General features: G+C 67.3%; 108 protein-coding genes and 1 tRNA gene (2 of these 109 running past the window's edge). 56 read left to right on the top strand and 53 right to left on the bottom strand.

Going from position 1 to position 111270, the window contains the following annotated elements:
• The 3 genes from AC07PV_RS20715 to AC07PV_RS20705 form a co-directional block, all read left to right on the top strand.
• Positions 1–155: the 3' portion of a hypothetical protein gene (locus AC07PV_RS20715; protein ID WP_494631200.1), read on the top strand. The gene continues 226 nt to the left of window position 1, outside the view; 155 of the gene's 381 nt are visible here — the last part of the coding sequence; its start codon lies off the left edge, out of view; its stop codon occupies positions 153–155.
• Positions 156–178: 23 nt separating this feature from the next.
• Positions 179–919: a hypothetical protein gene (locus AC07PV_RS20710; RefSeq protein WP_494631198.1), complete on the top strand. Its 741-nt coding sequence runs from the start codon at positions 179–181 to the stop codon at positions 917–919.
• A gap of 194 nt (positions 920–1113) precedes the next feature.
• Positions 1114–2166, top strand: coding sequence for a DUF4062 domain-containing protein (locus AC07PV_RS20705; RefSeq protein WP_494631196.1), 1053 nt, complete (start codon positions 1114–1116; stop codon positions 2164–2166).
• Positions 2167–2288: 122 nt separating this feature from the next.
• Here the strand turns inward: AC07PV_RS20705 and AC07PV_RS20700 are convergent, their stop codons facing one another.
• The 8 genes from AC07PV_RS20700 to AC07PV_RS20665 form a co-directional block, all read right to left on the bottom strand.
• Positions 2289–3524, bottom strand: a complete 1236-nt coding sequence (locus tag AC07PV_RS20700) for a tyrosine-type recombinase/integrase (protein ID WP_494631194.1) — start codon at positions 3522–3524, stop codon at positions 2289–2291.
• Between the two features lie 605 nt (positions 3525–4129).
• Positions 4130–4204 (bottom strand) — tRNA-Arg (locus AC07PV_RS20695).
• A 50-nt stretch (positions 4205–4254) separates the two neighbouring features.
• On the bottom strand, positions 4255–8598 hold the full coding sequence (locus AC07PV_RS20690; protein WP_494631192.1) for a translocation/assembly module TamB domain-containing protein: 4344 nt from the start codon (positions 8596–8598) through the stop codon (positions 4255–4257).
• Between the two features lie 11 nt (positions 8599–8609).
• A complete protein-coding gene (locus AC07PV_RS20685) occupies positions 8610–10544 on the bottom strand; it encodes an autotransporter assembly complex protein TamA (protein ID WP_494631191.1) in 1935 nt (644 codons plus the stop codon).
• A gap of 125 nt (positions 10545–10669) precedes the next feature.
• Positions 10670–11857, bottom strand: coding sequence for a vWA domain-containing protein (locus tag AC07PV_RS20680; protein WP_218295980.1), 1188 nt, complete (start codon positions 11855–11857; stop codon positions 10670–10672).
• Between the two features lie 18 nt (positions 11858–11875).
• Positions 11876–12478, bottom strand: a complete 603-nt coding sequence (locus AC07PV_RS20675) for a GNAT family N-acetyltransferase (protein ID WP_492253811.1) — start codon at positions 12476–12478, stop codon at positions 11876–11878.
• A gap of 16 nt (positions 12479–12494) precedes the next feature.
• Entirely contained in the window at positions 12495–12731 is a 237-nt protein-coding gene (locus AC07PV_RS20670) for a hypothetical protein (RefSeq protein WP_218339591.1), read from the bottom strand.
• Positions 12732–12741: 10 nt separating this feature from the next.
• Entirely contained in the window at positions 12742–13596 is an 855-nt protein-coding gene (locus AC07PV_RS20665; protein ID WP_218295977.1) for an AAA family ATPase, read from the bottom strand.
• Between the two features lie 106 nt (positions 13597–13702).
• Here AC07PV_RS20665 and AC07PV_RS20660 point away from each other — a divergent pair, with 106 nt between their 5' ends.
• From AC07PV_RS20660 to AC07PV_RS20650, 3 genes are all read left to right on the top strand, one after another.
• Positions 13703–14365 carry a c-type cytochrome gene (locus tag AC07PV_RS20660; RefSeq protein ID WP_218295976.1) on the top strand — a complete coding sequence of 221 codons (663 nt, stop codon included), beginning with the start codon at positions 13703–13705 and terminating at the stop codon, positions 14363–14365.
• 144 nt (positions 14366–14509) lie between these two features.
• Positions 14510–15235: a helix-turn-helix transcriptional regulator gene (locus tag AC07PV_RS20655; RefSeq protein WP_218295975.1), complete on the top strand. Its 726-nt coding sequence runs from the start codon at positions 14510–14512 to the stop codon at positions 15233–15235.
• Positions 15236–15262: 27 nt separating this feature from the next.
• A complete protein-coding gene (locus AC07PV_RS20650) occupies positions 15263–18031 on the top strand; it encodes an Ig-like domain repeat protein (RefSeq protein ID WP_218295974.1) in 2769 nt (922 codons plus the stop codon).
• Positions 18032–18156: 125 nt separating this feature from the next.
• Here the strand turns inward: AC07PV_RS20650 and AC07PV_RS20645 are convergent, their stop codons facing one another.
• Positions 18157–18591, bottom strand: coding sequence for a DUF1841 family protein (locus tag AC07PV_RS20645; RefSeq protein ID WP_218295973.1), 435 nt, complete (start codon positions 18589–18591; stop codon positions 18157–18159).
• A 219-nt stretch (positions 18592–18810) separates the two neighbouring features.
• On the opposite strand from AC07PV_RS20645, the gene AC07PV_RS20640 reads away from it, so the two are divergent.
• Positions 18811–19032 carry a hypothetical protein gene (locus AC07PV_RS20640; RefSeq protein ID WP_029413244.1) on the top strand — a complete coding sequence of 74 codons (222 nt, stop codon included), beginning with the start codon at positions 18811–18813 and terminating at the stop codon, positions 19030–19032.
• Positions 19033–19134: 102 nt separating this feature from the next.
• Here AC07PV_RS20640 and AC07PV_RS20635 read toward each other — a convergent pair whose 3' ends face one another.
• The gene (locus AC07PV_RS20635; RefSeq protein WP_218295972.1) at positions 19135–19944 is read right to left on the bottom strand and encodes an IclR family transcriptional regulator domain-containing protein; all 810 of its coding nucleotides are present in this window, start codon (positions 19942–19944) and stop codon (positions 19135–19137) included.
• A 91-nt stretch (positions 19945–20035) separates the two neighbouring features.
• On the opposite strand from AC07PV_RS20635, the gene AC07PV_RS20630 reads away from it, so the two are divergent.
• From AC07PV_RS20630 to AC07PV_RS20610, 5 genes are all read left to right on the top strand, one after another.
• Positions 20036–20737: a 3-oxoacid CoA-transferase subunit A gene (locus tag AC07PV_RS20630; protein ID WP_218295971.1), complete on the top strand. Its 702-nt coding sequence runs from the start codon at positions 20036–20038 to the stop codon at positions 20735–20737.
• 29 nt (positions 20738–20766) lie between these two features.
• On the top strand, positions 20767–21417 hold the full coding sequence (locus tag AC07PV_RS20625) for a 3-oxoacid CoA-transferase subunit B (protein ID WP_218295970.1): 651 nt from the start codon (positions 20767–20769) through the stop codon (positions 21415–21417).
• 72 nt (positions 21418–21489) lie between these two features.
• The gene (gene pcaF, locus AC07PV_RS20620) at positions 21490–22695 is read left to right on the top strand and encodes a 3-oxoadipyl-CoA thiolase (RefSeq protein WP_218295969.1); all 1206 of its coding nucleotides are present in this window, start codon (positions 21490–21492) and stop codon (positions 22693–22695) included.
• 14 nt (positions 22696–22709) lie between these two features.
• Positions 22710–23441 (top strand): SDR family NAD(P)-dependent oxidoreductase, encoded by a 732-nt coding sequence (locus tag AC07PV_RS20615; RefSeq protein ID WP_494631188.1) that lies wholly within the window; start codon positions 22710–22712, stop codon positions 23439–23441.
• A 146-nt stretch (positions 23442–23587) separates the two neighbouring features.
• Positions 23588–24601: a Bug family tripartite tricarboxylate transporter substrate binding protein gene (locus tag AC07PV_RS20610; RefSeq protein WP_494601878.1), complete on the top strand. Its 1014-nt coding sequence runs from the start codon at positions 23588–23590 to the stop codon at positions 24599–24601.
• 114 nt (positions 24602–24715) lie between these two features.
• Here the strand turns inward: AC07PV_RS20610 and AC07PV_RS20605 are convergent, their stop codons facing one another.
• The gene (locus tag AC07PV_RS20605) at positions 24716–25318 is read right to left on the bottom strand and encodes a short chain dehydrogenase (protein WP_218339581.1); all 603 of its coding nucleotides are present in this window, start codon (positions 25316–25318) and stop codon (positions 24716–24718) included.
• Between the two features lie 127 nt (positions 25319–25445).
• Between AC07PV_RS20605 and AC07PV_RS20600 the strand changes: the two genes are divergently transcribed.
• Positions 25446–26357, top strand: coding sequence for a LysR family transcriptional regulator (locus AC07PV_RS20600; RefSeq protein WP_494598375.1), 912 nt, complete (start codon positions 25446–25448; stop codon positions 26355–26357).
• 152 nt (positions 26358–26509) lie between these two features.
• On the opposite strand, the gene AC07PV_RS20595 is transcribed toward AC07PV_RS20600, so the two are convergent.
• The 8 genes from AC07PV_RS20595 to kefC form a co-directional block, all read right to left on the bottom strand.
• Positions 26510–26965 carry a PaaI family thioesterase gene (locus tag AC07PV_RS20595; RefSeq protein WP_492246397.1) on the bottom strand — a complete coding sequence of 152 codons (456 nt, stop codon included), beginning with the start codon at positions 26963–26965 and terminating at the stop codon, positions 26510–26512.
• A complete protein-coding gene (locus AC07PV_RS20590) occupies positions 26962–27651 on the bottom strand; it encodes a transglutaminase-like domain-containing protein (RefSeq protein WP_369643205.1) in 690 nt (229 codons plus the stop codon). Before AC07PV_RS20590 ends, AC07PV_RS20595 begins: the two co-directional genes overlap by 4 nt.
• Before the next feature lie 118 nt (positions 27652–27769).
• Positions 27770–28414, bottom strand: coding sequence for a trimeric intracellular cation channel family protein (locus AC07PV_RS20585; RefSeq protein WP_494631186.1), 645 nt, complete (start codon positions 28412–28414; stop codon positions 27770–27772).
• 170 nt (positions 28415–28584) lie between these two features.
• Complete coding sequence (locus tag AC07PV_RS20580) at positions 28585–28968, bottom strand: hypothetical protein (protein ID WP_369643203.1); 384 nt, start codon at positions 28966–28968, stop codon at positions 28585–28587.
• Positions 28965–29831 carry a hypothetical protein gene (locus AC07PV_RS20575; RefSeq protein WP_494631185.1) on the bottom strand — a complete coding sequence of 289 codons (867 nt, stop codon included), beginning with the start codon at positions 29829–29831 and terminating at the stop codon, positions 28965–28967. Before AC07PV_RS20575 ends, AC07PV_RS20580 begins: the two co-directional genes overlap by 4 nt.
• A gap of 77 nt (positions 29832–29908) precedes the next feature.
• On the bottom strand, positions 29909–31063 hold the full coding sequence (locus tag AC07PV_RS20570) for a PepSY-associated TM helix domain-containing protein (RefSeq protein ID WP_494631183.1): 1155 nt from the start codon (positions 31061–31063) through the stop codon (positions 29909–29911).
• A gap of 34 nt (positions 31064–31097) precedes the next feature.
• Positions 31098–33290: a TonB-dependent siderophore receptor gene (locus AC07PV_RS20565; RefSeq protein ID WP_369643200.1), complete on the bottom strand. Its 2193-nt coding sequence runs from the start codon at positions 33288–33290 to the stop codon at positions 31098–31100.
• A 292-nt stretch (positions 33291–33582) separates the two neighbouring features.
• Positions 33583–35490 (bottom strand): glutathione-regulated potassium-efflux system protein KefC, encoded by a 1908-nt coding sequence (gene kefC / locus AC07PV_RS20560; protein WP_494631181.1) that lies wholly within the window; start codon positions 35488–35490, stop codon positions 33583–33585.
• A 248-nt stretch (positions 35491–35738) separates the two neighbouring features.
• Between kefC and AC07PV_RS20555 the strand changes: the two genes are divergently transcribed.
• The 4 genes from AC07PV_RS20555 to AC07PV_RS20540 all read left to right on the top strand — a co-directional run bounded on the left by AC07PV_RS20555 (position 35739) and on the right by AC07PV_RS20540 (position 38733).
• A complete protein-coding gene (locus AC07PV_RS20555) occupies positions 35739–36377 on the top strand; it encodes a LysE family translocator (RefSeq protein WP_218339573.1) in 639 nt (212 codons plus the stop codon).
• A gap of 119 nt (positions 36378–36496) precedes the next feature.
• Positions 36497–37117 carry a nucleotide-binding protein gene (locus tag AC07PV_RS20550; protein WP_218295956.1) on the top strand — a complete coding sequence of 207 codons (621 nt, stop codon included), beginning with the start codon at positions 36497–36499 and terminating at the stop codon, positions 37115–37117.
• A 177-nt stretch (positions 37118–37294) separates the two neighbouring features.
• Complete coding sequence (locus AC07PV_RS20545) at positions 37295–37759, top strand: MaoC family dehydratase (RefSeq protein WP_094291360.1); 465 nt, start codon at positions 37295–37297, stop codon at positions 37757–37759.
• A gap of 32 nt (positions 37760–37791) precedes the next feature.
• A complete protein-coding gene (locus AC07PV_RS20540) occupies positions 37792–38733 on the top strand; it encodes a LysR family transcriptional regulator (protein WP_218295955.1) in 942 nt (313 codons plus the stop codon).
• Positions 38734–38817: 84 nt separating this feature from the next.
• On the opposite strand, the gene AC07PV_RS20535 is transcribed toward AC07PV_RS20540, so the two are convergent.
• Positions 38818–39345 (bottom strand): tRNA (cytidine(34)-2'-O)-methyltransferase, encoded by a 528-nt coding sequence (locus AC07PV_RS20535; RefSeq protein WP_494598367.1) that lies wholly within the window; start codon positions 39343–39345, stop codon positions 38818–38820.
• Between the two features lie 62 nt (positions 39346–39407).
• Positions 39408–40130, bottom strand: coding sequence for a ComF family protein (locus tag AC07PV_RS20530; RefSeq protein ID WP_494631179.1), 723 nt, complete (start codon positions 40128–40130; stop codon positions 39408–39410).
• Between the two features lie 26 nt (positions 40131–40156).
• Between AC07PV_RS20530 and AC07PV_RS20525 the strand changes: the two genes are divergently transcribed.
• The 8 genes from AC07PV_RS20525 to AC07PV_RS20490 all read left to right on the top strand — a co-directional run bounded on the left by AC07PV_RS20525 (position 40157) and on the right by AC07PV_RS20490 (position 46524).
• Positions 40157–41059, top strand: coding sequence for a biotin synthase (locus tag AC07PV_RS20525; RefSeq protein WP_494631178.1), 903 nt, complete (start codon positions 40157–40159; stop codon positions 41057–41059).
• A 152-nt stretch (positions 41060–41211) separates the two neighbouring features.
• The gene (locus tag AC07PV_RS20520) at positions 41212–41688 is read left to right on the top strand and encodes a DUF2244 domain-containing protein (protein WP_494631176.1); all 477 of its coding nucleotides are present in this window, start codon (positions 41212–41214) and stop codon (positions 41686–41688) included.
• A gap of 59 nt (positions 41689–41747) precedes the next feature.
• Positions 41748–42917, top strand: a complete 1170-nt coding sequence (coxB, locus tag AC07PV_RS20515) for a cytochrome c oxidase subunit II (RefSeq protein WP_218295950.1) — start codon at positions 41748–41750, stop codon at positions 42915–42917.
• A gap of 30 nt (positions 42918–42947) precedes the next feature.
• A complete protein-coding gene (gene ctaD, locus AC07PV_RS20510) occupies positions 42948–44582 on the top strand; it encodes a cytochrome c oxidase subunit I (protein ID WP_218295949.1) in 1635 nt (544 codons plus the stop codon).
• An 11-nt stretch (positions 44583–44593) separates the two neighbouring features.
• A complete protein-coding gene (locus tag AC07PV_RS20505) occupies positions 44594–44704 on the top strand; it encodes a cytochrome oxidase small assembly protein (RefSeq protein WP_218296306.1) in 111 nt (36 codons plus the stop codon).
• Positions 44705–44717: 13 nt separating this feature from the next.
• A complete protein-coding gene (locus AC07PV_RS20500) occupies positions 44718–45353 on the top strand; it encodes a cytochrome c oxidase assembly protein (RefSeq protein ID WP_218295948.1) in 636 nt (211 codons plus the stop codon).
• Complete coding sequence (locus AC07PV_RS20495; RefSeq protein ID WP_218339572.1) at positions 45350–45574, top strand: DUF2970 domain-containing protein; 225 nt, start codon at positions 45350–45352, stop codon at positions 45572–45574. The genes AC07PV_RS20500 and AC07PV_RS20495 overlap by 4 nt, the downstream gene beginning before the upstream one ends.
• 68 nt (positions 45575–45642) lie before the next feature.
• Entirely contained in the window at positions 45643–46524 is an 882-nt protein-coding gene (locus AC07PV_RS20490; RefSeq protein ID WP_218339571.1) for a cytochrome c oxidase subunit 3, read from the top strand.
• A 114-nt stretch (positions 46525–46638) separates the two neighbouring features.
• On the opposite strand, the gene AC07PV_RS20485 is transcribed toward AC07PV_RS20490, so the two are convergent.
• Positions 46639–46860, bottom strand: a complete 222-nt coding sequence (locus AC07PV_RS20485) for a twin transmembrane helix small protein (protein WP_218295945.1) — start codon at positions 46858–46860, stop codon at positions 46639–46641.
• Positions 46861–46875: 15 nt separating this feature from the next.
• Between AC07PV_RS20485 and AC07PV_RS20480 the strand changes: the two genes are divergently transcribed.
• From AC07PV_RS20480 to AC07PV_RS20455, 6 genes are all read left to right on the top strand, one after another.
• The gene (locus tag AC07PV_RS20480; protein ID WP_492246391.1) at positions 46876–47649 is read left to right on the top strand and encodes an SURF1 family protein; all 774 of its coding nucleotides are present in this window, start codon (positions 46876–46878) and stop codon (positions 47647–47649) included.
• Positions 47591–48334, top strand: a complete 744-nt coding sequence (locus tag AC07PV_RS20475; RefSeq protein ID WP_218295943.1) for a redox-active disulfide-containing membrane protein — start codon at positions 47591–47593, stop codon at positions 48332–48334. The genes AC07PV_RS20480 and AC07PV_RS20475 overlap by 59 nt, the downstream gene beginning before the upstream one ends.
• The gene (locus tag AC07PV_RS20470) at positions 48334–49512 is read left to right on the top strand and encodes a COX15/CtaA family protein (RefSeq protein ID WP_494631175.1); all 1179 of its coding nucleotides are present in this window, start codon (positions 48334–48336) and stop codon (positions 49510–49512) included. Before AC07PV_RS20475 ends, AC07PV_RS20470 begins: the two co-directional genes overlap by 1 nt.
• Complete coding sequence (gene cyoE, locus AC07PV_RS20465) at positions 49509–50411, top strand: heme o synthase (RefSeq protein WP_218295941.1); 903 nt, start codon at positions 49509–49511, stop codon at positions 50409–50411. Before AC07PV_RS20470 ends, cyoE begins: the two co-directional genes overlap by 4 nt.
• A gap of 8 nt (positions 50412–50419) precedes the next feature.
• Positions 50420–51037: an SCO family protein gene (locus tag AC07PV_RS20460; RefSeq protein WP_218295940.1), complete on the top strand. Its 618-nt coding sequence runs from the start codon at positions 50420–50422 to the stop codon at positions 51035–51037.
• 389 nt (positions 51038–51426) lie between these two features.
• Positions 51427–53145, top strand: coding sequence for a putative bifunctional diguanylate cyclase/phosphodiesterase (locus AC07PV_RS20455; protein ID WP_494631173.1), 1719 nt, complete (start codon positions 51427–51429; stop codon positions 53143–53145).
• Positions 53146–53163: 18 nt separating this feature from the next.
• On the opposite strand, the gene AC07PV_RS20450 is transcribed toward AC07PV_RS20455, so the two are convergent.
• The 6 genes from AC07PV_RS20450 to AC07PV_RS20425 all read right to left on the bottom strand — a co-directional run bounded on the left by AC07PV_RS20450 (position 53164) and on the right by AC07PV_RS20425 (position 58840).
• Positions 53164–53766, bottom strand: coding sequence for a Crp/Fnr family transcriptional regulator (locus AC07PV_RS20450; protein WP_492253797.1), 603 nt, complete (start codon positions 53764–53766; stop codon positions 53164–53166).
• A 251-nt stretch (positions 53767–54017) separates the two neighbouring features.
• On the bottom strand, positions 54018–55040 hold the full coding sequence (locus tag AC07PV_RS20445; RefSeq protein ID WP_492253796.1) for a Bug family tripartite tricarboxylate transporter substrate binding protein: 1023 nt from the start codon (positions 55038–55040) through the stop codon (positions 54018–54020).
• 114 nt (positions 55041–55154) lie between these two features.
• Positions 55155–56096: an RNA polymerase sigma factor RpoH gene (gene rpoH, locus AC07PV_RS20440; protein ID WP_218295936.1), complete on the bottom strand. Its 942-nt coding sequence runs from the start codon at positions 56094–56096 to the stop codon at positions 55155–55157.
• 302 nt (positions 56097–56398) lie between these two features.
• The gene (locus AC07PV_RS20435; RefSeq protein WP_494631171.1) at positions 56399–57091 is read right to left on the bottom strand and encodes a class I SAM-dependent methyltransferase; all 693 of its coding nucleotides are present in this window, start codon (positions 57089–57091) and stop codon (positions 56399–56401) included.
• 88 nt (positions 57092–57179) lie between these two features.
• Positions 57180–57785 carry a hypothetical protein gene (locus AC07PV_RS20430; protein ID WP_218295934.1) on the bottom strand — a complete coding sequence of 202 codons (606 nt, stop codon included), beginning with the start codon at positions 57783–57785 and terminating at the stop codon, positions 57180–57182.
• A complete protein-coding gene (locus tag AC07PV_RS20425; protein WP_492253779.1) occupies positions 57785–58840 on the bottom strand; it encodes a glycosyltransferase in 1056 nt (351 codons plus the stop codon). The genes AC07PV_RS20430 and AC07PV_RS20425 overlap by 1 nt, the downstream gene beginning before the upstream one ends.
• A 375-nt stretch (positions 58841–59215) precedes the next feature.
• Between AC07PV_RS20425 and AC07PV_RS20420 the strand changes: the two genes are divergently transcribed.
• Both AC07PV_RS20420 and AC07PV_RS20415 read left to right on the top strand, forming a co-directional pair.
• On the top strand, positions 59216–62290 hold the full coding sequence (locus AC07PV_RS20420; protein ID WP_492253778.1) for a hypothetical protein: 3075 nt from the start codon (positions 59216–59218) through the stop codon (positions 62288–62290).
• A gap of 53 nt (positions 62291–62343) precedes the next feature.
• Complete coding sequence (locus tag AC07PV_RS20415) at positions 62344–63219, top strand: UbiA family prenyltransferase (protein ID WP_494631170.1); 876 nt, start codon at positions 62344–62346, stop codon at positions 63217–63219.
• Here AC07PV_RS20415 and AC07PV_RS20410 read toward each other — a convergent pair.
• Positions 63202–63630, bottom strand: a complete 429-nt coding sequence (locus AC07PV_RS20410; protein WP_218295930.1) for a hypothetical protein — start codon at positions 63628–63630, stop codon at positions 63202–63204. The genes AC07PV_RS20415 and AC07PV_RS20410 overlap by 18 nt on opposite strands.
• A gap of 76 nt (positions 63631–63706) precedes the next feature.
• Positions 63707–66088, bottom strand: coding sequence for a glycosyltransferase (locus tag AC07PV_RS20405; protein WP_494631169.1), 2382 nt, complete (start codon positions 66086–66088; stop codon positions 63707–63709).
• Positions 66089–66359: 271 nt separating this feature from the next.
• Here AC07PV_RS20405 and cutA point away from each other — a divergent pair, with 271 nt between their 5' ends.
• Positions 66360–66707, top strand: coding sequence for a divalent-cation tolerance protein CutA (gene cutA, locus AC07PV_RS20400; RefSeq protein WP_218295928.1), 348 nt, complete (start codon positions 66360–66362; stop codon positions 66705–66707).
• 78 nt (positions 66708–66785) lie between these two features.
• Here cutA and AC07PV_RS20395 read toward each other — a convergent pair whose 3' ends face one another.
• The 3 genes from AC07PV_RS20395 to ftsY form a co-directional block, all read right to left on the bottom strand.
• Positions 66786–67850, bottom strand: coding sequence for an SPM autocatalytic domain-containing protein (locus AC07PV_RS20395; protein WP_494631168.1), 1065 nt, complete (start codon positions 67848–67850; stop codon positions 66786–66788).
• Between the two features lie 117 nt (positions 67851–67967).
• Positions 67968–70637, bottom strand: a complete 2670-nt coding sequence (locus AC07PV_RS20390) for an EAL domain-containing protein (protein ID WP_218339563.1) — start codon at positions 70635–70637, stop codon at positions 67968–67970.
• 108 nt (positions 70638–70745) lie between these two features.
• Positions 70746–72077 carry a signal recognition particle-docking protein FtsY gene (gene ftsY / locus AC07PV_RS20385; protein ID WP_494631167.1) on the bottom strand — a complete coding sequence of 444 codons (1332 nt, stop codon included), beginning with the start codon at positions 72075–72077 and terminating at the stop codon, positions 70746–70748.
• A gap of 27 nt (positions 72078–72104) precedes the next feature.
• On the opposite strand from ftsY, the gene AC07PV_RS20380 reads away from it, so the two are divergent.
• The 4 genes from AC07PV_RS20380 (at position 72105) to coaD (ending at position 76305) form a co-directional block, all read left to right on the top strand.
• The gene (locus tag AC07PV_RS20380) at positions 72105–73550 is read left to right on the top strand and encodes a M16 family metallopeptidase (protein WP_369643186.1); all 1446 of its coding nucleotides are present in this window, start codon (positions 72105–72107) and stop codon (positions 73548–73550) included.
• 22 nt (positions 73551–73572) lie between these two features.
• Positions 73573–74919, top strand: a complete 1347-nt coding sequence (locus tag AC07PV_RS20375) for a M16 family metallopeptidase (RefSeq protein WP_494631165.1) — start codon at positions 73573–73575, stop codon at positions 74917–74919.
• Complete coding sequence (gene rsmD, locus AC07PV_RS20370) at positions 74916–75614, top strand: 16S rRNA (guanine(966)-N(2))-methyltransferase RsmD (protein ID WP_494631164.1); 699 nt, start codon at positions 74916–74918, stop codon at positions 75612–75614. Before AC07PV_RS20375 ends, rsmD begins: the two co-directional genes overlap by 4 nt.
• Before the next feature lie 190 nt (positions 75615–75804).
• A complete protein-coding gene (coaD, locus tag AC07PV_RS20365) occupies positions 75805–76305 on the top strand; it encodes a pantetheine-phosphate adenylyltransferase (RefSeq protein ID WP_218295921.1) in 501 nt (166 codons plus the stop codon).
• Positions 76306–76395: 90 nt separating this feature from the next.
• Here the strand turns inward: coaD and AC07PV_RS20360 are convergent, their stop codons facing one another.
• Positions 76396–77346: a LysR family transcriptional regulator gene (locus AC07PV_RS20360; RefSeq protein ID WP_494631163.1), complete on the bottom strand. Its 951-nt coding sequence runs from the start codon at positions 77344–77346 to the stop codon at positions 76396–76398.
• A 110-nt stretch (positions 77347–77456) separates the two neighbouring features.
• Here AC07PV_RS20360 and lysA point away from each other — a divergent pair, with 110 nt between their 5' ends.
• Positions 77457–78701, top strand: a complete 1245-nt coding sequence (gene lysA, locus AC07PV_RS20355; RefSeq protein WP_492253774.1) for a diaminopimelate decarboxylase — start codon at positions 77457–77459, stop codon at positions 78699–78701.
• 417 nt (positions 78702–79118) lie between these two features.
• On the opposite strand, the gene AC07PV_RS20350 is transcribed toward lysA, so the two are convergent.
• From AC07PV_RS20350 to AC07PV_RS20335, 4 genes are all read right to left on the bottom strand, one after another.
• Positions 79119–80135, bottom strand: coding sequence for an NAD(P)H-dependent glycerol-3-phosphate dehydrogenase (locus AC07PV_RS20350; protein WP_492244454.1), 1017 nt, complete (start codon positions 80133–80135; stop codon positions 79119–79121).
• Positions 80136–80348: 213 nt separating this feature from the next.
• Complete coding sequence (gene secB / locus AC07PV_RS20345) at positions 80349–80807, bottom strand: protein-export chaperone SecB (RefSeq protein ID WP_218295917.1); 459 nt, start codon at positions 80805–80807, stop codon at positions 80349–80351.
• Between the two features lie 108 nt (positions 80808–80915).
• On the bottom strand, positions 80916–81176 hold the full coding sequence (gene grxC, locus AC07PV_RS20340; RefSeq protein WP_218295916.1) for a glutaredoxin 3: 261 nt from the start codon (positions 81174–81176) through the stop codon (positions 80916–80918).
• Between the two features lie 77 nt (positions 81177–81253).
• A complete protein-coding gene (locus AC07PV_RS20335; protein ID WP_218339557.1) occupies positions 81254–81661 on the bottom strand; it encodes a rhodanese-like domain-containing protein in 408 nt (135 codons plus the stop codon).
• Positions 81662–81748: 87 nt separating this feature from the next.
• Between AC07PV_RS20335 and gpmA the strand changes: the two genes are divergently transcribed.
• From gpmA to AC07PV_RS20315, 4 genes are all read left to right on the top strand, one after another.
• Entirely contained in the window at positions 81749–82492 is a 744-nt protein-coding gene (gpmA, locus tag AC07PV_RS20330; RefSeq protein ID WP_218295914.1) for a 2,3-diphosphoglycerate-dependent phosphoglycerate mutase, read from the top strand.
• Positions 82493–82614: 122 nt separating this feature from the next.
• Positions 82615–84051 carry a S41 family peptidase gene (locus tag AC07PV_RS20325; RefSeq protein ID WP_218295913.1) on the top strand — a complete coding sequence of 479 codons (1437 nt, stop codon included), beginning with the start codon at positions 82615–82617 and terminating at the stop codon, positions 84049–84051.
• A gap of 119 nt (positions 84052–84170) precedes the next feature.
• Entirely contained in the window at positions 84171–84920 is a 750-nt protein-coding gene (locus tag AC07PV_RS20320; protein WP_218339556.1) for a HesA/MoeB/ThiF family protein, read from the top strand.
• 114 nt (positions 84921–85034) lie between these two features.
• Complete coding sequence (locus tag AC07PV_RS20315; protein WP_218295911.1) at positions 85035–85457, top strand: response regulator; 423 nt, start codon at positions 85035–85037, stop codon at positions 85455–85457.
• A 103-nt stretch (positions 85458–85560) separates the two neighbouring features.
• Here the strand turns inward: AC07PV_RS20315 and AC07PV_RS20310 are convergent, their stop codons facing one another.
• Positions 85561–86193: a response regulator gene (locus AC07PV_RS20310; protein ID WP_100409415.1), complete on the bottom strand. Its 633-nt coding sequence runs from the start codon at positions 86191–86193 to the stop codon at positions 85561–85563.
• 128 nt (positions 86194–86321) lie between these two features.
• On the opposite strand from AC07PV_RS20310, the gene AC07PV_RS20305 reads away from it, so the two are divergent.
• The 6 genes from AC07PV_RS20305 (at position 86322) to AC07PV_RS20280 (ending at position 91378) form a co-directional block, all read left to right on the top strand.
• The gene (locus AC07PV_RS20305) at positions 86322–87725 is read left to right on the top strand and encodes a sensor histidine kinase (protein WP_218295910.1); all 1404 of its coding nucleotides are present in this window, start codon (positions 86322–86324) and stop codon (positions 87723–87725) included.
• A gap of 369 nt (positions 87726–88094) precedes the next feature.
• Positions 88095–88259 carry a DUF1328 domain-containing protein gene (locus AC07PV_RS20300; RefSeq protein WP_010463174.1) on the top strand — a complete coding sequence of 55 codons (165 nt, stop codon included), beginning with the start codon at positions 88095–88097 and terminating at the stop codon, positions 88257–88259.
• Positions 88260–88314: 55 nt separating this feature from the next.
• Positions 88315–88710, top strand: a complete 396-nt coding sequence (locus AC07PV_RS20295; RefSeq protein ID WP_218295909.1) for a hypothetical protein — start codon at positions 88315–88317, stop codon at positions 88708–88710.
• A 195-nt stretch (positions 88711–88905) separates the two neighbouring features.
• Positions 88906–89223, top strand: a complete 318-nt coding sequence (locus AC07PV_RS20290) for a BON domain-containing protein (protein ID WP_218295908.1) — start codon at positions 88906–88908, stop codon at positions 89221–89223.
• A gap of 200 nt (positions 89224–89423) precedes the next feature.
• Positions 89424–90539 carry a zinc-binding metallopeptidase family protein gene (locus AC07PV_RS20285; RefSeq protein ID WP_218295907.1) on the top strand — a complete coding sequence of 372 codons (1116 nt, stop codon included), beginning with the start codon at positions 89424–89426 and terminating at the stop codon, positions 90537–90539.
• A 92-nt stretch (positions 90540–90631) separates the two neighbouring features.
• Entirely contained in the window at positions 90632–91378 is a 747-nt protein-coding gene (locus tag AC07PV_RS20280) for an alpha/beta fold hydrolase (RefSeq protein ID WP_494631162.1), read from the top strand.
• A gap of 66 nt (positions 91379–91444) precedes the next feature.
• Here AC07PV_RS20280 and panC read toward each other — a convergent pair whose 3' ends face one another.
• Complete coding sequence (gene panC, locus AC07PV_RS20275) at positions 91445–92290, bottom strand: pantoate--beta-alanine ligase (protein ID WP_218339554.1); 846 nt, start codon at positions 92288–92290, stop codon at positions 91445–91447.
• A 39-nt stretch (positions 92291–92329) separates the two neighbouring features.
• Positions 92330–93211: a 3-methyl-2-oxobutanoate hydroxymethyltransferase gene (panB, locus tag AC07PV_RS20270; protein WP_218295904.1), complete on the bottom strand. Its 882-nt coding sequence runs from the start codon at positions 93209–93211 to the stop codon at positions 92330–92332.
• 131 nt (positions 93212–93342) lie between these two features.
• Here panB and nadC point away from each other — a divergent pair, with 131 nt between their 5' ends.
• The 3 genes from nadC to AC07PV_RS20255 all read left to right on the top strand — a co-directional run bounded on the left by nadC (position 93343) and on the right by AC07PV_RS20255 (position 97246).
• Positions 93343–94212 (top strand): carboxylating nicotinate-nucleotide diphosphorylase, encoded by an 870-nt coding sequence (gene nadC / locus AC07PV_RS20265; RefSeq protein ID WP_255591029.1) that lies wholly within the window; start codon positions 93343–93345, stop codon positions 94210–94212.
• Entirely contained in the window at positions 94209–95345 is a 1137-nt protein-coding gene (nadA, locus tag AC07PV_RS20260; RefSeq protein ID WP_218295903.1) for a quinolinate synthase NadA, read from the top strand. The genes nadC and nadA overlap by 4 nt, the downstream gene beginning before the upstream one ends.
• 77 nt (positions 95346–95422) lie before the next feature.
• A complete protein-coding gene (locus AC07PV_RS20255) occupies positions 95423–97246 on the top strand; it encodes a chorismate-binding protein (protein ID WP_218295902.1) in 1824 nt (607 codons plus the stop codon).
• 60 nt (positions 97247–97306) lie between these two features.
• Here AC07PV_RS20255 and AC07PV_RS20250 read toward each other — a convergent pair whose 3' ends face one another.
• A complete protein-coding gene (locus AC07PV_RS20250; RefSeq protein ID WP_218295901.1) occupies positions 97307–97666 on the bottom strand; it encodes a 5-carboxymethyl-2-hydroxymuconate Delta-isomerase in 360 nt (119 codons plus the stop codon).
• A 444-nt stretch (positions 97667–98110) separates the two neighbouring features.
• On the opposite strand from AC07PV_RS20250, the gene AC07PV_RS20245 reads away from it, so the two are divergent.
• Positions 98111–98866, top strand: coding sequence for a carbonic anhydrase (locus tag AC07PV_RS20245; RefSeq protein WP_218295900.1), 756 nt, complete (start codon positions 98111–98113; stop codon positions 98864–98866).
• Between the two features lie 59 nt (positions 98867–98925).
• On the opposite strand, the gene bioF is transcribed toward AC07PV_RS20245, so the two are convergent.
• The 9 genes from bioF to AC07PV_RS20200 all read right to left on the bottom strand — a co-directional run bounded on the left by bioF (position 98926) and on the right by AC07PV_RS20200 (position 106566).
• Complete coding sequence (gene bioF / locus AC07PV_RS20240) at positions 98926–100212, bottom strand: 8-amino-7-oxononanoate synthase (RefSeq protein WP_255591027.1); 1287 nt, start codon at positions 100210–100212, stop codon at positions 98926–98928.
• Positions 100209–100880, bottom strand: a complete 672-nt coding sequence (gene bioD / locus AC07PV_RS20235) for a dethiobiotin synthase (protein WP_218295899.1) — start codon at positions 100878–100880, stop codon at positions 100209–100211. Before bioD ends, bioF begins: the two co-directional genes overlap by 4 nt.
• Complete coding sequence (gene bioA / locus AC07PV_RS20230) at positions 100877–102205, bottom strand: adenosylmethionine--8-amino-7-oxononanoate transaminase (RefSeq protein ID WP_218296304.1); 1329 nt, start codon at positions 102203–102205, stop codon at positions 100877–100879. Before bioA ends, bioD begins: the two co-directional genes overlap by 4 nt.
• A gap of 5 nt (positions 102206–102210) precedes the next feature.
• Positions 102211–102591 (bottom strand): aspartate 1-decarboxylase, encoded by a 381-nt coding sequence (gene panD, locus AC07PV_RS20225; protein WP_218295898.1) that lies wholly within the window; start codon positions 102589–102591, stop codon positions 102211–102213.
• A gap of 64 nt (positions 102592–102655) precedes the next feature.
• Complete coding sequence (locus tag AC07PV_RS20220; protein WP_218295897.1) at positions 102656–103030, bottom strand: 6-carboxytetrahydropterin synthase; 375 nt, start codon at positions 103028–103030, stop codon at positions 102656–102658.
• A 27-nt stretch (positions 103031–103057) separates the two neighbouring features.
• Positions 103058–103693 carry a 7-carboxy-7-deazaguanine synthase gene (gene queE, locus AC07PV_RS20215; RefSeq protein ID WP_218339550.1) on the bottom strand — a complete coding sequence of 212 codons (636 nt, stop codon included), beginning with the start codon at positions 103691–103693 and terminating at the stop codon, positions 103058–103060.
• Positions 103690–105279 (bottom strand): L-aspartate oxidase, encoded by a 1590-nt coding sequence (gene nadB, locus AC07PV_RS20210; protein WP_218339549.1) that lies wholly within the window; start codon positions 105277–105279, stop codon positions 103690–103692. Before nadB ends, queE begins: the two co-directional genes overlap by 4 nt.
• A gap of 136 nt (positions 105280–105415) precedes the next feature.
• Positions 105416–106282, bottom strand: a complete 867-nt coding sequence (locus AC07PV_RS20205) for a segregation and condensation protein A (RefSeq protein ID WP_218295894.1) — start codon at positions 106280–106282, stop codon at positions 105416–105418.
• Positions 106283–106359: 77 nt separating this feature from the next.
• A complete protein-coding gene (locus tag AC07PV_RS20200) occupies positions 106360–106566 on the bottom strand; it encodes a DUF3460 family protein (RefSeq protein ID WP_218295893.1) in 207 nt (68 codons plus the stop codon).
• Between the two features lie 43 nt (positions 106567–106609).
• Between AC07PV_RS20200 and AC07PV_RS20195 the strand changes: the two genes are divergently transcribed.
• On the top strand, positions 106610–107122 hold the full coding sequence (locus AC07PV_RS20195) for an outer membrane protein assembly factor BamE (protein WP_218339548.1): 513 nt from the start codon (positions 106610–106612) through the stop codon (positions 107120–107122).
• 12 nt (positions 107123–107134) lie between these two features.
• Here AC07PV_RS20195 and AC07PV_RS20190 read toward each other — a convergent pair whose 3' ends face one another.
• A complete protein-coding gene (locus AC07PV_RS20190) occupies positions 107135–108805 on the bottom strand; it encodes a SulP family inorganic anion transporter (protein ID WP_494631160.1) in 1671 nt (556 codons plus the stop codon).
• Between the two features lie 405 nt (positions 108806–109210).
• Here AC07PV_RS20190 and AC07PV_RS20185 point away from each other — a divergent pair, with 405 nt between their 5' ends.
• Positions 109211–109864: a YitT family protein gene (locus AC07PV_RS20185; protein ID WP_218295890.1), complete on the top strand. Its 654-nt coding sequence runs from the start codon at positions 109211–109213 to the stop codon at positions 109862–109864.
• A 9-nt stretch (positions 109865–109873) separates the two neighbouring features.
• On the opposite strand, the gene AC07PV_RS20180 is transcribed toward AC07PV_RS20185, so the two are convergent.
• Positions 109874–110665, bottom strand: coding sequence for a MipA/OmpV family protein (locus tag AC07PV_RS20180; RefSeq protein ID WP_494631159.1), 792 nt, complete (start codon positions 110663–110665; stop codon positions 109874–109876).
• 217 nt (positions 110666–110882) lie between these two features.
• Here AC07PV_RS20180 and AC07PV_RS20175 point away from each other — a divergent pair, with 217 nt between their 5' ends.
• Positions 110883–111270, top strand: partial view of a response regulator gene (locus tag AC07PV_RS20175; RefSeq protein ID WP_218339545.1) — the 5' portion only. It continues 272 nt past the right edge of the window; only the first 388 of its 660 coding nucleotides appear in the window; the start codon lies at positions 110883–110885; its stop codon lies beyond the right edge, outside the window.

Raw genomic sequence — 111270 nt, 5'->3', positions numbered from 1 at the left:
TGCGCTCCCTGTTTCCGAAGCTGACCCCGGCCGCGCAGCAGGTGGCGCGCAGGCATCTGGAGGGCTGCGGCGCGGGGCAGTGGCTCGCACCCGAGGAGCCGCCACAGCCTGCGGCCGCGCCGCCTTCAACCCTTTCTTCCCGCGTGTTTTTTTAACCCCAGTCCACAAGGAGTGATTCATGAAGTTCGATGTTCAACACCACGCCCGCAGCGCCCAGGCTGCGCTGCACGAAGCCCTGGCCGAGCTGGCACGCGCACGCACGGCCTACGACAACGATGCAGGCCCGAGGTTTGCCCAGGCCAAGGCCGCGCAGGAGCTGCTGGGGCGCAAGATCAAGGCGGCCGAAGCGGAAGCCGATGCGGCTTCGGATGCCTTCCATGCAGCGTTTGCCAGCGGTGGGTATGAGAGCAGCGATGCGGCCACGCGCAGTGCGCTCAACCGCAAGAACGATGCGCAGGCCATGGCCGAGGTGATGCGGGTGGCGCAGGCCAAAGGAGCGAAGGAACTGCAGGCGCTGGCGGCCGAGGCCAGCAGGCAGGCGCACACCTATGCGGCAGCGTATGAGCGGGCCTACACGGCGCACGCACGGGCCGAGGGCTACAAGGTGCTGCAGGAGGCCGGGGAGGCGGTGGCCAGGGCCATGGCGCTGGCGGCGCATGCGCCTTGCAGCACCAGCGTGCACGAGGATTCACTGGGGCGCCCGCCCAGCTCTGCGGCCCTTCGCGAGGAGATGGTGGCGGCGCGGTGGGCGTTCATCCTCGATGGCTTGAAGGCGATGGCTGAGGGGCTGCCGGAGTACGGCGCGCGGCCGCAGGTGGAGGTGCTGGGGGTGTTCGACCTGGGGGCGCTGACGGCGCAGGATGTGCTGACGCCTGCGCAGATTCACAAGGTGCGGCGCGGTGGGGAGGTGGTGCTGTAACGCTGGTTCAGTCTGTGAAAGGGCGCGAAGTGGTAGAGGCTGCTTCGTGTTTTTTGAAGAAACAGAATTGTTGATAGCATGACGTCTATAAGTAAAGATCAATCATTGCGCTACTGAGCGAGCTGAGGTAAACCGCCCTTTGCTCATCGTAGGATAGGTGATGTTCGATTTATTCTAATATTCAAGGAGAGCTCATGGAAAAGCGTCATCAGGTCTTTATTTCTTCAACTTTTGCGGACTTAAAAGAGGAGCGAGCAGAAATAATTCAAGCGCTTCTGGAGCTTGATTGCATCCCTGCGGGGATGGAGCTTTTCCCTGCGACTGATGGCGAGGCTTGGGATTTGATAAAAGGGGTTATTGATGACTCCGACTATTACTGTCTTGTGCTCGCTGGTCGGTACGGAAGTATGGATGGTGCGGGTGTTAGTTTTACAGAAAAAGAGTACGATTACGCTCTGTCCCAAAAGAAGCCAATTATGGCTTTTATGCATAGTAATGTTGAAAATCTACCGACGTCAAAGACCGAGAAGAGTGAGCAAGGAAGAAAAAAACTCGAAGAGTTTCGCGTGAAAGTGGAGGCTGCCCATCACCGCAAAGCATGGACTACGGCCGCCGAGTTAGGTGGACTTGTATCTAGAAGCTTAGTGAATATGCGAAAGACGCACCCGGCTGAGGGCTGGGTTAGAGGTCGCTTTGCGGCAACCGAAGCAATGCAGATTGAACTTGCCAACTTGAGAGCTAAGGTCGCTGAATTAACTGCGGCAGCAACCAGTGCACCCTCACAAGCGATAAGCCCGGAAGATCTTGCAAGCGGTACAGAATTATTTAATATTAGTCCTAGCGTTCGGCGCGTTGAAAAGGGCGAATTCAGACTGGAAAAAGTTTTGGTTAGTTGGGATACGATACTGCGGTATGTTGGGCCAGCACTAGTAAACGAATGCACAGAAGCTGAATTCAATGACAAACTCAAACTGTGTGCTTTTCATAATGCAGAGAGTTCCCCTGGAAACAAACTTTCATTTGACAGAATTGTTTTGGCAACTGTTGTTGTGGATAGAGTTAAAATTCAACTGCAAGCGCTAGGCTATATGGCTCCAGGCCTTAAGCGTAGAACCGTCTCAGATAAGAGCACATATTGGCGCTTGACTGAGCGAGGACATCAACAACTTATCGCCGCCCAAGCCATACGCACAAGTAAGAAGACTGCAGATTCTGATATTCTTTCAAACGCTACTGACGTGGCATAACCTGCCTCTACGAACTGGGGGCCAGCATGTACAAGGCCTTCAGCAGCCGATTGCATAGCTGGTTGATCGGGCGGATGTCATAAGGCCAAAGAGAGGGTGCTGTTGTGACCCTTGTTGGGCCTTCATCCGTCAGCTGCGGAGCCTCTTGCCACCTCCTCTTGCAGAGGGCACCCAGAGGCAACATAGCCCGTCCAATCCCGCATGATGGCCACCCGCTTTTCCAGCATGTCCCCGCGCCGATAGGCGGCTTCGGTCCGTGTGTCAATCGCGTGGGCCAGACACAGCTCCACGGCATCGCGCGCGTGGTGCGTCATCTCCCCGGCCCAGTCCCTGAACGTTGACCGAAAGCCATGCGGCACGGCACCCAGTTCATGCCGCCGCATCAAGGCCGTGAGGGCCATATCGGACAGCGGGCCTTTGCGGTTGGAGGGGAACACATGCTCGACTGAAGGGATGCGCGGCTGCGCCCTGAGCAGTTCCAGCGCCTCGCGCGACAGGGGCACGCGGTGTTCCCTGTGGGACTTCATCCGTTCGGCGGGCACCGTCCACAGACCGGCCTCCAGATCGACCTCGCTCCAGACCATGCCGCGCACCTCGCCAGAGCGTGCGGCCGTGAGGATCAGGAAGCACAGCGCGCGGGCGCTCTGTCCATCCATGGCCAGCAGCCGCTGGTAGGTGCCGGGCAGCATGGCCACGGGCACGGCCGCGTGGTGTTTGACCGGTGCCAGCTTGTTCGGGTCCGCCAGGATGTGTTCGAGCTGGCTGCGCCAGCGGGCAGGGTTGGGGCCAGTGCGGTGGCCATGGGCCGTGGCCCAGTCCAGCACCTGCTCGATGCGGCCGCGCAGCCGGGAGGCGGTCTCCGTCTTGGTCTTCCAGATGGGGGCCAGCACCTGCAGCACGTGGGCCTGCCCAATGTCTGCCACCTGCAGGTGGCCGATATGGGGGAATGCATAGGTGGCCAGGGTGCTGCGCCATTGCTTTGCATGCTTGAGGCTGCGCCATGTGCCTTCGTGTTCAGTAATGAAGGCTTCGGCCGCGTCATCAAAGCGCACCTGCCGCGCCATGGCCAGCCGGGCCGCTTCGCGCTGATCGTGCCGGGCCTGCAGCGGGTCCACGCCGCCGAGGCGCAGTTTGAGGGCGTTGCGGGCGGCCTCGCGCGCCTCAGCCAGGCCGACCAGCGGATAGCTGCCCAGGCCCATGCGGCGGCGGTGGCCACCGTGCACATAGCGCAGCACCCAGGCGCGCGAGCCGCCTTCGATCTTGAGATACAGGCCAGACACTCCGCCCACGGCGTAAGAGCCGTCACTGCGCAGGCGGGAGACTTCCAGAGAGGTTTTTTCGAGGATTCGCTTGGGCATGGATACCGTGCAGCCCGCTGGCCATCGCCGGATGCTGTGATTAAACACAGTATCAGTGTGCCATCCGACCGAGGTGGCTTGGTAGGGTTTGGTGGGTTTTGAAGGGTTTTTTTCCGACGAAACGCGAGCCAGTGAAAAAGCAGCGGGACGATTCGCAGACCTGCAGGCCGGGTGGGTTGGTGGGGTTTGTAGGCTTTGGAGGGTTTGCCGACCGTCGTAGCGCGAGCAAGTGAAAAGGGCCGCGGCCTGCTTTCGGGGCACGTGGACCAGGGCTGGCTGGTGGGGTTTGTAGGCTTTGAGGGGTTTGCCGACCGTCCAAGCGCGAGCAAGTGTTTTGTCTTCCAGCCATGGCGAGAGCGTGGAACTGGCATACCGGAGCCCCGTTTTAAGGCTGCCGACTCTTCCCCCGGCGCTGGGGGCATCTCCTAGGGGGCACCTTTGGGGGCACCATATGCCCCCAGTTCTGAAAAAAGTGCCCCCGGATGTGCCCCCAAACTCCGTAGGTGGCGGTGGATTGCCCTGGACTGCCATGGACAGCTAAGATGCTGTTTTCAAAGGGGAAATAAAAAAGTCCGGAAGCGTGTGGACGCTTCCGGACTGGTAATTGGTCCCCTCGACAGGAATCGAACCTGTATCTAGCGCTTAGGAGGCACTCGTTCTATCCATTGAACTACGAGGAGGCAGCCGCGCATTGTAGTGGGGCCGCGCGTGCCTTCCCGGAGGTGGGGCCTCAGTCGTACTTCACCGTGTAGATGATGTCCACCGCGCTCTTCTCGCCGGTCTGCCCGCGCAGCGTGAGGCGGCGCGAGAGGTCGTAGAAGATGTACAGCGTGCCCAGCGTGCCCGACAGGCTGCGTTCGTAGGTCACGTACAGGTCCTTGGACAGGCGCTTGCCGAAGGTGAGGGCGGCGGCGCTGGCGTCTTCGCCGGAGCCGGGGCCCTTGAAGCCGATCTCGTCCAGGCCGACCCGGCTGGCCATGTTGGCCGCCGTGTTGTTGTTGCCGCCCCTCCCCAGCAGCGCCAGCGCGGCCTGCTGCAGCACGGCGGCCTCGGCGCCGCCCGCGGCTGCGTTGCGGCCCAGCACCACCCACGAGAGTTTTTCCGCGTCGGGCAGTTCGGGGTCGGAATACAGGCGCACGCGGGGGGCCTGGGCGCTGCCCGTGACCTGCACGCCCGCGCGCACGCTGATGTTGGGGCGCAGCGCGAGGATGTCCAGCGACGGGTTGTTGTACGGGCCGTTGAAGCGGATGAGCCCGGTCTCCACGTCCAGCATCTGTCCCCAGGCTCGGTAGCGGCCTTCCTCGGTGCGCACCTCGCCCGTCACGCGGGGTGGGGCGCCGGGCACGGCGCTGCTGCGGATGTCCACCTCGCCCGTCAGCCGGGTGGTGATGCCATGGCCGCTCAGCGCGAAGTCGCGGCCCAGGTTGAGGGTGACCGCGATGTCGGGCGGCTTGGCGGTTTCTGCCTGCGCCGCCACCTGGCTGGCCTTCGCGGCGGCCTGCGCCCTGGCCTGGTCCTCGCGGTCCTTGGCGGCCGAGCGCACGACGACGTCCGAGCCCAGGCTGGGGGCGTTTTCGTCGGGCAGGATGATGGTGGCCCGGTCGGTGGTGAGCTTGCCGCGCAGGCTGATCTGGCCCTGCTGCAGCTGGGCCTGCAGCTGGCCCGACACGCTGATCTGCCGGTCTGCGCGCACGAGCACCTGCAGGGCCTTGGCCTCCGCCTGAAAACCCATGGCAATGCCCGAGAGGCCGTTGGCGGCATCGCCCCAGGTGATGCGGCCGGTGCCGGTGAGGGTGCCGCCGTCCTGCGGCGCGGCCGTGCGGTTGCCGCTGAAGCCCGCGATGCGCGCGCCGCTGCCGCGCCCGCCCTGCAGGCGGAACTCGGTGATGTCGAGCTGGTTGCCTTGCAGCGTGGCACGCAGGCGGCCGCTCTGCAGGTCCACGCCGTCCACGGCGGACCGCACCGCCAGGTCGTCCGCGCCCAGGGTTCCCGACCAGCGCGGCGCGTTGCGGGTGCCCGACAGGGTGGCGCTCGCGTCCAGCGTGCCGCGCACGCGCCAGCCGGGCGGGGCCAGGGCCGACCACACGCCCACGTCGGGCAGGCGCGCGCGCAGCGTGCCAGCCAGTGGCGCATCCGGTGCCCAGGCAAGGCTTGCGGTGCCGGTGCGCTGTGGTGCGTCTGCCGCGCCCGGCCGAGCGGGTGCGGGGGGCGAGGCGGCCGCGGGCCCCGCGAGTGACAGGCGGGTGTTCACGCTGGCGTCGATCTCTCCGGCGCGCTCGCTCATCCACCGCACACGCGCCCGCAGGGCTTCGCCGTCCAGATCGAGGGTGGCCTCGGCCTCGCGCACACCCGCTGCCGTGCCCGCTCCCGCCGGTGCTGCCGAGGCCTCGGTGGCGATCGCGGTGGCGGCGCCCGCGCCCTTGCCCTGGCCGCTGCTCTGCACGGCCGTCACGGCGGTGGGGTCTCCGGCCAGGATGCGCAGGTCGCCGCTGGCCCTGCGCAGGCTGGCGCTGGCGCGCGGGTTGGCTGTGGTGGTGTCCACGTTCCACTGGCCGTCCAGCACGATGCTGCTGGCCAGGCCCATGCGGGCCAGCAGGGGCTGGGCCGGGCGGCCCGCGGCGGCAGAGTTATCTCCCGCGCCCAGCGCGTCGACCCAGGCCATGGGCAGGCCCTGCAGCGTGCCCTGGGTCTGCACCCGCAGCGCGGGCCCGGAGGCCACGCGCACGGGCTGCCAGCGCAGGACCACGGTGCCCGGCAGCGGGCCGTTCAGGCGGGCCTGGCCTGCGGAGGTTTCCACCGACAACGGGGCGGTGCCCGGGGTTCGCGCGGTGATGTGCAGTGGTTCGGACAGCTGCAGGGTCCATGGCCCGGGGCGCTGTGTGTCCTGCGCCTGCAGGCGCATCTCGCCGACCTGTACCTGCCACTGCGCGGGGGCGGCCAGCCCGCCGGTCAGGCGGGTCTGCAGCGCAAGGCGGTGGGCCTGTGCGCCCTGGGGCGCATCCATGCGGGCCTCTCCTTGCAGCGACAGCGCGGCTTGTGCGAGGGTGCCGGAAAGCTCGGCCTTCACGGCGTGCAGCTGTACCGCGGTGGCGCCCCGGCCGGTACCTGGCGCGGGCGGCAGCGACAGTTCCATGTGCGCGGTGCCAAGGGTGGCCTGCAGCTCGAAGGTGTCCTTGCCCGCTGGCGGCGCACTGCCGCCGCCGGCCGCCTGCAGCTGGCGCACCAGCGTCTGCCAGCCACCTTTCCAGCGGGCGGTGAGCTGCCCCGCGCCCTTGGCGGAGATGCCCTGCATGGCGCCTTGCAGCGTGCCGCCCGCCAGCGGCAGGCTGGCCAGCCAGCGCTGGGTGGTGTCGATGTCGCTCCACTGCACCTGCAGGTCGCCGCCACCGGCGAGCGGCGCGGCATGGCCCTGGGCACGGGCGGTGGCGCCGGGCACTGTCAGCACCATCTGGCCCTGCACGGAAGGCGGCCCGCCGAGCGCGATGCGCAGGTCGGTGGCCTCGGCGCGCGCCTGCAGGGCGTCGAGCAGCAGGCGTTCGAGCCGCAACGTGCCGCCAGTGCCGGCCTGCGGGGGCGGGGCGGGCTGCCAGTGGCCTTGCGCGGTGAAGGTGTTGATGCGCAGGGCGGAAGCCCGGCCGCCCGCCGCCCGGCTGCCCGCCGCGGCGGCGCGGATGTCCGCCGTGAAGCGCACGGTGTCGCCCTGCGCCGTCTGCGCGCTGAGGCGGCCCGCCAAGGGGGCGGCCGCGAAGGCGGTGTGCAGTGCGTCGGGGCGCAGGTTGCGCACCTGGGCCTCGCCTTCCATCGCGTGGGTGGCCGGGGTGTAGTGGCCCTGCAGCGTCACCGTGCCATCGCCGGCCGAGGCCGTGGCGGCAGGCACGGTCCAGCGGGTGCCGTCATAGCGGGCGTCGGCCCGCAGGGCCGTCAGGGGCAGGCGTGCCTGGTCCCAGGGGCCTGGGAGCTCGTTGTGCAGCTGCGCTTGCACCGACCAGTGGGTGCCGCCGCCTGCCGGTCCTGGCCCCGCCTGCACGGTGCCGTGCAACTGGGTCGCCGGCGCCTGGGGCCAGAGCGCCGCGAGGTCGATGGCGTGCAGCGTGGCGCTGGCAGCCCGCAGGGGCTGGGTCGCCCAGGGCGCGAGCGTGGCCTGCACATCGGCCTGCATGGGTTGCGCTGGGGCGGGGGCGGGCGCCTTGGTGGGCGACGCTGGAGCCCGGGGTCCCCGCGTGCCCGGGGCTGGCGCGGGCGTGGAGGTGCCGGGGGAGGGGCTTACACGCGCTTGCAATTGCAAGCGCGCCGAAGCGGTGGCCAATGTGCCCTGCAGCGTGGCGTGCGCCTGCACCTGCATGGCGGGTTCGCCGCCAGGCACGGCGGTGTGCACGGTGCCATCCACGCTGGCATCCAGTGCCATGGGGGCCTGTGCGCCCAGGGTGGCCCGCGCGCTGTAGCGGCCCTGGGCCAGCTCCACGCTGTCGATGTTCAGGCGGTGCTCGCGGCCGTCAAACCGGTAGTCGCCCGCCAGGCCCAGCGCTTGCACGGCGGGCGATCCGGCCCATTGCAGCTGGTCGACACGAAACGGCACGCCGATGTGCAGCGGCAGCACAAGCTGCGTGAGGGGTGTGGCGGGTTCGGCATCGGGCTGGCTGCCCTGCGGCGTGATCTGCACGCGCGCGGCATGCACTTCGCCCAGTTCCAGCCGCCGCTGCAGCAGGGGGGCCAGCTGCCAGCCCAGGCGGATGTCGGTGACCTCGACGGCCAGGGCCGGGCTGCTCCAGCGCAGCCAGCCGATGTGCCCGCCCTGGCGCAGCGATCCGGTGACCTCGCGGCTTTCCAGCTGCTGGCCGGCCGGCAGGTAGCGGGCCGCCCGCGCGAGCGCCGTGGCCAGCGAGGTGCCGCTGCCCGTCCACCACCACACCGCCGCCACGGCGGCGATCATCAACGCCACCAGGGCCACCAGAAGCCAGCCCGCGGCCCGCGCGGCGCGGCGCGCGCGCCGGGCTGGCGGGCGCGGCCCGGAAGACGACGCCCCGGCGCTGAAGTCCGAGGAGCGGGCGTGGGGCTTGGGGGTGTCGGGGTGCATCCGCCCGGCCATCAGAAGCTGAAACCCAGCCGCAGGTGCAGCCGCAGTTCCTTGGTTTTCACGCCGTAGGCCAGATCGGCCTGCAAGGGGCCCACGGGGCTGCGCCAGCGCACGCCGGCACCCACGCCCACGCGCGGGTCCAGGTCCCCCATGCGGTCCGCCACGGCGCCCGCGTCCACGAACAGGGTGCTTTCCCAGTCGGTCATGGCGCCGCCGTAGACGATGGGCCGCTGCCATTCGACGCTGCCCACGGCCAGGTAGCGGCCTCCATAGAGCTGGCCGTTGTCCGTGCGCGCACCGATGCTGCGGTACCCGTAGCCGCGCACGGTGGTGTCGCCACCGGTCAGGAAAAGCTGGGTGACGGGAATCTGCGCGCCATCGCGCGCCACCACGGCGCCGGCTTCCGCCCGCAGCGCCACACGGGCGCTGCGGGCCACGCCCGCCGCGTCCTGCACGCGCCCCGCCGGGAGGAACGATTGCCACCGCACCAGCGTGCGCACGAACGGGTCGCGCTCGGGCCGCAGCGTGGTGCCCAGTCCCAGTTCCACGGCAATCCCGTGGCCCCGCGTGGGGGCCGTGGGGTTGTTGAAGTAGCGGCCCGTCCACCCGTAGTTCACGCTGACGGCCGTGCCAGATGGCGGGGCGTTCAGGCCTTGGCTGTTGGCGTAGTCGTACTGCAGGAAGTAGTTGCGGTCGATGTGCTTCGTGCTCTTGCTGCGCCCCGAGCGCAGGCGCCCGCTGTTGACTTCGTAGTCGCCCGTCGATTCACGCTGCAGCTGGCCGCCCGCGAACCAGCGCCAGCCCCGGTTGTCTGGCAGGTCGGTCCATTCGGTGCCCGCGAGCTTGGTCTCCCGGTCCAGCGACAGCTTGCTCACGGCGCGCCATCCCAAGCCGGGCAGCTGGTTGTGGATGTGCTCCAGGGACAGGCGTGCGCCGCTGTCGGTGGAGAAGCCGGGCCCGAACACGAGCTTTTGCAGCGGGGCTTCGCGCACCTGGGCAACGATGGGCGCGGCCTGGGGGTCGGTGCCCTCGGTGTCGAGCGTGAGGAACACCGCGTCGTAGTAGCCGCTGCTGGCCAGGCGCAGCTGGGCGTCCAGCAGTTCGGCCTCGTCGTAGACCGCGCCCGTGGGCAGCCGCGCCAGGCGCCGTGCGCCGTCAGGGTCGTAGCGCTGGCTGCCATCGACCCGCAGTGGGCCGAAGCGGTAGACCGGCCCGGGGTCGTAGGTCACGCTCAGCCTGGCTTCGTGCTTGTCGGCATCCACCTGCGCGCGGCTGCTGGCAATGCGCGCGGTGGGGTGGCGGCGGGCCTGAAGCTGGCGCAGGCCGTCGGTCTTCGCCGAATCCCAGGCCGATTGGGTGAATGGCTGGCCGGGCGAGAGGGACCAGTCGCGCTGCACGCGCTGCTGCTGGCGCAGGCTGGCTTTCGTGTCGGCAGCGTCGTTTTCCTGCGCCTGCGTGCCGGCGATGGCGGGGCTGGCGGCGCCCGCGAAGTCGATGTCCGCGCTGGCGATGCGGGTCTGGGGCCCTGGCTCCACGGTCACCGTCACGGTGCGCGGCGCGGTCTTGCTGTCGGGGGTGTCGGTCAGCTCCACCGTGATGGTCGGGGCGAAGTAGCCCATGGTGCCCAGCAGTTCGCGCGCATTGGCGTCGGCCGCGCCCAGCAGGCGCTGCAGCTCGTTGGCGTGCAGGTCGGGCAGATTGCGAAAGCGCTGCAGCTCCAGGTGGCGCTCCAGCGTCTCGCGCACGCTGTCCGGGGCCTTGACCTGCACGTTGAACGACGGCGCATCCGATGCGGCGATGACCGGCGCGGGCGCCGGGGCGTCGCGTTCCTCCGCGCGGGGCAGCAGGCTGCAGCCCTGCAGGGCCAGCGCTCCGAAAAGCAGCAACGCCGGCCACGGGGCCGGCGTTGGAGATGTGGCGGTAGGGCGCGGGATGCTGAAATGCACGACAGGACGGTATTGGAGTGGAACGTGGCCCGCAGGCCTTGCCCCGCCACTATGCACCGAAAATAAGACCGCCTGTGTCAGACAGTTACGCGCGATGGACCGGTGCGCGCCGCGGGCGCCCCTGCCTACTTGGACAGCAGCCGCATCGTCTCTTCGAGCCCCTTGAGCGACAGCGGGTGCATGCGGTTGCCGACGAGCTGCTGGATGATGCTGATGCTTTGCCGGTATTGCCACACGCCCTGGGGCTCGGGGTTGATCCACGCGTGCTTGGGGAAGGCGTGCGTGAGGCGCTGGATCCACTCCGCCCCCGCCTCCTCGTTGTTGTATTCCACGCTACCGCCGGGCTGCAGGATCTCGTAGGGGCTCATGGTCGCGTCGCCCACGAAGATCAGCTTGTAGTCCTTGTTGTACTTGCGGATGATGTCCCAGGTGGGAAACTTCTCCGCGAAGCGGCGGCGGTTGTTCTTCCACATGAAGTCGTACACGCAGTTGTGGAAGTAGTAGAACTCCAGGTGCTTGAACTCCGTCTTCACGGCGGAAAAGAGTTCCTCCACGCGCTGGATGTGCTCGTCCATGGTGCCGCCCACGTCCATCAGCAGCAGCACCTTCACGTTGTTGTGGCGCTCGGGCACCATCTTGATGTCGAGGTAGCCCGCGTTGGCGGCCGTGCTGCGGATGGTGTCGGGCAGGTCCAGCTCCAGCTCGTGCCCCTCGCGCGCGAACTTGCGCAGGCGGCGCAGGGCCACCTTGATGTTGCGCGTGCCCAGCTCCTGCTGGTCATCGTAGTCCTTGTAGGCGCGCTGCTCCCACACCTTCACGGCGCTCTTGTTCTTGCCCGCGCCGCCAATGCGCACGCCCTGCGGGTTGTAGCCGCCGTGGCCAAACGGGCTGGTGCCGCCCGTGCCGATCCACTTGCTGCCGCCCTCGTGGCGTTCCTTCTGCTCTTCGAGCCGCTTCTTGAGCGTCTCCATGAGTTCGTCCCAGCCCATCTTCTCGATGGCTGCTTTCTGTTCAGGCGTGAGCTCGTTCTCCAGGATCTTGCGCAGCCAGTCGGCCGGGATCTCCTTGGTGAAGTCGGCCACCATCTCCACGCCCTTGAAGTAAGCGCCGAAGGCCCGGTCGAACTTGTCGTAGTGCTTCTCGTCCTTCACGAGCGTGAGGCGCGAGAGGTTGTAGAAGTCGTCCAGGCTCCAGGCATCGTCGGACTTGGGGCCCACCACGCCAGCCTGCAGGGCTTCGAGCAGGGTGAGGTATTCCTTGACCGATACCGGCAGCTTGGCCGAGCGCAGGGTGTAGAAGAAGTCGATGAGCATGGTTCTGGCCTCCAGCGGTTACTGGGAAAGCGTGTGGCGCTCTAAAAGGTATAGCAGCTGCGCCTTGGCTTCGGGCCATTCGCCCGAGCGCATGCTGTACATCACCGTGTCGCGGACGGTGCCGTCGCGGCGCAGGGCGTGGCCGCGGATCACGCCGTCCTTCCTGGCGCCCAGGCGCTCGATGGCTTTTTGCGAGGCGAAGTTGTAGTTGTCGGTGCGCCAGCCCACCACATGGCTGCCCAGCGTGTCGAAGGCGTGGCCCATCATCATCAGCTTGCACGTGGTGTTGACGTGGGTGCGCTGCACGCTCTGGCGGTACCAGGTGTAGCCGATCTCCACGCGCTTCACCGCGGGCAGGATGTCGTGGTAGCTCGTGGAGCCCAGGACCTTGCCGCTGGCATCCTCCACCACGGCGAACGCGAAGCGGTTGCCGTCCTCGCGCATCCTGAGCGCCATCTCGATGTAGGCACGCGTGTCCTGGGGCTCGGGCACCGAGGTGACGCGCAGCTTCCACAGTTCGCCATCGGCGGCGGCGGCGGCCAGGCCGTGTTCGTGGGACAGCGCCAGGGGTTCCAGGCGGATGCCGCGGTCGCGCAGGGTGACGGGTTCTACAAAGGCCATGTGTCGTTGCCCTTCATCAGTCCTTGGAAGGCTTGTTGCGCCGGTGCGTCTGCCAGCGCCGTGCCGCATGCAGGCCCAGGCCGCCGCCCAGGCCCACGAGGGCGATGCCCCCCAGCGCCTTGTTGCCGTAGCCCGGTGCGAAGATGTCCAGGCCCAGCCACTGGCCCAGCCAGAAACCGGCGAGGGCGCCGCCGACAAAGCCGATGGCGTCGGCGATGCCGTCCATGAGGGAGGGGGTGGTGGGTGCGGCCATGGCGGGGGGACTACCGGTTCCGCTGGTTCATGAACACCAGCTTTTCGAAAAGGCTCACGTCCTGCTCGTTCTTGAGCAGCGCGCCCACCAGCGGCGGCACGGCCACCTTGTTGTCGGCGCTTTGCAGCGCGGTCAGCGGAATGTCTTCGGCCACCAGCAGCTTGAGCCAGTCGAGCAGTTCGCTGGTCGAGGGCTTCTTCTTCAGGCCAGGCAGGTTGCGCACGTCGTAGAACGTCTTCATCGCCACGCCCAGCAGCTCGCTCTTGAGCGTGGGGAAGTGCACGTTGACGATCTGGCGCATCGTGTCGGCTTCGGGGAACTTGATGAAGTGGAAGAAGCAGCGGCGCAGGAACGCGTCGGGCAGCTCCTTCTCGTTGTTGGAGGTGATGAACACCAGCGGGCGGTGCTTGGCCTTGATGAGCTCGCGCGTCTCGTAGCAGTAGAACTCCATGCGGTCGATCTCGCGCAGCAGGTCGTTCGGGAATTCGATGTCGGCCTTGTCGATCTCGTCGATCAGCAGCGCCACGGGGCGGTCGGCCGTGAAGGCCTGCCACAGCACGCCCTGGATGATGTAGTTGCGGATGTCCTTGACGCGCTCGGCGCTGTCGCCATCGCCCAGCTGGCTGTCCCGCAGGCGACTGACCGCGTCATACTCATACAGGCCCTGCTGCGCCTTCGTGGTGGACTTGATGTGCCATTGCAGCAGCGGCATGTCGAGCGCCTGGGCCACTTCCTCGGCCAGCATCGTCTTGCCGGTGCCCGGCTCCCCCTTGATGAGCAGCGGGCGTTGCAGGGTGATGGCCGCGTTCACGGCGAGCATCAGGTCTTGGGTGGCGACGTAGTTCTGGGAGCCTTGGAATTTCATGGGGGCGAATCACCGGATCGTTGATGAATGGGCTTGACAGGCGCTGGCTATAATCGGCGGTTGATCAGAGCCCAGAGCTGAACTTCCACGAGATTGTGCGCGCAAAATGAACAAAACGCTGACCACGCTATTTGCCCTGGCTGTCGCTTCCGTGACCGCCCTGTCCCATGCCCAGGAAGCCAAAGGCGACGTGGAAGCCGGCAAGCAGAAGATTGCCATGTGCATTGGCTGCCACGGCATTCCGGGCTACCAGGCCAGCTTTCCCGAAGTGCACAAGGTGCCCATGATCTCGGGCCAGAGCGCCAAGTACATTGCCTCGGCGCTTGTGGCCTACCAGAAGGGCGAGCGTAAGCACCCCACCATGCGCGGCATCGCGGATTCGCTGAGCGAAAAGGACATCGCCGACGTGGCCGCCTACTATGAGCAGCATGGCAAGACGGGGGCCGAACTGCCCGCCAAGCCTGGTCGCGAACCCAGCGTGCAGGTGGCCGAGCTTCTGAAGAAGGGCGCCTGCGTTTCGTGTCACGGCGACAACTTCGCCAAGCCCATCGACCCCTCGTACCCCAAGATCGCGGGCCAGCACGCGGACTACCTCTTCGTGGCCCTCAAGTCCTACAAGGCCGAGAAGAACCCCAACGTGGGCCGCAGCAACGCCATCATGGGCGGCGTGGCCAAGCAGTTCACCAATGCGGAGCTGAAGGCGCTGTCGGGCTACATCAGCGGCATCGACGGCGACCTGCACGTGGTGCCGCAATCGCGTTTCCGCTGAGCCGCTGCGGTGTGCCACCAAGAAGACGCCCCTCCTGCGAGGGGCGTTTTTGTTGGTGGCGGGGCATGACGGGCGGCTGAGGGTCAGCTTCGGCACGGGACGCTGGTATTTTTGAACGGTTGCATCGATCCAGGCGGAGACACGATGGGCTATCTCGACTCGCATTCTCTGCACCGGCTGAGCCACGCGACGCTGCTGGTGCATTCGACACGGGACTCGAACGACCTGTCGAACAACCTGCTCCAGGCGCTGCGCAGCGTGGTGGGCGGAGACATCTTCGTTGTCGACTGGCGCAACTGCACGCCGACGCTGCGCACCCTGTATGCGCCGGAGCGCGCCGTGTCGCGCGAAATCAACGAGGCCGTCCATCAGCACCTTGGCGACAATCCCGGCTACGGCAAGCGCCGCGTGCCGATGAGCATTTCCGACCAACTCTCGCCGACGGCGTGGAGCCGGTGTGCGCTGAACGCGGAGGCCTATGGCCGCGTCGGCCAGAAGGATGGGCTGGGCCTGGACATCGACCTTGGCGAAGGGCGCATGCTCACGCTCAATGTCACGCGCGCAACGCGCGGCTTCGGCGACCCCGAGCGCACGTCGCTCGCGCTGCTGGAAGGCCACATCCGCCAGACGCTGGGCCGCCTGCAGGCCCGCAGCAGGCGCCGCCACATCGCGCACCGGCTGCACGATCGCGCCTTGAGCGAGCGCCAACGCGAAGTGCTCGTGGCGGTGGCCCATGGCGCGACCAACGCCGAAGTCGCGGCAAGGCTCGGCATCCGCCCGGGTACCGTCAAGCGCCATCTCGAGGACATCTACGTCAAGACAGGCGTCGGCAGCCGGCACCAGCTCGCCGGTTGGCTGGCTGACGAATAGGCGCGCGCGGTCGTGTGCCGTCGGCACATGACCGGCGAGCTCCCCTCCCCTACGATCCATCGCGATGCTGCGGCGGGCCGTGATCCGCCGCCAAAACCGAAGACAGGGGATGAGATGGGCAGGAGTGTCTGGCACCTGAAGGGCGCGTTGTGCCTGTTCGCCGCCGTGTGCGCAACGCTGGTCCTGGGGGGCTGTGCCATCGTCGTGCAGACGCAATGGATCGAGGCGCCGCTGGTCGCGGACGCGAGTCTGCAGGGATCGGATTACGCACCGAGCAATCCCGATGGCCTGCGGATCAATGAACATCAGCAGGCGGTCGTCCGCTTCTCGCTCGATACGCTTCCCAACGGCAACATGGTCCTGGTGTCGCGGGCGGGCTCCGGTCAGCCGCTCCAGGTGGGGCCGTCCGCCTATGCGCTGACCGCGGACAAGATCGCCAGGGCCAGGATCGTCGTCTATGTCCAGAACGTCCGGGTGGCCGGCAGCGTTGCGTTGGTTCCCCTCGAAGGCAATGGCTGTTGGCCGCAGGAAAGCGTGGCGCCTGCATGCGTGGAGGGCCCGCCGACGCCTGGCGTCGACCCGGACTACCAGGCCGGAAGCAGCGTGCGCAAGCCGGTGGCCATTCGCCAACCGGGCTTTCGGAGCTTCGACGCCACCGACATCGTCAAGTCGTGGGTGGACGGCAGCCGTGCCAACAACGGCATCAAGATCGTCAGCGTCCCAGGTGCCGATGCGTCCCATGCCGACTTCGATGTCGCGGCGAAGGAGTCGAGCCCGGGCAAGACGCTGGTGCCGCATTCCGTCCAGTTGTTGATCACGCTGTCGGATTTGACGGGGGTGTCATCGAATGCCGCATCGTCGTCCCAGATCCAGGAGAGCGCTCCCGGTGCGGCGGATGCGGGCAGTGCCGATCTGCGGCTGAGCGGCACGGCCGGAAGCCGCGGCGTCGCGCTGCTCAAGACGCCGGAGCTTCCTTTTGTGGTCCGCAGCATCATGCAGTATTCCTCCACGCCGCTGCAGGCCAGCCTCGTGACCTATGCCAGCAGCGTTTCGCAACCGGGCACGCTGCGGCTCTCCCCGGCCGAGGACTTCGACGCGGGCACCGTTTCCTGGAACACCCAGCCCGCGTGGGACGGCGCCCGGGCGGCGACGGCGCCTGTGGCGGGCCCGGGCGCGGTCAGCGTGTTCGATTTCAGCCGCAACTACGGGGAGCTGCTGGCGGACGAACAGAATGCGAACCCCGGCACGACGGATTCCGCGCTGCCAGGCTATGCGGCCGCACTCGAGCCGGACGCCGGCGCTCTCGCCACCGTCGATGGTGTGCCGAACAGCACCACTGCGCGCGCGCCGCGGGCAACACTGGTGTACAAGACGCCCGAGGCGCTCCAGGGTCCGCTGGCTATTTTTCAGGGCGTGAGACTCTTCGATCCCGACGACGCGGGCCCCTGGGGCTGGGAGACCGCCTACATGCCGGCCTCGCAGTCGTTCAGCATGCGCATCGGCCAGCCCTCCTCTCCGTTTGGAGTGCGGCCGCAAACGGTGTGGAGCGACACCCATGCCATCGGCTTTCTTTCTGTGCCCGTCAACGTTGCGGCGCCCGGCACGGGCGCGAGCGCGACCTTCCCTTCCGGGAGGAATACCTTCGAGACGATGGGCTCCGACAACTGGACCCCCGTCGTGCCCACGGCCAATCGTGTCGTCGGAAGCTACCTCGTGCACATCACGATGCCGGGGCACAACGCGCGCTTTGATCTGCAGTTTCACAACCTGCCGCTTCCGGTGCCCGCATTGCAAGGGCCGTCCACCGTGCTGCTGCCCGCGGGACAAACGGCGGTTTCGCTGCCTGCGACGGCCCCGGCCGATCCTGCCGCAGGATTCGTATTGGCGGTGGACGATGCCGTCGTCAACGCCCATATCGACAACACGACGAAATGGAGGATCACGAGCTCGGTGGCGGGCGACGTCCTGCCTGGCGTGATCGCGCAGAGCGATGGCAGCGTGGGCTGGCCCATCGGATTTGCCTCGGCCGGGCCGCGGACGCTGACCGTGACGAGCCAGGGCGATGCCTCGGTCCGGGCATCGATGCAGACGACGGTGCAACAGCAGTCGAGCGTGCGCCTGGCTCAGCCGCTGGCCGGAGCCACGTTCGTCTACGGCCAGGCGATCACGCTCCTGGCCGAAGTGACGGGGGGAGCGGGGCCGCCGGCCGGCAGCGTGCACTTTTCCGATGGCGCGGCGACGGACCTTGGCGATGCGGGGCTCGATACCTCCGCCAGGGCGGCACTCGCGCGCCAGTTGCCCGTTGGACGGCACGACGTCCAGGCGGCCTATGCAGGCGACATCGCCAGCTTCACGCTGCCTTCGGTGTCCAATCCGGTGGCCATCGAGGTCCTGCCAGCTTCGACGGGTATCGCCCTGGAGGCGGTGGGACCGGTCGGTCTGGGCGGTTCGGTGACGGTGTGGGCGGCGCTGGCGGTGGCCGCGCCGGGGGGCGGCACGCCGACGGGAACGATCACGATCACGAACACCACCGACGGCCTGAGCTGCAGCTACGCGGCGGCCGCGGCGGCGCCAGGCTGCTCACTGCGGCCGAAGGGCTCTGGCACGAAGGCGCTGACCGCAAGCTACTCCGGCGACGGCAATTTCCTGGCAAGCAGCGCGGCGGGGACCCTGGTCGTGAGCGCATCGCCCACCCCGGTGCCGGTGCCCCTGTTCTCGCGGGAAGGGCTCGGCCTGCTGGTGCTGCTGCTGGCCGGCACCGCGCTGGCGCACAAGGCGCGCAAGCCCGGGCGCTGAGCGGGGAGGGTTCAGCGCCGCATGCGAATTTGCATGCAGCCGGGCAACCAGGCGGGAAGCCCAGGACAGGGCTGCAGCATGGCGAGGCGAACCAACGACGCCATGCGGTTGGAGGCCAATCCGTCTCAGTCCCGCGTGGCCCGCCGCTGCACGCAGGCGATGTAGGCCTCGCCGTCCGGCGGGCGGCCGGCGCGCTGGCTTTCCCACAGCATCTCGCCCAGGCAGTCCATGGCGGCGTGGTGCGCATCGTGCAGCGAGTCGAGCCGCGCGGTCAGCAGCTCCACCGCCTGGCGGATGCCGCGCGGCTGGTCGATGCTGCACTGCTCGCTGATCGACAGGTGCATGGACAGGTGCAGGAAGGGGTTGGTCTGGCCCGGCGTCTCGTCGTAGTTGCGCGCCACGGCGGCATCGGCGTCGGACAGGTCGGTGTGGTACTCGGGGTGCTCGGCGATCCACAGGCTGGCCAGCGTCTCGATGGCTTCCATGGGCGCGCCGGCCTGGGTCTTGGCGTGCACCCCGCAGAGAAAGCGGCGCACGTCGGCTTGGGAGGGGCTGAACATGGGGCGTGAGCGTAGCACGCAGCCCTGGCGCACAGGGCGTGCAGGGTTGCACGCGGCGCCGGAGTGCGGCTGGCGCGCCGGGGCGGGTGCGCGACGCGCGGCAGCGGCGGTGTCCTACGCGGGCGCGGCGGGAGCTGCCCTACATTGGCGATGCGCAGGGACAGGGAGCCGGGCCCGCTCTGCCGCAGTCCCTGAATACCCGGTGTTGGGAGATCTGTCATGAATGCAATGCGAATCGTTGGTGTGCTTTTGTTGGTGCTGGGCTTGGCAGGTTTTCTGACGGGGGGCTTCAGCTTCACCAAGGACACCACGCAGGCCAAGCTGGGCCCGCTGGAACTGACGGTCAAGGAAAAAGAGTCCGTCAACATTCCCCAGTGGATGAGCCTGGGGGCGATGGTGCTGGGCGGCGTGGTGCTGGTGCTGGGCTTTCGCAAGAACTGAGCCTTCACCACCCCAGCGTGGGCGCCCTGTGCGCGCAATGCCCGTGCCGGTGCCAGGCTGGCACCGGCGTGAAGCCGCCCGGCGGCCGCCGGGCCCCGGGCTTCACTCGCCCCGGCCGCGCGGCGCACCCATCATGCGCGAGATGGTCTTCGCGGCGCGCAGCAGCGCGGGCAGCAGGCTCTCCTGCATCATGGCCGCGCTGGTGCGGTTGGCCTGCCCGCTGATGTTGAGCGCCGCCACCGTCCGCCCCGTGCGGTCGGCCAGTGGCGCGGCGATCGAGATCAATCCTTCCTCCAGCTCCTGGTTCACCAGGCACCAGCCCTGCTGGCGTGCCTCGCGGATGCGCGACAGCAGCGCGGGCAGCTCGGTGGTGGTGTGCGCGGTGAAGCGCTCCAGCGGATGCTGCGCCAGGCGGGCCTCCAGCTCCTCATCGGGCAGCCCGGCCAGCAGCACGCGGCCCATCGAGGTCCAGGGCGCGGGCAGGCGCGAGCCCACGCCCAGGTTCGTGCGCATGATCTTGTGCGTGGGCACGCGCAGCACGTAGACGATGTCGAGGCCGTCGAGCACGGCGGCCGAGGACGACTCGCGCACTTCTTCCACCAGGTCCTCCATCACCGGCTCGGCCAGGTTCCAGATCGGCAGCGATGAAAGGTACGCAAATCCCAGGTCCAGGATGCGCGGGCTCAGCCGAAAGAGCTTGCCGTCCGTCTCCACATAGCCCAGCGTCTGCAGCGTGAGCAGGATGCGGCGCGCACCCGCGCGCGTGAGGCCCGCACGGGCCGCCACTTCGCTCAGCGTCTGCTGCGGCGTGGCCGCGCTGAACGAGCGGATCACCTCCAGCCCGCGCGCGAACGACTGCACATAGCTGTCGCTGGGCTTGGGGTCTTTGGCGTCAGGGGTTTGGATATTCATACGTGCGCCTACTATAATTCTTTATGCGAACATTTGTTCTATAAGCGAACAAATTGAAACCGAAGATCAAGCAAATCACGAAAGCGTTTCGATGATCAACAAACTGGCGGACTCGGTGGCCCAGGCCCTGCAAGGGGTGAAGGATGGTGCCACGGTGTTGATAGGCGGATTTGGCACGGCGGGCATTCCGGGTGAGCTCATCGACGGGCTCATCGCCCAGGGCGCCCGGGACCTGACGGTGGTGAACAACAACGCCGGCAATGCCGACCAGGGCCTGGCCGCGCTGCTCAAGGCGGGGCAGGTGCGCAAGATCATCTGCAGCTTTCCGCGCCAGGTCGACAGCTATGTGTTCGACGACTTGTACCGCAGCGGCAAGCTGGAGCTCGAGCTCGTGCCCCAGGGCAACCTGGCCGAGCGCCTGCGGGCGGCGGGGGCGGGCATCGGCGCCTTCTTCTGCCCCACGGCTTACGGCACCGAGCTGGCCGCCGGCAAGGAAACGCGCGAGATCAACGGCAGGCACTACGTGCTCGAATTCCCCATCCACGGCGACGTGGCGCTGATCAAGGCCGAGCAGGGCGACCGCTGGGGGAACCTTACCTACCGCATGTCGGCCCGCAACTTCGGGCCGGTGATGGCCACCGCCGCCAAGACCACCATCGCCACCGTGCACGAGGTGGTGGAGCTGGGCGCGCTGGACCCCGAGGCCATCGTCACCCCCGGCATCTACGTGAGCCATGTGGTCAAGATCGACCGCACGGCCACGCAGGCGGGTGGTTTCAAGAAATCGGCATGAAATCGGCCTCTACCGCACAAGGATAAAGCGTGAGCAGCTATCAAAAGCGTAGTAAAGAAGAACTGGCGAAACGGGTGGCGCAAGACATCCACGACGGCGCCTACGTCAACCTGGGCATCGGCCAGCCCACCCTGGTGGCCAACCACATTCCCGCGGGCCGCGAGGTCATCCTGCAAAGCGAGAACGGCATCCTGGGCATGGGCCCGGCACCCGCCGCAGGCCTGGAGGACTACGACCTCATCAACGCCGGCAAGCAGCCGGTGACGCTGCTGCCCGGTGGCGCGTACTTCCACCACGCCGACAGCTTCGCGATGATGCGCGGCGGGCACCTCGATATCTGCGTGCTGGGCGCCTTCCAGGTCAGCGCCACGGGCGACCTGGCCAACTGGAGCACCGGCGAGCCCGGCGCCATCCCGGCCGTGGGCGGCGCGATGGACCTGGCCATCGGCGCCAAGCAGACCTGGGTGATGATGGACCTGCTGACCAAGCAGGGCGCGAGCAAGATCGTCGAGCGCTGCGGCTACCCGCTCACCGGTGTCGCGTGCGTGAAGCGCATCTACACCGATCTGTGCACACTGGCCTGCACGCCCACGGGGCTGCAGCTCATCGACACCGTGCCGGGCCTTTCCCACGCCGAACTCGAAAGCCTGGTGGGCCAGCCCATCCGTCCGGCGACCTGAGCACCCGCGGGCGCCCCGAATCCCTTCCCTTTTCAACGAGCCGATCCACCGAGATCCGAGGAGACAAAAAACATGACCACCCAAGCCTTCATCTGCGACGCCATCCGCACCCCCTTCGGCCGCTACGGCGGCGCATTGAGCAGCGTGCGCACCGACGACCTGGGCGCCATCCCCATCAAGGCGCTGATGGACCGCAACCCCGGCGTGGACTGGGCCGCGGTGACCGACGTGCTCTACGGCTGCGCCAACCAGGCCGGCGAGGACAACCGCAACGTGGCCCACATGAGCAGCCTGCTGGCGGGCCTGCCCATCGACGTGCCCGGCGCCACCATCAACCGCCTGTGCGGCTCGGGGCTGGACGCCGTGGGCACCGCCGCGCGCGCCATCAAGGCGGGCGAGGCGGGCCTGATGATCGCGGGCGGCGTGGAGAGCATGAGCCGCGCGCCCTTCGTCATGCCCAAGGCAGAAAGCGCCTTCAGCCGCAACAACGCGGTGTACGACACCACCATCGGCTGGCGCTTCGTCAACAAGCTGATGAAGGAAAAGTACGGCGTGGACTCCATGCCCGAAACCGCCGAGAACGTGGCCACCGACTTCGGCATCGAGCGCGAGGCGCAGGACCGCATGGCGCTGCGCAGCCAGCTCAACGCCGTGGCCGCGATCAAGGACGGCCACCTGGCGCGCGAGATCGTGCCCGTGCACATCCCGCAAAAGAAGGGCGACGCCATCGTCGTCAGCCAGGACGAACACCCCCGCGAGACCAGCCTGGAAGCGCTGGCCAGGCTCAAGGGCGTGGTGCGGCCCGATGGCACGGTGACGGCGGGCAACGCGTCGGGCGTGAACGACGGCGCCTGCGCGCTGCTGCTGGCCGATGAAGCCCATGCCGCCAAGTACGGCCTCAAGCCCCGCGCCCGCGTGGTGGGCATGGCCGTGGCCGGTGTGGCGCCGCGCATCATGGGCTTTGGCCCCACGCCCGCCACGCAGAAGGTGCTGGCGCAGACGGGCCTGACCATCGACCACATGGACGTGATCGAACTCAACGAAGCCTTTGCCGCGCAGGGCCTGGCCGTGCTGCGCGCCCTGGGCCTCAAGGACGACGACGCGCGGGTGAACGCCTGGGGCGGCGCGATTGCGCTGGGCCACCCGCTGGGTGCCAGCGGCGCGCGGCTGGTCACCACCGCCGTGAACCGCCTGCACGAGCATGCGGGCCAGTACGCGCTGTGCACCATGTGCATCGGCGTGGGCCAGGGCATCGCCATCATTCTGGAGCGCGTGTGACCGTGGCCTCTGCAGTGACTTCCTCCACCCCCGTCACCGTCGTCACCGGTGCCAGCAACGGCATCGGCCGCGCCATTGCCGAAGCCGTGCTCGCCCAGGGCCGCGCCGTGGTCAACCTGGACTACGCGCTGCCCACGTGGAGCCACCCGCTGCTCACCTCGTACCAGGGCGACCTGACCGACGAGGCATCGACCCGCGAGCGCGCGGCAGAGATCGCCGCCAGGCACAACGTGACCGCCCTGGTGAACAACGCGGGCGCGACGCGCCCCGGCACCATCGACACCGCCACCACCGCGCAGCTGGACGACGTGGTGGGCCTGCACCTGCGCGCGCCCATGCTGCTGGTGCAGGCCTTTCTGTCCACGCTGCGGGCCTACGGCCAGGGCCGCATCGTCAACATGTCGTCGCGCGCCGCGCTGGGCAAGGGCGACCGCGTCGTCTACTCGGCCACCAAGGCCGGGATGATCGGCATGACGCGCACGCTGGCCATGGAACTGGGGCGCGACGGCATCACCGTCAACGCCATCGGCCCGGGGCCGATCGCCACCGAACTGTTCCGCCAGAGCAACCCCGAGGGCGCGCCGCAGACCGAGCGCATCCTGAACAGTATTGCGGTGGGCCGCATGGGCACGCCCGACGACGTGGCGCGCGCGGCGCTGTTCTTCCTCTCGCCCGACAACGGTTTCGTGACCGGGCAGGTGTTGTACGTGTGCGGTGGTACCACGCTCGGCGTGGCACCTGTCTAGCCACCTGAACGCATTTTCACTGCAGCCCTGAAAGGGGCGCACCCCCTGTTCTCGCCCGGAGGCCTTGGCGCCCGGTTGAGGCCATGGCGCGGCGGATGCCGCGCTCGTGACACCCATTTCATCCACCTTCCTGAAGGAGACAAACCATGACCCGTTCCATCCACACCACCCGCCGCTTCGCGCTGTCGGCCGCTGCCTGCGCGGGCATCGCCGCCATCGCCGCTGGTGGCCTGCTGGGCAGCAGCGCAGCCATGGCCCAGGCCTATCCCACCAAGCCCGTCACCATCGTCGTGCCCTTCGCGGCCGGCGGCACCACCGACATCCTGGCGCGCATCATCGGCCAGGCGCTGACCACGGAACTCGGCCAGTCGGTCATCGTGGACAACCGCGCGGGCGCGGGCGGCAACATCGGCGGCGCGCTGGCGGCCAAGGCCCCGGCGGACGGCTACACGCTCTTCATGGGCACGGTGGGCACGCATGCCATCAACGCCGCGCTGTACAAGAAGATGCCCTTCGATCCGATCAAGGACTTCGCGCCGCTCACGCGCGTGGCCAATGTGCCCAACCTGCTGGTGGCCAACCCCGCCCAGCCCTACAAGAGCGTGAAGGAGCTGATCGCCTACGCCAAGGCCAACCCCGGCAAGGTGAACTTCGGCTCGTCGGGCAACGGCAGCTCCATCCACCTGTCGGGCGAGCTGTTCAAGAGCCTGGCCAAGGTGGACATGGTGCACGTGCCCTACAAGGGCAGCGCACCGGCGGTGACCGACCTGCTGGGCAACCAGATCGGCATCATGTTCGACAACATGCCCTCGGCCATCCAGCATGTGCGCAGCGGCAAGCTGGTGCCGCTTGCCGTGACCACGGCCAAGCGCTCGCCCGAGCTGCCCAATGTGCCCACCATCGCCGAAGCCGGCGTGCCCGGCTACGAGGCCACGTCCTGGTTCGGCATGTTCGCGCCCGCCGGCACGCCCGCACCGGTGCTGGCCCGGCTCAACACCGCGCTGGCCAAGGTGCTGAACCAGGCCGAGGTGAAGAAGAAGATCAACGAGCAGGGCGCCGAGACGTACAGCGAAACGCCCGAGCAGTTTGCCGCCTTCATCCAGGCCGAGTCCGTGAAGTGGGGCAAGGTCGTCAAGGAATCCGGCGCGAGTCTGGACTGATCTGCGCCTTCGATCATTGATGCTACTAAATTGATAGCTTCTGCCGCTTGCTGGACAAGCGGCAGCAGCTATTTTCTTTTCATGCCCAGACGGGTAGGGTGCAGGTGGCCGTGATCATTGCACGCGGTACACCCGCCCCGTCTGCGCGCCTTCCACGCTGCGCTGGTAGCCGCGCGCGGCGCGCTCGGCAGACACCGTGTCGAAGCCGGGGAAGAACGGCCCGTACACGCCCACCGATTCGGTGAGGATGGTGGGGCTCACGGCGTTGATGCGCAGGCCGCGCGGCAGCTCGATGGCGGCGGCGGCCACGAAGCCCTCGATGGCGGCGTTCACCGCCGTGGCGCTGGCGCCGTTGCGGATGGGCTCGATGGACAGGATGCCTGCGGTCAGCGTGATGGAGCCGCCATCGGCCAGGTACTTCTGGCCGATCAAAGCCAATTGCACCTGGCCCAGCAGCTTGTCCTGCAGCCCCAGGTTGAACTGCTCGGGCGTCATGTCGGCCAGCGGGCCGAAGTGCAGGTTGCCGGCGGTGCTGATGATGGCATCGACCTGGCCCACCGCCTCGAACAGCCTGGCGACCGAGCCCGGCTGGGAAAAGTCTGCGCGGTGCGTGCCGCTGCTGCGGCCCACGGTGATCACGTCGTGGCGCGCGCCCAGGTTGGCCAGCACGGCCTGGCCGATGGTGCCGCTCGCGCCGATGAGAAGAATCTTGGACATGGTGTTTTCCTTTGCTTGAAAAAGAACGGGTGGAGGAACAGACAGGCCCCGATTCTTTTGCGAATCAATCAATGCATAAAGTACATTGAAGTTCTTCTTGTGCTAACCATTGATTAGGAATCAGCCCATGGACAAACTGCGCAACATGGAAGTCATGGTGGCCGTGGTCGAAGCCGGCAGCTTCGCCGCCGCCGCGCGCCAGCTGCAGGTGTCGGCCGTGATGGTGGGCAAGCACATCCAGCAGCTCGAAACCCACCTGGGCGCACGCCTGTTCCAGCGCAGCACGCGCCAGAACAGCCTGACCGAGGTGGGCGCCGCGTTCTACGAAGACAGCAAGCGCGTGCTGGAGCAGGTGCGCTGGGCCGAGTCCGCCGTGGAGCGCAGCCGCGCCGTGCCGCAGGGCCTGCTGCGCGTGAGCGCGCCGTTCACGCTGGGCAACCACGTCATCGCGCCGCTGGTGGCCGACTTCCTGCAGCGCCATGACCAGGTGCGCGTGGACCTGCAGCTCACCGACAGCGTGGTGGACCTCACGGGCGAGGGCTTCGACGTGGCCGTGCGCATCGGCCAGGTGGTGGATGAGGGCCTGGTGGCGCGCCCGCTGCGCCCCTACCGCATGGTGATCGCGGCCGCGCCGGCCTACCTGCAGCGCCATGGCACGCCCGGGCGCGCCGACGATCTGGCCCGCCACCAGTGCCTGAGCCATTCGGTATGGCAGCGCCGTGTGGAATGGACGCTGCGCGATGGCGACGCGGAGTTCTTCTGGCCCGAGAACGCGCGTTTTGTGTGCAACCAGGGCGACGGCCTGCGCCAGGCCGCGCTGCGCGGCCTGGGCCTGATCATGCAGCCCGAGGTGCTGCTGGCCGACGACCTGGCCAGTGGCGCCCTGGTGCCGGTGATGCAGCACTGCCTGCCGGTGGCCCGCGCCGTGCAACTGGTCTATGCGCCGGACCGGCGGCAGCTGCCCAAGCTCGCGCGGTTCGTGGAGCATGTGGTGGGAGTGATGGGCATCGCGGGCGATGCTGCCGCGCCGCGGGCGTAGCCCTTCCCCATGCCATGGGCGGCTACCCGGCGTGGTCTGGCGATGCGGCCATGGCGAGGCGCCCGTGTTCGCCGCGCGCCGCCGGGGCCGAGGGCCTGCGCACCTGCAGGCCGTGACAGCGGCCACCACGGCGGCCCTGGCCGCCGGGCGGGCTAGGCAGGGCCCGTGGGGCCTATCTTGAACACCCCGCTCACCCGCGCGCAGGGCACGCCATCGGCCGTCACCAGGCCCTGCGCGAACACCAGCGAGCGGGTGATGCGCAGCGGCTCGGCCTCGCCCTCCACCCAGGCGCCCAGCGGCGCGGGGGCCAGGTAGTCGATCTGCAGGCTGATGGTGGGCAGGAAACGGCCGGCCACCTCGGTGCTCTTGCGGTGCACCGACAACGGCAGCAGCATGTCGCAGAAGCTGGCCATCATGCCGCCGTGCAGGTTGTTCATGGGGTTCACATGGCGGTGCTCCACGCGAAAGCCGAATTTCACCACCGCACCTTCGTGCCGCAGGTACAGCGGGCCGTTGTGCTCGATGAACGGGCCGCCCGAGGGCAGGGCCGCGAAGCCATCAGGGACCTGGGGCGCGGTGCCCGGTGCCGCCAGCGGGGCCTGCGTCATCGCGCCGCCTCCTGCTCCACGTCGCTCGCAAAGCTCGCGCCGTGCAGCGCGCTCGTGGTGCCGCCACCGAGCCAGCCGCCGTACACGGCCTGGAAGTCGGCCACGATCCGCGCCAGCGGCATGTCGTCGAAAGCGCCGCGCTGCAGCACGTATTCCATGTGGCGCTGGCCGGTCTTGTCGAACGGGTGGTAGATCGAATCGTTCTCGCCATCGAACTCCAGCGGCAGCAGGCCAAAGCGGTCGCACAGCTCGATGTTGAAGGCGGGCGTCGCCTTGCGCCACTGGCCGTCGAGCCAGATGTCGGTGTAGCCGTGCCAGATGAAGAGGTCGGTCTTCATGGTCTCGCGCATGCGCTCGGTGCTGAGGTGGTTGCGCACATCGGCAAAACCCATGCGCGCGGGAATGCCCGCCGCGCGGCACGCGGCGGTGAGCAGCGCGGCCTTGGGCACGCACCAGCCATGGCCCTGGGCCAGCACGGTGCTGGCCGCCATGCCGTGCGGCGACAGGTCGATGCGGTACGGGTCGTAGCGAAAGCCGTCGCGCACGGCCAGGTACAGGGCGACGGCGCGCTCGCGGTCGGTGGCGCCGCGCGCATGCTTGGCCGCGAAGGCCTGGATGGCGGGGGCGTCGCTGTCGATGAGCGCGGTGGCGCGCAGGGCGGCGGGGGTGGGGTGGTCCGGGGTCATGGTCTCGATACTCCTCGCGGCCCAGTGTGCAGGCCGCGCCGGTGCAGGGCTGTCACGGTGGTGCCACGCGGCACAGTGTGCCGGATCGGCGGCCGGGATGGCGGCCTCTGGTTTCTTGTCACACCCGCCAGGCGGGCAACTGCCAGTTGCGCCACAGCGCCAGCCCGCGCAGCCCGGCCGTGAGCAGCACGCAGGCCACGAGCGGAGCCCAGTCCGGCGCCTGCATCTGGCGCAGCGCCACGTCGGCCCAGCCGCCCGCGAAGGCGCACAGCGCGTAGGGGCGGTGGTCGCTGAAGGCCTGGGGCACCTCGTTGCACAGCACGTCGCGCAGCACGCCGCCAAACACGCCCGTGGTCACGCCCATCATCACGGCAATGATCGGCGGCATGCCGATGGCGGTGGCGATGTCCACGCCCACCGCCGCGAACAGGCCCAGGCCAATCGCGTCGGGCAGCAGCATGGCGCGCTCGGTGGGCTGAAAGTGGCGCTGGCGCATGAACAGCATCGCGCCCACGCACAGGGCCAGGATGCCCCAGACAAAACCGGTGTGGCGTATCCAGAGGAAGGGCCGCTGGTCCAGCAGCAGGTCGCGCAGCGTGCCCCCGCCGAAGGCCGCGACGAACGCCACCACACACACGCCCACGGCGTCGAGCCGCTTGCGCGCGGCGGCGATCACGCCCGAGAGGGCAAACGCGATGGTGGCGGCCACTTCCAGGAAGAAGCGCAGGGTGTGCACCCAGGGGGCGTCGAGCAGCTGATCCATGGGCGCGATTGTGCCGTGGGGCAGCGGGTGCGGGCACCGGCGCATGGCAGTGCCGTCTAGATATTACGCTATAAAATATATAGCTACAAGTGCTTATGTATCAAGCGCTGAGTCCCATTTCAACCCAAAATCTGGCGCCTTGCCCACCTGGCGGAGGTGGCGCGCGTCCATCAGCCTGCCCAGCCCCCTGCACGCACCAGCTCCCACGCCAGCGCCAGCACACACCCCGCCCCGCCCAGCGCGCCCAGCCGCTGGGCCCACGGCAGGCTGGCGGCGGGCCACTGGTTCATGGCCAGCACCAGCAGCCAGCCGAGCACCATCCATGATGCGGCCACCAGCGCCAGTCCGGCGGCCAGCCCGGTCGCGGCGGTGGCTGCCAAGCCCTGCAGCAACAGCGTGCCGATGGCCACAGCCCAGGCGCGCAGCGGTGCAGGTGGCGCCTGGCCGGTGCTGCCGACGCCGTGGCCCCAGGCGCGGGTGGGCACGGTGCGCGCCCAGCGGGTCAGCGCGATCAGCGAGGCCAGTGCGGTGCAGGCGGCGATGAGTTCGTTCATGCGGCCTCCGGCGGGTGGCGGTCAGAAGCATGGACCTGTGCGGTGGGTGTGATGCGCTCCGTCTGCCGCGTGCGCAGCCTCCGCCGTGCGCGCAGCAGCAACGGGGCACCCGCGGCCAGCGCGCACAGGGCTGCGGCGACGGCCCACTGATCCAGCCCCGCCTTGGCTGCCAAGCCGCCGTAGGCCAGCGTTGCCAGCACCCACAGCAGCAGGGCGGTTCGGAGCGCCCAGTGGCGCAACGCGGCGGCGGGCAGCGCGACAAAGAAAGCCAGCAGCAGGCCCAGCATGCCCGACGAGCGCGCTGGCTCTGTCGCCACGATGTGGGCGAGCCGAAACGATTCCACCGCCAGTGCACCGGCCAGCCAAAACGGCAGGTGTGCAGGGATGCCAAAGCGGGCCAAAACGCGCGCGGGCCAGCGGCGGCGTTTGGTGGTGTGGTGCGTGCCAGGATGGCCAGCGCGGCCCGGCGTGGCCGCAGCCTGGTGGCGCACCGCTTTGCGCCGTGGCGCCTGCACGCGCTGCGGCCCGATAAAGGTCGCAATGCCCACGCAGGCAGCGCCCACCAACGCGAGACTGGCCAGCATGCCGGACGCCAGCGCGCTCCCCAGCACCAGGCCCACCGCACCGGCCAGCGCCAGCAACGCCCCCGCGCCACCCAGCGACACGCGCCACAGCGCCAGCGTGCGCAGCGCCCACGCGGCCAGCGCCGACAGCAGCAGCCATGTGCCGATGAGCAACCACACGGCCCACACCGGCCGCTGCGCCAGCGAAGGCAAGCCGGGCGGCCCCCACAGGTGCACGAACACGGCCACGATCAGCGCCGCGGGCGTGGTGGCGTGCAGGGCCAGAAAGAAGCGTTGCATGGGTTGGTGGGGCGGGCAGAAATCGACAATAAATAGCGGTGCGAAGAGGCGGATGAGCGTGTGCAGTGGATGGGACCTCAACCTGCCGCCGCCATGCCCCCGGCCGACGCCTGCGCGGCCTCGGCCTCACGCCGCCGCTGCTGGCGCGCATCGAGCCAGATCAGCGTGCCCGAGATCGACAGGAACGCTGGCGTCATGCCCAGAAAGAAATACAGCCACTTGAGCGTCAGCCCGCCGAAGTCGCCAAAGTGCAGCGGCTCCATGAGACCGTTGACCAGCGACCAGAATCCCGCCGTGCGCGGGTCGTGCACCTTCCTGGGCACGCCGGTGGCGGCGTGGATGTCCACCCGCGCGGTGCTGGCCAGGTGGCCGCCCAGGTTGCCGGTGAAGCTGGCCTCGGCGGTGTCGGTGCCCCAGCGGCGCATCGACACGTAGCGCGCCTCCAGCCCCGGCACGGCCTGCTGCGCGGTGGCGTACAGGGCATCCAGCGACTGCATGCGCACGGGCTCGGCGGCATCGCCAGCGGCCTTGCGCGCGGGCTTGGCGGTGGCTGCGGCTTCGGTGCTGCTGGTGGTCACGTATTTGTAGCCCTGCTCGAACAGCGGCGCCAGGCCCATCCAGGCCCCCGTGGTGGCGATCAGGATGTGAAAGCCCAGGCCCCAGATGCCCGCGGACTTGTGCAGGTCGGACATCACCACGCGAAAGCTGCGGCCCCAGCGCTGGGTGAACAGCTCGGCCAGGATCTTGCGGTGGATGACGATGCCCGTGACGATGAGCACCAGCATCGCGGCGCCCAGAAAGCCCACGATCCAGCGCGGCCCGAAGAACAGGAACACGTGCAGCATGCGCAGGTACTGGCCGAGCTGGCTGTCCACCGGGCCCACCACCGTGCCCGTGTCCGAGCGCAGGGCCACCTTGGTGCGCGTGCTGGCCGGCGCGCCGCGCTCGCGCACGAAGGCGAAGTAGCTCGGGTTGACCGCGTCGGGCAGCGCGATGGTCTCCACCGTGGCGCCGGGGTAGCGGGTGTGCAGCTGCGTCAGCACCGCATCGAGCGACGCGGGCGTCGCAGAGCGCGGCAGCTGCGCCAGCGACGGGTTGGCCCACAGGTCGATCTCGTTCTTGAACACCACCACCGCGCCCGAGAAGCACACGATGAACATCAGCAGCCCCGTGACGATGCCCGCCCAGGAGTGCAGGACGAAGAGGCGGTTGAGGGTGCGCTGGCTGGTCATGGTCGGCTCGCGGTGGCGGGGTGATGGCGCTGCGTCAGAAGAAGTACGTCACGCCCAGGTTGAAGCTGCGCGGCAATGCGGGCGAGACCACGTTGGCGTTGATCGCGCCGTCGTAGTACGCCTTGTTGAACACGTTCTTCACCCCCGCCGTCACGCGGTAGTTGTCGCCCGCGTAGCTGATGGACGCATCGGCCACCACATACGACGGCAGCGTGAAGGGATACGAGCCGATCTGCTCGCTGACGTAGCGCCCGCCCATGCCCAGCGTGATGCGCTGGTGCTGCGGCAGCTTGTAGGTGGCCCAGGCCGTGAGCGTGTGGCGCGGCGTGAGGTTCAGCGGCAGGCCCACGATGGCGGCGTTGTTGTCGCGCGTGACCTTGGTCTGCGTGTAGGTGTAGGCGCTGGTCAGCTTCCAGCCGTTCTTCATGTCCGCGCCCAGCTCCACCTCCAGGCCGCGCGCGCGCTGCTGGCCGGTCTGCACGCTGAAGCCGGTGTTCACGGGGTCGGCGGTGGTGACGTTCTCGCGCACCAGGTCGAACACGGCGAGCGCGCCGGTGAGCTGGCCATTGGGCGACTCATACTTCACGCCGGCCTCCCACTGCTTGCCGGTCTCGGGCACGAAGTTCGATCCCGCAAAGGTCAGGCCCGATTGGGGCAGGAACGATTCGCCGTAGCTGCCGTACGCGGCCCAGCCGGGCTTGAACTCGTACATCAGGCCGGCGGACAGCGTGGTGGCGCTGTCCTTCTGGCGTGTCTGCGTGTTGGCCACGCGGTTGTTCGTGTCGTTGGTGGACCAGTCGCGGCGCAGGCCCACCAGGGCCGTCCAGCCCTGGCCGAACTTGATCTGGTCCTGCGCATACAGCCCGGCCACGGTGAGCTTGGCGGGCGCGTCGCTGGTCAGCGCCGTGGGGCAGGTGGCCTGCATGCCGTAGACGGGCGCGAACAGGTCCAGCGCGCCGATGCGGCAGGTGCGGCTGGCCAGCAGGCTGTGGCCGCTGCGCACGTCCAGGCCCGTGACGAGCTGGTGCTTGGCGCCCAGCGCCTCGAAGCGCGTGAGCATCGAGGTGTCGGTGGCCAGCAGGTCATAGTCCATGTACTGGCGCGACGCCTGGCGGTTCTGCAGCCGCTGGTTGGCCTGCAGCGCCTGGTTGGAGACGAAGTTGCCCGTGCCCTTCTCGGTCTCGTAGCGCACGTTCTGGCGGAACGTCATCGCGTCGGACACCTTGTGCTCCAGCGCATAGCCCAGCGTGGTGCTCTCCACGTCGTACACGCCAAAGGCAGGATCGCCCGTGAACAGCGTGCGCGACAGGGTGCCGTTGCGGTTGGGCAGCAGCGTGCCGTAGGGTGTGATGCCCTGCTGGCGCATCCACTCGCTGCGGCTGTAGGTGGCGAACAGCACCAGGTCGGTCTGCGCGCCCAGGTCGATGGACAGCGACGGGGCGAACCACCGGTCCTTGCGGTAGACGAACTGCGTGGGGTCGTCGGCGTTGGACACCTGGGCATTGATGCGCAGCGCCGTCTTGCCCGATTCGGACAGCGGCTTGTTCACGTCGGCCTGCAGCGTGCGCTGGCCGAAGCTGCCCACCTCCACGCCCACTTCGTTGATCGCGTCTTTCTTGGGCCGCTTGCTCACCGCGTTGACGATGCCGCCGGGCTGCACCTGGCCGTAGAGCACCGAGGCCGAGCCCTTGAGCACCTCGAAGCGCTCGTAGCCGTAGGGCTGCAGCTTGGCCCACATGCCGGGGCTTTGCACCAGGCCGTCGACCAGGATGGATTCGGTGGAGCGAAAGCCCCGGATGTTGATGTCGTCAAAACCCCGGCGCCCGAAGTTGACGGGGCTCACGCCCGCCACGGTCTGCAGCGCCTGCTGCACGTTGGTGATCTGGCGCGACTCCATCTGCTCGCGCGTGACCACGCTCACGGACTGCGGGGTCTCCAGCCGGCGCATGGGCGCCTTGCCGGCGGTCTGGGCCTCGACGGGCGCAAAGCCCATGTCCTTCTCGGTGCTGGCATTGATGCGCACTTCCTGGAGCTGCGGCGCGGCCACCTGGGCGGCGGCCGCCGGTGCATCGGCGTCCTGCTGTGCCACGGCGGCCTGGGCGAGGCACAGGGCCAGCGGGGTCAGGGCAAACACCCCGGCCTTGCGGGCCCAGGGGTACGGGGAGGAAGAGGGGGCGAGCGAAGAGCGCGGCGAGAAACGGGCCGCGCGCGAGGGCTGAAAAGACATGGGAGTCCCGATGGAGAGAAAGCCGAGGGCGGACAAACGCTGAAGGCGCTGGCTCGCGTGGCTTTTCGGGACGCTGGCTGGCAGGAGGGGGTATTCTAATGCGAATAGTTATCGTTTGAGAGGTGGCCATGCAAGCGGCGCCGCAGTGCGCGTTGCGCGGTTCCGCCGGACGGCCAGGCACCGCCGCAAAGACCGACCGCTTGCGGGCGCGCACGACCGTGCTCCCTCCCGCGCGGCAATCGTCGGTCTTTTGCTATTGAACGGATAGCATCTGGCGCTTGATGGATCAGCGTCAAGGCCTGCTTTTGTCCACATCCTGGGCGCTGGCCGCCCCGTCGGCGCTCTGCGGGCTCCCGGGCTCGCCATACCCGGGGTACGCGCCCCCCGCCGCCCCCAGCGCCGCGCTCTCCTGCCGCTCCTTGGCCATCTGCTCGGCGAACTGGTTGCGCCCCTCGCGCGCCACCGCGATGAACTTGGCGCGGTCCTTGTAGTGCGGGTACATGCGGTCGGCCAGGGCGATGTTGTGGGTGCGAAAGCGCCGGGTGATGGCCGTGGCCTCGGCGGGCGCCAGGCCCATCAGTTCCAGCACCGTGTGCGCGCTTTGCAGGCTGGACTCGAACAGTTCGCGCTGCACCAGCGTCACACCCAGGTCGCGCAGCTTGTTCCAGTGCGTGACGTCGCGCGCGCGGGCCACCACCTGCAGCTGGGGGAAGTGTTCGCGGGCAAGCTTGGCGATCTTGAGGGACTGCTCGGCATCGTCCACGGCGATGACCAGGATGCGGGCGTGTTCGGCGCCCGCGATGCGCAGCAGGTCGAGCCGCGTGGCGTCGCCATAGAACACGCGGTAGCCGAAGGTGCGCGCCACTTCCAGCATCTCCACGCTGTGGTCCAGCACGGTGGTGCGCAGGCCCTGGGCCAGCAGCACGCGCGAGACGATCTGCCCGTAGCGGCCGAAGCCCGCGATGATGATGGGCGCCTCCTGGGGCTCGGAGATTTCCTCGGCCCGGGGCTCGGACTTGAGCTGGGCGTAGCGGCGCAGCAGCACGCGGTCCAGCAGCACCAGCAGCAGCGGGCTGATCAGCATCGACAGCGCCACCGCGCCGATGAGCAGCGAGGCCGTCTCGGCCGGGAACACGCTGGCACCGGCGGCGGCCTGGAACACCACGAAAGCGAATTCGCCGCCCTGGGCCAGCAGCAGCGTGAACACCGGGCGCTCCTGGTACGGGATGTTGACCAGCTTGGCCAGCGTGTAGATCACGATGGCCTTGGCCGCGAGGAAGCCGACCAGGATGGCGGCCATGAGGCCCGGCGAGCGCAGGATCACGCCGAAGTCGATGCTCATGCCCACGGCGATGAAGAACAGCCCCAGCAGCAGGCCCTTGAAGGGCTCGATGTCGGCCTCCAGCTCGCGCCGGTACTCGCTGTCGGCCAGCAGCACGCCGGCCAGGAAGGCGCCCAGCGCCATCGACAGGCCCACCATCACCATCAGGTAGGCGATGCCCACCACCAGCAGCAGCGCGGCGGCGGTGAAAATCTCGGGCGTGTTGCTCTTGGCGATCCAGCGCAGCACGGGGCGCAGCAGCAGGCGCCCGCCCAGGATGATGGCGGCGATCACGCCCACGATCTTGAGCACCTCGAGCGCCATCTCGCCCGGCGTGTGGCCCGCGCCGTCGCCCGCAGCGGCGCCCAGCACCGGCAGCAGGGCCAGGATGGGGATGGCCGCCACGTCCTGGAACAGCAAAATCGAAAAGCCCGCCTGCCCGCTCTGGGTGCGCATGAGGTTGCGCTCGGCCAGCGACTGCAGCGCGATCGCCGTGGAGGACAGCGCCAGGCCCAAAGCGCCCACCAGGCTCACGCGCCACGGCAGGCCGGCGAGGGCGCCCAGCGCGAACAGCATGGCCGCGCAGCCCAGCACCTGCGCGGTGCCGGTGCCGAAGATGGGGCGGCGCAGCGCCCACAGGCGGCTCGGTTGCAGCTCCAGCCCCACGAGGAACAGCATCAGCACCACGCCGAATTCGGCGAAGTGCAGGATGTCCTGCACGTTGCTCACCAGCCCCAGGCCCCAGGGCCCGATGGCGATGCCCGCCGCGAGGTAGCCGATGATGGCCCCGAGGCCCAGCGCCTTGGCGATGGGCACGGCCAGCACCGCGGCGGTGAGGTACAGGAAGCCGTAGGTGAGCCAGGTGGGGGCGTGTTCCATAGAGGGGGATGCGGGCGATGGCGTGGGGAAGGGGCGTCGCGGGGATGCGGGCGTGGGCGTGTCAGGATTCTGGCACCGTCCCGGCGATGTGGAGAGGCTGGCGAGGCATGTTGTTGCGGCGCTTCACTTTTAATAGCATCTGGCGCTGGTGGGACAAGCGCTGGAGGCGCTCTTCGTGCATGCCATGGCGGCGGCGCGGGCGCGTTGTTAAGATGCGTGCCCTTCTCGGATTACAGGCGCGGTGTTTCATGGACTTGCAGACTTGGCTGGCTTTTTTCGCGGCGTCGTGCCTGATCGCGGTGTCGCCGGGCTCGGGGGCCGTGCTGTCGATGAGCCATGGCCTGTCGTTCGGCGTGCGCAAGACGGGCGCCACCATCTTCGGCCTGCAGCTGGGCCTGCTGCTGATCCTGCTGATTGCCGGGGCGGGCGTGGGGTCGCTGCTGCTGGCGTCCGAGGTGGCCTTCAGCGTCGTCAAGGTGCTGGGCGCGTGCTACCTGATCTATGTGGGCTTCAACCAGTGGCGCGCGGGCGACGCATCGCCCGTGCAGGGCGATGAGGAAGCACCGGCGGGCACCTGGCAAAAGCGCTGCCTCACGGGCTTCCTGACCAACGCCACCAACCCCAAGGGCATCATCTTCATGGTGGCCGTGCTGCCCCAGTTCATGACCGACACGCGCCCGCTGTGGACGCAGCTCCTGGTGATGGCCGCCACCACGGTGACGGTGGACGTGGTGGTGATGCACGGCTACGCTTTCGGGGCCAGCGCCCTGCGCCGCCTGATGCGCAGCGCGCGTGCGGTGCGCGCGCAGAACCGCGTGTTTGGCGGCCTGCTGATGGCGGTGGGCGCGGGGCTGTTCTTCGTCAAGCGTGGCGGCCAGCACGCCTGAGGTGGCCCCAGCGTGTTGCTGATGCTTTGATTTTGATAGCTGCTGGCGCTTGTCCATCAAGCGTCAGGGGCTGATTTGGCTTGTATTTTCATGGATGCGCGGATTCCAAGGAGGTTGTCATGCCAGTAGTTGTTGTCGCCAACCCGAAGGGCGGCGTGGGCAAGTCCACGCTGTCCACCAACATCGCGGGCTACTTTGCGAGCCAGGGGCATCCCGTGATCCTGGGCGACACCGACCGGCAGGAGTCCGCCAGGCTCTGGCTGGGCCTGCGCCCGCCGGCCGCGCGCCCCATCGGCGCCTGGGACGGCCTCAGCTCGGACGTGATCAGCCGCCCGCCCAAGGGCACCACGCATGCGGTGCTTGATACGCCCGCCGGCCTGCACGGCTGGCGCCTGAACGACGTGCTCAAGCTGGCCGACAAGATCATCGTGCCGCTGCAGCCCAGCGTGTTCGACATCTTCGCCACGCGCAGCTTCCTGGACCAGCTGGCCGAGCACCGCCACGCGGCGGGCGTGCCCGTGGGCATCGTGGGCATGCGCGTGGACGCGCGCACCAAGGCCGCCGAGCAGCTGCACCACTTCGTGGACAACCTCGGGTTTCCGGTGCTGGGCTACCTGCGCGACACGCAGAACTACATCCACCTGGCGGCGCATGGCCTCACGCTGTTCGACGTGGCGCCGGGCCGTGTGGCGCGCGACCTGGAGCAATGGCAAGGAATCTGTACGTGGCTAGACACATGAACCCCCCTGAGGCGCTGCGCGCCTTCCCCCGAGAGGGACGCCACCCCTGGACTGGCAAAGCCAGATCCACGGTGGCACTGGCCTGGGGAGTGCCAGTTGCTGGCGTTGTGTGCCAGATGGGCGCACGGTGTCCCGTGCCAGACAAGGCGCGCACGGCTGCGGCGCTACATTGGGGTGATGAAAATCTTTCGCTCCTACTCCGAAGTCAGCGCCTGCGTGGGCCAGGAGGTCGCCGTGACCGACTGGATCACCATCACGCAGGAACAGGTCAACCTGTTCGCCCAGGCCACGGGCGACCACCAGTGGATCCACGTGGACCCCGAGCGTGCGAAAGCGGGGCCGTTTGGCGCGCCCATTGCCCACGGGTTTCTCACGCTGTCGCTGATTCCGCAGTTCTTCGAGGCGGGCCTGACCATCGAGGGTGCGCGCATGGGCGTGAACTACGGGCTCAACAAGGTGCGCTTCACCGCGCCGGTGCCGGTGGGAAGCCGCCTGCGCGCGCGCCTCACGCTGCAGGCGGCCGAGCCGGTGGCGCCCGATGGCATGCAGATGACGTGGCTGGTGACCGTGGAACGCGAGGGCAGCGACAAACCCGTGTGCGTGGCCGAATCGCTTGCGAGAAATTTCGGGGCACCCGCCTGAGCCTGGCCCCTCGCGGGCAGGAGGTCTGACCCATGGACCGCCTGCAAGCCATGAAGGTGTTCGAGCGCGTGGTGGAGGAGGGCGGCTTTGCCGCCGCCGCCCGGGCCATGGACATGTCGCCCCCCGTGGTCACCCGCATGGTGGCCGAACTGGAGCAGCACCTGGGCACACGCCTGCTGCAGCGCACCACCCGCAAGCTGGCCCTCACCGATGCGGGCGATGCCTACCTGCAGCGTGTGCGCACCATCCTGCACGAGATCGACGACGCCGAGGCGGCCGCCGCCGCGAACACGCGCGACCTGCGCGGCACCATCCGCATCGTCGCGGCCCCGGTGCTGGCCACCAACTTCCTGGCGCCCATGGTGGCGCTGTGGCATGCGGAGTTTCCCAAGCTGCTGCTCGACATCGACCTGGACGCCTATGCCTCGGCGCGGGTGGACGAATACGACGTGACCATCATGGTGGCGGGAGAGGACTTCGACGCCAACATCGTGGCGCGCCCGCTGCTGAAGGGCGAGGCCATCGTGGTGGCGTCGCCCGACTACCTGGAACGCAAGGGTATTCCGCGCGAGCCGCAGGACCTGCTGCAGCACGACTACCTGCGCGACTCGGGCATGGCCGCCCGTTCCCAGACGGGGCCTGGCCGCAAGCTGCGCCTGCAATCCCTCTCCGGCAATCTGCCGGCCCAGGAAATCGACATGCCGGCGGTGCTGCAGTCTGTCAGCACCGAACTGCTGCTGCGCGCGGCGGTGGACGGCGCGGGGGTGGCGGTCACGTCGCGCCTGCTGGCCGAAGAACACCTGGCCCGCGGAGAGCTGGTGCACATCCTGCCCGCGTGGATCTTTTCGCGCTACACCATCTATGCCGCGCTGCCCTCGGGCCGCATGCTGCCCGCGCGCACCAAGGTGTTCCTGGACTTCCTGAGCGAGCAGGTGCCCCTGGCCATGGCCGAACAGCGCGGGCAGGCAGGCTAGCGGGCTGGCTGGGGCGGCGGTTTCCGCTCTGGTGGCCGGGTCATGTTCCCCCGGCCGGCCGCAGGCGGCGATGAACGGCCTGCGTCAGCCCAGCTGGGCGAATCCGCTGATGATGGTGCCTTCTGGCTCGACGGTGATCTCGCCATCGGGCATCGCAAAACTGTTCTGGCGCCAGGCCTCGAACACCGTCACCGCCACGGCGTTGGACAGATTTAGGCTGCGCTGGCCTGCCACCATCGGCAGCCGCAGGCGCTGCGCGGGTGGGAAGCTGTCGCGCAGCTCGGGTGGAAGACCCCGCGTCTCGGCGCCAAACACCAGCCAGTCGCCCGGCAGGAAACAGGTGGAGTGCACCGGCTGCGAGCCGTGGGTCGTCATGGCGAACATGCGGGAGGGGTCGGGCTGGGCATCGCGCAGGAAGGCGGTCCAGCCGGGGTGGATCTGCACCTGGGCGTACTCGTGGTAGTCGAGCCCCGCACGCCGCATCTGCCTGTCCTCCATCGTGAACCCCAGGGGCTCGATCAGGTGCAGGGTGCACCCGGTGTTGGCCGCCAGGCGAATCACATTCCCGGTGTTGGGCGGGATCTCGGGTTCGACGAGGACGATATGGAACATGCTGGCTATTGTCATCGCCCGGCGTGTGAGTTGAGCAACCGCTCGTAATCAAAAGTATCCCGCTAGTCCAGCCCCGTGCGCGCGAGGACTGCGCAGGTGACATGCGCCACGCCCGCCTCGCGCAGTGCCTGCGTGGCGGCCTGCATCGTGGCGCCCGTGGTCATCACATCGTCGACCAGCACCACGCGCTGGCCCCGCAGGGCCGCCGCATGCGCGGGCTCGATGGCAAACGCACCCCGCAGGTTGCGCAGGCGCTGCGCCCGAGGCAGTCCGCTCTGTGCCTCGCTGGCGTGCAGGCGCAGCAGGGTCCGGGTGTCGCTCCTGGGGCCTGCCAGATGCCTTGCGAGGAGCGCGGACTGGTTGAATCCCCGCTCGCGCAGGCGCTCGGCCGACAGCGGTATCGGCAGCACGCGGTCCGCCGCGTCCAGGGCCGGTTCCATCCAGGGCGTGCTGCGCATCAGCGTGGCCAGGGCCCTGGCCCACCCGGGGTCACCCCGGAACTTGAAGTGCGCGAGCGCGTCGGCCCATGGGTAGGCGTAGTCCACGGCGGCCACGCAGGCATCGAAGCTGGGCGGGCTGTGCACGCAGGCGCCGCAGACGGCGACCCCCGGGGGGACCCGCAGGGCGCAGCGCTGGCAGCGTGTGGCGGGCTGGGCAAAGCGCGCCGCGCAGGCATTGCAGATCCGCTGCGACGGCCATGCATGGCAGGCGGCGCACTGGCTGGGCACCTTGTCCGCCCAGGTGCGAAGAGGGCGCGAAATCCCTAGCAAGCCCGTGAAAAGCATGAATCAATATACTCGCCCGTCCTGCCATGCCCTCCGAGCGTCCCCCCACCATTGATCCCGTTGCTGCGGCCCGCTGGCATGCGGCGGCCCCTGCGTTGTCCCCCTGGCTCCATGAGGAGGTGGCGCGCCGCATGGAGGACCGCCTGCAGTGGATCCGCCAGGCTCCCGAATCGTGGTGCCATTGGGATGCGGTGCGCGGAGGGCTGCACGCACATACGCTGGTGAGCGCACGCTTTCCCAAGGCACGCTGCCAGATCTACGAGACGGCCGCGCATTGCCAGGAGGTGGCGCGGCAGGCCCTGGCCAGGCCCTGGTGGAGTCCCGCCCGCTGGGGCGCCGGCAACCCGCAGCTGGGTGCGCCGGCGGATGCGAGCGTGCAGATGCTCTGGGCCAACATGGCGCTGCACACGGCAGCGGACCCGCAGGCGCTGATCGCGCAATGGCACCGTGCCCTGGCCGTGGATGGCTACCTGATGTTCTCGTGCCTGGGCCCCGACACGCTGCGCGAGCTGCATGCGGTGTACGCCGAGCTGGGCTTGCCTCCTGCCGGGCATGCGTTCACGGACATGCACGACTGGGGGGACATGCTGGTGCACGCGGGCTTTGCCGAGCCTGTGATGGACATGGAGCGCATCACGCTGACCTTCGCCACCCCGCAGCGGCTGGTGCGGGAGTTGCAGGAACTGGGCTGCAACCTGCACCCCGCGCGTTTTGGCGCGCTGCGCGGGCGGCGCTGGCGCGAGCGGCTGTACGAAGCGCTGGCGCACCGGCTGGCGGACCCTGGCAACGCAGGGCAACTGGCGCTGACCTTCGAGATCATCTACGGGCATGCGTTCAAGCCCGCGCCGCGCGTGCGCGTGAGCCCCAGCAGTGCCGTGTCGCTGCAGGACATGCGCACCATGCTGCGACAGGGCGGCAAGGAGAGCTAGTCTGTAACTCCGTGTCAATGACATGGAACAAGGCACGCTACAATTCCGGGTTATTGAGATTTCGGGCATCTTCCCGCGCAACCTTGCAGGCTGCGCCTGTCGCGGCAACGCATGGCAGGCACCTTCAGCCGGCAGTCTTGTGAGCACTTCTGGTGACGGGCTTGGTTTTTCGTTTTGCCACGGTGTCGGGTCAGCGCATCGACTGGCGTCTCGTTCGCAATTGCTCGGTCACGCCGGCGCAACTGGGTTGGACGTACCTGTCGCTGTGCCTGATGTCGCTGGGTATCGCGGCTTTCTTCTGGATGCTCGGTGCCCGTCTGGTCATGCCCTTCGCATGGCTCGAAATTGTGGCTGTAGGAATTGCATTCGCCATGTACGGTCGCCATGCGGCGGATGGCGAGAGGATTTCACTGCAGGGCTCGCGCCTCGTGGTGGAACTGGAGACAGCAGGCAAGCTGGAGCGTGCCGAGTTTGACCGGAGCCGGGTTCGCGTAGAACCCAAGACCGGAGACCGTTCGCTGATCATGCTGTCTGCGCAGGGCCGTTCGGTCGAAGTGGGGCGCTATGTGCGCCCCGAGCTTCGGCCGGTCCTGGCATCGGAGATCCGCATGGCCTTGCGCGCCGCCTGACCCCACGCAGGCGCGCGAAAGGGATTGGTTAAATTGAGGCTTAGAAGTAAGTGAGAACTATGAAGAGCATTTCCAACAAGCTGGCTTCTCTGCTGCTGATTGCCGGTGCATGGGTGGGTTCCGCAGCCCATGCCGTTCAGGACCTGCCTGGCGGCCCCGCAGTCAACCAGCTGAACCTGGCGCCGCCCGTCACCAAGATCGCAGAAGAGCAGCATTTTCTGCACTGGATGATGCTGATCATCTGCACGGTGATCTTTGTTGCAGTGTTCTCCGTGATGTTCTACTCGATCTGGAAGCACCGCCGTTCCAAGGGCGCCAAATCGGCCAATTTCCATGAGTCCGTGACGGTGGAAGTGGTGTGGACCATTGTTCCGTTCATCATCGTGATCCTGATGGCCCTGCCCGCCACGAAGGTGCTGGTGGCCCAGAAGGACACGACCAATGCCGACCTCACCATCAAGACCACGGGCTACCAGTGGAAGTGGGGCTACGACTACATCACCGGCGAAGGCGAGGGCCTGGCCTTCATCTCCACGCTGGACAGCAGCCACCGCGTGATGTCCGACAGCGGCAACGTCAAGGACGCCCCTGCCAACTACCTGCTGAAGGTGGACAATCCGATGGTGGTGCCCGTGGGCAAGAAGGTCCGCATCATCACCACCGCCAACGACGTGATCCATGCCTTCATGGTGCCCGCCTTCGGCATCAAGCAGGACGCGATCCCCGGCTTCGTGCGCGACACCTGGTTCCGCGCCGAGAAGATCGGTGACTACTATGGCCAGTGCGCCGAACTGTGCGGCAAGGAACACGCCTACATGCCCATCCACGTGAAGGTCGTGTCCGCCGAGGACTACACCGCCTGGGTGGGCGAGCAAAAGAAGAAGGCCGCGGCCAAGCTGGACGACCCCACCAAGGTGTGGACCCTGGACGACATCATGAAGCGCGGCGAGAAGGTGTATGCGGCCAACTGCGCGGCCTGCCACCAGGCCAACGGCAAGGGCGCCGGTCCCATCAAGCCGCTGGACGGCTCGGCCATCGTGCTGGATGCGGACCACGCCAAGCAGATCCAGGTCGTGCTCAAGGGCGCGGCCAATGGCGCGATGCCTGCATGGGCTCAGCTGAGCGATACCGACATCGCCGCAGTGGTGAGCTACACGAAGAACTCCTGGTCCAACAAGACCGGCCAGCTGGTGCAGCCTGCTGAAATCGTGGCCCAGCGTGGCAAGTAATCATCGCCCTATCGTATTGAGGAATCCAAAATGAGCGCAGTTCTCGACAACCACGGGCACGCGGGCGATCACGCACACGACGGCCACGACCACCACCACGGCCCCACCGGCTGGCGCCGCTGGGTGTTCGCCACCAACCACAAGGACATCGGTACCCTGTACCTGCTGTTCGCCTTCGCCATGCTGATGGTCGGCGGCGTCCTGGCACTGCTGATCCGCGCCGAGCTGTTCCAGCCCGGCCTGCAGCTGGTGAACCCCGAGCTGTTCAACCAGCTCACCACCATGCACGGCCTCATCATGGTGTTCGGCGCCATCATGCCGGCCTTCGTGGGCTTCGCGAACTGGATGATCCCGCTGCAGATCGGCGCATCCGACATGGCCTTCGCGCGCATGAACAACTTCAGCTTCTGGCTGATGATCCCCGCGGCCATCATGCTGGTGAGCTCGTTCTTCATGCCCGGTGGCGCACCCGCCGCGGGCTGGACGCTGTACGCGCCGCTGACGCTGCAGATGGGCCCCTCCATGGACGCCGGCATCTTCGCGATGCACATCCTGGGTGCCTCGTCCATCATGGGCTCGATCAACATCATCGTGACCATCCTGAACATGCGCGCGCCCGGCATGACGCTGATGAAGATGCCCATGTTCGCCTGGACCTGGCTGATCACCGCCTACCTGCTGATCGCCGTGATGCCCGTGCTGGCTGGCGCCATCACCATGACGCTGACGGACCGCCACTTCGGCACCAGCTTCTTCAACCCCGCCGGCGGCGGTGACCCGGTGATGTACCAGCACATCTTCTGGTTCTTCGGCCACCCCGAGGTGTACATCATGATCTTGCCGGCCTTCGGCATCATCAGCCAGATCGTGCCCGCGTTCGCACGCAAGAAGCTCTTCGGCTACGCCTCCATGGTGTACGCGACCTCCTCCATCGCCATCCTGTCGTTCATCGTGTGGGCACACCACATGTTCACGACCGGCATGCCCGTGACGGGCCAGCTGTTCTTCATGTACGCCACCATGCTGATCTCCGTGCCCACGGCCGTGAAGATCTTCAACTGGATCGCCACCATGTGGCGCGGCTCCATGACGTTCGAGACCCCCATGCTGTTCGCCGTGGGCTTCATCTTCGTGTTCACCATGGGTGGCTTCACCGGCCTGATCCTGGCCATGGCGCCCATCGACATCCAGCTGCAGGACACCTACTACGTGGTGGCCCACTTCCACTACGTGCTGGTGGCCGGCTCGCTGTTCTCGATGTTCGCGGGCGTGTACTACTGGCTGCCCAAGTGGACCGGCGTGATGTACTCCGAAACGCGCGGCCAGATCCACTTCTGGTCCTCGCTGATCTTCTTCAACATCACCTTCTTCCCGATGCACTTCCTGGGCCTGGCCGGCATGCCACGCCGTTATGCCGACTACCCGATGCAGTTCGCCGACTTCAACGCCATCGCTTCGGTGGGCGCGCTGGGCTTCGGTCTCGCGCAGGTGTACTTCTTCGTGGCGGTGATCATCCCCGCCATGCGCGGCAAGGGCGAGAAGGCTGCGGCCAAGCCCTGGGACGGCGCCGAAGGCCTGGAATGGGAAGTCCCGTCGCCAGCACCTTTCCATACGTTCGAGAATCCCCCCAAGCTGGACGCCACGGCCACCCGCGTGATCGGCTGAACACCATGCCCATGACACCCGAACAGAAAAAGAGCAACCTGCGGATGGCGCTGATCCTGGCGTCCGTCGCGGTGGTGTTCTTCGTCGGGTTCATGGTCAAGGTCGTTCTGCTGTCCCGCTGAGCCCGCACCTGCCATGAGCCTGCACCGCGAAAACGCCAAGATGGTCGGCAAGCTGGTCGTGATCGCGGCCGGCATGTTCGCCTTCGGCTATGTGCTGATCCCCATCTACAAGCACATCTGCGAGATGACGGGCATCAACATCCTGTCGCTGTCCGAGCGGCAGGTGCCGGGCAACGGCGTGGCCGGCAAGGATGTCAAGGTGCCGGGCAACACGCAGGTGGACAAGACCCGCACGATCACGGTGGAGTTCGACGCCAACGCGCGCGGCCCGTGGGATTTCAAGCCCGCCCAGCGTTCGGTGCAGGTGCACCCCGGCGAGCTGACGACCGTGATGTACGAGTTCCAGAACGTGCAGAACCGCCGCATGGCTGCGCAAGCCATACCGAGCTATGCACCGCGCCAGGCCGCGGCGCACTTCAACAAGCTGGAGTGCTTTTGCTTCAACCAGTACACGCTGGAGCCTGGAGAAAAAAAGGAATGGCCCGTGGCATTTGTGATTGATCCGCGTATTTCCAAGGACGTGACGACCATCACGCTGTCCTACACGTTCTTCGAGGTGGGTGGCAAGACGCCGGCAGCACCGCAGTCCACTGCCGCCGTGGGCCTGTCCGCGCCCCTGGTCTCTCCAGCGGCGGGAGCGGGTTCATGAATACGCCAGTGGAGCAGCCGGTGGTGAAGCCCCACGAGCGCAAGGGATCGCTGCTGCGCACGGTGCGGGCGGTGGCGTGGTCGCTGATAGGTCTGCGCAAGGGCAGCGAGTACCAGCAGGATGTCGAAAAGCTCAACCCGCTGCATATCATCGTGGTGGGGCTGGTGGCCGTCTTTCTGCTGGTGATCGGCCTGATCGCGTTGGTGAACTGGGTCGTGTGAATGGGTTGCTGGAACCGTATCCGCAACAACAAAGCCGAAAACAAAGATTTTGAGAGTCAGGAGCTGAAATGAGTGCATCAACCCACGGCGGAACCCCGTACTACTATGTACCCGCAGAGTCGCGTCATCCGGTGATGGCGGCAACCGGTCTGTTCTTCGTCATTCTGGGCGCGGGCCAGTGGATCAATGGCCACGACTGGGGCAAGTATTCCCTGGCACTGGGCCTGGTGTGGTGGCTGTTCACGCTGTACCAGTGGTTCGGCGATGCGGTGCGCGAGAGCGAAGGCGGCCTGTACGGCCACAAGATCGACCTGTCGTACCGCTGGAGCATGAGCTGGTTCATCTTCTCGGAAGTGATGTTCTTCGGCGCGTTCTTCACGGCACTGTGGTGGGCGCGTTCGCACTCGGTGCCCGCTCTGGGCAGCCTGGACAACGCGCTGCTGTGGCCCGATTTCAAGGCGGTCTGGCCCAGCCTTGCCGCCGGTGCCACCGCCTCGCCGGCCGGCATCGTCGAACCCTTCCAGACCGTGGGCCCCTTCTGGCTGCCCACCATCAACACGGCGCTGCTGCTGACGTCGGGCGTGACGCTGACCATTGCCCACCATGCATTGCGCGAAAACCACCGTGGCAAGACCATCGGCTTCATGTGGGCCACGGTGCTGCTGGGCTTCGTGTTCCTGCTGGTGCAAGGCTACGAGTACTTCCATCTCTACACCGACCTGAACCTCAAGCTCAGCTCCGGCGTGTTCGGCTCCACGTTCTTCATGCTCACGGGTTTCCACGGTTTTCACGTGTTCCTGGGCATGCTGATGCTGCTGGTGATCACGCTGCGCCTGCAGAAGGGGCATTTCACCGCGGACAAGCACTTCGGCTTCGAAGGCGCCGCGTGGTACTGGCACTTCGTGGACGTGGTGTGGCTGGGCCTGTACGTGCTGGTCTACTGGATGTAACCAGGCACGCTGCCAACAAAAAAGCGCCTCGCGGCGCTTTTTTTGTTGGCAGGGCCAGGGCGGGATGAGAAGGGGGTATGCGGGGCTTGGGCCACTGCCGCTTCATGGCCCCGGTCAACGGGAGGCCGGCAGGCCGGTGGGCTGGATGTAGCCCAGCTTCCACGCCACCAGGATGCACAGGAAGAGCACGATGGAGAGCCCCACGCGCACCGCGAGTGCCTTGGCCATGTGGCTGCCCTTGGCCTTGTCGTTGCGGCCATTGCGCATCATGAAGAACAGGGCGGAGGCCAGGCTGGCCAGAATGGCGATGAACGCCACCACTACGAGGTATTTCATGGAGAACATTATCCTGTGACAGTGTCACGTCGTCCCCTGGGCCTGCGTTTCTGGCTGATCACCCTTGCTGCGGTGGCCGGCATGCTGGCCACGGCCTCGCTCGGCCGCTGGCAGCTGTCGCGCGCCGCGGAGAAGGAGGCCCTGCAAGCCATGCTGGAGGAGCGTGGCCGCATGCCCGCCGTCGACGCCAGAACGCTGCTCGCGGCCGCGGCGCAGCCGGATGCGGCAGCGCTCGTGCACCGTGCCGTGGTGCTGGAAGGCCGGTGGCTGCCGGAGCACACCGTGTACCTTGACAACCGCCAGATGCACGGCCGCCCCGGGTTTTTCGTGCTGACACCGCTGCAGCTGGCCGAAGGCAGCGGCGCGGTGGTGCTGGTGCAGCGTGGCTGGGCCGCTCGCAACTTCCAGGACCGCACGCAGCTGCCGCGGGTGCAGACCGTGCAGGACCAGGTGGTGCGCGTGCAGGGCCGCGTGGCGCTCCCGCCTTCGCGCCTGTATGACTTCCAGGGGGCCGATAGCGCACAGGGGTCTTCCCGCATCCGGCAAAATCTCGACCTGGCAGCGTTCCGCACCGAAACCGGTCTTGCGCTCGCCAACCTCACGGTGTTGCAGACGGGCGAAGCAGGCGAGGGGCTGCAACGCGACTGGCCCGTGGTCGGCGCGGGCGTCGACAAGCATTACGGTTACGCATTTCAATGGTTCGGGCTCTGCGGCCTGATTGCACTTCTCTATGTCTGGTTCCAAATCGTCCGACGCTTCATTCGCCCGCGCAGCCAGCCTGCCGCCTGAGGCCCATGGGGACCACCCTCTGGGCCTTACCGTGCACACGCTGCCCCCCGCGGACGGCGCCGTGGCCACGGCCCAGCGTGCCCGCCATGGGCGATGGAAGATGTTCGGCGTCCTGCTCATCTGCGCGGCCCCGGTCATCGCCTCGTATTTCACCTACTACGTGGTTCGCCCCGAGGGCCGCCGCAACTACGGCGAACTGATCGACCCCCAGCGCACCATGCCGCAGGTCGACGCCACGTCGCTGGACGGCAATGCCGTCTCGCTGGCGTCTCTGAAGGGGCAGTGGCTCCTGGTCAGCGTGGCGGGCGGTGCCTGCGACGCGGACTGCCAGAAGCACCTGTACCTGCAGCGCCAGCTGCGTGAAAGCCTGGGCAAGGAAAAAGACCGGGTGGACTGGGTCTGGCTGGTGAATGATGCCGCCAGCGTGCCGGCCGAGCTCGCGCCCGCCCTGCAGAAGGCGACGGTGCTGCGGGTGGACGGCGCCGCGCTGGGCGCCTGGCTGGCCCCCGCCGAAGGCCATCGGTCCGCCGAGCACCTGTATGTCGTGGACCCGATGGGCAACTGGATGATGCGGTTTCCTGCGGCGATGGACACGGCCGGCGCGGCCAAGGCCAAGCGGGATCTTGAACGCCTGTTGCGCGCGTCGTCTTCCTGGGATGAAGCCGGACGCCCCGGAAAGCCGTGATGGACGCCCAGCCGCTCTACGATCTGGCGCCCATCGCCCGGCTCATGCTGCTGGGCGTGCTGATAGCGCTCGGCCCCCTGGCCTGGGTCGGCCTGCGCAACCGTGGCAGCTCTCCCATGCGGCGCCTGCAGGCGCTGACCGTGCTCACCCTGTTCCTGACCTTTGACCTGGTGCTGTTCGGCGCCTTCACGCGCCTGACCGATTCGGGCCTGGGCTGTCCTGACTGGCCCGGCTGCTACGGCAGCGCCAGCCCCGTGGGCGCGCACACCGAGATCTCCGCTGCCCAGCAGGCCATGCCCACCGGCCCCGTGACCCATGGCAAGGCCTGGGTCGAGATGATCCACCGCTACCTGGCCACCGGTGTGGGCGTGCTCATCATCGTGCTCACCGTGTCGGCCTGGGTGCAGCACCGCAAGGCCCGCCGCGACGGGGGCGAGGGGCCTCCCGTCAGCCCGTGGTGGCCCACCTTCACGCTGTTCTGGGTCTGCCTGCAGGGGGCCTTTGGCGCCTTGACGGTGACGATGAAGCTGTTTCCGGCCATCGTCACGCTGCACCTCATCGGGGGGCTGGTGCTGCTGGCGCTGCTGTGCGTGCAGGCGGTTCGCCATACCCACCGCGCCCAGGGCCGCACGCCCGTGCGCCTCTCGACGGGGCTGCGCTGGGGCCTGGTCGCCACCAGCGTGCTCGTGGCCCTGCAAGTGGTGCTGGGCGGATGGGTCAGCACCAACTACGCGGTGCTGGCGTGCACCACCTTTCCCACCTGCCAGGGGAGCTGGTGGCCCGAGATGGACTTTGGCCAGGGTTTCCAGGTCTGGCGCGCGCTGGGCATGCTGCAGGATGGCAACCACATCAGCTTCGCCGGTCTCACGGCCATCCACTATGCGCACCGGTTGATGGCCTATGCAGTGCTCGCAGCGTTGGGCATCGTGTGGTGGGGCCTTCGGCGGGCGCATGTGTTGCCCGCCCAGTGCCGCTGGCTGGCGGGGCTTGCGCTGCTGCAGCTGGCCACGGGCCTGTCCAACGTGGTTCTGGACTGGCCGCTGGTGGCCGCCGTGCTGCACACCGGCGGCGCCGCGGCGCTGGTGGTGGTATTGACCTGGGCCCTGGTGTCCAGCCGCGCGGCATCCGCGCCCCAAGAGTTTTCCGCGCCATCGGGCGCATCGAGAGTGTCCGCATGAGTGCTGCTGCCCCCGCCGTTGTTTCCCCGCCCTCGCGCCTGTCGCAGTTCTATGCGCTGACCAAGCCCCGTGTGGTCCAGCTCATCGTCTTTTGTGCGCTCATCGGCATGGTGCTGGCCGTGCCTGGGCTTCCTTCCGCACCGCAGCTGGGGCTGATGGCCCTGGCCTGCGCGGGCGTGTGGCTGGTGGCCGGCGCGGCAGCCGCTTTCAACTGCATCGTGGAGCAGGGTATCGACGCCAAGATGAAGCGCACCGCCTGGCGCCCCACGGCCAAGGGAGAACTGTCCAACGCGCAGACGCTGCTGTTCTCGGCCGTGCTGTGCGCGGCGGGGTCCGCGCTGCTGTATTTCTGGGTGAACCCGCTCACGATGTGGCTCACGTTCGCCACCTTCGTGGGCTATGCGGTCGTCTACACGGTGATCCTCAAGCCCCTCACGCCGCAAAACATCGTGATTGGCGGCGCGTCCGGCGCCATGCCCCCCGTGCTGGGCTGGGCGGCCATGACGAACGATGTGGGACCGGAAGCGCTCATCCTGTTCCTCATCATCTTCCTGTGGACGCCTCCCCACTTCTGGGCGCTGGCCCTGTACCGGGTGGAGGACTACCGCAAGTCCGGCCTGCCCATGCTGCCGGTGACGCATGGCAACGAGTTCACCCGCCTGCAGGTATTCCTGTACACCCTGATCCTGTTCGCGGGCTGCCTGATGCCCTTCGTCTACGGCATGAGTTCGTGGATCTACCTGGCCGCCGCCGTGGTGCTGAGCGCAGGCTTTTGCGGCTACGGCTTCGCGCTGTGGCGCAACTACTCGGACGCGCTGGCGCGCAAGACCTTCCGCTTTTCCCTCATTCACCTGAGCGCTCTGTTTGCAGCCCTCCTGGTGGACCATTACGTGCTGTGAACCCGACCATGCCCATGCTCAAAAGAAGTGCTCTTAAAACGATAGCTTTTGCCGCTTTGTCCATAAGCGCTGCGGGCATTTTCAGTGCCTGTTCCGAGAAAAAGGCAGAGTTTCGCGGCGTGGACATCACCGGCGCGGACTATGCCCGCGACATCCCCTTGACCGACCACAACGGCCAGGCGCGCCACATCAAGGACTTCGCGGGCAAGGTGGTGGTGGTCTTCTTCGGCTTCACGCAATGTCCCGACGTGTGTCCCACTTCCATGCAGGAGCTGGCCGAGGTCAAGAAGATGCTGGGCAAGGACGGCGACCGCCTGCAGGGCATCTTCGTGACGGTGGATCCCGAGCGCGACACGCCGGAGGTGCTCAAGGCCTACATGGCCAACTTCGACCCCAGCTTCCTGGCGCTGTACGGCTCGCCCGAGCAGCTGGCAGCCGTCGCCAAGGACTTCAAGATCTACTACAAGAAGGTCGACGGCAAGACACCCACCAGCTACACCATGGACCATTCGGCGGGCAGCTATGTCTATGACCCGGCAGGGCGCTTGCGCGTCTACAACCGCTATGGCAGCGGAGCGCAGGCCCTGGCGTCCGACGTGAAGGCGCTGCTGGCGGAAGCAGGCTGACCGGATGTGCCGCCGGGCGCTGCTGGCGCCTGCTCCGGCTTTTTGTCGTGGATTTGCCTCACGCCGGGGGGCAGGAACGCGACATACGTCACATTCGCGGCAAGTTGCAGGCCCTGGTCGGGGCCATCTGGATGCCAATGCCCGCGTGATTCTCTAGAGTGGCCCCAGGGCCTGTGCCGCCGCTGGCGGATGGCTCCATGCGATGCGCCTTGCCCCCGTGCGCGGCAAGGTGCTCTGGTGACATCCATTTTTCAAAGGAATCTGGCATCGATGCGCTTGTACGTAGACGCCACCCGGCGCAACCGCCTGCCATTGTGGCGGGGCGGCGGGGACGGGCCTGGCCAGGCCCGACGCGATGAAGGATGAAGAATGAAGAAGGACCTGGGGTGATGGCCGCGGCACCCCTTTCACCGGCCGACGAGGGCGCGCTGATCCTGGCCGCCACGAACGCGGCCCCCGACGGCATCCTGCTGGTGGACCGCGGCGGCCGCATCGTCATGGCCAACGCGGCCATGGAGTCCATCTCCGGCTATGCGGCCGATGAGTTGTGCGGCAGCCCCGTCAGCCTCCTGCTGCAGCCCGCCTTGCGGGAAGCGCATGGACGCCATCTGGACAGCTACTTCCAGTCGCCGTCGCGCCGGCCCATGGGAATGGGGCGGGATCTGTGGATCGCCCGCAAGGACGGCCGGTCCGTGCCGGTGGATATCGCCCTGGGCTACACCGACGCGCAGGGCGGCACGGCCGTGGCCTTCGTGCGCGACATCTCGGAGGTGCGCAGGCTGCAGGCCCAGATGCACTTCCAGGCCACGCACGACACCCTGACCGGCCTGGTCAACCGCTGGCAGTTCGGCCAGCGGCTGGAGCAGGCCATTGCCGAAGCGGCGCTTGGCGGCCATTCCTTTGCGCTGCTGGTGCTGGACCTGGACGACTTCAAGGCCGTCAACGATGGCTATGGACACGCCGCGGGGGACCGGGTGCTTGTGGAAGTGGCGCGCAGGCTCAAGAGTGTCCTGCGCGGCGGCGATACGCTGGCACGGCTGGGTGGGGACGAATTCACCGTGCTGCTGCCGCACATCGCGCAGGTCCGCGATGTGGAACAGGTGGCCGCCCAGGTCCTCGCGGCGCTGTGCCAGCCCTTTCAGATGCATGGCTTTGAACTCGATTTCGGCGCGAGCCTGGGAATTGCCGTGTACCCGCGGGACGCGCAGGATGCCCCCACCCTCATGCGCTATGCCGACATGGCGATGTACCACGCCAAGGAGTCCGGCCGCGCGAACTACGCGTTCTACGAGCCGCCGCTGGGCGCCCGCATGGCGGAGAAGCTGCAACTGCACGAGCGCCTCAAGCTGGCCCTGGCCTACGGCGGGCTCCATCTGCACTACCAGCCGCAGGTGGAGGTGGGCAGCGGCCGCATCCAGGCGGTGGAGGCGTTGCTGCGGTGGACCGATCCCCAGCTGGGCGAGGTTCCCCCGACCCGTTTCATTCCCGTGGCGGAGGCGACGGGCCTGATCCTTGCCGTGGGTGCGTGGGTGATCGGCACGGCGTGCCAGCAGATCGCCGAATGGGACCGGGCGGGCCTGCCGCTGCGCGTGGCGATCAACCTGTCCGCGCAGCAGCTGCGCCAGACCGACCTGGTGGAGCAGATCGAACGCAGCCTGGCCCTTCATGGCGCGCGGCCCGACCTGCTGGAGATCGAGGTGACCGAATCCGAGGCCATGGCGGACCCCGCGCAGGCCCGCGATGTGCTGTGCCGCCTGCAGGCGCTGGGCGTGTGCATCGCCCTGGACGACTTCGGCACGGGCCATTCATCCCTGGCGTACCTGAAGCACTTGCCGGTCTCCCGGATCAAGATCGATCGCGAGTTCATCCACCCTCTGCTGCACAGCAACGGCGATGCGGTCCTCGTGCAGGCCATCATCGTGCTGGCCAAGACACTGGGCTTGCACGTCGTGGCCGAAGGGGTCGAAACTGCGGAACAGCTGGGCCTGCTGGCGCAGTACGGCTGCGATGCCTACCAGGGGTGGCTGTACTCCCGGGCGGTGGCGCCAGCCCACGTCGCGCAGCTTCTGCTGGCGCAACGGGCGAGCGAGGATTCCGCCGTTCTGTAAGGGCTGCGCGCGCGGAGGCTAGGTGCCGGTTTGTTGCGCCGGGCCGCCCGCCAGCCCGATCAGGACATCGCGCTGGATTTCACAATGCCAGCGGTCGCGGCGCACCAGCCCATGGCGCAGCGCGAGCTGGCGCAGCGTGCGCGCAATGGTTTCCCGGGTGGTGGAGAGAAGATCGGCCAGCACCTGGTGGCTGGGCAGCCGCACCAGGGAGCTGCGCTGCAGGTTGGCCAGCTGGAGCAGGGTGGCCGCCAGCTGCCCCGTCACCCCACGGATGCGGGCGATGCGTGCCCAGTCGGCCAGGCGGGCGTTCGTGTGGGCGTAGCTTTGCGCAAGCCCCCGCAGCAACTCGGAATCCAGCAGCCCCTGCTGGAGGACCGCCTCCACGGGCACCTCGCAGATGCGCCCCGCGGTCAACGCCCGGCAGGACACGGCGGCCGGTTCCTGCACGAGCGCCGTCGAGCCCAGGGGCTGCCCGGCGCCGAACAGGCCGATCGGCCGCTCCACGCCGTCCTCGCCGCTGCACAGCACCACGACGATGCCGGTCTTGACGATCTTGAACGTCTTCTGCCCCGATTGCCCCTGCCGCAACAGCAACTCGCCCTTGCGCACCGGACGCTCCACCAGAAGGGGCTTCCAGCCAGCGCGCCGTTTTTCGTCTTGCCGGCCCAGCAGGCACTGCTGCTGTCCTGCGCAGAGGCAGCACCCGCCACCGGAAGGCAGGGATGGGGTGGTACGGCAATGGGGCATGCGGGCGTGGGATTCCGGGGCGGCAGGGCCCGGAACAAAAAACCCGGGCAGGATCCATGGACCTTACCCGGGTTCATGGCGCGCTGCAACAAAATGTATGCCGCCCGCCGATGGCCTGTGGGACTCTACTCCGCCTTGATCCCGCGCATCGCAATCACGCCGCCCAGCAGGCTGGTGTCGGCCTTGATGCGGTTGGCCAGCCCCTCGGGCGAGGTGCCTGCCACCTGCCATCCCTGCTGAAAGAGCTTGTTGCGCATGTCTTCGCTGCGGGCGATCTCGCTGATCACGGCGGCCAGCTTGGCCTGCAGTGGCTTGGGCATCGTGGCCGGCGCGGCAAACGCATTCCAGATTTCCAGGTTGAAGCCCCGGATACCGGCTTCCGACAGGCTCGGGATATCGGGTGCCAGCGGGCTGCGGCCCGCCGAGGTGACGCCGATGGCGCGCAGCTTGCCGGCGCGCACCTGGGCCTGGGCGAGCGCCGGGGGCAGCAGCGCCATCTGCAGCTGGCCGCCCAGCATGGCATTGGCGACTTGCGGGTAGCCCGGATACGGGACGTGCACGGGGTTGATGTTGCTGCGCGACTTCAGCAGCTCGGTGCCGATGTGGCCCACGGTGCCCACGCCCGGCGTGCCATAGCTCCATTTGTCGCCGCCGTTGCGCGCCGCCACGAAGAAGTCGCGCGCGTCGCTGTTGGCGGGTACGCCCGGCTGCGTGACGGGCGCGGTCAGCACCAGGGGCGACGTGCCGATGAGGCTGAGCGGCGCCAGGTCCTTGAGCGGATCGTAGGGCACGGCAGGGTTGATCATCTTGGCGATGGTCATGTTGCCGTTGATCATCAGGCCGATGGTGTGGTCATCACGCGCCTTGGCCACCGCGTCGGCGCCGATGTTGCCGCCTGCCCCCACCTTGTTTTCCACGATCACCGGCTGGCCCAGGGCCTTGGACAGGGGTTCCGAGAAAGCGCGCGCGGTGAGGTCGGGCGAGGTGCCGGCCGGAAAGCCCACGATGATCTTCAGCGGCTTGTTCGGCCAGACCTGCGCGGCCGCGGCGGGGGCCGAAGGCCTGGCGGTGTTCTGGGCGAGTGCCCAGGGGGATGCGGCGGCCAGGGCGATCAGCAGCGATGCGCGGCGGGAAACGGGGCGTGACATGGGGTGGGTCTCCTCCAAAAAAAGTTCGGGGCCATAACGACAAGGGGCCCCAGAACTGGGGCCCCTCGAGGCAACTTCTGCACAAGCGGGATATTAACGCGCCCCCGCGGGCATTCAGGCGTACTCGGCCAGCGCCTTCTTCATCTTCTTCATGGCGGCCACCTCGATCTGGCGGATGCGCTCGGCGCTCACGCCATAGACCGCGGCCAGTTCATGCAGCGTCATGCCGCCCGTGCCGTCGTCGTTGACCTTGAGCCAGCGCTCTTCCACGATGCGGCGGCTGCGCGCGTCCAGGCTGTCCAGCGCCGTGGCGATGCCGTCGGTGGCGAGCGCATCGCGCTGGCGCGACTCGATCATGGCGGTGGGCTCATGCGAGGCATCGGCCAGGAAGGCAATGGGGCCAAACGCCTGTTCGCCATCGTCCGAAGGTGCAGGGTCGAGCAGCACGTCGCCACCGGACATGCGGGTTTCCATCTCGATGACTTCTTCACGCTTCACGTTGAGCTGCGCGGCCACGGTGTCGATTTCCTGCTCGGACAGCGTGTCCCGGTGCGTCGCGGCATCCGCGGCGGAAGCATCGGCCTTGAAGCCCTGCTTCATCGAGCGCAGGTTGAAGAACAGCTTGCGCTGTGCCTTGGTCGTCGCGACCTTGACCATGCGCCAGTTCTTCAGGATGTATTCGTGGATCTCGGCCTTGATCCAGTGCATGGCATAGCTCACGAGGCGCACGCCCTGGTCGGGGTCGAAACGCTTCACGGCCTTCATCAGGCCGACGTTGCCTTCCTGGATCAGGTCGCCATGCGGCAGGCCGTAGCCCAGGTACTGGCGCGCAATCGACACCACGAGGCGCAGGTGCGACATCACCAGCCGTCCGGCGGCGTCCAGGTCGTTGTGGTCCTTGAGCTGGCGTGCGTACGTCTGCTCTTCTTCGTGGGTGAGCAGCGGCAGGCGGTTGACAGCGGAAATGTAGGCATCCAGATTGCCCAGCGGGGGCACCAGCGCCCAGGGGTTGGCGGGCGCCAAAGTCGTCGTCGCGGTTCCAGATTGAATGTTCATTCCGGGAATCCTTTCCTCTAAGCCATGATGTTAGCACTCTCTATGAGTGAGTGCTAAACCCGGAGTTCCCCTCCGGTTGTTCGGGGTGGGAGGCACCTTTCTCGACGGTCGTGGTTGCCGATTTCTGTCACATCGACAGTAGTGGTGGCGTCAATCCCCCTGGGCTTGCGATGAACCCAGTCCAGGAATGTCAAGGACCGCCAAAACCCGCGCCTGCCCGTACTGAGGAGCAGGTGAAGGTGAACAACCTTTTTGGTCTTTCATGAGGTGGATGTGCGGATGACTTCGGCGAGCGGTCGAGACTATTGGAGCAGCCCGTAGCCCAGTTGGAGCTTTCGTTTGCGCACCGGTTCCTCATTGATCGTGAAACGGCCGAAGTAACGGTCGCTCCATGTTCTATGAGAGACGAGATCAAAGGCGCTATCAAACGCCATATCATGTATGCATGCGGGATTGGGCGACCAAAAATTGGTGATATCTGCCGCAAGGGTATTGCTACGGTAATAGCGAGCCTGGGCTTCGTTCGTGGGCAGATCATTCGCCGCATGGCTTTCGAGGTACATCACCCCGTGGCAAAGGGATCGAACAATTCCAAGTGCCTTCACCATATCTGGTAAATGGTACAGGACACCGAGAAAAAGTACGTGATCAAATGTCCCCAGCTCTTTGGCATTCAGGTCATAGACATTGGCACGGTGGTATTGGAAATATCGCCCCGAGATTTCTTCCATCACTCCAAATCCATGGGCATCTTTGCTCCGATAGTCAATGGCGACAACTTCAGCACCCAGTCTGTGAGCTGCGAGAGAGAAAAATCCGTCTGAAGGGCCGATGTCAAGTACCCGCTGACCTCGAAGATCTGGGGGGAAGGAAATGTCATTGAGGAGAAAACGTGGATCATAGGTTCCAGGTGTGAAAAGACCTGGATAGATTTCAAAAGCATGATGCCAGTGCTTCACAGAAGCGACCAGTTGCTTCGCTTTTTCAATATTCAAAATTTACTCCCGTAAAATGCCACAATTCACCAGATTAATTTGGTAAAAATTTTCGGTCATGTGCTTGTTTGAAGCTTGTTTGCTCAATTCATTTCTCACAAAGATAGCGGGGTATGGCAGTCTTGTGCGCAAAAGGATCGATGAGGTCCTTTGAGTAGGTTCCGGAAATAAGCCTCTGCGGGGGGAGAAAATTAGAGCGAAAAAAACGACTGAAGCTTGCCAGGTGTTCTCCGCGTGAAGTGAGCCGTAGGCAATTTGTTTGATCAATAAAAACGGTGCCAGACTGCATTTGCTCGGTAATCCGAACATCCATCAGGCGGTGCTCGCGAAAATACTCTTCACGAAAAACCAAATCCAGGCGTTGATGTTGAATGCCTCCACCACGCTGTTGGAGTTTTTCAAGAATATAAAATGACAGTGAGCGATCAATGACTGTTGGGAATGTCAAGGCCATTGCATAGCCTATCAGTGCGCAGATTGAAATATTCTGTGCCTTCTCGAGTGAGCTGAATTGGCTGGAAAATGGTAGTGCCAATATAATTGCGGCATAAACCAGAAGGGCCAAGCAACAAGCCCAGATTGCGGCATATAGCACGACATCAACTTTGACCGAGTGAATGTAAAGCCAATAAGTAATCACTGCGATCACTATATACAGTAAAACCCCCGACATTGACAGGATGAATCGACGCATCAGACTGGGAGTTGCTGCGGAAAAGAAGGCTGGGTACCTTTGGCAATTGAGCCTGGATCGGCCATCGATTGGGGGAGACCGTATTCCTGTTGGTGGAACACCGGGGGGATATCGTCAATTGTCTCGACCGGTATCTTGGACGATTTTTCGAATTGGATGAGAGCCTTTAAAGGCCCGTGGTGTTTTGCCAGATGTGAGGCAATATTTAACGACGCGGCAGCCGCACATGCTGCAATGAAGATTGCGGTCGCCGTTGCAACCCCTAGCGAGAAGTTTCCTTGATCCAGTCCGACGATGAACGTGCCGAAGGCTAGGCCGCATCCTATCGCCAGCCCCCCGAATACAGCCGTGGCCACGGCGAGTCGGCGCCTTGCCACGATTGCAAAGACCGAGAAAGAGGCAATGCCATGCTGCACCAGTCGCGGGAGATTCATCTTGGAGCGGCCCGCGTATCTGTGTCCACGATCCACGCGAATGCGTTGTACCCGCAGCTCCGACACGAGCACTGTTGCGGCAATGTGCCTCGCCAGCGTGGGCATGGTGCAGAGCCGTTTGACAGCGGATCCGCGCAGCAGCATGAAGTTGCCGAAGTTCATGCGCCTGCCTGTCAAACAGAGGAAAAGGACTTTGTAGCCCACATAAAGAAGTCGGAAGAGCCTTCCTTCGTTGCGGCTGCCCCTTGACGCGACGGCGACATCAGACGCGTCTTCTAGCCCTGCAATCAACCTCTCGATGGCTTCGGGCAGATCTTCTCCGTCAGAGTCCATGATCACCACCAATTGATCATCGTGTATATGCTCTGCTATGAACCGCAAACCCACCGAAATGGCTATTTGATGGCCGAAATTGTCGTGCAGACGCAATAGATGTCCATCCATGTGGGAATGCACCCCCCGCTCGAATTCAAACGGATAGCGGCGGGACCCGTCGTCCACGATCACTACAGAATACGGGATGTGAACATGCTCGTCCAAGTGCTGCAACAGGAGCGAACATGCTTCCCGGTCTTCATAGACGGGCATGAGGACAACGAGATTGGGACACAGTTCAGACATACAAGCAGGCTCGACGGAGAAAAACGAGCGGCATTTCCATACAGTTTTGTACGAGCGAGAGCCATTTTTGCACCGGTAATTAGGATCTCCTCGGCTCCTTTTTTTCATGGGGACCGATCGTCGAAAAATAGCAGTTCGTGCGCTCATCATGATGATTGCAACGTTCAGCCACCGGCATGGGAGCAGCCCATTTTCCCGTTATGCACGCTGCAGATTGTTACACTGAAGTCGCTTGCCCAAGCGTCTACGTCCCGTTGGCATGTCGTGGTGCCCTGATTTTCACGAGGCTTGCCTGGTGTCCGCCGGATTGATGCTGTCAGTGCGGGCCACTCCTCGGGGCGAAGCCATGCACGCCAATGCGTTTCCGACAAGACGATGAACCTAGATATGCGCCATTTGGCAACTTTTGAGCGAACACCCCCCAAGCCTGGTCTTTGGTTGCGCTTGGGCAGAGATGGGGTGGTGGCGTTGCTGCTTTTTTGCGCCGGCTTGCTGATATTCAACATCAACTTGCGAACGATCGGAGCCGCAGACACTTACGCAGCCCGGTACTTGCCGCTGTCGATCTGGAAGCATGGCACCTTAACCCTTGATCCCGTTGCGCTGCATGTGGCCCAAGGTCTTCGTCCTCCACAGAAGCCAGGCCAGATCGGTGAGGCTTGGTGGATGCTCAGGACTGCTGATGGCCACCTCGTCTCGATGTATCCTCCGGTAACGCCCGTACTGGCCGCGCCGCTTTATCTACCTGCGGTCCTGTACCTGAATGCCACCGATTGGGCGGTGCAGCGCGTAGAGCGCGTAGGCCGCATCATGGAAAAGCTTGCCGCCTCGCTCATCGCCAGTATCAGTGTCGCCTTGATGTTCTTGCTGCTTCGGCGGCAATCCGACACCAAGACGGCCGCTTGGCTGGCACTGTTGTTTGGATGGGGTACATCCACGTGGGTCATCAGCAGCCAGGCATTGTGGATGCATGGCATCGGCCAGTTGCTGGTGATCGGGTTGCTGTGGCTATCCGTCTTGCCACGACGCACGCGTTCGTGCGCAGCCGTGACGGGCCTGCTGTGTGCCCTGTTGGCTTGCAACAGGCAACCCGATGCCATTCTTGCTGCAGGCTTTGCAATCCATGCGCTTCTCAAAGATCGGGGAAATTTCAAATTCTTTGTCGTGGGTGCTGTCGTTCCCGTGGTGGCAACGTTGGCCTACAACTTGGGGGTGGTAGGTAATTGGATCGGCGGCTATGGCTTGGCCCTGCAAGGGCAAAAACTTGACATCTCTCTGCTGAATACCCTCAAGGGCGTGGGTGGACTTTTGTTCAGCCCGGTGCAGGGGTTGTTCGTATTCTCTCCGTTCCTGCTTTTTGCTCTGCCTGGCTTCCTTCATCAGGCCCGTCAACCGTCTTTGCGTTTGCTGTCGCTGTTGCTGGCGGGAGTGGTTGTGCTGCAAGTTGTTTTCTATGCCGCGGTGAACTGGAGTTCCGGTGTCAGCTGGGGCCCCCGGTTTCTGACCGATCTGCTGCCGATCCTGTTTTGGATGTTGCCCCCTGTCGTCGAGGGTTTGGGGGTCAATGCGCGAAGAGTGTTTGTGGCGCTCGGCCTGTTTGCCGTCGCCAGTTCGGCAATCGGGGCCTTTGGGTACACCGGCAGCGCCCACTCGGAATACCTCAGTGCCCATCCTCCGCAGGATGCCAGCCAGCGGGTGGCGATATCCGAACGTGCCGCGTGGATGACCGAACATTCTCCGTGGTTGGCCCGCCCCAAGTTTTTCAATGATCTGTTTCCTGGGTTGTCCGGATCAATCGACCGATTGAACATTTCTCCCGAGGGACTCGCCACGGTGGAAGGATGGGCTCTTTTCGGAAGCCGCCAGCCTTTCGATGTGCACCTGCTGATCGACGGGGTGCGAGTGTCCGGTGGCACGTCCGATTTTGGGTACCGCCAAGACGAAGATGTGGGCGCCCGGAATACCGGAACCTGGAAGATATCTTTTCCGGCCGCGCTTTTGACCTCCAGTCGGCCTGTATTCAGTGCGCTGGTCCGCTCGAACCCCCAGGCAATGCCCTGGATCCTCCAGGCATTCGAACTGCCGGTTCCCGCTGCTCACGCCGCGGCTTTGATGGAGGTCCCGTGGCGAGGGGCCATTGATGCGATTCGCGTTCACCCGAACCGGGGTCTCGACGTGGTCGGCTGGATATCCTCGGGGAACAAGGTCCCGGGAAATCTTGAGCTCTGGCTGGATGACCGGCGAGAGGCGGGTATCAGCTCTTTCTTCAGACGCCCGGACGTTGAGAAGGTCCTGGGCGTCACCGCTGCCAGTGGATGGAGGGCGAGCATTGCGGTGCGCGGCCTGTCAGCAGGCGAACACAGAATCTCCGTGGTGTTGCCGTCCAAAAGCCCGGCGTCAGCCCCCCAGCGTCTCGTCTCCAAAGTCTTTTCGGTTGAACCCGCTGCAGCGCCTCCCCGGTGGTCCGATGAAATGTCCATCTCCGAGATGGCAAAGTTCGCCACCTCGACGCTCGAATACCAACAGGATAGTGGGGGGTATTGGCTGACTGACTACACCAGCGAGGTGCATTTCCGGCAGCCCCATTCGGAGCTGAACGTATTTTCGACTGCGGCGATCGTCGACCTTCTGGGCCCCGTAAGTTCCAGCCTGAAATTGTCTGGCACGCTGGACAAGGCCAAACGCTTTCTTTCCGAACAGATCGAGGAGACCGGTCTTGTGCGTTACCACGGCCGTCCCGATCTTCCTTCGCATGGTGTATTGGGCTGCAGAATCACTCCCGATGCTGACGACACGGCGCTGGTCTGGCGCCTTGCCCCCGCGCTGGACGGCAAGTTGCAGGAAAAGGCCCGTGCGACGCTGGAGGCATTCAAGACTCCAGAGGGTCTTTACCGTACTTGGCTGGCCGCCCAGGATCGCTACGAGTGCATCGATCCGGGCAAGAACCCCAATCCTGCGGACATAGGTATTCAGATCCATGTCCTGATGTGGTTGTACCAAGTCGATTCCCTGGCGGCGCGGAAACTGTGTGAAGTCTTGCAGTCGCACTCCCAGGATCCGTCACTGTGGGTCTATTACCAACGCGCACCTGCCGCGGTGATGTGGCGGTTGCCTGCCCTGCAGGCCATGGGCTGCCCGTTGAAGTTGCCAGAGTCATTACTCGCCGTGCAGGATCCGGATCAGCAGCTCTGGTTGAAGGTCATTGAAGGCATCCACCTGACGGAGGCGAGGCCGGGTCGGAGCCGGCTCAAGGACAACGACAAGCTCCTGCGGACAATCGCGGCCAAGGGATTTGAGCGCGTGTGGCAATCACCGGTACTGTATTTCCACAATGATCTCACGGCGACCGTCAGCCGCTACTACTGGTCTCCAGAGCTGGGGCTTGCGCTGTGGCTTCGTTTGTTCGCCGCCAACGAGCAGGCGCGCAAGAACGTTGCTTCCTCTCATTGATGGGGTGTGGGATGCGGACACCTGCCTGGTTCCGATGGCTGCAGTGCGTGCGGATGGACGAAGTCGCAGTGCTTCAAGGCACGCCTTTGATGGGATTTGTGTTTGCGCTTGATCGCAGTGTCCAACGTTCCGGGACCGATACGCTGTGCACGCTGGTGGCATTGGTGTGTGCGAGCGCCTGCCTCGTGGCGCACATCATCGTGCTCAACGACTGGGCGGGTATTGACGGTGACCTCCAGGATCCGAATCGAAGTACGCGTACCTTCTTGTCGCTCGGCATATCCAGGCGGGCAATGTGGTGCATGGCGCAACTGTGGGCGGTTCTGGGGTTGGCATTCTCGGCGTATCTTGGATTGCATTCGTTGTGGGTCGCCGGCGGCATGCTGCTGACCAGCACGTTCTACTCTTCACCCCGGTGGCACCTCAAAGGCATCCCCATTGCCAGTTCGCTGCTGCATCTGGCCGGTGGCATCCTGCATTTCTTGCTGGGCTATCTGGCGATTGGCGAACTGAACCCTCAGAGCCTTGTTTTTGCGTGCTATTTCGGTGTCGTGTTTGCGGCTGGCCACCTGATGCATGAAGTGCGCGGACATGACGCGGATGCAGCAAATGGTATTTTGACCAACGCGGTGGCGTTCGGAAAAAATGCCACCTCCATCGCGGCCTTCGTGCTGTTTAGTGCTGCCTATGGGCTTGTCGCAGTCTGGGCCGCCATGGAGCAGCATCCACTGTTGCTGAGTCTGTCATTGGCGGCTTATCTGTTGCATGGTCTCAAGACGTGGCAGGTGTTTCAGTCACGGCTCGCACCCCATCCTTTGCTGCATCTGCAGCGGCACTACCGGTTCAACTTTGCCCTGATTGGCTTGGTGCTCTTGGGAACCTTTGCGCTGCCTTATGTTCACGGCAGGGTGTCAGGAGTGGCTGGATAGCAGGCTGTAGATCATGCGTATCGGCTTGGTAATGCGCCAGGAGCCAGACCGCACAAGCGCGTCCACTTGAGCTTGCAGGGAGTGCCGTGTCGCGCGCAATTGCTCCAGCTCTCGCTGATTCACCAGCAGGATCTGAACCTGTTGCCTTGCCGCCAGCAGGGCGCGATTGAGTGCCAGAATCTCGTCGTGCATTTCGGCGCCAGCGCGCGCGAGCCGTCTGCATTCCTCGCGTGTGTCGATCAGGTCTAGTTCAATCCGGCGATGCTCCAAAGCTGAGGCGCGCAGAGGCGCCTGCTCCATGTGGGCAGAATTTTTACCGGACGGAATGGAGCGTGCCGCGACCCCGGAGGTCTGCGGGGCGTTCGCCATGCATGCAGATTCGGCGCATGTGTTTTTTGCTAGCTCATCCATCACGTGTCCTGCTTCGAATTGCTATAGGCTGAGATGTGTCGTTGCGACGCGGGGCGGCGTTTGCATTCAGCGCACGCTATTTGGTGCACTGCAGTGCGAGTACTTCGGCAATTCGGCTGCGCAGCCGTTGCGCACATGCGGCCGGCCCATGCTGCTTGTGCAGCAAATCCCGGGCATTGCGCGCACGGCGCGCGGCTTCGTCCGCATGAAGATACACCGAGCGCATTTGCCACGCCGCATGCGTTTCGTCCGGTTCGGCCCACATCTGGCCGGCGTGAAATGGGTAGTGGCCTTCGGGTACTGCAACCAGCGTGTAATCAACAGGCCAGCCTGTCTGGTTGGATACCAGTTCGGTGGTGGCGGAATAGTCGGTGGCAACGACCGGCTTGCCCAGCTCCATCGCTTCTGCGATCAGCAAGCCCAGGCCTTCGCTGCGGTGCAACGACACGACCGCATCGCAGCAGCCGATGAGTTGCAAGGTGGCGCTCCGACTCAGGGTGTCTTCAATCAGCTGGACATCCGGATCGCCGCGCAACTCCTGCAACAGTGCGGCCTGCGGGCCACGCAATTTGTCCGCGTTCAGAGCCTTGATGACCAGCCGGACTTTCGCAACTGGCGCATCTTGGCGAAACGCACGGCGAAACGCCCGGACCACCGCCATCGGATTCTTGCGCTCCACAAATGACAGGCAATCGAAGGAAAAGAAGAATATGAAAGCACCATCGTCCAATCCGAACTGCATCCGTTCACCGGCTTTCGGGGTTTCGAAAGTGAGCATCAGCGGCATGTAGCGCACAGGCTTGTCGATTCTGCCTTCCAGCATGGCCTGGATGTACTGCGTGGGCGCCCACACCTCATCCACAAGATCGAATGCCTTGAGCCAAGGGGCGGGAAAATTCTCCAGTTCCCAAAAGGGCATCGTCGCCCGCCAAGCCCCGGGATTCAAGGAGGATTCGAGTGTTTTGACGACGAGGGGCAACTGGTCCGCATTGACGTTGAAGACCTCGATGGGGGAGGACGATTGGCCAACAAAAAGTCCTTCCAGAGACTGTTCCAGTTCACTGGACAACGCGCTGATGCGAACCGGCAGGCCGCATACCGGGATCTGGCCGTGGTCGAGCGCACGCAACATCTGTCGACCTGCTTCGCCAACGCCCAACGCCAGCCGCAGGTAACCCACCACCGTGACCGAGGGACCTTTGTTCGTGCACTGCAAAGGGAGGGCGTCCATAGCGGTTGTGGACGGTGCATCGATGGGCTGCCTGGGGGCCATGATGGCTCTGCCGTCGAACCAGGGTCGCCCGTGGGTTCTGAACCAGTCCAGGTATCTGTCGACACCGTGTGCTGTCGAGAGATCGAATGCATGTCGAAGCCCCGGCTCGCTGCGGTGTATTTCTGTCAGCAGGCGCGTGGCCTGACCCGAGGCCCCGCTGCATGCGTCGGGACTTGGCAAATGCAAGTAGTCCTCGTAAGTGGCGAATGGATCGCCGCCTAGCCAGCGCACATGGCGGTCACGGAACATGCGGCGTACAAATTTCGGAATGGGAGTGCCAGAGGCAAATCGCCCATAAGCGTATGCGCCGACAGGAATGTCTCCGTGGCCATTGGCGAGCACCCGGGACGCATAGCGATGCATCAGGTTTGCCAGCGGATGCGAGATGTCTGCGTCGCGAAATGCCTGGGTGTATTTCGACAACCGTTGCGGGTTGAGTGGATCAATGCCGCTGAAGTGGAAAAAACACAGAGGCTCGCCGTCCACCAGCCACGCACCCGCTTCGCCCGTCAATGTCCGCTGGTGGAGATTCCAGTAGGCCACGTTGTATGTGGTATCCCGCAGAATCTGCGCCTTGGCGGCAAAGCCGGGGATCAGATCCATGAATTTCTGATCGACAAATCGGCCGGAATCCGGCTCGTTGACGCAGTCATATTGCAGCCGGCGCGACCACCAACGCAGCAGCTCTTCTGTTTCCTGCGCGGCACCGACTCCCAGGAAACCAAGGTTGTAGACACCGGCGCGCATGATGCCGACGTCATCGGGAAAGTCGCTCCGCTCGGCGGGCTTCGTCATGTGCGGCGTCAGGACAAACGAGGCGCCGGCGTCCAGCAACGCGAACACCTTGTCCAGCGGCGCGTATACCTCGATGTCTGGGTCGAGATAAACGACGTGCTCATGACCCCGGTCCCGCAGCGCGCGGAACATGAAGGGCTTGACGGCCGTGTTGAATTCCATGATGTCGTAGCGGAATGCGAATCCGCGGAAATCATCGATATTCAGGTCTGTGGCCGCAATCACCTGGCATGCATCGGGATAGTCCACCATCTCCGGCTGCACGTCGTCGGCCAGGCACAGATATACATCGGCTTCTGGATGGTGCCGCTGGATGCTCTCCAGCAAGACCTTGGCCATCGGCACATAGTTGTTCGAGCAGATGGTGAAAAGTGCGCGTTGAGCCGTCATTTTTTCTTTGAGGATTTGTCTGCTGAATTGCTTTGACTCGCAAACAACGAGCGACAGGCCCAGCTAACGCATGAATAGTGAACAAAATCTAACACACCCTATGGCCTGGGCAGGGTGACGCGCAGCGCCTGCCATTGAAAGCGGCTAGAAGTTCTCCATTGGCAGATGGATACGGCGCACGGAGCCGTCAAGGGAGGGGCGTGGAGAACCACCGGCTGGCGCTTCCCAGGACGCTATGGCAGACTGCAGCGCCCAACTTCGGGAGACGTGCATGACCGAGCCGACCGCCCTTTGCGACATTCTCGTTGTCACCACCACGGTGGCCACCGAAGCGGAAGCCCGGCGGCTGGCGCAACTGGTCTTGCAGGCGCGGCTGGCGGCCTGTGTGCAGGTGGAGCCGATCACGGCCTACTTCCGCTGGCAGGGCGCCTCGCAGGAGGACCGTGAGCTCCGACTGGTCTGCAAGACCGTGGCGCGCGCGCTGCACCCGCTGTTGGCGCTTTTGCGGGCGCAACATCCTTATGCGCTGCCGCAACTGGTGGTGCAGGCGCTGCAGGGGTCCGCAGAATATGCCGGCTGGGTGGATGCGCAGGTGGCCCATGCCACGGTGCTGGCCTGACTGCGGGGCATCCGCGGTTTTTTTCAGCCTCCTGGGCGGCAGGGGCGGGTTCCTGCCTGGCCCCTGTGGCTGGGCTGGCTACACGCTCAGGTCGATCTGCTGCACCGTGCCCGCGCTGCCGTCGTCTCGCAGGTAGACGCTGGTGGAGCGCACGGCGCCCAGGCTGCCGTTGTCGGCGCTGCGCAGGGCAAAGGGCGTTGCCTGGGCGCTGAGCTGCACCGCGCCCACGCCCAGCTCCTGCAGGGTTTGCAGGCGGCCCGTGCCATCCGCACCCGGGGTCCACACGCGCAGTTGCTGGAAGACGGGGTCGGCCTCGTCGATCCAGCCGTTGCCGTCGCTGTCATGCCGGGCCAGCTCCGAAAAGCCGTTCCCCGTGCCCGGGCCGAAGAGTTCCAGGCCGTTGTCGATGCGTGCGTTCTGGTTGTTGTCCAGCGCCAGGTAGCCCCGGTTCCCGGCCAGCAGGGGCACCTGTTCGGTCTGCCCGTCGCCGTCCAGGTCGAAGGCGAAGCGCAGGTCCTGTAGCTGCGCGGCGGTGCCGTCGAAGTTGATGACCAGGGGGTCCACCGCCACGGCATCGCCCAGCCGCAGGCTGACGGAGGATTCCTCGCGGTAGCTGCGCTGCATGTCCAGCTGCAGCGTGAACTGGATCTCCCGGCCATCGGCGGTGCGCACGGTGCCCGCCGCCGCGAACTGGGTGCGTTCGGTTTCCTCCAGCACCTCGCGCTGTTCGTAGATCATGCCAAAGCCCGCGCGCTGGCGGGGGGCCTCCGTGGTGCCGTTCCCGGCGGGCGGCGCAGCGGGCACGGGCTCGGCGGGCGCCTCTGCGGCCTTGGGCCCGGCATACACGCGAACCAGCACGCCGGTCATGCGTTCGATGAGGTCGCGGATCATCGCGAGCTGGGGTGTCAGGCCTTCGTCGGGGTCGCGCGTGGGGCGCGGTTCGACGGAGGCCGAGGCAGCGGCCGCGTGGGCGGCCTGGGCCAGGCGGGCCGCGCTGGAGATCTGGGGCGGCGGGGCCTGGCGGGCGGCGGGCGTGCCCGGAGGGCGCTCGCCCACCCACATTTCCAGGCGGCTTGTCTGGCTGTGCATGCGCGTGGCGGCATGCCGGGCCTGCATCTGCAGGGTGGACGACTCGATTTTCATGGGGCACCTCCATGGTTTCCACGGAGGCGCGGCGCGGGGCCGACTGTCGTGGCCTTTGGTTATCGGCATTTGCGTGCGGCAACTTGAATGCCATCGCGGCGCCGGTCTGGCGCGAGGTCAGCCGGGGGCCTTTGCGGGGCCCAGTGCCTCCAGCGCCGCCCGTTCAAAGTCTTCCAGTGCCAGCGGCCTGCCAAACAGGTAGCCCTGAAACGCCTTGCAGCCGTGTGCCAGCAGGAACTGGTGGTGCGCCGCCGTTTCCACCCCCTCGGCGATCACGTCCAGGCCCAGGCTGCCCGCCAGGGCGATGATCGAGCGGGCGATGGCCGCGTCGCTCGGGTCCAGCAGCACTCCGCGCACGAAGCCTTGGTCGATCTTGATCTGGTCCAGCGGCAGGCGCTTGAGGTAGCTCAAGGACGAGTAGCCCGTGCCAAAGTCGTCGAGCGAAAAGCCCAGCCCATGGGCCTTGAGCGCGCGCATCGTCGCGATCACGTTGTCCACGTTGTCGAGCAGCAGGCTTTCGGTCAGTTCCAGCTTGATCCGTGCCGGATCGGCCCCCGTCCGCTGCAGCAGCGCAAGCACCTGGGCCACGAAATCGTCCTGCAGGAACTGGCGCGCGCTCACGTTGATGGCGACGTTCAGGTGGGCAAACTGCGGGTGCTGGCGCCACCGGGCCTGCTGGCGCAGGGCGGTTTCCATCACCCAGTGGCCCAGGGGCAGGATCAGGCCGGATTCTTCCGCCAGGGGGATGAACTCGGACGGCGGGACCATGCCCTGCACCGGGTGCCGCCAGCGCACCAGTGCCTCTGCGCCGGTCACCCGCCCCTGGTCGTCCACCTGGGGCTGGTACAGCAGCAGGAACTGCGACTGCCGCAGTCCGGTGTGCAGCTCCGCCTCCAGCAGCGCACGGCGGTTGACGGCCTGCTGCATGTCGGGGTCGAAAAAGCGCAGGGTGTTGCGGCCCGCGTCCTTGGCGCGGTACATGGCCATGTCCGCCTGCTTGAGGACTTCGTCCACGGAGTCGCGGTGGTCGCGCAGGAGCGTGACGCCGATGCTGGCCGTGAAATGGTGTTCGTGCCCCGCCAGCTGGTAGGGCTGGCGCAGCTGGGCCAGGATGAGTTCTCCCAGCGTGCGCGCCTGCGCCGCGGCTTCCGGCGGGTCGCTGCTGAGGTTCTGCAGCACCACCACGAATTCGTCGCCACCCAGGCGGGCCACGGTGTCCTGTTCCCGCACGCAGCCGGGCAGGCGCAGGGCGACTTCCTTGAGGAGCAGGTCCCCCACCTCATGCCCCCGGGTGTCGTTGAGCGTCTTGAAGTTGTCCAGGTCCACGAACAGCACGGCGGTGGTCAGGCCCGAGCGCGCGCCGTTGGCCAGCACCTGCTGCAGCCGGTCCACCAGCAGGCGCCGGTTCGGCAGCTGCGTGAGCGCGTCGTAGAACGCCAGGTAGCGGGCCTCGTCCTCCGCGGCCTTGCGCCCCGAGATGTCGATGTCGATGCAGAACATCTCGGGCGGATGCCCGGGCACCTGGATGTAGGCGTGGCTGGAGAACACGTCCACGGGCGAGCCGTCCTTGCGCCGCAGCTGCAGTTCGCCCGCCGGGATGACCTCGCCCGTGGCGAACATGTGGCGCATGTGCCCGCGCACGGTGTCGGCCATGGCCGGCGGGATGATGAGGTCCAGCAGGTTGCTGCCCAGCGCTTCCTCGGCGGTGTAGCCGTAGAGCTGCTCGGACGCCCGGTTCCAGTAGCTGGTGGTGCCGTCCTCCAGATAGCCCTGCACGGAGATGGACGGAATGTTGCGCAGCAGCGAGCGAAAGCGCAGCTCCGATTCGCGCAGCGCGCCCTCGGCGAGCTTGCGCTTGGTGATGTCGCGGGCCAGGAAGACCACGGCCGCCTGGCCGCCCACCTGAACGCCCAGGGGCTGAGCGCGCCCTTCGAAATGCCGTGGGCCCGAGAGCGTCTGCATCTCGTACTCCATGCTGTGCGTCTGGCCCGACTGCAAGGTATTGCGGATCAGCTCCAGGAAGCTGTCGGCCTGTGGCGCGGGCAGCACGTCATGCAGCCGCTTGCCAATCAGCTGGGGCGGGCTGGCCGCCAGGGGTGCGTCGTCGGGCGAGAGCACCTCCACATACCGCCCACGGGCGTCCAGCACGAGCAGCACGTCGGGGATCGCCTGGGCGATGGCGCGCAGGCGCGCCGCCGTGCCATGCAGCGCGCGCTCGGTGGCCAGGCGTTCTTCCACATCGCGCAGCAGCAGGCCCAGCACCACCGTGGCGGGCGTGAAGGTCAGCAGGAAAGGCACGGCCAGGGTCTGGTTGATGCGCTGGACGGCCTCGGCGGGAAGCAGCTGGAACAGGGCGACGACTGCGGTGTGCAGCAGCAACCCGAACAGGGCCAGCGGAACGGGCTCCACCCCCAGGCGCCCGCGCGCGCGGCCTTCGCGGTAGACCAGGCCCAGCGTGGTGCACAGCGCAATCACCAGCAGGCCCACCTCGGCGCCGGCGCCCCCCAGCCAGAGGCGGCCCGTGGCGGCCATGGCGGCGGCGATGCAGGCCACCAGCGGGCCCCCGAACAGGCCCGCCATGCTGAGCACGACCGAGCGCGCATCGAAGATCACGCCCGGCATCAGCACCACGGGGGTGAGCATGCCCACCACGCAGATGGAGCCAAAGAGGATGCCGGAGAAAACCTGCCCGGTGCGCGGGTGCCGGCGCCAGACGCGGATGTTGAACCCATGCAGGAAGCACAGCGCCAGCAGCAAGGCAACACCTTTGACCAGCTCAATGAACATGGGCGTCCGCGCCTTTCCTGGGGAAAGCCCATCATGGGGGAATTGCTGCCGTTCGTAAACGTGAAAATGGCCCCGAGGGGGCCATGGATCGCGGTTGCGGGCGGGTTTTCAGGTCAGCAGCGCCTGCGCGAATTCGCGCGCGTTGAAGGTCTCCAGGTCTTCGAGCTTCTCGCCCACGCCGATGAAATACACCGGAATGGGACGTTCCTGCGCGATGGCCGCCAGCACGCCGCCCTTGGCCGTGCCATCGAGCTTGGTCACGATGAGGCCCGTGAGCTGCAGCGCATCGTCGAACGCACGCACCTGGGCCAGGGCGTTCTGGCCGGTGTTGCCGTCGATCACCAGCAGCACCTCGTGCGGCGCCGTGGCGTCGGCCTTGGTGACCACGCGGCGGATCTTTTTCAGCTCTTCCATCAGGTGCAGCTGCGTGGGCAGGCGCCCGGCGGTGTCCACCAGCACCACGTCCTTGCCGCGCGCCTTGCCGGCCGTGACCGCGTCAAAGCTCACGGCGGCCGGGTCGCCGCCTTCCTGGCTCACGATCTCGACCGTGTTGCGGTCGGCCCAGACGCCCAGTTGCTCGCGCGCGGCGGCGCGGAAGGTATCGGCGGCCGCCAGCAGCACGGCCGCACCTTCGCCGGCCAGGTGTTTGGTGAGCTTGCCGATGGAGGTGGTCTTGCCCGCGCCGTTGACGCCCGCCACCATGATCACGGTGGGGGTGTGCTCGCCAATGACCAGCGCTTTTTCGAGCGGGCGCAGCAGGTCGGCGAGGGAGTCGGCCAGCAGGCCCTTGACGGCGGCGGGGTCGGTGGTCTTGCTGTCCTTCACCCTGCGCTTGAGGTCGGCCAGCAGGTGCATGGTGGCCTTCACGCCGGTATCGGCCATGAGCAGGGCCTCTTCCAGCTCTTCATACAGCGCATCGTCGATCTGCGTGCCGGTGAACACCGTGGTGATGCTGCTGCCCGTCTTGCGCAGCCCGGCCTTGAGGCGGTCGAGCCAGCCCTTGCGTTCCACGGGGGCGGCCGGCGCAGGTGCCGGTGCGGCGATGGGGGGGGCTGCCACGACGGCCACGGGCGCCGGCGGCGAGGCCTGCACCGGCGCTGCCACGGCCACGGGGGCCAGCGGCGGAACCGCGGCCGGTGCGGGCACGGGCGTGGGGGCCGCCTCGGGCGCCTTGGGGGCGAACGGGTTGCGCAGCCAGCCAAAAGCGGCCGGCGCCGCGGCGGGAGCTTCTGCGGGCGCTGTCGCGGGCGTGGTCACCTGCGCGGGGGCAGGCGAAGGCCCTGGCGGCTGATGCACCGCCGGAACTGCCGTGGCCGGCAGGACGGAAGTGGGGGGGGCGGCAGGTGCTGGAGCGCCGGACGACATGGCCGGGGAGGGCGCATCGGACGGTGCGGGCGTCGATGGCGGAGCGGCGGGCTTTTTCTTGAAAAAACTGAACATTGGTGGGTTCTTAGAATCATCCATTCTATGAAACGTGCTTTCACCCTACTGGGCCTGCTGGCCTGCCTCTCGTCCGGGGCTGCCTTCGCGGCAACCACCCCGGTATCCCAACCCTCCGATGCGCCTTCTTCCACGCCGTCCACCACGGCCTCTGGCGCGCAGCAGTTCACCCTGAGGAACGGCATGCAGCTCATCGTGCAGCCCGACCGGCGCGCCCCCACGGCGGTGCACATGGTCTGGGTGCGCGTGGGCTCCATGGACGAAGTGGACGGCACCACGGGCGTGGCGCACGTGCTCGAGCACATGCTGTTCAAGGGCACCAAGACGTTGCCGCCGGGCGAGTTCTCGCGCCGCGTGGCCGCCCTGGGCGGGCGGGAGAACGCGTTCACCAGCCGCGACTACACGGGCTACTACCAGCAGATCCCGTCCAGCCGGCTCGAAGACGTGATGAAGCTCGAATCCGACCGGTTCGCCCACAACCACTGGCCGGATGAAGAGTTCAAGAAGGAGCTGGAGGTGGTGAAGGAAGAGCGCCGCCTGCGCACCGAGGACCAGCCCCGCGCCATGCTGGCCGAGCAGCTGTTTGCCGCCACCTTCACCGCGTCGCCCTACCGTCGCCCCATCGTGGGCTGGATGAGCGACCTCGATGCCATGACGCCGAACGACGCGCGCGCCTTCTACCGCCAGTGGTACACGCCCACCAATGCCGTGGTGGTGGTGGCGGGCGACGTGGACCCCGTGCAGGTGCGGGCCCTGGCCGAAAAATACTACGGCGGCATCCCCGCCCATGCGCTGCCCGAGCGCAAGCCGCGCGCCGAGCCCGCGCAGCAGGGCCTGCGCCGCATCGCCGTCAAGGCGCCGGCCGAGCAGGCGTATGTGGCGCTGGCCTTTCGCACCCCCAGCCTTGACCGCGTGGAAAACCTCACCGACACCGACCGCGATGCCCTCGCGCTGATGGTGCTGTCGGCGGTGTTCAGCGGCTACGACGGCGCACGGCTCGACCGTGCGCTCACCCAGGGCGAGAACCGCGTGGCCGACAGCGCCAACAGCAGCGCCATGGTCACGGGGCGCGGCCCCAGCCTGTTCATGCTCAGCGGCGTGCCCGCCGCGGGCAAGACGGCCCAGCAAGTCGAAGACGCCCTGCGCGCCGAGGTGGCCCGCGTGGCCCAGGGTGGCGTGAGCGAGGCCGAACTCGCGCGCGTCAAGACGCAGTGGATCGCCTCCACCGTGTACGAGCGCGACTCGGTGATGAACCAGGCGCAGGAGCTGGGCGGCAACTGGGTGCAGGGTTTTCCGCTCGACGCCAATGAACGCCTGCTGGAGCTGCTGCGCACCGTGACGCCCGCCCAGGTGCAGGCCGTGGCCGCCAGGTATTTTGGCGACGACCAGCTCACCGTGGCCACCTTGCTGCCACAGCCCCTGGATGCCCCCCGCGCCCGCCCCACGCTGCCGCCCGGCGCCGTGATCCGTTGAACCCGCCCTGGGCCCCTTGCACATGATTACTATCAAAAATATAGCTGCTCGCGCTTTGTTGATAAGCGCTGGAGTGGTTTTTTATTCAAACTCTGCCTGGGCGTTGCTGCCCATCCAGCACTGGACGGAACCCAGCGGCGCCAAGGTCTACCTGGTCGAAAGCCCCGTCATCCCCATGGTGGACGTGCAGATCGACTTTGACGCCGGCAGCCGCCGCGACCCGGCGGGGCAGGCGGGCCTGGCCAGTGCCATGGCCGCCATGGCCAGCAAGGGCGTGAAGGCCCTGGGCAACGAGCCCGCGCTGGACGAGAACGGCCTGGGCGAGGCCTGGGCCGACCTGGGCGCGAACTTCGAGGCCGGCGCCGAGAACGATGCGCTGCACTACTCGCTGCGATCGCTCACCGACCCGCCGCTGCTCGACAAGGCCGCCCGCCTGGCCGCGCGCCAGATCGGCGAGCCCAGCTGGCCCGCCGACGTGTGGCCGCGCGACCGCGCCCGCTGGATCGCCAGCCTGAAGGAGGCCAACACACGCCCCGCCACCGTGGCGGGGTATGCATTCGCCTCGGCGGTGTACGGCAGCCACCCGTATGGCGTGCGCACCACCGAAGACACGCTGATGCGCATCAACGTGGCGGACATGCAGGCGTTCCATGCCCAGCACATCGCTGCCTGCCGCGCCAAGGTGAGCATCGTGGGCGCCGTGTCGCGCGCGCAGGCCCAGGCGCTGGTCGCCACGCTGCTGTCGCGCCTGCCCGCTGCGTCGGGCTGCGCGCCGCTGCCGCCCGTGGGCGAGATCAGCGCGCTGGCCGCGCCGGTGGAGCAGAACGTCCCCTTCACCTCGGCCCAGGCCCATGTGCTCATCGGCCAGCCGGGCTTCCAGCGCCGCGACCCGGACTTCCTCGCGCTGCTGGTGGGCAACCACATCCTGGGCGGCGGCGGTTTTGTCTCGCGCCTGACCAGCGAGGTGCGTGAAAAGCGCGGCCTCAGCTACAGCGTCTACAGCTACTTCGCCGCCGGCATGCATGCGGGTGCCTTCACCGTGGGCCTGCAGACCCGCCCCGACCAGGCGGCCCAGGCCCTGAAGGTCTCGCGCGACGTGATCGCGCGCTTCGTGGCCGAAGGCCCCACCGAGGCCGAACTGCGTGCGGCCAAGGACAACCTCATCGGCGGCTTCGCGCTGCGCATCGACAGCAACAAGAAACTCCTGGGCAACGTGGCCAACATCGCCTGGAACGAACTGCCGCTGGACTACCTGGACCAGTGGTCCAGGAAGGTGGAGGCCCTGACCGTGGCCGACGTGCGCGCCGCCATGGCCCGGAAGCTGCAACCCGAGCGCATGGTGACCGTGGTGGTGGGGGGCAAGCCATGAGCCGCTCGACCCTGAAAACCACCGCCATCAACGCCGAGATCCGCAAGGCACAGGAGGCCGCTGCGGCCACCCCCCCGGCGGCCGCCACCGGCAAAAAGGGCGCGCCCAAGGACAAGGCGGCCCCAGCCGCCGCGCCCAAGGGCGCGGGCGAAATCCGCATCATCGGCGGGCTGTGGAAGCGCACCCGCCTGCCCGTGGCCCAGCGCCCCGGCCTGCGCCCCACGCCCGACCGCGTGCGCGAGACCCTGTTCAACTGGCTCGGCCAGGACCTGGCGGGCTGGCGCTGCCTGGACGCCTTCGCGGGCACCGGCGCCCTGGGGCTGGAGGCCGCATCACGCGGTGCCAGCGCCGTGCAGCTGGTGGAAAGCGACGCCGCCCTGGTGGCCCAGCTGAACACCCTGCAGCAGCGCCTGCAGGCCACCGCCGTGCGCGTGCAGCGTGGCGACGGCATCGCCGCCCTCAAGCAGGCCGCGCCCGCCAGCATCGACCTGGTGCTGCTGGACCCGCCGTTCGACAGCGACCTGTTCGGCGCCGCCCTGCAGGCCGCCGCCAAGGCGGTGGCCGCCGATGGATTCGTGTACCTCGAGGCACCGCGCGCCTGGGCCGATGAAGAGCTGGCGCCCTGGGGGCTGGCGCTGCACCGCCACCTCAAGGCGGGTGCGGTGCACGCCCACCTGCTGCGGCGCGGCGCCTGAAGCCTCCGCCTGGCGCCGCCAGGCCTTTCAGGCCGGAGCCCAGGCCGCACACCCGCGCGCCGCCGGGGCGCCGCCACGCCCGCCGGGGACAGGGGCGCGAACGTCCATGTTGCAGTGCACTGCATAATGCGCCCACGCGGCCCGCCAGGTGGGGCCAACGACCCTTCCGCCAGACAGGAGACAACCAGCCATGGCCCAGAACGTGCTCGCCGTATACCCCGGAACCTTCGACCCCATCACGCTGGGCCATGAAGACGTGGTACGCAGGGCCACCCAGTTGTTCGAACGCGTGATCGTGGCCGTGGCGGCGGGCCACCACAAGAAGACCCTGTTCACCCTGGAAGAGCGGATCGACATGGTCCGCGAGGCGGTCAAGGGCTACCCCCAGGTGCAGGTCGAGGCCTTCTCGGGCCTGCTGCGCGACTTCGTGGTGGAGCGCGGCGGCAAGGCCATGGTGCGCGGCCTGCGCGCCGTGACCGACTTCGACTACGAGTTCCAGCTCGCGGGCATGAACCGCAGCCTGATGCCGCAGGTGGAAACCGTGTTCCTCACCCCCAGCGACAAGTACCAGTTCATCAGCAGCACCTTCGTGCGCGAGATCGCCGTGCTGGGTGGCGAAGTGCACAAGTTCGTGTCGCCCTCGGTGCAGGAGCGGCTGGCCGAGAAGGTGCGCACCCTCACGCCACCGTGATCGATCTGGGCCATTCGGGCCCTGGTGCTTGATGGACAAGCGCTGAGTGCTATTGATTGAATAGCACTATGTTCTGGCTGCGCCGCCCGTTCATGGCAGCGCCCGGAACTGGCGGGCCACATCCACCGCCTCGGCCTGGAGCGCCTCCAGCATGGGCGCCACCTCGGGCAGGGGCGGGCGGTACAGCGGCAGCACGCACGCCACGCTGAACGGGATCGAAAACGCCAGCCGCCGCACCACCAGCCGGCCGCCGGAGCCGGCCGCCGCCAGGGCGGTCAGCGGGTTGACGATGGCCAGTCCCAGGCCGTGTTCCACCATCGCGCACACGGCGGCGGCGCTGTGGGTTTCCATGCGCAGGGTGCGCGGCACGGCGGCTTGCGCAAAACGCGCGTCGATGAGGCGGCGGTAGGGGTCGTCGGCCGACAGGCTCACGAAGGGCTGGTCCGCAAAATCCTCCAGATGCAGCACGGGCCGGCGCGCCAGGAGGTGGTCCGCCGGCACCACGGCCACTTCATCCAGGGTCAGCAGCACCTCGGCGCGCGTGCCCGGCGGGGCGGCGGCCTGCTCGCACAGGCCCAGGTCAAAGCGCTGGGCGCTCATCCATTCCTCCAGCAGCGGGGACTCCTGCGGCGTGACCGACAGGCGCGCGTGCGGGTGTGCCTGCAACAGCCGCGCCGCCGCGCCCGGCAGCAGGGCGTGCGCCAGCGCGGGCAGGCACAGCACCGACAGCTGCACGGCATCGGGGCGGCCCAGCGCCACGGCGCGGTCCACCACGCGCTCCAGGCCCTGCCAGGAGCGCTGCACCTCGTCCCACAGCGCGAGCGCGCGCGCGTTGGCCCGCAGCCGCCCTTGCATGCGCTCGAACAGCGCATAGCCCAGCAGCGATTCCAGGCGCGCGAGTTCGCGGCTCACGGTGGGCTGCGAACTGTGCAGCAGGCTGGCCGCGCCGGTCGCGCTGCCCGCGGCCATCACGGCGCGGAACACTTCGATGTGCCGGTGGGTGATGCGGCGGGCCAGGGGGGAGATGGCGGCATCGGTCATGGATAGAGCATATCCAGAATGAATGGATGCTGTAAATCAAGGCATTCGACCAAATGGCGGGAAGGAGGCATCATCCAGCCTTCACACCGCATCCTGCCTTGGGAATCCGCATGTCCAACCCTTTCTCCCCCGCCCAGCTCTGGGCCCTGGCCGACCAGTTCGGCACCCCGCTGTGGGTGTACGACGCGGCCACCATCCGCCAGCGCATCGCGCAGGTGTCCAATTTCGAGACCGTCCGCTTCGCGCAGAAGGCCTGTTCCAACATCCACATCCTGAAGCTCATGCGCGAGCAGGGCGTGAAGGTGGACGCCGTCTCGCGCGGCGAGATCCTGCGCGCGCTGGCGGCGGGCTATGTGGCCGGCGGAGAGCCGTCGGAGATCGTCTTCACCGCCGACCTGTTCGACGCCGCCACGCTCGACTGCGTGGTGGAGCACGGCGTGCCGGTCAACGCGGGCTCCATCGACATGCTGCACCAGCTGGGCGCGCGTTCGCCCGGCCATGGCGTGTGGCTGCGCATCAACCCCGGCTTCGGCCACGGCCACAGCAACAAGACCAACACGGGCGGCGAGCACAGCAAGCACGGCATCTGGCACACCGACCTGCCCGCGGCGCTGGCCGCCATCGCGCAGCACGGCCTCCAGCTCGTGGGCCTGCACATGCACATCGGCTCGGGCGTGGACTACAGCCACCTGGCGGAAGTCTGCGGCGCCATGGTGGGTCTGGTGCGCACCACCCACGCGGCCGGGCACGACCTGCATGCCATCTCGGCCGGCGGCGGCCTGTCCATTCCCTACCGCAGCGGGGACCCGGTGGTCGACACGCAGCACTACCACGGCCTGTGGGACGCCGCGCGCCAGCAGGCCGAGGCGGTGGTGGGCCACAAGCTGGGCCTGGAGATCGAACCGGGCCGCTACCTGGTGGCCGAATCCGGCGTGCTGCTGGGCGAGGTGCGGGCCGCCAAGAACGCGGGCAACAACCGCTTCGTGCTGGTCGATACGGGGTTCAATGAGTTGATGCGCCCCTCGATGTACGGCAGCTTCCACGCGATGGAGCTGCTGCGCCGCGATGGCACCACCGCCGCCGCCCAGCCCACCGTCGTGGCCGGGCCGCTGTGCGAATCGGGCGACGTGTTCACGCAGGGCGATGGCGGCGTGGTGCTGCCGCGCGACCTGCCGGCCGCGCAGGTCGGCGACCTGCTGGTGATCCACGACACGGGCGCGTATGGCGCCTCGATGTCCTCCAACTACAACACGCGCCCGCTGATCGCGGAGGTGCTGGTGGACGGCGGCCAGGCGCGCCTGATCCGCCGCCGCCAGACGGTGGACGAGCTGCTGGCGCTGGAGCTGGGACTGTAGAAGGCTGGCGCGGCCGCCGCGCGCAGCGGCCGGGACGGCGGTGCGAAGGATGGGAATGAAAGACGGCGGCGCCTTTGCGGCGCGGCCCGCGCCGACACCTGGTAGGCACGGGACTACGGCCACGCGCAGCGCTGGCGCACAGGGCGGGGGGAGGCGGGGCCCTAAGGTAGAGCCATCCACATTTCTTCATCCCTTCAAGGAGATCACCATGCCTATCATCTTGTGGCTGCTCGGCGTCCCGCTGTCGGTTGTTCTGTTGCTCATGCTGTTTGGCGTGTTCTGACCTCTGCACCATCCATGTAAAAAGCCGCGTGCGCCCCAGGGCGCACGCGGCTTTTGTTTTGCGATAAGGGTGTGCGGCGCTGGGGGCGGTACGGCCGGCCCTTGCCGGGCAGGCGCCTGCCGCGCGCCGTTCGACTACACCAGTTCGGCCGCGGGCCCCCGGCCCATCAGCGCCGCCACGGCGTCCGCGGGCTGGATCTGGCCGTCCAGCAGCGCCACCGCGGCGCGGGTGATGGGCATGTCCACCCCCAGCATGGCGGCCCGCTGCGCCACGGTGCGGGCGCTGTAGACGCCTTCCGCCACGTGGCCCAGCGACTCCACCGCCTGCGCCAGGGTGCGGCCCTGCGCCAGCAGCATGCCCACGCGGCGGTTGCGCGACAGGTCGCCGGTGGCGGTCAGGACCAAGTCGCCCAGGCCCGACAGGCCCATGAAGGTGTCGGGCCGCGCGCCGAGCGCCAGCCCCAGCCGGGTCATTTCGGCCAGGCCGCGCGTGATGAGGGCGGCACGGGCGTTGAGCCCGAGCGCCAGGCCGTCGCACAGGCCCGTGGCGATGGCCAGCACGTTCTTCACGGCGCCACCCACTTCCACGCCCACGATGTCCTCGTTGGCGTACACCCGCACGCTGGGGCTGTGGAACGCGCCGACCAGCGCGTCCCGCACCCGCGCATGCGGGCTGGCCGCCACCAGCGCGGTGGGCTGGCCCAGCGCCACTTCCTGCGCAAAGCTCGGACCGCTGAATACACCTGCTATTAAATCAGGAGCTACTTGCGCTTGTACTTCATGTGCCAGCAGCCCAAAGGATGCCGAACCGGCACCGGGAGGCATCGCCTCGAAGCCCTTGCACAGCCAGGCCACGGGCGCCGTGCATCCCCGCAGCGCCTGCAGCATGCCGCGCAGCGCCGCCATGGGCGTGGCCACGATGACGAGGTCGGCATCCGGCAGCAATGCGCCAAAGTGGCCGTCGGCGATGGAGAGAGAAGGGGGAAAGTCGATGCCCGGCAGATAGCGCGCGTTCTGGCGCGCCGCGCGCATGGCGTCTGCCTGGCCCGCGTCGCGCGCCCAGAGCGTGACCGCATGGCCGGCAGGGTGCTGGGCCGCGCTCATGGCGAGGGCGGAACCCCAGGCACCGGCACCCAATACTATGATTTTCATAGCTGCTTGCGCTTATTCATCAGGCGCTGGAGGCCAAAAAGTCTTTGATTCGATGATCTCCGCGCTACGCCTCGCCCGCGGCCCCTGCCAGCGGCGCGGCCCAGGCGGGGTAGCCGCGGAACTGGCTTTGCCAGGCCGTTGGCCGCGTCCCCCTCCCGAGCGCGCAGCGCGACGAGAAAGGGGGAAGGCGCGAAGCGCCTCAGGGGGCTCTTCTTATTGCGTGATGATGGGCGAAGCCTGGCCGGCGGCCTGGGCTTGCTGCTGCTCGTACATGGCCTGGAAGTTGATTTCGGCCAGGTGCACGGGCGGGAAGCCGGCGCGGTTGATCAGGTCGGCCACGTTGCCGCGCAGGTAGGGGTACACGATCTGCGGGCAGGCGATGCCCATGATCGGGCCCATCTGGTCTTCCGGCACGTTGCGGATCTCGAAGATGCCGGCCTGCTTGGCTTCGACCAGGAACACGGTCTTGTCCTTGATCTTGGTCTGCACGGTGGCGGTCACGGCCACTTCGAAGATGCCTTCGGCCACGGGCGTGGCTTCCACGCCCAGCTGGATGTCGACGTTCGGCTGCTCTTGCTCCAGCAGGATGCCGGGGGAATTGGGCTGCTCGAGCGACATGTCCTTGAGGTAGACGCGCTGGATCTGGAACACGGGATTTTCTTGGTCGGCCATGGTGAAGTCTCTTTGCTCTAACGGAATTTCTAGCAAAACAAAACCCGCCCGGGAAAAGCTCCCGCAGCGGGCACATGGGGCTGCATTATGCAGCGCCCGCGGTGGGGGTCAGGCGGCGCCCAGCAAGGGCATGAGCTCGCCGCGGCTGTCCAGCGCCACCAGATCATCGTGGCCGCCCACATGGGTTTCACCGATGTAGATCTGCGGCACCGTGCGGCGGCCGGTGATCTCCATCATGTGGACGCGCGCGGCGGGGTCGGTGTCGATGCGGATTTCCTCGATCTGCTCCACGCCCTTGGACTTGAGGATCTGCTTGGCCCGGATGCAGTAGGGGCAGACGGCGGTGGTGTACATCTTCACGGGTTGCATGGCGGACCTTCCTCTTTCTTCCTGTGGGGCTAAAAATCAGTGGCAAGACTATCGCGGACCCAATAACTGGGGGCGGATCAGGCTTTTTCCACAGGCAGGCTGGCTTCGCGCCAGGCCTTCAGGCCACCAGCGAGCGACTGGGCGTTCTCGTAGCCCAGCTTCTTGGCAATGGCCACCGCGCGGTTGGCGCGGGCGCCGCTCGCGCAGACCAGCACCACGGGCAGCGCCTTGTTCTTGACCACCGTGGGCAGGCGCTCTTCGAGCTGGCCCAGGGGCACGTTCCTGGCACCGTTCACATGGCCGGCGGCGAATTCCTCGGTCTCGCAGACGTCGATGACCACCGCTTTTTCGCGGTTGATGAGCTGCACGGCCCGCGCGGGTGTCAGCGAGCCGCCACTGGCGTTCTTGAGGACCGGCCACAGCAACATGCCGCCCGAAGCCAGTGCAACAAAGATCAGATACCAGTTGTCGATAATGAATTTCACGAAGATTCCTTGGGTTGGCGAACGGCGTAATTCTAGAATGCTGGGTTTTGGCCCGCATTTCTTTGACCCGCCTTTCCTGGGGAAACCATGTACAAACTCGTCCTGATCCGCCACGGCGAATCCACCTGGAACCTTGAAAACCGCTTTACCGGCTGGACCGATGTCGACCTCACGCCCACGGGAGTTTCCCAGGCCATGTCCGCCGGCAAGCTGCTCAAGGCCGAGGGCTATGAGTTCGATCTGGCCTTCACCAGCGTGCTCAAGCGTGCCATCCACACCCTCTGGTACACGCTGGACGAGATGGACTGCACCTGGCTGCCGGTCGTCAAGGACTGGCGCCTGAACGAGCGCCACTACGGCGCCCTGCAGGGCCTGAACAAGGCCGACATGGCCAAGCAATATGGCGACGAGCAGGTGCTGGTCTGGCGCCGCAGCTACGACACGCCCCCGCCGGCCCTGGAGGCCACGGACCCCCGCAGCGAGCGTGGCGACCGCCGCTACGCCGCGCTGGCCGAGGGCAGCGTGCCACTGACGGAATGCCTCAAGGACACCGTGGCGCGCGTGCTGCCCTTCTGGAACGACGCGATGGCGCCGGCCATCCGCTCGGGCAAGCGCGTGGTGCTGGCCGCGCACGGCAACTCCATCCGGGCGCTCGTCAAGTACCTCGACGGCATCTCCGAGTCCGACATCGTCGGCCTGAACATTCCCAACGGGATTCCACTGGTATATGAACTCGACGCCGACCTGAAACCCATCCGCCACTACTATCTGGGTGACGCGGAAGCGGCCGCCAGGGCCGCGGCCGCCGTGGCATCGCAGGGCAAGGCGTAAAGCTCGCGTAAAGACGGGGAAAACCCGCCATCTTCTCCTGCCAAAGTGAGTGCCCGTGCGGAACCGCGGCGGGTTCGGCCCTTCCAAGGTGTATATTGATTCGAAGCGGTAAAAGGTGTTGTATGGGCCACAAACTTAAAATTGCAGGATGGGTGTCGGTGGGGGTGGTGGCCGGAGCGCTCACCACGGTGTCCCTGCAGACGGTGGCGCGCGGCGCCATGACGCCACTGCCCCTGGAGGAAATCCAGCAGCTGTCGGCGGTGTTCGGCCTGGTGAAGACCGACTATGTCGAGCCGGTGGACGACAAGAAGCTCATCACCGACGCCATCTCGGGCATGGTCGCCAGCCTGGATCCGCACTCCCAGTATTTCGACAAGAAGTCCTTCAAGGAATTCCGCGAGGGCACGTCGGGCCGCTTCGTGGGCGTGGGCATCGAGATCACCCAGGAAGACGGGCTCATCAAGGTCGTCTCGCCCATCGAGGGGTCCCCGGCGTTTCGCGCCGGCCTCAAGACCAACGACCTGATCACCAAGATCGACGAAACGGCGGTCAAGGGGCTGTCGCTCAACGACGCCGTCAAGCGCATGCGCGGCGAGCCCAACACCAAGGTCACGCTCACCATCTTCCGCAAGGACGAGAACCGCTCGTTCCCGGTGACGATCACGCGCGAAGAGATCAAGACCCAGTCCGTCAAGGGCAAGGTGGTGGAGCCCGGATACGCCTGGATCCGCCTGTCGCAGTTCCAGGAGCGCACGGTCGATGACTTCGTGCGCAAGGTGGAGGAGGTCTACAAGCAGGACCCCAACCTCAAGGGCCTGGTGCTGGACCTGCGCAACGATCCCGGTGGCCTGCTGGACGCGGCCGTGGCCGTCTCGGCGGCGTTTTTGCCGGAGAACGTCACGGTGGTCACGACCAACGGCCAGCTGGCGGACAGCAAGGCGACCTACAAGGCATCGCCGGACTACTACCAGCGCCGTGGCGGCGGCGACCCGCTGCGCCGCCTTCCCCCGGCCCTCAAGTCCGTGCCCCTGGTGGTGCTGGTGAACGAAGGCTCGGCATCCGCCAGCGAGATCGTGGCCGGCGCGCTGCAGGACCACAAGCGCGCCACCATCATGGGCAGCCAGACGTTCGGCAAGGGGTCGGTGCAGACGGTGCGTCCCCTGGGGCCTGATACCGGCATCAAGCTGACCACGGCACGCTACTACACGCCGAGCGGCAAATCGATCCAGGCCAAGGGCATCGTGCCCGACGTGATGATCGACGAGTCCGAGGAGGGCAACATCTTTGCGGCCCTGCGCATGCGCGAGGCCGACCTCGACAAGCACCTGGGCAGCGGCCAGGGCGAGGAAAAGAAGGACGAGGCCCGTGAAAAGGCCCGCGAGGATGCGCGCAAGCGCATGGAGGACGAGGCCAAGAAGCCTGCTTCCGACCGCAAGGCGCCCGAATTCGGTTCGGACAAGGACTTCCAGCTGGTGCAGGCGCTGAACCAGCTCAAGGGCCGCTCCGTGCTGGTCAGCAAGACCTTGACGGAACGCAAGGAAGAAAAGAAAGAGAATTGAGCTTTCTTTCGCTCGTGGTCTGATCGGCTCCAAGCCGGATTCCAGCGGAATCCGGCTTTTCCTTTTGTGCCTTTGACTTTGCCCTTGGCTGTGTTCACTTTTCTGCTTGAGATTCCTTCATGACCGACGACCAGCTCCTGCGGTACTCGCGCCACATCCTGCTCGATGAGATGGGCATCGAAGGGCAGGAGCGGGTGCTGGCGGCGCATGCCCTCATCATCGGCGCGGGCGGCCTGGGTTCGCCCGCCGCGCTGTACCTTGCCTCCGCTGGCGTCGGGCACATCACGCTGGTGGACGACGATGTGGTCGACCTCACCAACCTGCAGCGGCAGATCGCCCACACCACGGCGCGGGTCGGGCAGCCCAAGGTGGCCTCCGCGGCCGCCGCCATGGCTGCCATCAATCCCGGGGTACGGGTCACGGCGCTTCAGGCGCGGGCCGATGCCGGCGTGCTGGATGCGCTCGTGCGCGAAGCCACCGTGGTGCTCGATTGCAGCGACAACTACGCCACGCGCCACGCCATCAACGCGGCGTGCGTCGCCCATGCCAAGCCGCTGGTCGCGGGGGCGGTGATCCGGTTCGACGGGCAGATCACGGTGGTCGATCCACGTGCCGCGCAATCCCCCTGCTATGCCTGCATCTTCCCCCCGGAGGCCGAATTCGAGGAGGTGGCCTGTTCGACCATGGGCGTGTTCGCTCCGCTGGTGGGGGTGGTCGGGGCGATGCAGGCGGCGGAGGCGCTCAAGCTGCTGGCCGGCATCGGCACTTCGCTGGCTGGCCGCCTGCTCATGCTGGACGGCCGGTCCATGGAGTGGAGCACCATGCATGTAGGGCGCGCACCCGGCTGCCCCGTGTGTGTTGCGCGGTAGGATTCCTCCTACAACCGCCGCGTGTGGCGGCTGGCAGAATCACGGCATCACAGCATCTAAATTCGAGGCTCGATCAGCGCAACTGTGCACCGGTCGCGAAACTGGACCCCTTCCGTGAAACTCCGCACCTATATCGTTGAAGACAACGCGACCATCCGTGAGAACCTGATTGGTACTCTCGAAGAGTTGGCGTCCGTAGAGGCGGTAGGAGTGGCGGAGACGGAAGACGAAGGCAAGAGCTGGCTGGCCGCGAACAGCGGGCAGTGGGACCTGGCCATCGTGGACCTGTTCCTGCGCCAGGGCAGCGGCCTGGGGGTGCTGGCGGCCTGCCGCGACCGCAAGCCTGGCCAGAAGATGGTGGTGCTCAGCAACTATGCGACACCCGACGTGCGCATGCGCTGTGCGCAGCTGGGCGTGGACGCGGTGTTCGACAAATCCAATGAAATCGACGCGCTGGTGGACTACTGCATCCAGCACAGCGGCCCCGTGCCCCTGGACTCCAACCCCCCCATGCCGGCATCTGGCCAAGCTGCGTGAACCCGCCGCGGCGGGGCTGCACGCCGGGTCCAGGCTTCACACCTGAACCTCCATGCCCCGCCGGACCCGAATCATGACCCCGGACTGAGGCCACTGTTCCATGTCAGTCAATCAGGCGGTTCTTGAGCGCGTAGTAGGTCAGATCGCTGTTGGAGGACAGGCTCATCTTTTCCATCAGACGCGTCCGGTAGGTGCTCACCGTCTTGACGCTCAACGACAAGGCCTTGGCGATGTCGCCCGCCGTCTCGCCCTTGGCAAGCTTGAGGAACACCTGGAACTCGCGCTCCGACAGCTGCTCGTGCGGCGGGGCGTCGTCCTTGCGGTTGAGCTGCTGGGCCAGCAGTTCGGCCACGGCGGGCGTGAGGTAGCGCCGGCCCAGCGCGATGGTGCGGATCGCTTCCACGATTTCCGAGGGCTCGCATTCCTTGTTCAGGTAACCGCTCGCGCCCTGGCGGATCAGGTTGATCGCGTAGTGTTCTTCGGGATAGCCGCTCAGGATCAGGATGCCCATGTCCGGCGCCTTGGCGCGCAGCATGGCCAGCGCATCCAGCCCGCTCTGGCCGGGCATCGACAGGTCCATCAGCAGCACGTCGATTTCCTTGTTGCGCACGAGGTCGATGGCTTCGCGGCCGTTGGCGGCCTCGCCCTCCACCCGCAGATCCACGTGCTCCGACAGAAATTGCCGCAGCCCGGAACGAACAATCGCGTGGTCATCCACAATGCCAATCTTGATCATCGATCTTTCTTTCGCAGGGCGGTGGTGCCGCGCCTGATGTTTGTTGGTTGCACAGGTTCTTCGGCATGCCACACCCTGATGGGGTGTGGCGGCGGCCGGGTCCTCAGACATTATCCAGAATACCGCGTATGAGCCTCAAAGAAAACACCCGCATCTGGCTTCCCAAGGTTCGCAAGATGGCGTTGAGCCTGCCGATGGCGCTGCTGGCGGCCATGGTGCTGGTGGGGATCAATGAAACGGGGCACATGCGTTCGCAGGATGCGGTCGAGCAGATGACGCACGGCCAGAACACGCGCAAGGCCGTCAATACCCTGCTGCAGAGCATGCTGGACGCGGAGACAGGCCAGCGCGGCTACCTGCTCACCGGCAACGAGACCTACCTGGAGCCCTACGACAAGGCCGTGGCCAGCGTGCAGACCAATCTGGACGGGTTGCGCGAACTGTTCATGGATGCCCCCGACGACATGCAGGAGTTCGCACTGCTGTCGCGGCAGATCTCCCGCAAGCTGGCGGAGATGGAGCTGAGCCTGCGCCTGCGCCGGCAGGGCAATGAGGACGCCTGGAAATTCATCCTGCACACCGACGTGGGCAAGGAGCACATGGAGGCGATCCGCAAGCATGCGCTGGAGCTGATCGCGCGCAGCGACCGGCATGTCAAGCAGGGCCAGGAGCAGATCGAGCAATCGCTCATGCTGTCGCGCATCGGCATCGCCACGGTCACCGTCATCGGGCTGCTCGCGTTCTACATGTACCTGCGCCAGGCGCAGGCGCTGCAGGTGGTCAACCTGCGCGAGCAGGCCCTGCTCGAGCGCGAGCGGGATCGCCTGGAGGGACTCGTGAGGGACCGCACCGCAACGCTTTCCGAACTGGCCAACCACCTGCAGCAGGTGCGCGAAGAGGAGCGAGGGCACCTCGCGCGCGAGCTGCACGATGAACTCGGCGCGCTGCTCACGGCGGCCAAGCTGGACGTCGCGCGGCTCAAGTCCAAGATCGATGCCACCGTGCCCGAGGTGGCGGAGCGGCTCAAGCACCTGACCGAAACGCTCAACAGCGGCATCGCGCTCAAGCGGCGCATCATCGAGGACCTGCGGCCTTCATCGCTCTCCAACCTCGGGCTGACCGCGGCCATTGAAATCCTCACGCGCGAATATGCCGAGCGCGCCGGCATCGAGGTGGAGACCAGCCTGGAGGCGGTGCAGTTGCCCGATGCCTCGCAGCTCACGGTGTATCGCATGGTCCAGGAGGCCCTGACCAACATCGGAAAGTACGCGAAGGCCAGCAAGATCCTGGTGTCGGTGCATGGCTATCCCACCCATGTGGCGGTGCAGGTGCGCGACGACGGCGTCGGCTTCGACCCGGCGACGGTGCGCCCCACGTCGCATGGCCTGTCCGGCATGCGCCACCGCGTGGAGTCCGCGGGCGGCCGGCTGTCGATCACCTCGCGCGCGGGCAGCGGCACCCTGGTCTCCGCGGTGCTGCCGCTGCAGCACCGCTCCGCTGACGCGCCCAAGCCCCCCGCCCTGGACGTGTGACGCCTCCGCAGCGCGGTGCATCCGCGGGGGCGTGGTGCCCTCGCCAAGCCTTCTTCCAGCCCTTCTTCCATCCGATTGGCCTCGCGCACGCGGTACCGCCGACGTACCCGCCTCTCGGGGCCTCTAGCTCTTTTCGTCTTTTTTGCATCCGCTGCCCGGGCGTGCCCAGGCGGGGGATGCGCGCTGCATGTCACCCGTGCGCGGGCGGCAGGGCTTCGTCCTACAGCGGGCGCGCTGCACCGCCGACAGGCCCGCGCGCCAGGGACCGGCATCTTTGAAGCGGCAGGCTTCCTACAGTGGACCCCAGGCGCTGAATTTCTTGTGCCCTGACCCGCCGGCACACACCGGCCCCTACAAAAGGAGAAGGAAATGTTGCATTACGCAGTTGTTTTTCTGGTGATCGCGTTGATTGCAGCCCTTTTCGGCTTCGGCGGCATTGCTGCCGGGGCCGTGGGCATCGCCAAGATTCTGTTCTTTGTCTTCGTGATCATGGCTGTCGTGACCTTTGTCCTGGGGCTGCTCAAGAAGGGCTGATGCCCGTTGCCGTGAAACCAGCCATCCCCGCATACACCATCCAAGGAGTTCCCCAATGAGTATCCAGACCGCCACCGACAAAGTTGCCAGCAGCGCCCGCCATATCGCCGACGATGTGCTGCAGAGTGCGCAAGACGCCGTACAGTCCACGCGCAATGCCGCCAACAACTCCCTGGAAAAAGCCGAAGAGGGCGTGCGCAACCTGCGCAGCCAGGCCGACCCGGTCATTGACGATCTCGCGGCCCGCGCCCAGGAACTCGCGGCACGCAGCATCGACTATTGCGCCGAAACGAGCGCGCGGGCCCGCCGCCAGATGCAGCAGGCCGCGGAGGCCACCAACAAGTACGTGGCCGAGCAGCCCGGCAAGTCGCTGGTGATCGCCGCCGCCTCGGGCGCCGCGCTGGCCACGCTGGTGCTGTGGATGTCGCGCCGCCGGCACGCCGCATACTGACCTGTCAGCCCGGCTTGCAGGTCGGCCGTTGAAGGGTGACACTTTGTCCCCACCGCGGCCGCCCCGCCAGCATCATCCATCAGGCACCAGATATCGAACCGTACAGTCCGCCGGTCGCGGAGGGTGCAACAGACCGGCAGATTGCAATTTTCCAGCACCCGCGTTCCCAAACCATTCTTCTAGAAGGACAACACCATGAAATACGCACGTGCCCTCGCTTTTGCCGCAGTCGCCGGCATCACCATCGTCACGGCCACCGGCTGTTCGGTGGCCCGCAACCAGCAGACCATGGGCTCCTATGTCGATGATGCCGGTATCACCACCGCCGTGAAGGCCAAGATGGCGGAGGACAAATCCGTCTCCGCCACCTCCATCAGCGTGGAAACGCTGAACGGCACGGTACAGCTGTCGGGCTTTGCCAAGTCGCAGACCGAGAAGAACCAGGCCGAGGCCATCGCGCGCAACACCAAGCATGTGCGCGAAGTGCGCAACAGCATTGTCGTGCGCCCCTGATCGTTGAACGGACGGCATGAACCGGGGCAGGCGGCTCGCGCCACCTGCCGGCGGGGCCAGGGAGCAGGTTCCAGGAATGACCTGGAACCTGCTCTTTTTCATTGGGAATCCCGATCCGGGCCCGGCGCCGCCTGCGGCGCGCGGCGAACCTGGCGGCCATGCCCCCACACGGACGCCCCACTGGGTATAAGCTCGGCACCATGCGCGTATTCAATTGCGACCATTGCGGTCACCTGGTGTTTTTTGACAGCGTGCAATGCCTGCACTGCGGCAGCACGCTGGCATTCCTGCCAGACCAGCTCGCCATGGCCGCCCTGGCGCCCGCGCCGCAGGACGGCCCGGGCCTGTGGCGCCGCATGGGCGAGCGCGGCACCGCGAACTACAGCGGGCGGCTGTACCGCATGTGCCACAACCACACGGAGTACCAGGCGTGCAACTTCGCGGTGCCCGCCAACGACTATGCCGACCTGTGCGCCTCGTGCCGCCAGACGCGCATCCTTCCCGACCTCTCGGAAGCCGCCAACCTGGGGCGCTGGAAGCAGATCGAGGCGGCCAAGCGCCAGCTGTTCTACACGCTGGCGCGCCTGGGGCTGGAACCCGTCCCCGGCCGGTACGGACCGGTCTTCGAATTCCTGGCGGACCTGCCCGGCGGCCCCGCGATCCTCACCGGCCATCTGGGCGGCACCATCACGCTCAACGTGGCCGAGGCGGACGACGACGAGCGTGCTCGCCGCCGCATCGCGCTGGGCGAGCCCTACCGCACGCTGATTGGCCACCTGCGGCATGAATCCGGCCATTTCTACTGGGACCAGCTGGTGCGCGATGGCGGCCGCATCGACGCCTTCCGCAATGTATTTGGCGACGAGCGGCAGGACTACGCCGCCGCGCTGGACGCGCACTACGCCCGGGGCAACGAGCTGGGCGATTGGGCCGCGCGCCATGTGAGCGCCTATGCCGCGGCCCACCCGTGGGAGGACTGGGCCGAAACCTGGGCCCACTACCTGCACATGATCGACCTGCTGGAGACGGCGGCCAGCTACCAGGCGGGCGTGACGGTGCCCGACCCGCATGCCGCCATCCGCCACCATGTCACCGACCCCTTTGCCACGCCGCGCCCCGCGTTCCAGGACATGGTGCGCCAGTGGGTGCCGCTGACCCTCATGCTCAACAGCCTGAACCGCAGCCTGGGCCAGCACGATGCCTACCCGTTCGCGCTGTCCTCCGGCGCCATGGTCAAGCTGCGTTTCGTGCACGATCTGGTGCAGGCGCAGGCCCCCCAGGGCGGCGTGCAGGCGGTGCCGTCCGAGGCGCTGTAAGCCCGCCGCGCAGCCGGTCCTGGCGTCCGCGCGGCCTCCCCGCCAGCGCCGCAGCCTGCACGCCCGCGTGTTTCTTGCGACACTCCGGGGCCATGAACAACACCCCCTTGCATGCCTTCGACCCTCCCCAGCTCGTTCTGATACCCGGCCTGGCCGGTGATGCCACCATGTGGCAGGCCCAGCTGCCGGCCCTGCCGGCCGCGCTGCGCCCCGTGGTGGCCACGGCCCACGCGCGGCCCGACGCGCAGCGCATTGAAGACATGGCCGCGCTGGTGCTGGCCGAGCATCCCGGGGCCTTGCTGCTGTGCGGCGCCTCGATGGGCGGGATGATCGCCATGGAGGCCGCGCGCCAGGCGCCCGGGCGCGTGGCCGGCCTGGCGCTGCTGGGCACCACGGCCCGGCCGGAGACGCCCGACATGCGCGCGCTGCGCGAAGCCGCGATGGAACTGTTCGCCCAGGGCCGCTTGCGCGAGGTGATCGAGCCCAACGTGGCGTTTGCCTTTCACCCGGCCAATGCGGCACGGCCCGCGCTGGTGCAGGCCTACCTCGACTTCGTGCTGCGCGCCGGCGCGCAGCAGCTGGTGCGCCAGAACCGCGCGGTCATCCACCGGCCCGATGCCCGGCTGCACCTGCCGCGCGTGGCCTGCCCCACGCTGGTGGCGTGTGGCGCCGCCGACCAGCTCACACCGCCCGAATGCTCCGAGGAGATCGCGGCGCTCATCCCTGGCGCCCACCATGCCGTGCTGGCCGAATGCGGCCACATGCTCACCATGGAGCAGCCCGAGGCCGTCAACCGCCTGCTGCTGGAATGGATCGCGCGGGGTGGCTGGGGGCATTGATTTCTCATGAAATTGGCCTCTGGCGCTTGATGGGAAAGCGCTGGTTGCTATGAATTCAGGAGCTAATCAGAACTCCAGGTTGTCGATGAGCCGCGTGCCGCCCAGGCGCGCCGCCCCCAGGGCGACAAGCATGCCCGGCCCGTCCTGCGCCGTGGGCGGCTGCAGGTCGGCGCGGCGGCGCACGGTGAGGTAGTCGGGCTGCCAGCCGCGTGCGCGCAGGGCATCGACGGCCTGTTGCTCCAGCGCCGCGCCTGCGGCTGGCGGCCGGGCAGTCCATTGCCCCGCCAGCTGCCGGAGCGCCTGCGGCAGGGCCACGGCCTCCTGGCGTTCCTCGGGGCCGAGGTAGCCGTTGCGCGAACTCAGCGCCAGCCCATCCGCCGCGCGGCAGGTCTCGCCCGCCACGATGTCGATGGGCAATGCGAACTGCCGCACCATCTGGCGGATCACCATGAGCTGCTGGTAGTCCTTCTTGCCAAACACCGCCGTGCCGCCGCTCTGGCCCAGCACGCAGGCGAACAGCTTCATCACCACCGTGCCCACGCCCACGAAGAAGCCGGGGCGGAACTGGCCTTCGAGCATGTCGGCCAATGCGGGATCGGGGTGCACCTTGAAGGTCTGGGGCTCGGGGTACAGGTCGGCCTCGCGCGGGGCGAACAGCACGTCGCAGCCGGCGGCCCGCAGCTGCGCGCAGTCGGCCTCCCAGGTGCGGGGGTAGCTGTCGAAGTCCTCGTGCGGCAGGAACTGCAGGCGGTTCACGAAGATGCTGGCCACGGTCACGTCGCCCAGGGGCCGGGCCTGGCGCACCAGGGCGATGTGCCCGTCGTGCAGGTTGCCCATGGTGGGCACGAAGGCGGGGTGGCGGCGGGCGGCGAGGGCCTGGCGCAGGTCGGCGATGGAGTGGGCGATCAGCATGGGGCGGGAGTGCGTCTGTTGAAAAATCCGGGGGGTCGCTTACCAGGCGTGTACCGCGTTGTCCGGGAAACGCCCCTGCTTGACGGCCTGCACATACGCCTCCATGGCGCCGCGCACGCTGCCCGCGTCCGACATGAAGTTGTGCACGAACTTCGGCATTTTTCCGAGGTTCATGCCCAGCATGTCGTGCAACACCAGCACCTGGCCGGCCGTGCCGTTGCCCGCGCCGATGCCGATGGTGTGGCAGCGCGGCAGCTCGGCCGTGAGGGCCGCGGCCAGCGCGGCGGGCACCATCTCCAGCACCAGCATGGCGGCGCCTGCGTCCTGCAGTTCGTGTGCTTCTTGGCGCAGCGTGCGGGCGTCGTCGTCGGTCTTGCCCTGCACGCGGTAGCCGCCCAGGGCATGCACGGTCTGCGGCGTGAGGCCCAGGTGGGCGCACACCGGCACGCCGCGCTGCACCAGGAACTCCACCGTGGGCGCGGTCCAGCCCCCGCCTTCGAGCTTGACCATGTGCGCACCCGCCTGCATCAGCACGCAGGCGCTGCGCAGGGCCTGCTCGCGGCTCTCGGCATAGGTGCCATACGGCAGGTCGGCCACCAGCCAGGCCGTGCCCTGCACGCGGTGCAGGCCGCGCGCCACGCTGGCCGTGTGGTAGGCCATGGTGTCCAGGCCCACGCCCACCGTGCTGGGCAGGCCCTGGCACACCATGCCCAGCGAGTCGCCCACCAGGATGCATTCCACCCCCGCCGCATCGGCCACGGCCGCGAAGGTGGCGTCATAGGCGGTCAGCATCGTGATCTTCTCGCCCGCCGCGCGCATCTGCGCCAGGCGCGGCAGGCTCACGGGGCGGCGCTGGGGCAGGGGCGATGCGGGCGGCAGGGTACCGTAGGGCGTGGCGGAAACGGTGCTGGTGGCAGTCATGGGGCTTGCATGGGCAAAAATTGCCGCGAGTCTATGCGACCAATAATGGGTGTACTTATTGGTTGCCGGCGCGGTGGGAAACGGGCTGCGCTGGCGCAGTGGCCTTTGGGTTCCCGGTATGCTCCCGCCCCATGACGCTTTCGAACCAACAGTCCATGGACCATGATGTGGCGGCCCTGGCCCAGGCCGATGTGGCCCGCGCCCTCGCGGAAGACGTGGGCGCAGGTGACCTGACCGCCGGCCTGATCGACCCCGCCCGCCGCGCCCGCGCGCGCATCCTGGCGCGCGAGTCCGCCGTGATCTGCGGCGCGCCCTGGGCCGAAGCCGCCTTGCGCGCGCTCGACCCCACCATGGGGATCATCTGGCATGTGGCCGAGGGCCAGCGCTGCGCGCCCGACCAGGTGGTGCTGGAACTCACGGGCAATGCCCGCGCGCTGCTCAGCGCCGAGCGCACGGCGCTCAACTTTCTGCAGCTGCTGTCGGCCGTGGCCACCAAGACCCGCACCTATGTGGATGTGGTGGCCGGCACGCGCGCCCAGATCGTGGACACGCGCAAGACCCTCCCCGGCCTGCGCCTGGCACAGAAGTACGCCGTGCGCGTGGGCGGTGGCACCAACCACCGCATCGGCCTGCACGACGCGGTGCTCATCAAGGAAAACCACATCGCCGCCGCCGGTGGCGTGACCGCCGTGCTGAAAGCCGCGCAGGCTGTGGCCGCGCAAGCCACGTTCATCGAGATCGAAGTGGAAACGCTGGCGCAGCTGGCCGAGGCGCTGGAAGCCGGCGCCAGGATGGTGCTGCTCGACAACATGCCCCTGCCCACGCTGCGCGAGGCCGTGCGCATCAATGCCGGACGCGCGATTCTGGAAATCTCCGGCGGCGTCACGCTCGATGGCCTGCGCGCGCTGGCAGAGACCGGCGTGGACCGCATCTCCATCGGCACGCTGACCAAGGACGTGAAGGCCACCGATTTTTCGATGCGCCTGCAGGAGCTGTCATGACCACCACCACCGCCGTGCTGAACCGCATCGATGTGGAATACGAGCAGCCGCTCGGTACCCAGGAGGGCTCCGTCTGCTCCACGAAACACGCCTGGGCCCGCGTGCCGCCCGAGCCCACTGCACCTGAGCGCGCCGCGCTCAAGGAGAGGATCCGCCGCCTGCTCAAGGAGAAGAACGCGGTCATGGTGTCGCACTACTACGTGCACCCCGACCTGCAGGACCTGGCGGAGGAAACCGGTGGCCTGGTGAGCGACTCGCTGGAGATGGCGCGCTTTGGCCGCGACCACGCCGCGCAGACGCTGGTGGTGAGTGGCGTGCGCTTCATGGGCGAGACGGCCAAGATTCTGAGCCCCGAAAAGACGGTGCTCATGCCGGACCTCGATGCGACCTGTTCGCTCGACCTGGGCTGCCCCATCGACGCATTCAGTGCGTTCTGCGATGCCCATCCCGACCGCACCGTGGTGGTCTACGCCAACACCAGCGCGGCCGTGAAGGCGCGCGCCGACTGGCTGGTGACTTCGAGCTGCGCGCTCGACATCGTGGGGGCCCTCAAGGCCGCGGGCCAGAAGATCCTGTGGGCGCCCGATCGCCACCTGGGCGCCTATATCCAGCGCGAGACCGGTGCAGACATGGTGTTCTGGAACGGCGCCTGCATCGTGCACGACGAGTTCAAGGCCTTCGAGCTGGAGGCGCTCAAGAAGGAGCACCCCCGCGCCAAGGTGCTGGTCCACCCGGAGAGCCCCGCGGACGTGATCGCCCTGGCCGATGCGGTGGGCTCCACCAGCGCCATCCTCAAGGCTGCGCGCGACATGGATGCCACCGAATTCATCGTGGCCACCGACAACGGCATGATGCACAAGCTGCGCACGCTCAACCCCGGCAAGGTGTTCATTGAGGCGCCCACCGCCGGCAACAGCGCCACCTGCAAGAGCTGCGCGCACTGCCCCTGGATGGCGATGAACGGCCTGGCCGACGTGGCGCGGGTGCTGGAGACCGGTGCCAACGCGGTCCATGTGGACCCCGCCCTGATTCCGCGCGCGCGCCAGCCGATTGACCGCATGCTGGCCTTCACCGCCGCGCTCAGGAACGGGCAGCCGGCCAGCGCCCTGGTGCCGCACCTGGGCGCTGCCTGACAGTACCACCCCCAGGGCCTGATCTGCTTTGATTTTGATAGCTGTCAGCGCATGAAATACCTGCGCTAGCGCCTGTTTTGACCATCACTTCCCGCATCGACTTCACCCAGCCGCTGGATGCACGCGCCCCGCGCCTGCGCCACGCCTTCGGCACACCCCGCGAGGTGCTCGTGGCCCACGCGCTGCCCCAGGTGCGCGGCGTGCTCGACGCCGTGCACGCCGCTGCGCGGCAGGGCCGCTGGTGCGTGGGCCATGTGCGCTACGAGGCGGCCGCCGCGTTCGATGCGGCCTTGCAGACCCACGCGGCCGACGGACCGCTGGCCTGGTTTGCCGTGCACGACGCGCCGCTGCCCTGGCCCGAAGGCGCGCAGGGCCCCGCGGCGCAGCCTCCTGCTCAGGTGGCATGGACCGGCAGCCCTGACCGCGCCTCGTTCGATGCCGCGCTGGCGCGGATCCAGCAGGCGATCGCGGCGGGCGAGCTGTACCAGGTCAACTACACCGCGCCCCTTCATGGCACGCTTCAGGGGTCGGCGCAGGCACTGTTTGCCGCGCTGTTGCGCGCCCAGCCCGGCGGATATGCGGCGCACATCGACGCGGGGCCCGAGCAGGTGCTGTCGGTGTCGCCCGAGCTGTTCTTCGACTGGCGGGATGCCCCCGATGGTGGAGCCCTCCTGGCCCGGCCCATGAAGGGCACGGCCCCGCGCGGAGCCACCCCCGAAGAGGACGCGGCCCAGGCCGAGCACCTGCGCACGGCGCCCAAGGAGCGGGCCGAGAACGTGATGATCGTGGACCTGCTGCGCAACGACGTGTCGCGCATTGCGCTGCCGCACAGCGTGCGCGTGCCCGCGCTGTTCGCCACCCAGGCCCTGCCCACGGTGTGGCAGATGACCTCGGACGTGACGGCCCGCACGCGGCCCGGCACCACGCTGGCCGATGTGTTTGCGGCGCTGTTCCCGTGCGGCTCGGTCACCGGCGCACCCAAGGTGCGCGCCATGCGGATGATCCGCGCGCTGGAGCCCGCGCCGCGCGGCGTGTACTGCGGCGCGGTGGGCGTGGTGCGCCCGGCCGGCCCGCCCGACGCGCAGGGCCGGCACGCGGTGGCCGCCACGTTCAACGTGCCCATCCGCACCGTGGTGCTGCGCAGCGGGAGCGGCGGCGACGGCGAGGAAGGCCCGGCCGTCCACGCCACCTGCGGCATTGGCAGCGGCATCACCTCGGGCGCGCTGGCCGATGCCGAGTGGAGCGAGTGGCAGCACAAGCGGGCCTTTGCCGAGCGCGCCAGCCAGCCCTTTGACCTGCTTGAAACCCTGGCGCTGGAGGCCGGCGCCTTCCGGCACCTGGCCGACCACCTGGCGCGCCTGGAGAAGACCGCTGCGCACTTTGGCGTGCCCTGGGATGCGAAAGCCGTGTCGCAATGCCTGCGGGCGCTGGCCGCCGCACACGCTGCGGGGGCCTGGCGGGCGCGCCTGCTGCTGGACGCCACCGGCACGCCCCGGGCCGAGGCCTTTGCGCTGCAGCCCACGGCCGCACCCGTGCGCCTGCAGCTGGCCACGCGCCCGCTGGCGGAGGCGCACGGCGAATTCGTGCGCCACAAGACCACGCGCCGCGCGCACTATGCGGCGTTGGCGCCCACCACGCCCGGCGTGTTCGACACGGTGCTGTGGAACGCGGCGGGCGAGATCACCGAAAGCACCTTCGGCAACATCGCCGCGCTCATCGATGGGCGGTGGGTGACGCCGCCCCTGTCCTGCGGCCTGCTGCCCGGCGTGGGCCGCGCCGTGGCATTGCGCGAGGGGCGCGTGGTGGAGGCCGTGCTGCGCGTGTCTGACGTGCCCCGGGTGCAGGCCTGGGCCTTCCTCAACAGCCTGCGGGGCTGGCTGCCGGCCACGCTCGAAGGCTGATCGGCGCCGGCGCCCCGCGTGGGTGGTGGGGGCCGGGCTGGCAGAGGATTCAGCGCCGGTTCAAAGCCGCTCTTTGGCGTAGGAGCCCCGGTCCATGTCCACCACTTCCACGCTCAGCTGCACCATCACGCCCTGGGGGCGGGGTGTGCGTTCGCGCAGCACGGCGGCGATGCGCCCGGAGAGTTCTTTCTTGGCCTCGGGCGTGCGGCCCGAGAGCAGGCGCAGCTGCGCGTGCACGAACGCGCGCTGGGCCGGTGCGGTGCCGATCTCGAAGCTGTCGGCCACGATGAATCGGGTCTTCAGATCGGCCTCGTCCTGCACCTCGGGGTGGGCGCACAGGGTGGCGTTGAGCGCAGCCAGGGTGTCCGCCTCGGGATAGTGGGGCAGGTTGCTGGAGTATTCGACGGTGAGATGGGGCATGGGATTCGTGATTCCGTTCTGGGCGGGGCACGCACTGTGCGCGCCGCGCCAGTTTAAGGGCGCGGGTTCACCGCCGGGCGCGCGGGGGCTTGCGCCGGTCAGGTTCCCAGGCCGGCCCCGGCCCGGGGGCGACGTTCCAGCCCTCGCGGGCGTTCGCGTGCGCTTGAAGGCCGGTGGCGAATGCGGGGCGGCCGCTCCTTGTTGACACGGCACCAGGGCCATGCGCGATTTGTGTTGCCGCGGAGCGGCCCGCCTGCTCAGAATCCGGGCGGCCCCGCGCTCACTGTGCGGGGCCCGCGCCGTGTGCCGGTTCGCAGGTTCCTGCCGTGCCGCCAGGAACATTGCCAGGGTGCTGCAATCCGTGGCGAACCGTGGCGAACCGTGGCGCATGCGGCGGACGTGCAGGTGGGCAGCGGCTTTTCCTCAACCGTGTTCAGTAAAACCATGACATACCAAAAAATGATCCGACACACCGCTCTCGCCGTCCTGGCGCTGTGCGCCGCCACCGGGGCTGGCGCGCAATCGCCACCGCACTGGGAGTACAAGGGCAAGCACGGCGCCACGCACTGGGGCGCGCTGGAGGCGGGCTTTGAAGCCTGCGCGCGGGGTGCGGCGCAAAGCCCCGTGGACATCCGCAAGACCGTGAAGGAGGCGCTGCCGGCGCTCGAGTTCCAATACACGCCCGGGGCGCCCACGCTGGTCAACAACGGCCACACGGTGCAGGTCAACATGCCCGCCGGCAGCAGGCTCGTGGTCAACGGCAGGGCCATGGAGCTGCTGCAGTTCCACTTCCACACCCCCAGCGAGGAAGCCATTGGCGGCAAGCGCGCGGCCATGGTGGCGCACTTCGTGCACAAGGGCGAGGACGGCGGGCTGGGCGTGGTGGCCGCGCTGATACAGCCCGGCAAGCCCAATGCCGCGTGGGCTCCCATCTTTGCGCACCTGCCGCGCACCGGCGAGCAGGTGACGGTGCAGGGGCTCACCCTGGACGCCAGCGCCCTGTTGCCCGCCAGGAAAGGCTACTACAGCTTTGACGGCTCGCTGACCACGCCGCCGTGTTCCGAAGGCGTGCAGTGGATGGTGCTCAAGGAGCCCGTGAAGCTCGGCGCCCAGCAGATCAAGGCGTTTCGCCAGCTGTACAACGCCAACGCGCGGCCGTTGCAGCCGCTCAACGGGCGCGTGGTCAAGGAAAGCGCCTGACGGCCACTCCGGGGGACGGCGCTCCAGGGGGGCGCGGGGAGCACCGGCGGCGCCTGCCCTCAGCCGCTGACGGCCGCGCGCGCGCCGCTGGTGCCAGTGGCTGGCGGCTGCCGGGCGGCCACGTGGCGGGCCGCCGGGACCGCGTGGGCCGCATGCGCGGCCAGGGCGGCCAGCAACCGGTCCACATCGTGGGCCGTGTGGGCGGCCGACAGCGCAATGCGCAGCCGGGCCGTGCCCGCGGGCACGGTGGGCGGGCGGATGGCGGGCACCCACAGGCCCTCGCGGCGCAGGCTTTCCATCGCGGCCAGGGCGGCTTCGTTGCTGCCGATCACGAGTGCCTGCACCGCCGTGTGGGATGGCAGCAGTTGCCAGCCCAGTCCTGGGGGCAGCGTGGCCAGGCCTTCGCGCAGTTGCGCAATGCGCTGGCGCAGCCCCTCCCGCAGGTCGTCGGCGGCCGCCATCAGCTCCAGGCTCTTGCGCAAGGCGCTCGCCAGCAGGGGCGGCGCGGCGGTGGCGAAGATGTAGGTGCGCGTCTTCTGCAGCAGCCATTCGATGAGTGCCGCGTCGCCCGCCACGAAGGCGCCGGCGACGCCCGCCGCCTTGCCCAGCGTGGCCATGTAGAGCACGCGGCGCGACGCGGCGGCACCCGCCAGCCCCGCGTGCGCCAGGCTGCCGCGCCCCTGCGGCCCGAGCACGCCAAAGCCATGGGCGTCGTCCAGCAGCAGCAGGGCGTCGTAGCGCTCGCACAGCGCCAGCAGCGCCGGGATGTCGATCAGGTCGCCATCCATGCTGAAGACGGCATCGCTGACCACCAGCTTGCGCCGCGCGGGGCTGGCGGCCAGCGCGGCTTGCAGTGCCGCCAGGTCGGCATGCGGGTAGCGGTGGATGGTGGCGCGTGACAGCCGCGCGCCATCGATCAGGCAGGCATGGTTGAGCGCATCGGAAAACAGTGCGTCGCCCGCGCCCACCAGGGCGGGGATGATGCCGGTATTGGTGGCATAGCCCGCGTAGAAGTACAGCGCCCGGGGCAATTGCACGAAGGCGGCCAGTTCCTGCTCCAGCGCCGCGTTGGCGGCGCTGTGCCCGCTGACCAGGGGCGAGCCGCCCGAGCCCACGCCAAAGGTGTGCGTGGCCTCGCGCGCGGCCTCGGCCAGCGCGGGGTGGCCGGCCAGGCCCAGGTAGTCGTTGCTGCAGAAGGCCAGCATGGATTGCCCGTCCACCAGCAGGTGGGCACCCCCTGCGGGCTGCACCACGCGGCGGCGGCGCAGCAGGTGGGCGCGCTCGAGGTCGGCGATTTGCCCTGGGATCTCGTCCAGCCAGGACGCGCAGGAGGTCGGCGCGGTCATAGCCACTCCCCGGGAAGCTCGAACACCAGGCCGCGCGCGTCGGGCAGTTCCTGGTAGGGCACCTCGGCCAGCAGCGGCGCGCCCAGGCGGTCCCGCAGGTAGGCGATGTTCTCTTCGGCCGCGTCCATGCCAGGGTCCACGCGGTTGGCCACCCAGCCGGCCAGCGCGAGGCCGCGCGCGCGGATCGCCTCGGCCGTGAGCAGCGCGTGGTTCAGGCAGCCCAGCCGCAGGCCCACCACCAGCACCACGGGCAGGGCCAGGGCCTGGGCCAGGTCGGCGCCGGTCTCGGTGTCCGACAGCGGCACGTGGAAGCCGCCCGCGCCTTCGACCACCACCGCATCGGCCTGGGCCGCCAGGGCCTGGTAGCTGCGCACGATGGCCGCGATGTCGATCCGCACCCCGGCGCGCGCGGCGGCGATGTGGGGCGAGAGCGGATCGAGCAGCAGCACGGGGTTGTCCAGCTCGGGCGCCACGGCCAGCGTGGAGGCCGAACGCAGCGCGATCGCGTCCTCGCTGGCCCAGTCCTCGCCCCAGGGCACCACGCCCGCGGCCACCGGCTTCATGCCGACCACGCGGCGGTGGTGTGGCGCCAGGGCGTGCAGCAGGCCGGTGGACACCAGCGTCTTGCCGACGCCCGTGTCGGTGCCGGTGACAAAACATCCAATCATGGGGTCTCCTCCTGCAGGGTGGCGTTCAGTGCGCCCAGCGCGCCCTCGGCGAGGCGCTGCACGGCCTCTTCGTCGAGCACATAGGGTGGCATCGCGTACAGCGTGTGGCCGATGGGGCGCAGCACCAGCCCCCGCGCCATGGCGTGCTGGTGGTAGCGGCGTGCGAAGTCGGGCAGCGTGGTGTCGATGTCCCAGGCCCAGATCATTCCCAGGCGCCGCGCGTGGCGCACGCTCGGATGGCGGGTGAGCGGCATGCAGGCCGCGTCGATGCGCAGGGCCAGGGCCGCGTTGGCGTTGAGGGTGTCGAGCTGGCCGAACAGCTCCAGCGTGGCCAGCGCCGCGCGGCAGGCCAGCGGGTTGCCGGTGTACGAATGCGAGTGCAGAAAGCCGCGCGCCACATCGTCGTCGTAGAACGCGGCATACACCGCGTCGGTGGTGAGCACGGCCGACAGCGGCAGCGTGCCGCCCGTGAGGCCCTTGGACAGGCAGATGAAGTCCGGCCGGATGCCCGCCTGCTGGTGGGCGAACATCGTGCCCGTGCGGCCAAAGCCCACGGCGATCTCGTCCACCACCAGGTGCACCTCGTAGCGGTCGCACAGCGCGCGCGCCAGGCGCAGGTACTCGGGGCTGTGCATGGCCATGCCGGCGGCGCACTGCACCAGCGGTTCGACGATGAGCGCGGCGGTGCTCGCGTGGTGCTCGGCCAGCCAGGCATCGAGCGCCTGGGCACTGCGACGCGCCACGTCCTCGGCGCTTTCGCCGGGCGCCGCGCCGCGCGCATCGGGGCTGGGCACGGTGGCGGCCAGGCGCACCAGCGGCGCGTAGGCCTCGCGGAAGATCGCGATGTCGGTCACGGCCAGCGCGCCCACGGTCTCGCCGTGGTAGCCACCGGCCAGACCCACAAAGCGGCTCTTGGCGGGGCGACCCGTGTTGCGCCAGTAGTGCGCGCTCATCTTCAGGGCGATCTCGGTGGCCGCCGCGCCGTCGCTGCCGTAGAACGCATGGCCCAGGCCCGTGAGCGCGGAGAGGCTTTCCGACAGCTCCACCACCGGCGCATGCGTGAAGCCGGCGAGCATCACGTGGTCGAGCCGCTCCAGCTGGTCGGCGAGGGCTGCCTTGATGTGCGGGTGGCTGTGGCCAAAGAGGTTGACCCACCAGGAGCTGATGCCGTCGAGGTAGCGCCGGCCTTGCGTGTCGTAGAGCCAAGGCCCCTGTGCGCGCGCGATGGCCACGGGCGGCTGGGCCTCGTGCCGCTTCATCTGCGTGCAGGGGTGCCAGACGCTGGCGAGGCTGCGGGCCACCAGGCCGGCGTGCAGGGGCTGCATGTTCATCACAGGGCCTGTGTGGGCACGGCGTGGCGCAGTCCGGTCTGGCGGTTGTGTTCGTCCACGAACACCAGTTGCGGCTGGTGCGTGGGCACCTGGTCCTCATGCACCTGGGCGAAGGCCGCGATGATGATGAGGTCGCCCACGGCGGCGCGGCGCGCGGCCGAGCCGTTCACCGAGATCATGCCGCTGCCGCGCTGGCCCTTGATGGCGTAGGTGATGAAACGCTCGCCGTTGTTGATGTTCCAGACGTGGATCTGCTCGTTCTCGGCGATGTTGGCTGCTTCCAGCAGGTTTTCGTCGATGGCGCAGGAGCCTTCGTAGTGCAGCTCGCACTGGGTCACGGCGACGCGGTGGATCTTGGATTTGAGCAAGGTACGGAACATCGGGCTTCCTTGGGTGAAGTCGGTGGCGGCGCGGGCGGGGTCTGCCGGTGGGGCAGGTGGTGTGTCAGCGCGCGGGCAGGTCGAGCAAGCAGCTGTCGCCCAGCGCGTCGCGCCACACGCGCACGCGGCTCACGCGCGGCTGCAGTTCGGCGGGCAGCGCCTGGGCGATGAAGACGCACAGGTTCTCGAGCGTGGGCGTGCCCAGGCCCGGCACGTCATCCAGCATGTGGTGGTCGAGCTGCCCGCGCACCACCTCCAGGCCCCGGCGCAGCAGGCCCAGGTCCAGCACCATGCCAGTGGCGGGGTCGCGCGGGCCGCTGAGCGAGACCTCGGCGTGGTAGGTGTGGCCGTGCACACGGCGGCTGCCTTCGGCCTCGATCTCGCGGCGCAGGGTGTGGGCGGCGTCGAAGAAGAAGCGCTGGGAAATGGTGAACAACATACGGAAATCAACAACAAAAATGCCGCATCACCGGATGCCGGTGAGCTTGTGGGTCTGCAGGCTCAGGCGCCATGCGGGGTGCGCCAGGCAGGCGTCGATGCAGGCGGCGGTGTTCTGGCGCTGCAGCAGGCCGTCCATGGGCTGCAGGAAGCGGTGGGTGAACTGGGTGTCCTGCTCCAGCGCCCGCAGGTCGAACCCGGGCTGGGGCCACACGAGTTTCAGCTCCTGTCCGCTGCGCTGGACCCACGGTGCACCGGCCTTGGGGCTGATGCACAGCCAGTCGATGCCCTCGGGCGCTTTCACGGTGCCGTTGCTCTCCACGGCGATGCGGAACTGCTGGGCGTGCAGTGAGTCGATGAGTTCAGCGTCGACCTGCAGCAGGGGCTCGCCACCGGTCAGCACCACCAGCCGGTGGCCTGCGCCGGCAGGCCACTGCGCGGCGATGGTGTCGGCCAGCAGCGTGGCGGTGTCGAACTTGCCGCCCAAAGTGCCGTCGGTGCCCACGAAGTCGGTGTCGCAGAACTGGCAGATGGCCTGCGCGCGGTCCTGCTCGCGGCCCGTCCAGAGGTTGCAGCCCGCAAAGCGGCAGAACACGGCAGGCGTGCCTGCCTGGCCGCCTTCACCTTGCAGGGTGTAGAAAATTTCCTTGACGCTGTAGGTCATCGGGGCACCGGGGGGACGAGGATGGTAGGGGCGGCTGGGGCTGCGATCTCAGGGTAGTCGCGGCTGAAATGCAGGCCCCGGCTTTCGCGGCGCAGCTGCGCGCTTTTCACGATCAGGTCGGCCACCTGCACCAGGTTGCGCAGCTCCAGCAGGTCGCGCGTGATGTGGAAGTGCGCGTAGAACTCCTGGATCTCGCCCTGCAGCATGGCGATGCGGTGCGCGGCGCGCTCCAGGCGCTTGTTGGTGCGCACGATGCCCACGTAGTCCCACATGAAGCGGCGCAGCTCGTCCCAGTTGTGGGAGATGACGACGGACTCGTCTGCGTCGGTCACGCGGCTGTCGTCCCAGGCGGGCACGGCGGGCAGATCGGCGGTGGGGGCCGTGGCAATGGCCTGGGCGGCAGCGCGTGCGAACACCATGCATTCGAGCAGCGAGTTGCTGGCCAGCCGGTTGGCGCCGTGCAGGCCGGTGCAGGCCACCTCGCCCACGGCGTACAGGCCGGGCAGGTCGGTGCGGCCGGCCAGGTCGGTCAGCACTCCGCCGCAAGTGAAGTGGGCCGTGGGCACCACGGGGATGGGCTCTTTGGTGATGTCGATGCCCAGCGCGGCGCAGTGGGCCAGGATGTTCGGAAAGTGTTCCTGCAAGAACGCGGGGCTCTGGTGCGAGATGTCCAGGTGCACGCAATCGAGGCCGTGTTTTTTCATCTCGAAGTCGATGGCGCGTGCCACCACGTCGCGCGGGGCCAGTTCGGCGCGCGGGTCATGGTCCAGCATGAAGCGCGTGCCGCCCGCCGAGGGGGGTAGCAGCAGCCTGCCGCCTTCGCCGCGCACCGCCTCGCTGATGAGGAAGGACTTTTCGTGCGGGTGGTACAGCCCCGTGGGGTGGAACTGGATGAACTCCATGTTCGCCACGCGGCAGCCCGCGCGCCACGCGGCGGCGATGCCGTCGCCCGTGGCGGTGTCGGGGTTGGTGGTGTACAGGTACACCTTGCCCGCGCCGCCCGTGGCCAGGATGGTCTGCGGCGCACGGAAGGTCACCACCTCATCGGTGTCGCTGTCCAGCGCATGCAGGCCGAGGCACCGGTGGCCGGGCAGGCCCAGCTTGCGCGTGGTGATCAGGTCCACCAGCGTGTGCTGCTCGAACAGCGTGATGCCGGGCGTGGCGCGCACCACGTCGATCAGCGTGCGCTGCACGGCCGCGCCGGTGGCGTCGGTCACATGGGCAATGCGGCGCGCGCTGTGGCCGCCTTCGCGCGTGAGGTGCAGCTGGTCGCCTTCGAGCGTGAAGGGCACGCCCAGCTGGCGCAGCCAGGCGATCGATGCGGGTGCGTTTTCCACCACAAAGCGCGTGGTAGCCAGGTCGCACAGGCCTGCGCCGGCCACCAGCGTGTCTTCGATGTGGGCGGCAAAACTGTCGTCATCGGCCAGCACGGCGGCAATGCCACCCTGGGCCCAGCCGCTCGATCCATCCTGCAGCGTGCGCTTGGTGATCACGGCCACGCGGTGCGTGGGGGCCAGGTGCAACGCGGCCGAGAGGCCGGCGAGGCCGCTGCCTACGATGAGAACGTCGAAGTCGTGGGATGCCATGGAAGGTGTCAGTTGCCGTTGAAGTGGGCGCGGCTCCCGGCCGGGGCCACCGTGGAGCCGGCTTTGCCAGGCCACCGGTGGCGTCCCCCTCCCGCGCAGCGAGAAAGGGGGACGCGGCGCAGCCGCTCAGAGGGTGTCATGCCGGTACATAGGCGAGGCGCACGTAGATGGGTGCGAAGGCCTCGGCCTGCGTGATCTCGATCAGCGTCTCCTTGGCCAGCTCCAGCAGGGCGATGAAGGTCACCACCAGCACGGTGCTGCCTTTTTCGGGCTCGAAGAGTTCTTCAAACTCCACGAAGCGGCGGCCCTGCAGCGTCTTGAGCACCATGCTCATGTATTCGCGCACGCTCAGCTCTTCGCGCGTGATCCTGTGGTGCTGCACGAGCTTGGCGCGTTTCAGGATGTCGCGCCAGGCGTCCTGCAGCTCCACCACGTGCACGTCCGGAAAGCGCGGCTGCAGGCTTTGCTCGATGTAGACCTGGGCTTTCAGGAAGTCGCGCCCGTACTGCGGCAACTGCCCCAGGCGGGCGGCGGCCATCTTCATCTGTTCGTATTCGAGCAGGCGGCGCACCAGCTCGGCGCGCGGGTCTTCGGGCTCCTCGCCCTCGGCCTGCTTCTTGGGCGGCAGCAGCATGCGCGACTTGATCTCGATCAGCATCGCCGCCATCAGCAAATACTCGGCCGCCAGCTCCAGGTTGCGGCTGCGGATCTCGTCCACATACGCCAGGTACTGCTTGGTGACCCCCACCATGGGGATGTCGAGGATGTTGAAGTTCTGCTTGCGGATCAGGTACAGCAGCAGATCGAGCGGGCCTTCGAAGGCTTCAAGGAAGACTTCGAGCGCATCGGGCGGGATGTACAGGTCCGTGGGCAGCGCGAACAGCGGCTCGCCATACAGGCGCGCCAGCGCGACCTGATCGACCACGTCGGGCATGCCGCCCGCGTTCAGCGCGGCCGTGCCCGCCGGATCATCGGACGCCTCGGGCACGCGCGCGGTGGTCATGGATATTTGCTATTGAAAATATAGCTATCAGCGCTTATTGATCAAGCGCTGGGGGCCAATTTGATGCCCGGGTCGGCTCAGTCGGCGTTCGTCTGGTAGACGTAGGGCTTTTGCTCGACCTGGGCTTCGCGGTACTCCCCCCAGATCTTGCGGTCCACCTGCTTGTCCCACAGCAGCGCGCGGCCGGCCAGCTGCTGGCTTTCCAGCTCGGGCTTGCTGGCCTTGAGCTGGTTGATGAACTGGGTGGCATCGGATTGGTAATCGGGGCGGCGGAAAATGGACATGGACTGTTAACCTCTTTGCCGTGGATTTTACCGGGACCGACTCATGCCCTTGATATATCGCGCCGCCGCCCTGGCGGCCGCCACTTTTTCGTTGCTGGCGCTTGCCGCCTGCGACCCGCAACGCATCAGCGAACTCAAGGAGGGCGTCTCCACCGAGGCCGACGTGCGCGACCGCTTCGGCGCCCCCGAGAACGTGTGGGACGAGCCCGGCGGCGCGCGCACGTTCGAATACAACCGCCAGCCCGCCGGCCAGGTCAACTACATGATCACCATCGGCGCCGACGGCCGCATGACGGCGCTGCGCCAGGTGCTCACCCCAGAGAACTTCGCGCGCGTGGTGCCCGGCATGCGCATGGACGAGGTGCGCCGCCTGCTGGGCAAGCCCGCCAAGGTCACGCCCTATGAACTGAAGCGGGAAACCCATGCCGACTGGCGCTACCTGGAGGCACCCAACCAGGCCAAGGTGTTCACCGTGGTCCATGGGCCCGACCAGTTCGTGCTGCGCACCCAGACGGGGGCCGACCTGGAGGCGCCGGAGTTCAAGGGCGGCAAGTAGCCGCGCGGCGGGTCACACCGGAAGGTCCTCCAGCCCCTGCGCCGCCAGCCGGGCGGCAAAGCCCGAGCGCTCGATCAGCGAGCGCGGCTGCTCGTGCAGGTGCACCAGGCGCAGCCGTCCGCCGCGCGCGGCCACGGCCTTGAGGATCTGCGCCAGCGCGTCCAGCCCCGTGGTGTCCAGCGCCACCAGCTCGCTGGCGTCCAGCACCACGTCCATGCCGGGCGGGCCGGTCTCCACGGCCTGGAGGATGGGGTCGATCTTGGCGGCGGCGCCGAAGAACAGCGCGCCATGCAGGCGCCAGGTGGCCGTGGGCCGCCCCTGGAACGGGGCGCCTTCGGGCGGCTCCGGCTGGCGCACCACGCGAAAAAGCCCGCTCATGCGCCGCACGAACAGCGCGCAGGCCATGAAGAGGCCCACCTCCACCGCCACCGTGAGGTCGAACACCACGGTGAGGAAGAACGTGCCCAGCATGAGCAGCCGGTAGTGGTTGCTGAAGTGCTTGAGGCGCACGAACTCGTGCCACTCGCCCATGTTCCAGGCCACGTACAACAGGATGCCCGCCAGCACCGCCAGCGGAATGTGCAGCGCCAGCGGGGCGGCCACCAGCACGACCACCAGCAGCGTGAGCGCATGCACCATGCCCGCCACGGGCGAGGTGGCGCCCGCGCGGATGTTGGTGACGGTGCGCGCAATGGTGCCGGTGGCGGGCATGCCGCCGAAGAACGGCACCACCAGATTGGCCAGCCCCTGGGCCACCAGCTCCTGGTTGGGGTCGTGTTTTTTGTGGTGCGGGTCGGTGGCCAGCTGGTCGGCCACGCGGGCGCACAGCAGCGATTCGATGGCGCCCAGCAGCGCGATGGTGAGCGTGGGCGTGACCAGCAGGCGCACCGTGTCCCACGAAAAATCGGGCAGCGCGAACACCGGCAGCGCCTGCGGAATGCCGCCAAACCGCGAGCCGATGGTCTCCACCGGAAACTCCATCGCCCAGGCCAGCAGGCTCAGCGTGACCAGCGCCACGACGGGCGCGGGCACGCGCGCGAAGCTGCGCACGGTGTGGCGCTCCAGCACCTGCATCACGGGCGAGCCCTTCATCATCAGCCTGGGCCAGACGAACAACCCGGCCACGCAGGCCGCGCCCAGCCCGAAGGCATAGGGGTTGAGGCTGTCCGCGTGCCGCGCCAGCGCATCGATCTGCGAGAAGAAATTGCCCGGCATGCGGTCGATGGACAGGCCCAGCCAGTCCTTGACCTGCGACAGCGCGATCAGCACGGCAATGCCGTTGGTGAAGCCGATCACGATGCTCACCGGCACGAAACGCACCAGCGTGCCCAGCCTGAAGAGCCCCAGCAGCACCAGCAGCACGCCCGCGCAGGCGGTGGAGATGAGCAGGTTGGCCACGCCGTAGCGCTCGACGATGCCGTAGACGATGACGATGAATGCGCCCGCTGGTCCGCCGATCTGCACGTTGGTGCCCCCCAGGGCGGAGATCAGGAAGCCCGCGATGATCGCCGTCCACAGCCCCGCCTCGGGCTTGAGGCCGCTGGCGATCGCGAACGCCATGGCCAGCGGCAGCGCCACGATGCCCACCGTCACCCCCGCACCCACGTCGGCCAGCCAGCGGCCCTTGTCGTAGCCGCGCAGCGCATCGAGCAGGCGGGGGTGGAAGGCGAGTGAAAACTGCATGGTGGCGGGCACTTTCTTTTCGGCGGCTCTGCGGCGGCCCAGGGCCCCGGCACCGCCGGGATGCAGCCACCACCGCCATCAACGCGGGGCAGACTTCAGTGTAGTGAGCCGGGTGCGCAGCGCAATGGGGCGAAGCCGGTGCGGTCGCCAAGCACATTGCGTGCCGAATGTGCCCGTTGCCAGGGGCCACGCGGGGGGGCGGGCTGTGGATGGAACTTTAAAATTGATAGCAAACTATTGAATGCCAACCAGCGGTAGCAGCCGGAAATTCTTCGAATTCTGCCCGCTCAGGGATGGACATCGGGCGTGGAGCACGCGCTCCCTGGCATATTGCTTGCTGTTCTTGCACGGCCATCCCGGCCCCCGCTCCGCGCGGATTGATGTGACGCCAGCGTGATCCCCTCCATGACCGACACCCCCGCCAATGACTCCAGCGCCGCTGGCGATGCCCATGCCGACGCCTCCACCCTGCGCCATGGTGCGTTCGAGGATGTACAGGCCCTGTTCGCCGGCACGCTGTTCGTGGCCATGGCGCTCATGCTGTTCAACCAGGCGGGGCTGCTGGTGGGCGGCACGGCGGGCGCGGCGTTTCTGCTGCACTACGTCACGGGCATCTCGTTCGGCAAGCTGTTCTTCGCGGTCAACCTGCCGTTCTACTGGTTTGCCTGGACGCGCATGGGGCGCGAGTTCACGGTCAAGACCTTTGTCTGCGTCGCCCTGCTGTCGCTGCTGACCGAGCTGTTCCCCCATGTGATGCACGTGGACTACCTGAACCCGCTGTTCGCATCCTTGCTGGGCGGGCTGCTGCTGGGCACGGGCTGCCTGTTCCTGGCGCGCCACCGCTCCAGCCTGGGCGGGGCCACCGTGGTGTCGCTGTACCTGCAGGCCCGCTACGGCATGCGCGCGGGCAAGGTGCAGATGATGATCGACGGCACCGTGGTGCTGCTGGCGCTCTTCGTGGTGCCGGTGGACCGCGTGGCGTATTCGGTGCTGGCCGTGCTGGTGATGAGCGGGTTCCTGTGGATCAGCCACCGGCCAGGGCGGTATGTGGGGCATTGAAGGCGGCGCTCAGAACCGGTAAAGCCAGCCCGCCGTCACCGCCGGCTGGCTCGATCTGTTGACCAGCGGGCTGTTCTTGATCGCGCTGGCCAGCCGCGTGCTGCTCACGTCCACGAACATCCACTGCCGCGGCGCCAGCGCGTAGCCCACGCGCAGGCCGGCCTGCAGGTTCACGGCGGAGCTGCCTTCATGGGCCGGGCGGCCTGCGCGGGCCTCCGCGCCTTCCACGCCGTAGTAGTAGTCCACATACTTGCGGTCCTGCCGCTGCACCGACACGCGGGGGGTGATGTCCCACGCACCGAGCTGGAAGCGGCGCTCGGCCTTCAGCGTGAACTGGCGCCCCTTGCTGTGGCCGGAGGCATCGGCCAGCAGCTCGGCCGAAAGCTGCACCGGCCCCGTGTCCCAGCTGGCGGCCGCGCCCAGCCAGAGGCTGCCCTTGCGCTCCTGCATGCCGGTCAGAAAGGGCGAGTCCTTGGCCTCGTAGCCCTCGAAACCGAAGCGCGACCGCAGCCGCAGGCCCACGGGGCCGGCCGGCGGCAGCTTGACATCCACGCCCGGGCCGGCAATGTGGACCCAGCGGTTTTCGTAGGTGAGCAGGGGCAGCGGCTGCGCCTTGTCGTCGAAGTCGCGGTAGGGCTTGCGGTCGGCGCTGACGGCCAGGCCCGCCCCCCAGGTGGAGGTGGGGGCGCCCTGCTGCGCCCAGGCGGCGGGCGCCAGCGCCGCCAGGGTGGCCGCGATGACCGCCGCGCGGCCCCGCAGGGTGTGGTGGGTGGGGGAGGGCAGGCGAGGGCAGTGCGTCATGGGTTCGGGTTCCAGAAAGAAGAAAAAAGAAAAGGGGCGGGCCAGGCCGGGCGTGCCTGCGGGCCGCACGCCGCAGGCAGGGGGCCGGTGCACTGTAGGAATGCTTTCTTAGCGCCGGGTTAGCCCTGCGCCGTCCTGGGTGGGCGCCGCGCTCATGGCGGGCTAAGAATTCCGCGCTACGCTGTGTACCACCCTGAAGGCCCCAAGGAGAACCCTGTTGCGCGCACTGCTGGTGGAAGACGACGACATGATCGGGCGCAGCCTGTCGCATGCGCTCAAGGGGGCGGGCTGGTCCGTGGACTGGGTGCGCAACGGCGAACTGGCCCACAGCGCCCTCGCCGATGGCGACTACAGCTGCGTGCTGCTGGACCTGGGCCTGCCGGGGCTCGACGGCACCGAGGTGCTGCGCCGCGCCCGTGCGCGCGGCGACCTCACGCCGGTGGTGGTGCTTACCGCGCGCGACGGTGTCGAGGACCGCGTGCACGGCCTGGACATCGGTGCCGACGATTACCTGCTCAAACCCTTCGAGGTGGCCGAGCTGCTGGCCCGCATGCGCGCCGTGGTACGCCGGCGCAGCGGCGTGGCCCAGTCGCTGGTGGGCAATG

It is taken from the genome of Acidovorax sp. GW821-FHT09A11, assembly GCF_059418365.1.
Note: the sequence above shows the minus strand (reverse complement) of the source record. Positions and strands in the feature narration are given on the sequence as shown.

Coding starts and splice junctions, on each gene's coding strand:
- AC07PV_RS20705 (WP_494631196.1), top strand. CDS start 1,114: ATGGAAAAGCGTCATCAGGTCTTTATTTCTTCAACTTTTGCGGACTTA.
- AC07PV_RS20415 (WP_494631170.1), top strand. CDS start 62,344: ATGGACGAAGTCGCAGTGCTTCAAGGCACGCCTTTGATGGGATTTGTG.
- AC07PV_RS20655 (WP_218295975.1), top strand. CDS start 14,510: ATGGGCTATCTCGACTCGCATTCTCTGCACCGGCTGAGCCACGCGACG.
- bioA (WP_218296304.1), bottom strand. CDS start 102,205: ATGCAGCCCCTGCACGCCGGCCTGGTGGCCCGCAGCCTCGCCAGCGTC.
- AC07PV_RS20460 (WP_218295940.1), top strand. CDS start 50,420: ATGCCCATGCTCAAAAGAAGTGCTCTTAAAACGATAGCTTTTGCCGCT.
- AC07PV_RS20245 (WP_218295900.1), top strand. CDS start 98,111: ATGACATACCAAAAAATGATCCGACACACCGCTCTCGCCGTCCTGGCG.
- AC07PV_RS20195 (WP_218339548.1), top strand. CDS start 106,610: ATGCCCTTGATATATCGCGCCGCCGCCCTGGCGGCCGCCACTTTTTCG.
- AC07PV_RS20605 (WP_218339581.1), bottom strand. CDS start 25,318: ATGTCCAAGATTCTTCTCATCGGCGCGAGCGGCACCATCGGCCAGGCC.
- AC07PV_RS20670 (WP_218339591.1), bottom strand. CDS start 12,731: ATGGCCGCACCCACCACCCCCTCCCTCATGGACGGCATCGCCGACGCC.
- AC07PV_RS20525 (WP_494631178.1), top strand. CDS start 40,157: ATGCCCTCCGAGCGTCCCCCCACCATTGATCCCGTTGCTGCGGCCCGC.
- AC07PV_RS20290 (WP_218295908.1), top strand. CDS start 88,906: ATGAAATACGCACGTGCCCTCGCTTTTGCCGCAGTCGCCGGCATCACC.
- AC07PV_RS20505 (WP_218296306.1), top strand. CDS start 44,594: ATGACACCCGAACAGAAAAAGAGCAACCTGCGGATGGCGCTGATCCTG.
- AC07PV_RS20295 (WP_218295909.1), top strand. CDS start 88,315: ATGAGTATCCAGACCGCCACCGACAAAGTTGCCAGCAGCGCCCGCCAT.
- AC07PV_RS20410 (WP_218295930.1), bottom strand. CDS start 63,630: ATGGATGAGCTAGCAAAAAACACATGCGCCGAATCTGCATGCATGGCG.
- grxC (WP_218295916.1), bottom strand. CDS start 81,176: ATGCAACCCGTGAAGATGTACACCACCGCCGTCTGCCCCTACTGCATC.
- AC07PV_RS20180 (WP_494631159.1), bottom strand. CDS start 110,665: ATGACGCACTGCCCTCGCCTGCCCTCCCCCACCCACCACACCCTGCGG.
- AC07PV_RS20320 (WP_218339556.1), top strand. CDS start 84,171: ATGACCGACGACCAGCTCCTGCGGTACTCGCGCCACATCCTGCTCGAT.
- AC07PV_RS20200 (WP_218295893.1), bottom strand. CDS start 106,566: ATGTCCATTTTCCGCCGCCCCGATTACCAATCCGATGCCACCCAGTTC.
- kefC (WP_494631181.1), bottom strand. CDS start 35,490: ATGGAACACGCCCCCACCTGGCTCACCTACGGCTTCCTGTACCTCACC.
- AC07PV_RS20445 (WP_492253796.1), bottom strand. CDS start 55,040: ATGTCACGCCCCGTTTCCCGCCGCGCATCGCTGCTGATCGCCCTGGCC.
- coaD (WP_218295921.1), top strand. CDS start 75,805: ATGGCCCAGAACGTGCTCGCCGTATACCCCGGAACCTTCGACCCCATC.
- pcaF (WP_218295969.1), top strand. CDS start 21,490: ATGACCACCCAAGCCTTCATCTGCGACGCCATCCGCACCCCCTTCGGC.
- AC07PV_RS20205 (WP_218295894.1), bottom strand. CDS start 106,282: ATGACCACCGCGCGCGTGCCCGAGGCGTCCGATGATCCGGCGGGCACG.
- AC07PV_RS20375 (WP_494631165.1), top strand. CDS start 73,573: ATGATTACTATCAAAAATATAGCTGCTCGCGCTTTGTTGATAAGCGCT.
- AC07PV_RS20575 (WP_494631185.1), bottom strand. CDS start 29,831: ATGCAACGCTTCTTTCTGGCCCTGCACGCCACCACGCCCGCGGCGCTG.
- AC07PV_RS20585 (WP_494631186.1), bottom strand. CDS start 28,414: ATGGATCAGCTGCTCGACGCCCCCTGGGTGCACACCCTGCGCTTCTTC.
- nadC (WP_255591029.1), top strand. CDS start 93,343: ATGACGCTTTCGAACCAACAGTCCATGGACCATGATGTGGCGGCCCTG.
- AC07PV_RS20380 (WP_369643186.1), top strand. CDS start 72,105: ATGAAACGTGCTTTCACCCTACTGGGCCTGCTGGCCTGCCTCTCGTCC.
- AC07PV_RS20700 (WP_494631194.1), bottom strand. CDS start 3,524: ATGCCCAAGCGAATCCTCGAAAAAACCTCTCTGGAAGTCTCCCGCCTG.
- AC07PV_RS20455 (WP_494631173.1), top strand. CDS start 51,427: ATGGCCGCGGCACCCCTTTCACCGGCCGACGAGGGCGCGCTGATCCTG.
- AC07PV_RS20545 (WP_094291360.1), top strand. CDS start 37,295: ATGAAAATCTTTCGCTCCTACTCCGAAGTCAGCGCCTGCGTGGGCCAG.
- lysA (WP_492253774.1), top strand. CDS start 77,457: ATGTCCAACCCTTTCTCCCCCGCCCAGCTCTGGGCCCTGGCCGACCAG.
- AC07PV_RS20580 (WP_369643203.1), bottom strand. CDS start 28,968: ATGAACGAACTCATCGCCGCCTGCACCGCACTGGCCTCGCTGATCGCG.
- AC07PV_RS20360 (WP_494631163.1), bottom strand. CDS start 77,346: ATGACCGATGCCGCCATCTCCCCCCTGGCCCGCCGCATCACCCACCGG.
- AC07PV_RS20675 (WP_492253811.1), bottom strand. CDS start 12,478: ATGGCCTTTGTAGAACCCGTCACCCTGCGCGACCGCGGCATCCGCCTG.
- AC07PV_RS20300 (WP_010463174.1), top strand. CDS start 88,095: ATGTTGCATTACGCAGTTGTTTTTCTGGTGATCGCGTTGATTGCAGCC.
- AC07PV_RS20565 (WP_369643200.1), bottom strand. CDS start 33,290: ATGTCTTTTCAGCCCTCGCGCGCGGCCCGTTTCTCGCCGCGCTCTTCG.
- AC07PV_RS20280 (WP_494631162.1), top strand. CDS start 90,632: ATGAACAACACCCCCTTGCATGCCTTCGACCCTCCCCAGCTCGTTCTG.
- AC07PV_RS20220 (WP_218295897.1), bottom strand. CDS start 103,030: ATGTTGTTCACCATTTCCCAGCGCTTCTTCTTCGACGCCGCCCACACC.
- AC07PV_RS20690 (WP_494631192.1), bottom strand. CDS start 8,598: ATGCACCCCGACACCCCCAAGCCCCACGCCCGCTCCTCGGACTTCAGC.
- nadB (WP_218339549.1), bottom strand. CDS start 105,279: ATGGCATCCCACGACTTCGACGTTCTCATCGTAGGCAGCGGCCTCGCC.
- AC07PV_RS20540 (WP_218295955.1), top strand. CDS start 37,792: ATGGACCGCCTGCAAGCCATGAAGGTGTTCGAGCGCGTGGTGGAGGAG.
- panB (WP_218295904.1), bottom strand. CDS start 93,211: ATGACTGCCACCAGCACCGTTTCCGCCACGCCCTACGGTACCCTGCCG.
- secB (WP_218295917.1), bottom strand. CDS start 80,807: ATGGCCGACCAAGAAAATCCCGTGTTCCAGATCCAGCGCGTCTACCTC.
- AC07PV_RS20475 (WP_218295943.1), top strand. CDS start 47,591: ATGTCTGGTTCCAAATCGTCCGACGCTTCATTCGCCCGCGCAGCCAGC.
- cutA (WP_218295928.1), top strand. CDS start 66,360: ATGACCGAGCCGACCGCCCTTTGCGACATTCTCGTTGTCACCACCACG.
- AC07PV_RS20535 (WP_494598367.1), bottom strand. CDS start 39,345: ATGTTCCATATCGTCCTCGTCGAACCCGAGATCCCGCCCAACACCGGG.
- AC07PV_RS20470 (WP_494631175.1), top strand. CDS start 48,334: ATGGACGCCCAGCCGCTCTACGATCTGGCGCCCATCGCCCGGCTCATG.
- AC07PV_RS20395 (WP_494631168.1), bottom strand. CDS start 67,850: ATGAAAATCGAGTCGTCCACCCTGCAGATGCAGGCCCGGCATGCCGCC.
- AC07PV_RS20350 (WP_492244454.1), bottom strand. CDS start 80,135: ATGAAAATCATAGTATTGGGTGCCGGTGCCTGGGGTTCCGCCCTCGCC.
- AC07PV_RS20310 (WP_100409415.1), bottom strand. CDS start 86,193: ATGATCAAGATTGGCATTGTGGATGACCACGCGATTGTTCGTTCCGGG.
- AC07PV_RS20635 (WP_218295972.1), bottom strand. CDS start 19,944: ATGAATATCCAAACCCCTGACGCCAAAGACCCCAAGCCCAGCGACAGC.
- AC07PV_RS20250 (WP_218295901.1), bottom strand. CDS start 97,666: ATGCCCCATCTCACCGTCGAATACTCCAGCAACCTGCCCCACTATCCC.
- AC07PV_RS20530 (WP_494631179.1), bottom strand. CDS start 40,130: ATGCTTTTCACGGGCTTGCTAGGGATTTCGCGCCCTCTTCGCACCTGG.
- gpmA (WP_218295914.1), top strand. CDS start 81,749: ATGTACAAACTCGTCCTGATCCGCCACGGCGAATCCACCTGGAACCTT.
- AC07PV_RS20665 (WP_218295977.1), bottom strand. CDS start 13,596: ATGAAATTCCAAGGCTCCCAGAACTACGTCGCCACCCAAGACCTGATG.
- queE (WP_218339550.1), bottom strand. CDS start 103,693: ATGACCTACAGCGTCAAGGAAATTTTCTACACCCTGCAAGGTGAAGGC.
- AC07PV_RS20490 (WP_218339571.1), top strand. CDS start 45,643: ATGAGTGCATCAACCCACGGCGGAACCCCGTACTACTATGTACCCGCA.
- bioF (WP_255591027.1), bottom strand. CDS start 100,212: ATGACCGCGCCGACCTCCTGCGCGTCCTGGCTGGACGAGATCCCAGGG.
- ftsY (WP_494631167.1), bottom strand. CDS start 72,077: ATGTTCAGTTTTTTCAAGAAAAAGCCCGCCGCTCCGCCATCGACGCCC.
- AC07PV_RS20305 (WP_218295910.1), top strand. CDS start 86,322: ATGAGCCTCAAAGAAAACACCCGCATCTGGCTTCCCAAGGTTCGCAAG.
- AC07PV_RS20430 (WP_218295934.1), bottom strand. CDS start 57,785: ATGCGTCGATTCATCCTGTCAATGTCGGGGGTTTTACTGTATATAGTG.
- coxB (WP_218295950.1), top strand. CDS start 41,748: ATGAAGAGCATTTCCAACAAGCTGGCTTCTCTGCTGCTGATTGCCGGT.
- AC07PV_RS20570 (WP_494631183.1), bottom strand. CDS start 31,063: ATGACCAGCCAGCGCACCCTCAACCGCCTCTTCGTCCTGCACTCCTGG.
- nadA (WP_218295903.1), top strand. CDS start 94,209: ATGACCACCACCACCGCCGTGCTGAACCGCATCGATGTGGAATACGAG.
- AC07PV_RS20285 (WP_218295907.1), top strand. CDS start 89,424: ATGCGCGTATTCAATTGCGACCATTGCGGTCACCTGGTGTTTTTTGAC.
- AC07PV_RS20185 (WP_218295890.1), top strand. CDS start 109,211: ATGACCGACACCCCCGCCAATGACTCCAGCGCCGCTGGCGATGCCCAT.
- AC07PV_RS20555 (WP_218339573.1), top strand. CDS start 35,739: ATGGACTTGCAGACTTGGCTGGCTTTTTTCGCGGCGTCGTGCCTGATC.
- rpoH (WP_218295936.1), bottom strand. CDS start 56,096: ATGAACATTCAATCTGGAACCGCGACGACGACTTTGGCGCCCGCCAAC.
- AC07PV_RS20420 (WP_492253778.1), top strand. CDS start 59,216: ATGAACCTAGATATGCGCCATTTGGCAACTTTTGAGCGAACACCCCCC.
- AC07PV_RS20550 (WP_218295956.1), top strand. CDS start 36,497: ATGCCAGTAGTTGTTGTCGCCAACCCGAAGGGCGGCGTGGGCAAGTCC.
- AC07PV_RS20600 (WP_494598375.1), top strand. CDS start 25,446: ATGGACAAACTGCGCAACATGGAAGTCATGGTGGCCGTGGTCGAAGCC.
- AC07PV_RS20425 (WP_492253779.1), bottom strand. CDS start 58,840: ATGTCTGAACTGTGTCCCAATCTCGTTGTCCTCATGCCCGTCTATGAA.
- panD (WP_218295898.1), bottom strand. CDS start 102,591: ATGTTCCGTACCTTGCTCAAATCCAAGATCCACCGCGTCGCCGTGACC.
- AC07PV_RS20500 (WP_218295948.1), top strand. CDS start 44,718: ATGAGCCTGCACCGCGAAAACGCCAAGATGGTCGGCAAGCTGGTCGTG.
- bioD (WP_218295899.1), bottom strand. CDS start 100,880: ATGATTGGATGTTTTGTCACCGGCACCGACACGGGCGTCGGCAAGACG.
- AC07PV_RS20325 (WP_218295913.1), top strand. CDS start 82,615: ATGGGCCACAAACTTAAAATTGCAGGATGGGTGTCGGTGGGGGTGGTG.
- AC07PV_RS20495 (WP_218339572.1), top strand. CDS start 45,350: ATGAATACGCCAGTGGAGCAGCCGGTGGTGAAGCCCCACGAGCGCAAG.
- rsmD (WP_494631164.1), top strand. CDS start 74,916: ATGAGCCGCTCGACCCTGAAAACCACCGCCATCAACGCCGAGATCCGC.
- AC07PV_RS20640 (WP_029413244.1), top strand. CDS start 18,811: ATGAATGCAATGCGAATCGTTGGTGTGCTTTTGTTGGTGCTGGGCTTG.
- AC07PV_RS20595 (WP_492246397.1), bottom strand. CDS start 26,965: ATGACGCAGGCCCCGCTGGCGGCACCGGGCACCGCGCCCCAGGTCCCT.
- AC07PV_RS20485 (WP_218295945.1), bottom strand. CDS start 46,860: ATGAAATACCTCGTAGTGGTGGCGTTCATCGCCATTCTGGCCAGCCTG.
- ctaD (WP_218295949.1), top strand. CDS start 42,948: ATGAGCGCAGTTCTCGACAACCACGGGCACGCGGGCGATCACGCACAC.
- AC07PV_RS20650 (WP_218295974.1), top strand. CDS start 15,263: ATGACCGGCGAGCTCCCCTCCCCTACGATCCATCGCGATGCTGCGGCG.
- AC07PV_RS20645 (WP_218295973.1), bottom strand. CDS start 18,591: ATGTTCAGCCCCTCCCAAGCCGACGTGCGCCGCTTTCTCTGCGGGGTG.
- AC07PV_RS20630 (WP_218295971.1), top strand. CDS start 20,036: ATGATCAACAAACTGGCGGACTCGGTGGCCCAGGCCCTGCAAGGGGTG.
- AC07PV_RS20710 (WP_494631198.1), top strand. CDS start 179: ATGAAGTTCGATGTTCAACACCACGCCCGCAGCGCCCAGGCTGCGCTG.
- AC07PV_RS20390 (WP_218339563.1), bottom strand. CDS start 70,637: ATGTTCATTGAGCTGGTCAAAGGTGTTGCCTTGCTGCTGGCGCTGTGC.
- AC07PV_RS20680 (WP_218295980.1), bottom strand. CDS start 11,857: ATGCTCATCGACTTCTTCTACACCCTGCGCTCGGCCAAGCTGCCGGTA.
- AC07PV_RS20190 (WP_494631160.1), bottom strand. CDS start 108,805: ATGCAGTTTTCACTCGCCTTCCACCCCCGCCTGCTCGATGCGCTGCGC.
- AC07PV_RS20405 (WP_494631169.1), bottom strand. CDS start 66,088: ATGACGGCTCAACGCGCACTTTTCACCATCTGCTCGAACAACTATGTG.
- AC07PV_RS20590 (WP_369643205.1), bottom strand. CDS start 27,651: ATGACCCCGGACCACCCCACCCCCGCCGCCCTGCGCGCCACCGCGCTC.
- AC07PV_RS20610 (WP_494601878.1), top strand. CDS start 23,588: ATGACCCGTTCCATCCACACCACCCGCCGCTTCGCGCTGTCGGCCGCT.
- AC07PV_RS20660 (WP_218295976.1), top strand. CDS start 13,703: ATGAACAAAACGCTGACCACGCTATTTGCCCTGGCTGTCGCTTCCGTG.
- panC (WP_218339554.1), bottom strand. CDS start 92,290: ATGCTGATCGCCCACTCCATCGCCGACCTGCGCCAGGCCCTCGCCGCC.
- cyoE (WP_218295941.1), top strand. CDS start 49,509: ATGAGTGCTGCTGCCCCCGCCGTTGTTTCCCCGCCCTCGCGCCTGTCG.